103 protein-coding genes, 1 other RNA gene and 3 riboswitches (2 of these 107 running past the window's edge) are annotated in these 115,343 nt (G+C 63.0%); of the genes, 54 read left to right on the top strand and 50 right to left on the bottom strand.

Going from position 1 to position 115,343, the window contains the following annotated elements:
• The 3 genes from JM946_RS22650 to JM946_RS22640 all read left to right on the top strand — a co-directional run.
• Positions 1-855, top strand: partial view of a glycosyltransferase gene (locus JM946_RS22650; protein WP_203169652.1) — the 3' portion only. Its footprint begins 333 nt before the window's first position; the window shows 855 of its 1,188 coding nt (coding positions 334-1,188); its start codon lies beyond the left edge, outside the window; it ends in the stop codon at positions 853-855.
• 85 nt (positions 856-940) lie between these two features.
• Positions 941-1,789, top strand: a complete 849-nt coding sequence (ypfJ, locus tag JM946_RS22645) for a KPN_02809 family neutral zinc metallopeptidase (RefSeq protein ID WP_203169651.1) — start codon at positions 941-943, stop codon at positions 1,787-1,789.
• A gap of 51 nt (positions 1,790-1,840) precedes the next feature.
• On the top strand, positions 1,841-3,481 hold the full coding sequence (locus tag JM946_RS22640) for a hypothetical protein (RefSeq protein ID WP_203169650.1): 1,641 nt from the start codon (positions 1,841-1,843) through the stop codon (positions 3,479-3,481).
• On the opposite strand, the gene JM946_RS22635 is transcribed toward JM946_RS22640, so the two are convergent.
• Together JM946_RS22635 and JM946_RS22630 are read right to left on the bottom strand one after the other, a co-directional pair.
• Positions 3,478-4,059 (bottom strand): cob(I)yrinic acid a,c-diamide adenosyltransferase, encoded by a 582-nt coding sequence (locus tag JM946_RS22635; RefSeq protein WP_203169649.1) that lies wholly within the window; start codon positions 4,057-4,059, stop codon positions 3,478-3,480. The genes JM946_RS22640 and JM946_RS22635 overlap by 4 nt on opposite strands.
• 371 nt (positions 4,060-4,430) lie before the next feature.
• A complete protein-coding gene (locus JM946_RS22630; RefSeq protein WP_203169648.1) occupies positions 4,431-4,577 on the bottom strand; it encodes a hypothetical protein in 147 nt (48 codons plus the stop codon).
• A 340-nt stretch (positions 4,578-4,917) separates the two neighbouring features.
• Between JM946_RS22630 and JM946_RS22625 the strand changes: the two genes are divergently transcribed.
• The 3 genes from JM946_RS22625 (at position 4,918) to JM946_RS22615 (ending at position 6,807) form a co-directional block, all read left to right on the top strand.
• Complete coding sequence (locus tag JM946_RS22625; protein ID WP_203169647.1) at positions 4,918-5,373, top strand: hypothetical protein; 456 nt, start codon at positions 4,918-4,920, stop codon at positions 5,371-5,373.
• Positions 5,370-5,567 carry a helix-turn-helix transcriptional regulator gene (locus JM946_RS22620; RefSeq protein WP_203169646.1) on the top strand — a complete coding sequence of 66 codons (198 nt, stop codon included), beginning with the start codon at positions 5,370-5,372 and terminating at the stop codon, positions 5,565-5,567. Before JM946_RS22625 ends, JM946_RS22620 begins: the two co-directional genes overlap by 4 nt.
• Before the next feature lie 151 nt (positions 5,568-5,718).
• Complete coding sequence (locus JM946_RS22615) at positions 5,719-6,807, top strand: DUF3500 domain-containing protein (RefSeq protein WP_203169645.1); 1,089 nt, start codon at positions 5,719-5,721, stop codon at positions 6,805-6,807.
• 11 nt (positions 6,808-6,818) lie between these two features.
• Here the strand turns inward: JM946_RS22615 and JM946_RS22610 are convergent, their stop codons facing one another.
• From JM946_RS22610 to JM946_RS22560, 11 genes are all read right to left on the bottom strand, one after another.
• Positions 6,819-7,964 (bottom strand): hypothetical protein, encoded by a 1,146-nt coding sequence (locus tag JM946_RS22610; protein WP_203169644.1) that lies wholly within the window; start codon positions 7,962-7,964, stop codon positions 6,819-6,821.
• 105 nt (positions 7,965-8,069) lie between these two features.
• Positions 8,070-10,334 carry a DUF5916 domain-containing protein gene (locus JM946_RS22605; RefSeq protein ID WP_203169643.1) on the bottom strand — a complete coding sequence of 755 codons (2,265 nt, stop codon included), beginning with the start codon at positions 10,332-10,334 and terminating at the stop codon, positions 8,070-8,072.
• Between the two features lie 44 nt (positions 10,335-10,378).
• A complete protein-coding gene (locus JM946_RS22600) occupies positions 10,379-11,857 on the bottom strand; it encodes a cobyric acid synthase (protein ID WP_203169642.1) in 1,479 nt (492 codons plus the stop codon).
• Complete coding sequence (gene cbiB, locus JM946_RS22595; RefSeq protein WP_203169641.1) at positions 11,857-12,807, bottom strand: adenosylcobinamide-phosphate synthase CbiB; 951 nt, start codon at positions 12,805-12,807, stop codon at positions 11,857-11,859. Before cbiB ends, JM946_RS22600 begins: the two co-directional genes overlap by 1 nt.
• 5 nt (positions 12,808-12,812) lie before the next feature.
• Positions 12,813-13,610 carry an ABC transporter ATP-binding protein gene (locus JM946_RS22590; protein WP_203169640.1) on the bottom strand — a complete coding sequence of 266 codons (798 nt, stop codon included), beginning with the start codon at positions 13,608-13,610 and terminating at the stop codon, positions 12,813-12,815.
• Positions 13,607-14,581: a FecCD family ABC transporter permease gene (locus tag JM946_RS22585; protein ID WP_407700588.1), complete on the bottom strand. Its 975-nt coding sequence runs from the start codon at positions 14,579-14,581 to the stop codon at positions 13,607-13,609. Before JM946_RS22585 ends, JM946_RS22590 begins: the two co-directional genes overlap by 4 nt.
• Entirely contained in the window at positions 14,581-15,450 is an 870-nt protein-coding gene (locus JM946_RS22580; protein WP_203169638.1) for an ABC transporter substrate-binding protein, read from the bottom strand. Before JM946_RS22580 ends, JM946_RS22585 begins: the two co-directional genes overlap by 1 nt.
• A complete protein-coding gene (gene cobO, locus JM946_RS22575) occupies positions 15,447-16,106 on the bottom strand; it encodes a cob(I)yrinic acid a,c-diamide adenosyltransferase (protein WP_203169637.1) in 660 nt (219 codons plus the stop codon). The genes JM946_RS22580 and cobO overlap by 4 nt, the downstream gene beginning before the upstream one ends.
• On the bottom strand, positions 16,103-17,230 hold the full coding sequence (gene cobD / locus JM946_RS22570) for a threonine-phosphate decarboxylase CobD (protein WP_203169636.1): 1,128 nt from the start codon (positions 17,228-17,230) through the stop codon (positions 16,103-16,105). The genes cobO and cobD overlap by 4 nt, the downstream gene beginning before the upstream one ends.
• Entirely contained in the window at positions 17,230-19,194 is a 1,965-nt protein-coding gene (locus tag JM946_RS22565; protein ID WP_230979942.1) for a TonB-dependent receptor plug domain-containing protein, read from the bottom strand. Before JM946_RS22565 ends, cobD begins: the two co-directional genes overlap by 1 nt.
• A gap of 127 nt (positions 19,195-19,321) precedes the next feature.
• Positions 19,322-19,521, bottom strand: a riboswitch (cobalamin riboswitch).
• 21 nt (positions 19,522-19,542) lie between these two features.
• The gene (locus JM946_RS22560; RefSeq protein ID WP_203169634.1) at positions 19,543-20,010 is read right to left on the bottom strand and encodes a DoxX family protein; all 468 of its coding nucleotides are present in this window, start codon (positions 20,008-20,010) and stop codon (positions 19,543-19,545) included.
• A gap of 167 nt (positions 20,011-20,177) precedes the next feature.
• Here JM946_RS22560 and bufA2 point away from each other — a divergent pair, with 167 nt between their 5' ends.
• Positions 20,178-20,438: a BufA2 family periplasmic bufferin-type metallophore gene (gene bufA2, locus JM946_RS22555; protein ID WP_203169633.1), complete on the top strand. Its 261-nt coding sequence runs from the start codon at positions 20,178-20,180 to the stop codon at positions 20,436-20,438.
• Between the two features lie 96 nt (positions 20,439-20,534).
• Here bufA2 and JM946_RS22550 read toward each other — a convergent pair whose 3' ends face one another.
• From JM946_RS22550 to cobT, 5 genes are all read right to left on the bottom strand, one after another.
• Positions 20,535-21,212 carry a DUF3379 family protein gene (locus JM946_RS22550; RefSeq protein ID WP_203169632.1) on the bottom strand — a complete coding sequence of 226 codons (678 nt, stop codon included), beginning with the start codon at positions 21,210-21,212 and terminating at the stop codon, positions 20,535-20,537.
• The gene (locus JM946_RS22545) at positions 21,209-21,724 is read right to left on the bottom strand and encodes a sigma-70 family RNA polymerase sigma factor (RefSeq protein WP_203169631.1); all 516 of its coding nucleotides are present in this window, start codon (positions 21,722-21,724) and stop codon (positions 21,209-21,211) included. The genes JM946_RS22550 and JM946_RS22545 overlap by 4 nt, the downstream gene beginning before the upstream one ends.
• Positions 21,725-21,808: 84 nt before the next feature.
• Positions 21,809-22,348, bottom strand: coding sequence for a histidine phosphatase family protein (locus JM946_RS22540; RefSeq protein WP_203169630.1), 540 nt, complete (start codon positions 22,346-22,348; stop codon positions 21,809-21,811).
• The gene (locus JM946_RS22535) at positions 22,333-23,127 is read right to left on the bottom strand and encodes an adenosylcobinamide-GDP ribazoletransferase (protein WP_203169629.1); all 795 of its coding nucleotides are present in this window, start codon (positions 23,125-23,127) and stop codon (positions 22,333-22,335) included. Before JM946_RS22535 ends, JM946_RS22540 begins: the two co-directional genes overlap by 16 nt.
• Complete coding sequence (gene cobT / locus JM946_RS22530; protein ID WP_203169628.1) at positions 23,124-24,134, bottom strand: nicotinate-nucleotide--dimethylbenzimidazole phosphoribosyltransferase; 1,011 nt, start codon at positions 24,132-24,134, stop codon at positions 23,124-23,126. Before cobT ends, JM946_RS22535 begins: the two co-directional genes overlap by 4 nt.
• 26 nt (positions 24,135-24,160) lie before the next feature.
• Between cobT and cobU the strand changes: the two genes are divergently transcribed.
• The 5 genes from cobU to JM946_RS22505 all read left to right on the top strand — a co-directional run bounded on the left by cobU (position 24,161) and on the right by JM946_RS22505 (position 30,913).
• A complete protein-coding gene (cobU, locus tag JM946_RS22525) occupies positions 24,161-24,757 on the top strand; it encodes a bifunctional adenosylcobinamide kinase/adenosylcobinamide-phosphate guanylyltransferase (RefSeq protein ID WP_203169627.1) in 597 nt (198 codons plus the stop codon).
• Between the two features lie 25 nt (positions 24,758-24,782).
• Positions 24,783-24,968, top strand: a riboswitch (cobalamin riboswitch).
• A 107-nt stretch (positions 24,969-25,075) separates the two neighbouring features.
• Positions 25,076-29,362 carry a cobaltochelatase subunit CobN gene (locus JM946_RS22520; RefSeq protein ID WP_203169626.1) on the top strand — a complete coding sequence of 1,429 codons (4,287 nt, stop codon included), beginning with the start codon at positions 25,076-25,078 and terminating at the stop codon, positions 29,360-29,362.
• On the top strand, positions 29,359-29,796 hold the full coding sequence (locus tag JM946_RS22515; protein ID WP_203169625.1) for a MotA/TolQ/ExbB proton channel family protein: 438 nt from the start codon (positions 29,359-29,361) through the stop codon (positions 29,794-29,796). The genes JM946_RS22520 and JM946_RS22515 overlap by 4 nt, the downstream gene beginning before the upstream one ends.
• Entirely contained in the window at positions 29,793-30,101 is a 309-nt protein-coding gene (locus JM946_RS22510) for a DUF2149 domain-containing protein (RefSeq protein ID WP_203169624.1), read from the top strand. The genes JM946_RS22515 and JM946_RS22510 overlap by 4 nt, the downstream gene beginning before the upstream one ends.
• 50 nt (positions 30,102-30,151) lie before the next feature.
• Positions 30,152-30,913 (top strand): inositol monophosphatase family protein, encoded by a 762-nt coding sequence (locus JM946_RS22505; RefSeq protein ID WP_203169623.1) that lies wholly within the window; start codon positions 30,152-30,154, stop codon positions 30,911-30,913.
• Between the two features lie 24 nt (positions 30,914-30,937).
• Here the strand turns inward: JM946_RS22505 and JM946_RS22500 are convergent, their stop codons facing one another.
• From JM946_RS22500 to JM946_RS22485, 4 genes are all read right to left on the bottom strand, one after another.
• Positions 30,938-31,708, bottom strand: coding sequence for a hypothetical protein (locus JM946_RS22500; RefSeq protein ID WP_203169622.1), 771 nt, complete (start codon positions 31,706-31,708; stop codon positions 30,938-30,940).
• A gap of 48 nt (positions 31,709-31,756) precedes the next feature.
• The gene (locus tag JM946_RS22495; protein ID WP_203169621.1) at positions 31,757-31,942 is read right to left on the bottom strand and encodes a CPXCG motif-containing cysteine-rich protein; all 186 of its coding nucleotides are present in this window, start codon (positions 31,940-31,942) and stop codon (positions 31,757-31,759) included.
• Between the two features lie 40 nt (positions 31,943-31,982).
• The gene (locus tag JM946_RS22490) at positions 31,983-32,351 is read right to left on the bottom strand and encodes a YraN family protein (protein ID WP_203169620.1); all 369 of its coding nucleotides are present in this window, start codon (positions 32,349-32,351) and stop codon (positions 31,983-31,985) included.
• Positions 32,352-32,546: 195 nt separating this feature from the next.
• Positions 32,547-34,403 (bottom strand): penicillin-binding protein activator, encoded by a 1,857-nt coding sequence (locus JM946_RS22485; protein WP_203169619.1) that lies wholly within the window; start codon positions 34,401-34,403, stop codon positions 32,547-32,549.
• Between the two features lie 101 nt (positions 34,404-34,504).
• Between JM946_RS22485 and rsmI the strand changes: the two genes are divergently transcribed.
• From rsmI to lpxC, 19 genes are all read left to right on the top strand, one after another.
• Positions 34,505-35,389, top strand: a complete 885-nt coding sequence (gene rsmI / locus JM946_RS22480; RefSeq protein ID WP_203169618.1) for a 16S rRNA (cytidine(1402)-2'-O)-methyltransferase — start codon at positions 34,505-34,507, stop codon at positions 35,387-35,389.
• A gap of 50 nt (positions 35,390-35,439) precedes the next feature.
• Positions 35,440-35,824: RNase P RNA component class A (gene rnpB / locus JM946_RS22475), an RNA gene on the top strand.
• Between the two features lie 1,131 nt (positions 35,825-36,955).
• Entirely contained in the window at positions 36,956-37,411 is a 456-nt protein-coding gene (mraZ, locus tag JM946_RS22470; RefSeq protein WP_203169617.1) for a division/cell wall cluster transcriptional repressor MraZ, read from the top strand.
• A 9-nt stretch (positions 37,412-37,420) separates the two neighbouring features.
• Positions 37,421-38,350 carry a 16S rRNA (cytosine(1402)-N(4))-methyltransferase RsmH gene (rsmH, locus tag JM946_RS22465; RefSeq protein ID WP_203169616.1) on the top strand — a complete coding sequence of 310 codons (930 nt, stop codon included), beginning with the start codon at positions 37,421-37,423 and terminating at the stop codon, positions 38,348-38,350.
• A complete protein-coding gene (ftsL, locus tag JM946_RS22460) occupies positions 38,347-38,613 on the top strand; it encodes a cell division protein FtsL (RefSeq protein ID WP_203169615.1) in 267 nt (88 codons plus the stop codon). The genes rsmH and ftsL overlap by 4 nt, the downstream gene beginning before the upstream one ends.
• A gap of 7 nt (positions 38,614-38,620) precedes the next feature.
• Positions 38,621-40,348, top strand: a complete 1,728-nt coding sequence (locus tag JM946_RS22455; protein WP_203169614.1) for a peptidoglycan D,D-transpeptidase FtsI family protein — start codon at positions 38,621-38,623, stop codon at positions 40,346-40,348.
• Positions 40,349-40,370: 22 nt separating this feature from the next.
• Entirely contained in the window at positions 40,371-41,915 is a 1,545-nt protein-coding gene (locus JM946_RS22450) for a UDP-N-acetylmuramoyl-L-alanyl-D-glutamate--2,6-diaminopimelate ligase (RefSeq protein ID WP_203169613.1), read from the top strand.
• The gene (locus JM946_RS22445; protein WP_203169612.1) at positions 41,912-43,294 is read left to right on the top strand and encodes a UDP-N-acetylmuramoyl-tripeptide--D-alanyl-D-alanine ligase; all 1,383 of its coding nucleotides are present in this window, start codon (positions 41,912-41,914) and stop codon (positions 43,292-43,294) included. The genes JM946_RS22450 and JM946_RS22445 overlap by 4 nt, the downstream gene beginning before the upstream one ends.
• Positions 43,295-43,309: 15 nt before the next feature.
• Entirely contained in the window at positions 43,310-44,395 is a 1,086-nt protein-coding gene (mraY, locus tag JM946_RS22440; RefSeq protein ID WP_203169611.1) for a phospho-N-acetylmuramoyl-pentapeptide-transferase, read from the top strand.
• A 4-nt stretch (positions 44,396-44,399) separates the two neighbouring features.
• Positions 44,400-45,779, top strand: coding sequence for a UDP-N-acetylmuramoyl-L-alanine--D-glutamate ligase (gene murD, locus JM946_RS22435; protein WP_203169610.1), 1,380 nt, complete (start codon positions 44,400-44,402; stop codon positions 45,777-45,779).
• On the top strand, positions 45,776-47,005 hold the full coding sequence (gene ftsW / locus JM946_RS22430; protein ID WP_203169609.1) for a putative lipid II flippase FtsW: 1,230 nt from the start codon (positions 45,776-45,778) through the stop codon (positions 47,003-47,005). The genes murD and ftsW overlap by 4 nt, the downstream gene beginning before the upstream one ends.
• Complete coding sequence (gene murG, locus JM946_RS22425; protein WP_203169608.1) at positions 47,002-48,102, top strand: undecaprenyldiphospho-muramoylpentapeptide beta-N-acetylglucosaminyltransferase; 1,101 nt, start codon at positions 47,002-47,004, stop codon at positions 48,100-48,102. The genes ftsW and murG overlap by 4 nt, the downstream gene beginning before the upstream one ends.
• Positions 48,099-49,526 (top strand): UDP-N-acetylmuramate--L-alanine ligase, encoded by a 1,428-nt coding sequence (gene murC / locus JM946_RS22420; RefSeq protein WP_203169607.1) that lies wholly within the window; start codon positions 48,099-48,101, stop codon positions 49,524-49,526. The genes murG and murC overlap by 4 nt, the downstream gene beginning before the upstream one ends.
• Positions 49,523-50,437, top strand: coding sequence for a UDP-N-acetylmuramate dehydrogenase (gene murB, locus JM946_RS22415; protein WP_322110963.1), 915 nt, complete (start codon positions 49,523-49,525; stop codon positions 50,435-50,437). Before murC ends, murB begins: the two co-directional genes overlap by 4 nt.
• The gene (locus tag JM946_RS22410) at positions 50,430-51,413 is read left to right on the top strand and encodes a D-alanine--D-alanine ligase (protein ID WP_203169606.1); all 984 of its coding nucleotides are present in this window, start codon (positions 50,430-50,432) and stop codon (positions 51,411-51,413) included. Before murB ends, JM946_RS22410 begins: the two co-directional genes overlap by 8 nt.
• Complete coding sequence (locus JM946_RS22405; RefSeq protein WP_203169605.1) at positions 51,410-52,231, top strand: cell division protein FtsQ/DivIB; 822 nt, start codon at positions 51,410-51,412, stop codon at positions 52,229-52,231. The genes JM946_RS22410 and JM946_RS22405 overlap by 4 nt, the downstream gene beginning before the upstream one ends.
• Positions 52,224-53,459, top strand: coding sequence for a cell division protein FtsA (ftsA, locus tag JM946_RS22400; RefSeq protein ID WP_203169604.1), 1,236 nt, complete (start codon positions 52,224-52,226; stop codon positions 53,457-53,459). Before JM946_RS22405 ends, ftsA begins: the two co-directional genes overlap by 8 nt.
• Positions 53,460-53,596: 137 nt before the next feature.
• Positions 53,597-54,778: a cell division protein FtsZ gene (gene ftsZ / locus JM946_RS22395; protein ID WP_203169603.1), complete on the top strand. Its 1,182-nt coding sequence runs from the start codon at positions 53,597-53,599 to the stop codon at positions 54,776-54,778.
• 243 nt (positions 54,779-55,021) lie between these two features.
• Positions 55,022-55,939 carry a UDP-3-O-acyl-N-acetylglucosamine deacetylase gene (gene lpxC / locus JM946_RS22390; protein WP_203169602.1) on the top strand — a complete coding sequence of 306 codons (918 nt, stop codon included), beginning with the start codon at positions 55,022-55,024 and terminating at the stop codon, positions 55,937-55,939.
• A gap of 27 nt (positions 55,940-55,966) precedes the next feature.
• Here the strand turns inward: lpxC and JM946_RS22385 are convergent, their stop codons facing one another.
• Entirely contained in the window at positions 55,967-56,275 is a 309-nt protein-coding gene (locus JM946_RS22385; RefSeq protein ID WP_203169601.1) for a DciA family protein, read from the bottom strand.
• A 67-nt stretch (positions 56,276-56,342) separates the two neighbouring features.
• Positions 56,343-56,437: riboswitch (cyclic di-GMP riboswitch) on the top strand.
• 204 nt (positions 56,438-56,641) lie between these two features.
• Between JM946_RS22385 and JM946_RS22380 the strand changes: the two genes are divergently transcribed.
• The 9 genes from JM946_RS22380 (at position 56,642) to JM946_RS22340 (ending at position 67,621) form a co-directional block, all read left to right on the top strand.
• Positions 56,642-57,562, top strand: a complete 921-nt coding sequence (locus JM946_RS22380) for a M23 family metallopeptidase (protein WP_230979905.1) — start codon at positions 56,642-56,644, stop codon at positions 57,560-57,562.
• A 180-nt stretch (positions 57,563-57,742) separates the two neighbouring features.
• Positions 57,743-60,484 (top strand): preprotein translocase subunit SecA, encoded by a 2,742-nt coding sequence (gene secA, locus JM946_RS22375; RefSeq protein WP_407700587.1) that lies wholly within the window; start codon positions 57,743-57,745, stop codon positions 60,482-60,484.
• Positions 60,485-60,563: 79 nt separating this feature from the next.
• Positions 60,564-61,178: a class I SAM-dependent methyltransferase gene (locus JM946_RS22370; protein WP_203169600.1), complete on the top strand. Its 615-nt coding sequence runs from the start codon at positions 60,564-60,566 to the stop codon at positions 61,176-61,178.
• 15 nt (positions 61,179-61,193) lie between these two features.
• Positions 61,194-61,556: a hypothetical protein gene (locus tag JM946_RS22365; protein ID WP_203169599.1), complete on the top strand. Its 363-nt coding sequence runs from the start codon at positions 61,194-61,196 to the stop codon at positions 61,554-61,556.
• Entirely contained in the window at positions 61,553-61,942 is a 390-nt protein-coding gene (gene mutT, locus JM946_RS22360) for an 8-oxo-dGTP diphosphatase MutT (protein ID WP_203169598.1), read from the top strand. The genes JM946_RS22365 and mutT overlap by 4 nt, the downstream gene beginning before the upstream one ends.
• 44 nt (positions 61,943-61,986) lie before the next feature.
• Positions 61,987-62,571 (top strand): RNA polymerase sigma factor, encoded by a 585-nt coding sequence (locus tag JM946_RS22355; protein WP_218043055.1) that lies wholly within the window; start codon positions 61,987-61,989, stop codon positions 62,569-62,571.
• 80 nt (positions 62,572-62,651) lie between these two features.
• Complete coding sequence (locus JM946_RS22350) at positions 62,652-63,611, top strand: FecR family protein (protein ID WP_203169596.1); 960 nt, start codon at positions 62,652-62,654, stop codon at positions 63,609-63,611.
• Between the two features lie 93 nt (positions 63,612-63,704).
• Complete coding sequence (locus JM946_RS22345; RefSeq protein ID WP_203169595.1) at positions 63,705-66,548, top strand: TonB-dependent receptor domain-containing protein; 2,844 nt, start codon at positions 63,705-63,707, stop codon at positions 66,546-66,548.
• Positions 66,549-66,550: 2 nt separating this feature from the next.
• The gene (locus JM946_RS22340) at positions 66,551-67,621 is read left to right on the top strand and encodes a glycerophosphodiester phosphodiesterase (protein WP_203169594.1); all 1,071 of its coding nucleotides are present in this window, start codon (positions 66,551-66,553) and stop codon (positions 67,619-67,621) included.
• Here JM946_RS22340 and JM946_RS22335 read toward each other — a convergent pair whose 3' ends face one another.
• Complete coding sequence (locus JM946_RS22335) at positions 67,622-69,832, bottom strand: S9 family peptidase (protein ID WP_203169593.1); 2,211 nt, start codon at positions 69,830-69,832, stop codon at positions 67,622-67,624.
• Positions 69,833-69,967: 135 nt separating this feature from the next.
• Here JM946_RS22335 and JM946_RS22330 point away from each other — a divergent pair, with 135 nt between their 5' ends.
• On the top strand, positions 69,968-72,172 hold the full coding sequence (locus JM946_RS22330; protein WP_203169592.1) for a prolyl oligopeptidase family serine peptidase: 2,205 nt from the start codon (positions 69,968-69,970) through the stop codon (positions 72,170-72,172).
• A gap of 23 nt (positions 72,173-72,195) precedes the next feature.
• Here the strand turns inward: JM946_RS22330 and yacG are convergent, their stop codons facing one another.
• Both yacG and zapD read right to left on the bottom strand, forming a co-directional pair.
• Complete coding sequence (gene yacG, locus JM946_RS22325; RefSeq protein ID WP_203169591.1) at positions 72,196-72,390, bottom strand: DNA gyrase inhibitor YacG; 195 nt, start codon at positions 72,388-72,390, stop codon at positions 72,196-72,198.
• Positions 72,391-72,397: 7 nt separating this feature from the next.
• Positions 72,398-73,207, bottom strand: coding sequence for a cell division protein ZapD (zapD, locus tag JM946_RS22320; protein ID WP_203169590.1), 810 nt, complete (start codon positions 73,205-73,207; stop codon positions 72,398-72,400).
• A gap of 168 nt (positions 73,208-73,375) precedes the next feature.
• On the opposite strand from zapD, the gene JM946_RS22315 reads away from it, so the two are divergent.
• Both JM946_RS22315 and JM946_RS22310 read left to right on the top strand, forming a co-directional pair.
• Positions 73,376-74,116, top strand: a complete 741-nt coding sequence (locus tag JM946_RS22315; RefSeq protein WP_203169589.1) for a hypothetical protein — start codon at positions 73,376-73,378, stop codon at positions 74,114-74,116.
• A gap of 130 nt (positions 74,117-74,246) precedes the next feature.
• Positions 74,247-74,975, top strand: coding sequence for a DUF481 domain-containing protein (locus tag JM946_RS22310; RefSeq protein WP_203169588.1), 729 nt, complete (start codon positions 74,247-74,249; stop codon positions 74,973-74,975).
• Between the two features lie 356 nt (positions 74,976-75,331).
• On the opposite strand, the gene JM946_RS22305 is transcribed toward JM946_RS22310, so the two are convergent.
• The 6 genes from JM946_RS22305 to JM946_RS22280 form a co-directional block, all read right to left on the bottom strand.
• A complete protein-coding gene (locus JM946_RS22305) occupies positions 75,332-75,955 on the bottom strand; it encodes a thiol:disulfide interchange protein DsbA/DsbL (protein WP_203169587.1) in 624 nt (207 codons plus the stop codon).
• Positions 75,956-75,992: 37 nt separating this feature from the next.
• Positions 75,993-76,706, bottom strand: coding sequence for an FKBP-type peptidyl-prolyl cis-trans isomerase (locus JM946_RS22300; RefSeq protein ID WP_203169586.1), 714 nt, complete (start codon positions 76,704-76,706; stop codon positions 75,993-75,995).
• A 77-nt stretch (positions 76,707-76,783) separates the two neighbouring features.
• Positions 76,784-78,973, bottom strand: coding sequence for a M3 family metallopeptidase (locus tag JM946_RS22295; RefSeq protein ID WP_230979902.1), 2,190 nt, complete (start codon positions 78,971-78,973; stop codon positions 76,784-76,786).
• 162 nt (positions 78,974-79,135) lie between these two features.
• A complete protein-coding gene (locus tag JM946_RS22290; protein ID WP_203169585.1) occupies positions 79,136-80,392 on the bottom strand; it encodes an HAD family hydrolase in 1,257 nt (418 codons plus the stop codon).
• A gap of 401 nt (positions 80,393-80,793) precedes the next feature.
• Positions 80,794-81,978 (bottom strand): DUF3089 domain-containing protein, encoded by a 1,185-nt coding sequence (locus JM946_RS22285; RefSeq protein ID WP_203169584.1) that lies wholly within the window; start codon positions 81,976-81,978, stop codon positions 80,794-80,796.
• A 22-nt stretch (positions 81,979-82,000) separates the two neighbouring features.
• A complete protein-coding gene (locus JM946_RS22280) occupies positions 82,001-83,932 on the bottom strand; it encodes an outer membrane protein assembly factor BamB family protein (RefSeq protein ID WP_203169583.1) in 1,932 nt (643 codons plus the stop codon).
• A gap of 140 nt (positions 83,933-84,072) precedes the next feature.
• Between JM946_RS22280 and JM946_RS22275 the strand changes: the two genes are divergently transcribed.
• From JM946_RS22275 to JM946_RS22265, 3 genes are all read left to right on the top strand, one after another.
• A complete protein-coding gene (locus JM946_RS22275; protein WP_203169582.1) occupies positions 84,073-85,185 on the top strand; it encodes a hypothetical protein in 1,113 nt (370 codons plus the stop codon).
• Positions 85,186-85,322: 137 nt separating this feature from the next.
• Complete coding sequence (locus JM946_RS22270) at positions 85,323-85,781, top strand: DUF411 domain-containing protein (RefSeq protein ID WP_203169581.1); 459 nt, start codon at positions 85,323-85,325, stop codon at positions 85,779-85,781.
• Between the two features lie 27 nt (positions 85,782-85,808).
• A complete protein-coding gene (locus JM946_RS22265; RefSeq protein ID WP_203169580.1) occupies positions 85,809-86,609 on the top strand; it encodes an exodeoxyribonuclease III in 801 nt (266 codons plus the stop codon).
• Between the two features lie 69 nt (positions 86,610-86,678).
• On the opposite strand, the gene JM946_RS22260 is transcribed toward JM946_RS22265, so the two are convergent.
• The 6 genes from JM946_RS22260 to JM946_RS22235 form a co-directional block, all read right to left on the bottom strand.
• On the bottom strand, positions 86,679-87,455 hold the full coding sequence (locus JM946_RS22260; protein ID WP_203169579.1) for a ferredoxin--NADP reductase: 777 nt from the start codon (positions 87,453-87,455) through the stop codon (positions 86,679-86,681).
• Positions 87,456-87,467: 12 nt separating this feature from the next.
• Positions 87,468-87,791 carry a DUF3325 domain-containing protein gene (locus JM946_RS22255; protein WP_203169578.1) on the bottom strand — a complete coding sequence of 108 codons (324 nt, stop codon included), beginning with the start codon at positions 87,789-87,791 and terminating at the stop codon, positions 87,468-87,470.
• On the bottom strand, positions 87,791-89,371 hold the full coding sequence (locus JM946_RS22250; RefSeq protein ID WP_203169577.1) for a PepSY-associated TM helix domain-containing protein: 1,581 nt from the start codon (positions 89,369-89,371) through the stop codon (positions 87,791-87,793). The genes JM946_RS22255 and JM946_RS22250 overlap by 1 nt, the downstream gene beginning before the upstream one ends.
• Positions 89,368-89,613 (bottom strand): DUF3649 domain-containing protein, encoded by a 246-nt coding sequence (locus JM946_RS22245; protein ID WP_203169576.1) that lies wholly within the window; start codon positions 89,611-89,613, stop codon positions 89,368-89,370. Before JM946_RS22245 ends, JM946_RS22250 begins: the two co-directional genes overlap by 4 nt.
• 250 nt (positions 89,614-89,863) lie before the next feature.
• Positions 89,864-90,943: an efflux RND transporter periplasmic adaptor subunit gene (locus tag JM946_RS22240; RefSeq protein WP_203169575.1), complete on the bottom strand. Its 1,080-nt coding sequence runs from the start codon at positions 90,941-90,943 to the stop codon at positions 89,864-89,866.
• Positions 90,940-94,035, bottom strand: a complete 3,096-nt coding sequence (locus JM946_RS22235) for an efflux RND transporter permease subunit (RefSeq protein ID WP_203169574.1) — start codon at positions 94,033-94,035, stop codon at positions 90,940-90,942. Before JM946_RS22235 ends, JM946_RS22240 begins: the two co-directional genes overlap by 4 nt.
• Before the next feature lie 178 nt (positions 94,036-94,213).
• Here JM946_RS22235 and JM946_RS22230 point away from each other — a divergent pair, with 178 nt between their 5' ends.
• Positions 94,214-96,253, top strand: a complete 2,040-nt coding sequence (locus JM946_RS22230; protein WP_218043053.1) for an MDR family MFS transporter — start codon at positions 94,214-94,216, stop codon at positions 96,251-96,253.
• Positions 96,253-97,497, top strand: coding sequence for an MFS transporter (locus JM946_RS22225; RefSeq protein ID WP_203169572.1), 1,245 nt, complete (start codon positions 96,253-96,255; stop codon positions 97,495-97,497). The genes JM946_RS22230 and JM946_RS22225 overlap by 1 nt, the downstream gene beginning before the upstream one ends.
• Before the next feature lie 25 nt (positions 97,498-97,522).
• Here the strand turns inward: JM946_RS22225 and JM946_RS22220 are convergent, their stop codons facing one another.
• From JM946_RS22220 to JM946_RS22205, 4 genes are all read right to left on the bottom strand, one after another.
• The gene (locus JM946_RS22220; RefSeq protein WP_203169571.1) at positions 97,523-97,771 is read right to left on the bottom strand and encodes a DUF6496 domain-containing protein; all 249 of its coding nucleotides are present in this window, start codon (positions 97,769-97,771) and stop codon (positions 97,523-97,525) included.
• Between the two features lie 77 nt (positions 97,772-97,848).
• On the bottom strand, positions 97,849-99,051 hold the full coding sequence (locus JM946_RS22215; protein ID WP_203169570.1) for an exo-beta-N-acetylmuramidase NamZ family protein: 1,203 nt from the start codon (positions 99,049-99,051) through the stop codon (positions 97,849-97,851).
• Positions 99,048-99,626: a DOMON-like domain-containing protein gene (locus JM946_RS22210; protein ID WP_203169569.1), complete on the bottom strand. Its 579-nt coding sequence runs from the start codon at positions 99,624-99,626 to the stop codon at positions 99,048-99,050. The genes JM946_RS22215 and JM946_RS22210 overlap by 4 nt, the downstream gene beginning before the upstream one ends.
• Before the next feature lie 37 nt (positions 99,627-99,663).
• Positions 99,664-101,046, bottom strand: a complete 1,383-nt coding sequence (locus tag JM946_RS22205) for a spinster family MFS transporter (protein ID WP_203169568.1) — start codon at positions 101,044-101,046, stop codon at positions 99,664-99,666.
• Between the two features lie 159 nt (positions 101,047-101,205).
• Here JM946_RS22205 and JM946_RS22200 point away from each other — a divergent pair, with 159 nt between their 5' ends.
• A complete protein-coding gene (locus JM946_RS22200; protein ID WP_203169567.1) occupies positions 101,206-102,513 on the top strand; it encodes an MFS transporter in 1,308 nt (435 codons plus the stop codon).
• Positions 102,514-102,525: 12 nt separating this feature from the next.
• Here the strand turns inward: JM946_RS22200 and JM946_RS22195 are convergent, their stop codons facing one another.
• From JM946_RS22195 to JM946_RS22185, 3 genes are all read right to left on the bottom strand, one after another.
• Entirely contained in the window at positions 102,526-105,240 is a 2,715-nt protein-coding gene (locus JM946_RS22195; protein ID WP_203169566.1) for a serine/threonine-protein kinase, read from the bottom strand.
• A gap of 5 nt (positions 105,241-105,245) precedes the next feature.
• On the bottom strand, positions 105,246-105,800 hold the full coding sequence (locus tag JM946_RS22190; protein WP_203169565.1) for an ECF-type sigma factor: 555 nt from the start codon (positions 105,798-105,800) through the stop codon (positions 105,246-105,248).
• A gap of 94 nt (positions 105,801-105,894) precedes the next feature.
• Positions 105,895-107,706: an ATP-binding cassette domain-containing protein gene (locus JM946_RS22185; protein ID WP_203169564.1), complete on the bottom strand. Its 1,812-nt coding sequence runs from the start codon at positions 107,704-107,706 to the stop codon at positions 105,895-105,897.
• An 89-nt stretch (positions 107,707-107,795) separates the two neighbouring features.
• Here JM946_RS22185 and JM946_RS22180 point away from each other — a divergent pair, with 89 nt between their 5' ends.
• Entirely contained in the window at positions 107,796-108,023 is a 228-nt protein-coding gene (locus JM946_RS22180; RefSeq protein ID WP_203169563.1) for a hypothetical protein, read from the top strand.
• Here the strand turns inward: JM946_RS22180 and JM946_RS22175 are convergent, their stop codons facing one another.
• Positions 108,024-108,806: a thioesterase family protein gene (locus tag JM946_RS22175; RefSeq protein ID WP_203169562.1), complete on the bottom strand. Its 783-nt coding sequence runs from the start codon at positions 108,804-108,806 to the stop codon at positions 108,024-108,026. It lies immediately after the preceding gene.
• Entirely contained in the window at positions 108,803-109,600 is a 798-nt protein-coding gene (locus JM946_RS22170) for a helix-turn-helix domain-containing protein (protein WP_203169561.1), read from the bottom strand. The genes JM946_RS22175 and JM946_RS22170 overlap by 4 nt, the downstream gene beginning before the upstream one ends.
• A gap of 114 nt (positions 109,601-109,714) precedes the next feature.
• On the opposite strand from JM946_RS22170, the gene JM946_RS22165 reads away from it, so the two are divergent.
• Together JM946_RS22165 and JM946_RS22160 are read left to right on the top strand one after the other, a co-directional pair.
• Positions 109,715-110,125, top strand: a complete 411-nt coding sequence (locus JM946_RS22165) for a hypothetical protein (protein WP_203169560.1) — start codon at positions 109,715-109,717, stop codon at positions 110,123-110,125.
• A 242-nt stretch (positions 110,126-110,367) separates the two neighbouring features.
• Entirely contained in the window at positions 110,368-111,060 is a 693-nt protein-coding gene (locus JM946_RS22160) for an outer membrane beta-barrel protein (RefSeq protein ID WP_203169559.1), read from the top strand.
• On the opposite strand, the gene hutI is transcribed toward JM946_RS22160, so the two are convergent.
• Positions 111,044-112,339: an imidazolonepropionase gene (gene hutI / locus JM946_RS22155; protein WP_203169558.1), complete on the bottom strand. Its 1,296-nt coding sequence runs from the start codon at positions 112,337-112,339 to the stop codon at positions 111,044-111,046. The two genes, JM946_RS22160 and hutI, sit on opposite strands and share 17 nt — an antisense overlap.
• A 26-nt stretch (positions 112,340-112,365) precedes the next feature.
• Here hutI and JM946_RS22150 point away from each other — a divergent pair, with 26 nt between their 5' ends.
• Both JM946_RS22150 and hutG read left to right on the top strand, forming a co-directional pair.
• Positions 112,366-113,748, top strand: coding sequence for a formimidoylglutamate deiminase (locus JM946_RS22150; protein WP_203169557.1), 1,383 nt, complete (start codon positions 112,366-112,368; stop codon positions 113,746-113,748).
• Positions 113,749-113,758: 10 nt separating this feature from the next.
• Positions 113,759-114,547 carry an N-formylglutamate deformylase gene (gene hutG, locus JM946_RS22145; RefSeq protein ID WP_203169556.1) on the top strand — a complete coding sequence of 263 codons (789 nt, stop codon included), beginning with the start codon at positions 113,759-113,761 and terminating at the stop codon, positions 114,545-114,547.
• Here the strand turns inward: hutG and JM946_RS22140 are convergent.
• Both JM946_RS22140 and JM946_RS22135 read right to left on the bottom strand, forming a co-directional pair.
• Positions 114,544-114,918 (bottom strand): response regulator, encoded by a 375-nt coding sequence (locus tag JM946_RS22140; RefSeq protein ID WP_203169555.1) that lies wholly within the window; start codon positions 114,916-114,918, stop codon positions 114,544-114,546. The two genes, hutG and JM946_RS22140, sit on opposite strands and share 4 nt — an antisense overlap.
• Positions 114,900-115,343 carry the 3' portion of a histidine kinase dimerization/phosphoacceptor domain -containing protein gene (locus JM946_RS22135; protein ID WP_203169554.1) on the bottom strand. 609 nt of this gene lie beyond the right edge of the window, so only the last 444 of its 1,053 coding nucleotides appear in the window; its start codon lies beyond the right edge, outside the window; it ends in the stop codon at positions 114,900-114,902. Before JM946_RS22135 ends, JM946_RS22140 begins: the two co-directional genes overlap by 19 nt.

Raw genomic sequence — 115,343 nt, 5'->3', positions numbered from 1 at the left:
GTGCCGGTGATCGAGACGTATCACACCTACTTCGAAGAGTATCTGCATCACTACGTGCCGTTGGTCCCGCGGTCGTTGATGCGCTTTGTCGCGCGACGTTTCACCGTTTCCCAATGTTCGGCGCTCGACGCGCTGGTGGTGCCTTCGCAGGCCATGCAGCGGGCGCTCGAGGACTATGGCGTTCGTTGTCCCATGCACATCATTCCCACCGGCATGGAGATGGAGCGCTTCGCCGATGGCGATGGCCGTCGTTTTCGGGAGCGGCTCGGGATTGCGCTGGACCGTCCCACGTTGGTTCACGTCGGGCGCATCGCTCATGAGAAGAACATCGATTTCCTGCTGCGAATGTTTGTTCGTGTGGTGAAACTCAAGCCCGAGACCATGCTGGTGGTGGCAGGGGAAGGGCCGGCGCTGGAGCACTGCAAGTCATCTGTCGAATCGTTGCAGCTCTCCGCCAATGTTCGCTTCGTGGGCTATTTGTCGCGGGAGCGAGAGCTGCCCGATTGCTACAGCTCCGGCGATCTGTTCGTGTTTTCGTCCAAGACGGAGACGCAGGGCCTGGTGCTGCTGGAGGCGATGGCCTGCGGCACGCCGGTCGTTTCTACTGCGTACATGGGAACGGCAGATATCGTGAAACCGGAACGCGGTGCGCGGGTCGCGCCGGATAACGAAGTGGGCTTCGCGAATCTGGTGGTCGAGCTGCTCGACGATCCCGCTCGCCGGCGCGCGATGTCAGTGGAAGCGCGGGCTTATGCCGCGACCTGGTCTGCTGGCGCGATGGCATCGCGCATGGCCGATCTCTACTCGAACCTGGTCGGCACGGCTGGCGGCAAGGGGCTGGTCGCCGCCGCATAACTTCAGCCATCGCGGCGCTCGCCGGAACACTTCGCGTCCCAATCCGTATACCCTCTACCGACACTGATCTCGGCGGAGTGACCTCATGCGCTGGCGAGGCCGACAAGGTAGCTCGAATGTCGAAGACCGGCGTGGCGTTCGTTACGGACGGGCCGGCGGCATCGGCATCGGCACCATCCTGCTGGCGCTGGTCGCCATCTACTTCGGGCAGGACCCCTCGATCGTTCTGCAGGGCGTTCAGCCTTCGGCGCCCACCTCCGAAGAAGTGCCTTATAACGAGAGCCCGGAAGAAGCGCAGCTGCGTGAATTCATCGGCGTGGTGCTCGCCGACACCGAGCAAACGTGGGGCCAGATCTTCAATCAGGCCGGCGGCACCTACGAGCAACCCAAGCTGGTGTTGTTCTCCGGCGCGGTCGAGTCCGCTTGCGGGTTCGCGCAGGCGGCGGTCGGGCCGTTCTATTGCCCGGGCGATCGCAAGGTTTATATCGATCTGTCCTTCTATCAGGAACTGCAGAGCCGCTTCGGCGCGCCCGGCGACTTTGCGCAGGCCTATGTCGTCGCGCATGAGATCGGGCATCACGTGCAGACGCTCACGGGTGTTTCAGAACGCAACATGGCAGCACGGCAGCGAGCGAGCGAGGCGGAAGCCAATGCGCTGTCGGTGCGGCAGGAGCTGCAGGCCGATTGTTACGCTGGCATCTGGGCGCACAACGCCGATCGCTCGCGTCAACTGCTCGAGCAAGGTGATATCGAAGAAGGTTTGAATGCCGCCGCCGCCATCGGCGACGACCGGTTGCAGAAGCAGTCGCGCGGCTACGTAGCGCCGGAGTCGTTTACACATGGCAGCTCGGAACAACGCGTGCGATGGTTCAAACGCGGGTTCGAGAGCGGCTCGGTGCAGGCTTGCGATACTTTCGCCGCGAATTCTCTTTAACCTGTCAATAGCTGTGATAACTTACGCCCCGCACACACCTGGGGAGGTACGGTGCTGGAGCCATCGCTCGCGAGTATCGAGTTCGCGGCTACATCGAGTGCGGAGCAACCGATTGCGCGCGCCAGCGCGCAGCTGACGGCGTTCGTCGGGCGGACGCTGCGCGGTCCACTTCATCAGCCCATCATCGTCCGCAGCTTCGCCGATTTTCAGCAGCATTTCGGCGGGCTGTGGCAACCGAGCCCGCTGTCTTACGCGGTCGAGCATTTCTTCGAGCAGGGCGGTCGGCAGGCGGTTGTGGTTCGCGTCGCGAACGGGGCCATGCCAGTTACGCTGTCGCTCAAGTGCGGTCGTGAGACCCTGCGGCTGGAGGCCAAAGCGCCCGGCACACGCGAGTTCCTGCGCGCTTCGGTCGATTACGACAATATTCCCAGCGCGGACCAGCAGACCTTCAATCTGGTGATTCAACGCGTACGTTCGCCCGGATCCGAGCGAGTCGAGGAGCAGGAAACGTTTCGTGGGCTGTCGGTCGATCCGCAGTCGCCGCGCTTTGTTTCCAACGTGCTGATCGAGTCCGATCTGATGCGGGTGCGCGGCGATGTGCCGCTGTCGCGCCCGGACCGGACCCTCATGCCTGGCACCAACTTGCCCGTGGGCTACGTCAGCTCCAATCCGGACGGTGACGATGGCAAGCCTGTGTCCGACTATGACGTGATCGGCTCGGCCGCCCGGGGCGCCGGTTTGTTTGCTCTGGAAAGCGTCGACGATCTGGCGTTTGTCTATATCCCGCCGCTGGCCCGCACCGTCGATGTGGGGGTCAGCACCTTGCTGGTCGCGGCGCGGTTTTGTCGTGACAAACGGGCCATGCTCATCGTCGATCCGCCGTCCTCCTGGGACAGCGCGGCCGCGGCCATTCGAGCGCTCAAGGCGCTCGATTTTCGAAGTGACAATGCGCTGATGTTCTTCCCGAGAATCTCTGCGATGGATCGGTTGCGGGGGCGCGCCGAGGTTTTCGGCAACGGCGGGGCGGTGGCCGGGCTGCTATCGCGATCGGGTGAGGCGGTAGCGGCGGCGCTCTCCGAGCGGGAGCCCGAACCGATCCTGCGGTCCAGCGCCAAGCTCGCCAAGGATGTGAGCAGCTCCGACCGCTGGTTGCTCGCTTCACACGGCGTCAATGTCCTGCAGTCGGTTCGCAATCCGGAGCGCGAATGGCCCGCATTGCGGACGCTGGCATGCGGGGCGAGCGCCTCTTCCGACTGGTCGTATCTGGCCCAGCGACGTTTCTCGCTGTTCGTCATCAACGCCATCGAACGTGGCACCCGCTGGTGCGCCGGTCAGCCCAATGGCCCGCGTACCTGGATGCGCGTCACCAGCCAGATCTGCAATTTTCTTGGCGAGCTGCGCAGCGCGGGCGCTTTTCACGCGGTGCCGGCCGATCAGGCGTTCCTGGTCATTTGTGACGAGCGCATCAATGACTCGGCCGACGGCATCAACATCCTGGTGCAGTTCGCCGCCACTCACGCCGGGGCATATCACAGTTTCATGCTGACCCAGCGGGTCGGCGGCGCCACCGTGCGCCCCGTGATGGTCAATCGTTTCGAGGCGACCCTGGTGGTGACTCGCGAGCTCGAGCAGGAGATCACGCTGCGGATCACGCCCAAGGATGATTTCGTGAGTATGGTGGCGCTGAACTAGCTCTTGTTCTCGCTCGGTGTCCCGGCCACGGGCGTCGTCTTCTTCCAGAGCACTTCCTGTCCGTTCTCATGCCGCGCCAATACGCGTGCGATCACGAACAATAGATCGGACAGGCGGTTCAAATAACGCGTCACTTCCGGCGCGATCTCTTCCTGCTTCGACGCCGTCCACGCGCATCGCTCGGCCCTTCTCGTGATGGCGCGTGCGAGATGACACGCGGCCGCGGCCGGTCCGCCTCCCGGCAGAATGAATTCCTTCAACGGCGGCAACGGTTCGTTGAACCGATCCAGCGTGTCTTCCAGCTGATCGATATGCGTGCTCGTGATCACTCGATACCCCGGCACCGCCAGCTCGCCGCCCAGATCGAACAACTCATGCTGAATCTGCGTCAATGCCGCCGCCACGTCGCTCGGCAGATTCGGCACCGCCAGGATCATCCCGATCGCACTGTTGGCCTCATCCACCGTCCCGTACGCCTCGATACGCGCGTGGGTCTTCTCCACTCGCGTGCCGTCGCCCAATCCGGTCGTGCCGTCGTCACCGGTGCGTGTGTAGATCTTCGAGAGGCGGTGGCCCATGGTCGTGTGCTCGGTCAGTTGGTCGTCGGGGGTAACCTTGCACGGATGGGGCGGCGTTGTCGACTCCCTGGGCGCGTGGGCGGAGCACCCGTCTATTGGGTGCTCCTTGCGAATACCTTGACGCGAAGCCGCAGGGTCAGCGCTTGCCGCCGATACCGCGCCGACATCACCAGGCCGCGATTCACGTGAACGTTGCTGGATCCTTGCCCTGCGCTTGCAGCAGCGCGTCCAGCTTTCGCTCAACGCGCAGATTGGCGGTCCCTAGTTACCTTTGCGTGTTGACCTGAGGCCGATTGGTGAGAGCGCCCAGCGCCGTGGCGCCAAAGCCTGCCGGCGTGCCATGAAAGGCGACACCGGCAGGGGGCGAACATTTATTTGATCTGAGTGATCGTCACCGAGTAACCGTCATGCGCCGCGCTGTGGGCGGCGAAGGCGCCAAGAGACAGGCTGCCGCTGACGATGACAGCCGAGAGGAACATGCAGACGACGGTCTGTGCTTTGCTGATGGCGGTGAACATGACGGCCTCCTGAATCTCTTCTCTGCGATGTCCGCGTTATTGCGGGGCTTGCTGCTAGGACACAGCAGGCTGTTCCGCAGTTACACCGCAAAGTGAGATTGCCGGCGAATGGCGGCGGTGTGTCGGCGAACGGCGTCGTGCATCGGTCGGTTGATTGAGCGAGTGATTAACGCGTCTATTCAACTGCACTCGATCGGCGCCTCGCCGTCAGCAGGGTTGCGAACAGCCGTGATCTCAGCCGCAAGGTGGCACGCGGATGTAAAGCAAAGTTGACAACCGGATCAGGGAGTCATACAGTCACGACTGTAAAGCAACCTTGACAAAGCAGCGGAGGCGGTCCATGAGCGGCTCAATGAATCCCAGCGTCGACAGAGTGACCTGGTGGCAAGCGGCATTGATGATTCGCGGTCAGACGAAAACGGAACAACGCAATATTCGGTCCGTATGGATTTGGTGCTTGATCTGGTTCGCCGGCTTTGCCGCAGTGAGGAGTGCGCTCGAAGCATATCCGCAGCTTCCAGGCGCGTTCACCTGGCTATTGGCGATCGTTCCGATCGTTCTCAGCGTTCCCGCACTGCTCGCAAACATCAGGTTTATCCGCGAAGCAGATGAATTCATGCAAAAGGTGCAGCTCCACGGCATCGCCACCGGCTTCGCTGCGGCCTTTGTTTTTTGCATGGGATATCACGTGATCGAGCAAGTCGGAGCTCCGAATCTACCGATGATACTTGTGACGGTTCCGCTCGGTTTAGGGTGGGCGATCGGTTCTTTCATCGTCGCGTACCGGCACCGATGAAGAACCGGCTGCGTGACTTACGATCCGAGCGGCAGTGGTCTCAGGCAGATCTCGCTGCACGCACCGATGTTTCGCGGCAAACGATCAACGCCCTGGAAACGGGGAAGTATGATCCTAGCCTGCCGCTGGCATTCAAGATCGCGCGCGTTTTCGGCAAGCCCATTGAGGAGATTTTCGACCCCGAAGAGGAATAGGACAGCTGAGCGTAGTGTTTCTCGCACAGCGGCGGCCAAGATCGGTCTGCCAAGCTGCGCGTTCCGGGGATAGCGCGCTACTATGGCGGTCGAGGCGCTCTTCGTGTCGAGCTGCCAGCCAGTTGAGGAATCTCGCGCATGAGGCCTCCACATGACCCACCGACTCGCGATCAACCGGTCGACATCCGCCTGGCTCGCTGGCGGCACCGTGGTCTTCATCAGTCTGGGAGCCGTCCTCATGTCGAGTCACGCGAAGATGGATAATGACGGTGGTAGCGGGGAGTCTTCCGGAGCGGCGGCTGCGAGCGCGCTGCTGGAATCGTTGCCGGAAGCCAAGCGAACGCAAGCTCAGCTGACATTCGAATCGTCGGAGCGCACCAACTGGAACTACGTCCCCACCAGACGCGCCGGCGTCCCGCTGGCGGACCTCGATGCAAAACAGAAAACGTTGATCGATCCATTGCTGAGTTCCGCGCTGAGCCCCACAGGCGTGCAGTTAGCGAAAGAGATCGTGCAGCACGAAACGATCCTGGCGGAGATCGAAGGAAACCCGCGACGCGATCCGGGGCTGTACTACACCGCGGTGTTTGGGGAACCCGGGCCGCGCGCGCCTTGGGCATGGCGATTCGAAGGGCATCATCTTTCCGTCAACGCGACTTACGTCGACGGCCAAACTCAAGTCGTGGCGCCGCTGTTCATGGGCTCAAACCCTGCCCGCGTGCCGAACGGTCCAAAAGCTGGTCTGCGATTGCTCGCGGCGGAAGAAGATTTGGCGCGCGATTTGATACGCATGTTGCCGGAGGCACGACGCGCCCGCGCGATGCTTTCCGACAAGGCTTTCGCGGACATCATCACGCGTAATGACCCAAAGGTGCGTTCGCTGAATATCGAAGGACTTGCGGCAGGTGAGATGTCTCAGTCGGAGCAAGCGCAATTGCGCAAGCTACTGCGCGTGTACGCGGATCGCATGACGGAAAGTGCTGCACGAGAGCAGCTCGATCGCATCGAACGCGCCGGCTTCGATAAGCTGCACTTCGGATGGGCCGGCAGTCTGGAACCGGGCAAGCCGCACTATTATCGAGTGCATGGCCCAACCGTCCTCATCGAGTACGACAACACGCAGAACAACGCCAATCACATCCACAGTGTCTGGCGAGACTTGGAGCGTGACTTCGGCGGTGACTTACTTCGCGAGCACTACGAAGCGCATCGGGTTGATGGGCACGGTCACGAACACTAAGTCGCTAACAGCTACAATGTCTTCTCCGCCGCAGCTTGTTCCTCCGCGCGAGCACCAGCCAGGATGCCCGGGAGCGCATAGTTCCCCTCGTGACATGCATACTCATGGATCAGCTCGTCGATGCGATTGAATGGCAGCTCGCCGCTGAACGGCGCGGTGAACGTCGATGGATCCTCGACCGTGAATCGGTACAGCAAGACGTTTGGCCCCGTTCGAGTGAACCGCTCGGTGACTTTCAACTGATCGGACGCGCCCCGATAGGCCCACAGCGGCGAGGTCTGCGCCAGTTGTGCGGGATGGATGTTCGTCGTCTCGACAACGAGTGTGTCCCCCTCCCAATGTCCGATCGAATCACCAAACCACGGGCGCACCTGCGCGGGCGCGTGCTTCTCTGCATTCAAGCGGATGATGCGGGCGTCATGGTTCATTTCGGTCATGATCATGACGTGATCGCGGGTCTGAACGATGGTGTAGTTGTTGTTATAGAAATAGTTCGGGAGCATCGGCGGCCCGGCATTCGAGCCGAATGAAGTGATGCAGCGGTCGCCCAGCGGCCGGATCTCCGGGTGGTCGAACTCGCCGAACTGCTTCATCAGCGCCATGCGCTGCGCCACCCGCTGTTTGGCCTCGGCGGTCAGTGGAGGAATGCGGCCGTTGGAGGGGTCGACGATAATGGAGCTGCGCGCGACACCGTCGATGCGGATGACCTTGTTTCCCGGATCGAGCCAGAAGCCGTTGTAGCCGCCCACTGCGCCGCCCGCCGCCTCGGCAATCCGCTCGACGAATGTTTTTTCGCCTGGCGGCGCCAATCCCGCATCGCCTCCCTTCGATGGCGGCGGAGCGTTGGGGTCACTGGGCCGGTCGCGGAACTCCGCGACAAGCTGAGCACGCTGCTCAAGCGCGCCTGCCTGCTCCTCGCTCAGCGTGAGCCCATGATTGCCCAGCCGCTCGAGGGGTGTCTGAGTTTCGTTGCTCCAGTTGCCCTGGAGGTCCGGCTTTCCGTCAGCGGTGCGCGGCACCACCCAACTGCTGTTCGCGGTCTTTGCAGATCCCTGCGCCCCGACAGATGTAACAGGGATTGCTGCGAGACCGAACGACAGAGCAAAAGCTCCGGCGAGCGAGAGCATGTCCTGCCGCGTGGAAAATAGCCTGACCATCGTGAAGCTCTCCTTGCAGCGATCTACCTCATGTTAGTCAGCCTTCAGCGAGCGAACAAGAACGCTGTCGTGCGGTCTGCACCGCAGGCGCGCCGAGACGATACATTACGATTCGAATCGATAGCTGAGCTTCACCAGCAACTGTTCGTCATCGCGCAGGCTGAAGGAGTCGCGGAGCAGCCCCGCCGAGTCGTCGCGACCGTTTGCCTGCTCATAACCGCCACGACCGTAGACTATGTACAGAAAGGAAAGCGGAGCGAACTCGTATCGATAGCGAAGCTGCACACCGAGATTGCGCACGGTGAAATCGTCGACGGTTTCATCGACGGGCACGGCGTTGCCGGAGAGATCCACCCGATAGCCGCGCCGAACGTCGGCGTCGACGGCGATGGCCTGCAGGCGCAGGCGCAGTTCCTGGCGGTTGCTGATGATCCAGTTGAAGCCGGTGTTGAGATGCGATTCCTCGCCGTCGAAACTGCCGATGAGATTCTCTCGTTGCCACACCAGCCAGTCCGGGTTGCTCTCGACATACAGCCCGACATAAACATTGAACGCATCGCTGATGAAATAGGCCGGCTCGAAGTTCACGGTGTAGCCAACCTGGTCGTTCCCGGCCAGCCCGCCGCTGAAAGCCTCCAGCTCGAGCAAGTACGACCAGTTGCCGATTCTGGGTCGCACGAATTCGAAGTAGCTGTCGAAACTGGGCGGCAGCTTCACCGGGCCGTGACCGCGGGTGAGCAGATCGTCGATGCCCGCGCTGTTGATGTTCAACACCCCGTATTCGGTGCTGCCGTTACGAAGCTTGCTGTCGCGGCTGATGCGGAAACGATGATTCAGCAGCTGCCCACGATCGTTGTAGGAGCTGCTCACGCGCCAGCGCCAATCCTTCGACATGTAACGCGAATCGATTGGCAACTCGGTGAAGCGACGATTGATCTGCCAGTGCGCGTAGTTGGTGCTCGCGCGATCCAGATAGCCGGCGTCGTTGATCTGCAGATCGTTGGCGAAGTGCATGGCGATCCATTGCTGGCGCCAGCCACGATCCATCTCGTAGTCTGCCCACACCGTGGCGCCGTCGCCGGTGGTGCTCTTGCCGTTCTGATCGATGTCGCTGCCGATGAGGCGTGTGCGCACGTTCCAACGAGCAGTCGGTCGCCAGTTGTGATCGATGCCCACGACGGTGGCCGTTCTGTCCAGGAATGGCCGCTCCACGCGCGTTGCGAGCACGCCGAGATTCTGAGTGGCGAAGTCACGCACCAGGCGCATTGCGCTGAAGGATCGGCCGACCGTATCGGCTTCTTCGGCTGCGAACACGCCGTACTTGGTGGCGCCGAGGCTGCCGTTCAATTTCAGCGCGCCCGTGATATCGGCCGCGCCGGCGCCGTCATCGGTCGGACCGCCGATGCGTCGCGTGTATAACAGCTGGCTGAAGTCGGACGGCGTGGTGAATTCGAAGATGCCCTGGTTCTCGGTGAAGAACGGCCGCTTGTCGCTGATGAAAACCTCGGTGGCGTCGAAGTTCACCACCAGGTCGTCGCTTTCCACCTGGCCGAAGTCCGGATTCGCGGTCGCGGTCAGCTGAAACTGTCCGTTGGGCTTCCAGAACAAGTCGACGCCGCCATCGAACTCGTTATCCGAGCCGACCACGTCATACAGGCTCGACGCGTAAGGGGTGATGGCTAGCAACGATTGATTGAAGCTGGTGACTTGGATCGGCGCGAAATCGGAAATGAAGCGAGGACGTTCGAAGCTCGCCAGCGGCCATGCCACCCGCTCCCCGGTAGCCCCGACGATGCGATCGAGGTAGATCCCGAGTGTGCGTACCTCGCCACTATTCTCTCGCATCGGGGCGATATGCCATGGAATGAGCACCTCGACGCTCCAGCCGTCCGCGTCGTTGCCGACAGCGTGGCGCCAGTTGCCGTCCCAATCCGCGTTGAACACGGATTCGTTGGTGACAATGGCGTCGTAGATCCCGTCGGTGGAGCTGACGGTGAAGTTGTAGCCGGTGCGGTGATCGCCGTCGAAGTCGATCATGACGTTGATGCGGTCGACCTGTTCCTCGAAATCCCGCTGCACGCGTTGCTGGGTGCGAGGCACAGAAGGTGGCTGGGAATTGCGGAACGCCACTGCGAGGCCATCTGGCGTGGCCAGAATCCAAGCTTCCGTGGCCAGCGTCGCGGGCTCACCGTTGAGTGGCTGCGTTTTACGGAAGTCGGTGATGTGCTGAGCGTCTCGCCATTCGTCGGGACCGACCCGACCGTCGATGTCCACGGCGAACGCCGGAGCCGCAATCAACGCAATCAAAACCGACCCAAGGCAGAGACCATGCCGGCCGAATCTGCTCGACGCTCGTCGATGTGTGCTCATACGCGTTTCGACGCGGCGAGCAACGAAAGGGTTTAAGGCGGCAGTTACAACTCGAGCTGCGCGATGCTCGCAAGCCTGTCGACATCGAGCGCTTGCTCCAAACTCGCGGCGACGGCATCCAACGACTGCTCGACTCGAAGCGAGTAGTCCTCCTGATTGGATGTGGCGCCGAAAGTGGCGAGGAAGGCCGCTCGGAATGTTGGGGCGTGGAACAGGCCGTGTACGTGGCAGCCGAGAGTGCGACCGTCGGAGGAAACGGCGCCATCCGTTGCACCGTCCTCAAAACGGATAAAGGGGCGCGAGGCCGCGGGCCCGGTGGACACGCCGAGATGCATTTCGTAGCCGCTGATGGGTGAGCCGGTAACAACGTCGACGCCAGTGATTGCGCGAAGTTGTTTGTTACCTGTCATGGTGGTCGTGATGTCCAGCAGTCCGAGACCGCTGGCGCTGGCTTGGTGGCCTTCGATTCGGTCGGGATCGAGGACCAAGCGGCCGAGCATCTGATAGCCGGCGCAGATGCCGAGCACGCGGCCGCCACGGCGGACGTGGGCGAGCAGGTCGATATCCCAGCCTTGGGAGCGGAAGAACTCGAGGTCGGCGATGGTGGCTTTGCTGCCAGGCAGAATGATCAGCGACACGTCCAGGGGCAGCGGCTGCCCCGGTGGAACAAACATCAGCTCGACTTGCGGCTCCGTCCGCAACGGATCGAAATCGTCGAAGTTCGCGATGTGCGGCAGTCGGGGAACAGCGATGCGGATCTGTCGTCCCGGGGTAGCACCGCCGCCCACGGCGATCGCTTGATCGAGCTGCATGGCGTCTTCGGCCGGCAGCGCGCCTGCCTCGTGCAACCACGGCACGACGCCGAGCCCTGGCCAACCAGTGCGGCTTTCGATGGTTCGCAGCCCGTCGTCAAACAAACGAGCATCGCCACGAAACTTGTTGATGATGAAGCCGCGGATACGCTCGCGATCCAAGTCATCCAGAACGGCATGCGCGCCGACCAGCGAAGCGATGACGTGGCCGCGATCGATATCGCCCACCAGCACCACGGGAACCTCAGCGGCATGAGCGAACCCCATGTTGGCGATGTCGTGCGTACGAAGATTGGTTTCAGCCGGGCTGCCGGCGCCTTCGACGATCACGAGCTGCGCTTCCTGTTGCAATGTTCGGAAGCTTCCAACTGCGATCTGCAGCAGTTCACGTTTGTCACGGCCGTGCGAACTCGCCTGCATGACGCCTTGCCGCCGACCGCGAACGATCAGTTGCGCGCCGATGTCACTTTGCGGTTTCAGCAACACCGGATTCATGTCCACGGTAGGCGGCGTACGGCAGGCGAGGGCCTGCAGCGCTGTGGAGCGGCCGATTTCGCCGCCGCCGGCCGTCACGGCCGCGTTGTTCGACATGTTCTGCGGCTTGAACGGTCTTACCACGACGCCGCGATTAGCAAACAAGCGGCATAGTCCTGCCACCAGCAATGACTTGCCGACGTCGGAGCCGCAACCTTGGATCATGATCGCGGGCATCACAGTAACTGTGGTCCCGAACCCAGGAAGCCGAGAAGTGCGGCGGAGAGCCACAGCAGGCCGCAAGCGATTACATAGATACGCAGGCCGCGCTTGAGATCCTCGACGGTAGGCTGCGCGCCCGCGCCGAAGATGGGGCGTTCATGCATGACGCCGTCGTAGGCGGTCGGGCCGCCCAGGCGGATGCGTAGCGCGCCGGCCATGGCGGCTTCTGGCCAGCCCGCATTCGGCGAAGCGTGTTTCGGAGCATCTCGCCACATGACGAACAATCCGCCGCCACCAGCGATTGCGAGCAGTGCGCCGGCGAGCCGAGCGGGAATCAGATTGGCGATATCGTCGGCGCGGGCCGCGGCCCAACCGAACATTCGCCAACGCGGTTCGCGATGGCCGATCAAGCTGTCGGCGGTGTTCAGTGCTTTGTATGCGAACAACCCCGGCAGGCCGCCGACCAACAGCCAGAACGCCGGTGCGACGATACCGTCGTTGAAACTTTCCGCGAGACTCTCTAGCGCTGCGCTGGCGACGCCGGAATCGTTCAGTGAGGCAGTGTCGCGACCGACGATCTCGGAGACGGCGCGGCGAGCGGTGCCCAGGTCGCCCTCGGCCAGTGGCCGAAGCACGGCGCGAACGTGCGTATATAAGCTGTGCTGAGCCAGCCCCGTTGTAGCGATCAGCACGATCAATGCTGTGCCGAACGAAACGTTGCCGGCCAGCACCTGCACGATATACCCGACGCCTGCGGCGCAGCCCGAAATGATCACCACTGTAATAACGCCGAGCCAGCGGCGAGTTTCGTCGCCCAGTTCAGGCCGGTTCCAGCGTCGCTCCAGCACTTCGAGGCCAACGCCGATCCAAACCACCGGATGCCGAATCGCGCGATAGACAGACTGGGGATAGCCGACGCAGCCTTCGACAACCAACGCGGCCAGCAACAACCAAGGATCGAACATGGCGGCTAGCCTCGCGCCGCCCTACCGTGGATGGCGATCAACGGCGGCGTTGCGCCAGTATCGTCGGTGAGCCACTGCGCATCGATGTTGTAAACATCGCGGAGGATCTGCGGGGTGAGGGCGGCTTGCGGAGGGCCGTCGGCGACGACGCGGCCGCCGTCGAGGATGACCACGCGGTCAGCGATCCGAGCCGCCAGAGTCAGGTCATGAATGGTCAAAATCACACCGCCGCCATGGTCGGCGATGGAGCGCAGTAGTTCGGCCGCTTCGAACTGATGCGAGGGGTCCAGTCCGGTGAAAGGCTCATCAGCAAGAATCCAATCGGACTCGCCGGCCAACACGCGAGCCAACAGCACACGCGCGCGCTCTCCGCCGGACAGCGTCGTCACCGCACGGTCGGCCCACTGAGCAACTTCTGTTTTCGCCATGGCCCGCGCCACGGCCGCGCGATCTTCCTCGTCGCTGCTCAAACCATGAAAAGGAATGCGTCCGAGGCCGACCAACGTTTGCACATCGACAGCCCAGGCAATCTCGGGTGTCTGGGGCAAGAAGGCGATGCGGCGTGCGCGTTGCATGGCAGGCAAGGAAAACAGCGACGTTCCATCCAGCTCGATCGCACCCCGCTCGGGCCGGAGCAGGCCGGCAATGCACGATAGCAGCGTCGATTTGCCGGCGCCATTGGGGCCGAGCACGGCGGTGACTTCGCCGGTCTGCAACTGCAGGTCGATGGCATCGAGCACGACCCGGCTGCCGCGTCGGAACTGCAGATTGGCGATCTTCAGAGTGCTGCTGGGCCGGGTCATGTGAGTTTCCGGCGCATCGAGTGCAGCAGTACAAAGAAGAAGGGTGCGCCGATCAGAGACATCACGACGCCGAGCTCGAGCTCCGAACCGCCGGGCAGGAGACGCACGACGATATCCCCTGCGAGCACCAGGGCCGCGCCGCCGATGGCGCTTGGAATGAGCAGCGCGCCGGGACGCGAGCCCACCAGAGGCCGCATCAAGTGGGGCACGATCAGGCCCACGAATCCGATGATGCCGGTGACTGCCGTGCTGCCGCCGACGATCAAGCCGATGCCAAGCGCGAGCTGCCATTGCGCTCTGTTCAGATCGATGCCGAGCGAGCGTGCGCCGGATTCTCCGAGCGTGAGCGCATCGAGCGGTCGCCGGCAGCCGAGCACGAATGCGCAGCCGACGAGGATCAATGGGGCGGCAAGCGTCAGTTCATCGAAGCTGCGATCAGTGAGGCTGCCCAGCATCCAGCGAACGATCTCTCCGGCTGCCCACGGGCTGGGTGATAAAGACAAGCACAGGGAGATGCCTGCGATTGCGAGCGAGCTGAGAATGATGCCGGAGAGCACCAGCGTGAGTACGCTGGCCGCGCTGCCTGACAAAACAAACAAGGCCGCCATGCCGAGCATCGCGCCGAGCACGCCGCAGATGGGCAGCACCCAGGGATGAACTCCGGCGATATTGAAGAAGATGCTGAGGACAGCGCCGAGCGCGGCCATCGCGGAGACCCCGAGGGTGCCCGGCTCCGCGAGAGCGTTTCGTAAGTAGCCTTGCATTGCTGCGCCCGCCATCCCGAGTGCAGCGCCGACGAGCAAGCCAAGGATGGCGCGAGGCAAGCGCAGCTCGATCAGGATGGCGCGGCTGACCGCATCCTGCGCCGACCAAACATCCCAGCTCAGGTTGACACGGCCGACCGCGATGGAGAGCACCGTCAGCACTGCGACCAAAACAACAAGCGAAGGGATAACCCACTTGCGCCCCATCACAACACTACCCTGCGTCTTTGCGCAGCGTGCGCGTGCTCACGAGCGCGCACCAGGGCGGCGGCGGATTCGATCATGGTGGGGCCGGCGCAATACAGCAGGCGCGCCGGGAATACGGATTGTGACATCTGCGATTCAAGCGCCCGCAAGGCGCGATGAGTGACGACTTTCTCCGCTCGAAGCGGCGCGCCCGGCGAAGTCTCCCCGACCAACAACACGTCGGGTGGCGAGGCCACCAATACCTCCAAAGGAAGCGGCCGATACTGAGTGACGCCGTAGCGCGCGGCGATGTTCTGCAATCCTGTGAGCTCCATCAGTTCGCCCACCACAGTATTTGCACCGGCCGACAGGCCACCGGGCTGATACACGGCAGCGGTCAGCGGTTGCTGATCCGGTGGCAAGCGTGCCGCGTCCAGGGCCGCTTCGATGCGTGCGACCATCACTTCGCCTTCCCGTTCCGCGCCGAGCAAGCGCGCGACCTGTCTGACTTGCGCGAGGCTTTCGGCGATCGTCCCCGGCACATCGAACAGCTCGAATCGGATGCCGACTCTTTGCAGCGCGTTTCGGGTGGCGATCGCGGAGTGGCGGCTGGTGAGCACCAGGTCGGGCCGCAATGCGACCACTTCCTCGGCGGTCTCATAGGTAATCGGCAGATGCCTGGCGACCTCCGCGATGGTCGAGCGCTGCGGATCGCGAGCGTAGTGACTGAGCGCGGCGATCCGATCGTGAGACACGAGATCGATCACGATGCTGTCCACACACATGTTCAGCGAAACGATGCGCATCGGACGATTCGAGCGGTCCGCGGCCAGCGTTGGGCCGGCTGCGAACAACAGCGCGCTCATCAACGCTGCCAGGCGAAGCTTCAAAACTCCACTCCGCGCTGGGCTTTGAAGCCGGCTGCGTAGGGATGCTTGACCAGGGTCATCTCGGTGACCAGGTCGGCGATCTCGATCAGCTCGGGGCGGGCGTCGCGGCCAGTGATGCAGATGTGCTTGTCGCGCGGCCGGTTCTTCAGGAAAGCAACGACGTCGGCAATGCTCACGTAGTCGTTGCGAATCGCGATGTTGAGCTCATCGAGCAGGATGAAGTCGTAGTCGGGATCGGCGATCAGCTCGCAGCTTCGTTGCCACGCCTGCTGCGCGGCGGCGATGTCCCGTTGCCGGTCCTGCACGTCCCAGGTAAAGCCTTCGCCCATCACATCGAAAGTCACCCGTTCGGGAAAGCGACGGAAGAAATGTTTCTCGCCTGTTTGCCACTTGCCCTTGATGAACTGCACGATGCCGACGCGCATGTCCCAGCCGAGGGCTCGCGCCACCATGCCGAAGGCGCTGGAAGATTTGCCCTTGCCCGGGCCGGTGAGAACCATCAGCAGGCCGCCGCGCTCCTTTTTCGTGGCACGCTCGGCCCGACGTTCGGCCTGCCGACGCTTCATCTCTTCGGCGTGCAGTCGATCGCGTTCGGCTTCGGTCTGGTTGGGCTCGATCTGTTTGTCTTCGAGAGAGCCGTCGGTCAGTGTGCTCATGGTTGCACCTTCAGCGCGTCGGCGACGCGTCGCCAGTCATCCGATCCGTGAGGCAGGCCGAAGCGCAGCAGTGTGCTGTCGTGGTCGAAAGGACGAGCCAAGATTCCATGTGAAATCAGTTGCGTGAAGCGAGCGCGCGCATTGGGGGCGCGAGCCAGGCGGTAGAGCGATGTGCCGCCGACGATTGTCATGCCGCCGCTGATGAGCAGCTTATCCAGGCGCTGCGCGGCTCGGCTCAGTCGGCGTCGTGTTTTCGCAGCCCATGCAGAGTCGGCGTAAGCCGCCAGTCCGGCGCGTAGCGCGTCGACAGAGATGGGCCAATCGCCGAGTAGCCTGCGCAACTGCTGAGCTATCACAGGCGAAGCGATGACAAAGCCCAAGCGCACGCCGGCGAGGCCATAGAACTTTCCGAAAGAACGCAGGACGATCACGCTCGGTGCGCTGTTGGCGCCCGCGAGCGCAGCGACACTGTGTTGTGGCTCCAGATCGGCAAACGCCTCGTCAACGATCAGCACGCCACCGGCGGCATGCAAGGAGTCGTGCAGCGCTTGCAGTTGTTGCCGCTCGAGCAGCCGCCCATCCGGATTGTTCGGATTGACCACGGTCATCGCAACGCCCGTCGCTGCCAGGTCTTCGGTCGCCGCCGGCAAGTCGACAGATGCCCCACCAGCCATTGTATCTTCGTCTGGAAGGATGTGCCTTCCAGCGCCGGCGCGTCTCAGTAAGTCTTCATCGGCGACGACGCGCGTTTCAACGCCGGCGCGACTCCATGCATCCGAGTGCGAGCTGTACGTCGGGCCGGCGACGACGGCCGCGCCCATTTTCAACACATACGGTAGCAGTCGTAGTGCACTCTCCGTCCCGCCGGTCGCTACAACTCTCGTCGGATCCTCGACATTGAAGGCCGCGGCGGCCACGGCCTCCAATCTCGCCAGCTCCGTCGGCTCAGGCAACCGATTGCGCTCGCGAACCGAAGCTCGCGGCGCCGGATACGGGGCCGGATTGATTCCCGTGGACAGATCGATCCACGGCTGCGGCACGTTGGGAAACAGCGAGCGCGCGACGCACAGCCGACCGCCGTGATGAGCAAAGCGGCCGGCTACGATGTCGGCTCCGTGATTCATCAGAAGCGCTGCCGAATGCCGCCGTAGTACGTGCGACCGAGCGTGCCGTATTCGTACACGGTTTCATATTCGTCGTCGAACGCATTCTCGACTCGCCCATAGATCTCGAACGAGTCGGTGACGGCATACGAAGCGCGGAAATCGACCAGCGTGTAGCCCTCGAGCACTTCCATGTTGGCGGAATCCTCGTAGCTGCGACCGGCATGTTGTACCGCCACGGTCGTCGTGAGCCCGACTGGCCAGTCATAGCTGAGCTGCGCGTTGGCGGTCTCGTCGGGACGACGCCGTAGCGAGCGGCCGAAGTTCCTGGTGCCGCGCGCGATGTTCTCCGTGTCCATGCTGGTGTAATTCGCAGAGAGCGCCAGTCGTTCGGTGAGTTGTGCAGTGAGCGCCAGTTCGACGCCTTTGGCGTTGGTCATCTGCACGTTTTCGTAGTAGCCGTCCGGCTTCGCCAGGCACTCCGGCGTGCTGACGCCGAAGCACGATACGAAGTCGATCATGTTGTCGGTATCGCGATCGAAGTAGGTCGCCGACAGCACCAGTTTCGAATCGAACCAGCGCTGCTCGACGCCGGCGTCCCAGCTCTCGGCCTGTTCGGGCTCGAGATTCACATTGCCGTACAAGCTGTACAGCTGATACAGCGTCGGCGCTTTGAATCCTTCACCGTAGCTGGCGCGCAAGATCGTGGACGAGGTGGCGGACCAGGCGATCGAGGCGCGATTGGTGGTGTTACTGCCGAACGTGTCGTGATCGTCGTGACGCACGCCGAGACTGACAGTCACAGCGTCGATCGGCGTAGCGGTCACTTGTCCATATACGCTGTCGATCTGCACATCGTCGGCGATCGGCGTCGGCGTGGGATTGAAAGTCGTGGGCGAGGCCGAGCTCATTTCGGAACGTTCCGATTCCAGGCCGACGATGCCGGTGAGCCGGTCCGAGAAGCGCCAGGTGCCTTGATATTCCCAACGCCCGTTGCTGCCGTTGGAGTCGAACGTGATGGGCACGCTCGAGCTGGGATCGAAGTTCTGGCGGTCCGTTTCGGTGTACGCGAAGCCGATGCGATTCTCCAGCCGGCCGTCGAATGCCGTGATATTCAGGCCCGCGTAGCTCGCGAGTTCTTCGGTCTTATCGTGTTCCGGCGTGTCCACAAAGATATAGAGCGGGGCTGGAAAGCCGTCGTATTCCGAGCGGCCATCGCTCCACGTCGAGCGCACTTCGGCGGAAACATTGTCCGTGATATGCAGAATGCCGCGCGCGTTGAAGCCGACGTTTCGATAACCGTCCTGCTCGCGGCCGCCACGTTCACGGCTCAAAGCGGAGATACCGTCGCTGGTCAAGTAACCGCCAGCCACTCGCCATGCGAAGCGATCGCCCCCGGCCTGAGCATAACCGCGCACGAAAGCGGTGTTGTGGGTGCCGCCTTCCATGGCCAGAGATCCGGACAGCGGGCCTTCCGGCACGGGTGTCACGATGTGCACGATGCCGCCAATGGCCTGGCTGCCCCACAGCGTGGATTGCGGTCCGCGCAGCACCTCGATTTGGGAATATTCCGTGGCGATCAGATTGCCGAAGTTGAAGCCGCCGCTGGCCTGCGCCGGGTCGTTCACCTTGACGCCGTCGATGAGCACGAGCGTTTGATCCGTCTCCGCGCCGCGAATGCGCAGCGCCGAAGTGGCACCGATGCCGCCATTGCGCGTCATCGTCACGCCCGGCGTCATCGCGACCAGATCGGATACGGCGGTTTTCTGGCTGCGCCGTTGTTCGTTTGCAGAGATTAGCGTGACGGAGTCGCCAACGCGCGAGGTCTGCTGCTCGATGCGATTCGCGGTGACGACGACGTCTTCGACGGTGTCGGCCTGACTCTCGGCGGCAGTGGCGGCCAGCGCAGGATGCAGCAGCAGTGAAACGGTAACGGCGAGAAGACGTGAGGAGGCCCGACGGGCAGTGGGGCCGGCAAACAGCATGGTAGACACAGAAGGCTCCGCGGTAAGTCACAAACCTCACGGGCTGCAACTCGAAACGCGTCGCGACCCGTGCACCGGTCGCCTCTACAGGGAAGATTCCCGCTCTTTCGGCACACCCCGGCCGATCGATGGACGACGGCGGCAAGCAGGTCTCCTGGCTGGTGGCTGAAGTCCTCGCGTCACCTTCCCGGCGGGCCGATTCCGTCGGCTTCGCCAGTGGTTTTTTGACGCGCGGCGAACCACTTACAGTTGCGGGGGCAGCCCGGGCTTCTCACCCGAGTTCCCTTTGAATCCCCTTGGCGGGGAACTTGTCGCGCGGCGCGAGAATGCGGTTCGCGCGGGCAATCGTCAAGCCCGGCCACGCCGTTTGTGGTTCAGCCAGTGATCCAGCGACCAGACACCCGGGCCGTAAAACGTCAGTACCAGCAGGATGAAACCCCACAGATAGTGCTGGCCGACGGCCGCCGCGAACCCTTCCTGATATAGAACGTGCGCATAGGAAACGACCGCCAACACATTGACGGCCTGCAGGCCGAGCGCGCTGATTCGCCCGAACAGCCCGAGGATGAGCAGAGTCGGGAACACCAGTTCGCCGGCGGTGCCCGCGATGGCTGCCAGCTGCGGCGTTAGCAGCGGCACGCGATATTCATACTCGAACAAGGCGAGGGTGCTGTCCCAGTCGGACAGTTTGAGATAGCCGCTCTTGAGGAACACCCAGCTCACGTACACTCGCGACGCCAGCGCGAATGGCGCCTGGAGTCGGTCCAGCAGGCGCGCCAGCAGGCTGCTCGGGTCCATCAAAGCGTCGCTCAGCATGTTCGGCTCCGGCAAATGGGTGGCCAGCAATAGACCGGTGTCGTTGCTCGCTTATTACGACGCGCTCTGTAATGCGATGCCGAGCGGCCCGGTCTGGTGCGCTAGATGCTGTTCGCGGCATCGAGAACGATCCGTTTCAAAGGCCCCATCATCGAGGAGAACCAAACATGAACACCCAGAAAGCCACTCGCGCCGCCATGGCCGCTGCTGCTGCATTGCTCTTCACCAGCGTCGCCGCGCCGACTGCCAGTGCAGCGGACGAAGCCAAGGTGAAATGCGAAGGCGTGAACGCGTGTAAGGGCCACTCGGCCTGCGGCACGGCGACCAACGCCTGTCAGGGCCAGAACTCGTGCAAGGGCAAGGGATATCTGATGCTGACCAAGGCCGAGTGCGATGCGGCCAAGGCCAAGATGAAAAAGGCGAGCTGAGGCTCGTGACACGCCGGCGAGCTCTGCTCGCCGGCGTCCTTCGAGCGGCAGCGAGCACATAAGGCCGCAGCTGTTCCGACGCGATATTTGTTCGAATCAATATTCCAACGCGTCTAGCACCGTCCACACCACCGGATCCACCGGCACGTTCTGACCCAGCACGACGATCACGCCGCGCGGCGCCGGCACGATCACTCCCTGGAAACCGTCTTCTTCGATCTGCTCGCGTTCTTGCGTCGGAGCATGTGTCACGACCAGCACCGTGACCGGGCCTTGCTCGGTCTGCACGACCAGATGTGGGATTCGCTGGCCGCGAAAGTTGCAATACTGCGCGTATGACACTCTCGCGGCGCCCGGCTTCAGCCGCACCTGCGCAGACGTCATGATCTGATCCAAGCGCGCGGGATCGACAGTGTCGGACGTGCGCACCAACGATGCCTGCTCATGTCTGATGTGAGCGATCGCTTCACGGGCAAAACTGTCCCGCGGCGTCAGCAGCCACAACGACATCGCGCCGACCAGGACAGCCACCAGTACGCTCGCAGCCATGCGCCACACGCGAGATGGAGTCCCGCTCTTCCGCGTCAGCAACTCATCGGCGTTGCTTCCCGTGGGGGCCTCGACTGCGAGAGCGCGATAGATCAGACGATCCATCGCCTGCATCTCTTCGCGATAACGCGCGCATTCCGGACAGCGCTCGAGGTGCGCGAGCACTTCGGGATTAGTCGTGTTGGGCTCGGCGCCAACGATCGTGCGGAAGTCTTCGCAGTTCATGACCGCGAGCCCTCCGCGCCCATCAGCTGCTGACGCAACACCTGGCGCGCACGAAACAAACGCGTCAGCACCGCGGCGACACTGATTTCCAGATGGCGCGCGATTTCTTCAGTGGAATAGCCCAACAACACCTGCAGCACCAGCGGCTCACGATGAATCACGTCTAATTTCAGGATCGCGCGCCGCATCTCGTCGACTTCATGCTGATCGTTGACGGTGAGCGCCTCGGGCTGCGACTCGTTGGCCACATCGATATCCACCATCGGCAATCTCTTACGCTCGAACACGCGGGCGAGTTCGCGCCTCGCGATGGTGAGCAGCCAGGGACGCGCGGCTTTGTCGTCGCCCAGCGAATCCAGCGATCGCCAGGCTCGCAACAGCGTCTCCTGCACTACATCCTCCGCCAGAGCTCGATCCCGGCACAGCCAATAAACGAACCGAAAGACATCGGCTCGAAACGGCATGCACAGCGCCTCGAAGCGCCCACGCTCGCGAGGACTGTCAACACTCATGACGACCAGACCGGGGCAGCGCTGAAGTTATTACGCATCGCGCAAGGATCGAGGTCATGTCAGCCCGCCTGTCAGACCAGCCTGTCAGCCAGGCGGCAACACGAAGCGGGCGTGCTCGCCCCAGGCGAGACTCCAGGACCAGCGCTGTTCCATGCACTGGCCGAGCGCCAGACAACGCAACACGCGCAGCGGCCCGCCGTGCGCGACGATGGCGCAGCAGGAAACCGCGGCGGGAAAGGCCGCTCGATACCAGGTCGCGACTCGGGTCCATAAAGCTTGTTCTGTTTCTCCACCGGGTGGCGCGCGATTCCAGGGATCGGCCGCCCATGTATCGCTATGTTCTCTCGGAATCCGCGCCCACGGCAATTGCTCCCATTGCCCGAAGTGCAGCTCCTGAAGTTCCGGGGCCAGGCGCAACTCGCATCCATCGCGCTCCGCCAGCGCGTTCGCCAGGCGAGTACAACGCTGCGCCGGGCTGGAATAAATCAGATCGAATCGCGGCAGGGGCGCGAGCGCCCGCTGAATATCGGTATCTGCTGTGTGCGCCAGCGGAATATCCGCGCGCCCGTAACAGATTCCTTTCTCGACCGCCGGAGCGGTGTGCCGGATCAGGTAGAGTTCCACGACGCCAACACGGCCACGTAGAAAGTGATTTCAGTCAGCTGCTGCGCGGCGCCGAGCGTGTCGCCAGTGAAGCCGCCCAAGCGTCGCACGAACCAGCGCGCCAACCTGTAGAGTACGAGCAGGGCACTGATCACACCGGCGATCGCATGCATGCCGCACCAGTACAGCGGCGCGACGCCGACGATCGCTGCGAACAAGAACTCGCCGCGGCCCATGGGTTGAGCGACCGCGCGTGCCCGCGACAGTTCGGGATTGCCGACATAGCGGCCGGCAAACAACAGAGCGACGGCGCACGTGCGCGAGAAGGCGTGACCTGCGATCAGAACAACAATCGCAAGCGTCACGGGCAAGGCGCTCAGCGCAGCAACTTTGATCAGCAATGTGAGCACGAGGGCAGCCACGCCATACGTGCCCACACGCGAGTCCTTCATGATTTCCAGCGCTCGCTCTCGCGTCGCGCCTCCGCCCAGTCCATCGAACGTGTCGGCCAGACCGTCCTCATGAAATGCTCCGGTCAGCAGCAGCGTCGCTGCCGTGCTCAGGATGACCGGCAGCGGGGCTGGAAGAATCAAGCTGGTCGCCCACAAGACAGCCGCGCCGACGACGCCGATGAAAATGCCCACCGTCGTTAAATATCGAGCCGTGCCGCTCAGTTGCTCCGTTGAATGTCCCACCCAACCGGGCATGGGTACGCGCGTGAAGTACTGAACCGCCATGAGCAGCAGCCGCAGCTCGGTGAGCAGCCGGGAGGGTCGGGCGGTGTGAGCGTCGCTGCTCATGAAGCGCGATCGTCCACTCCCGCGGATTCGAAACTGGCCATCTCGGTCATCAAACGTGCTGCCGCGTCGATGATGGGCCATGCCATCGCCGCGCCCGTGCCTTCGCCGAGGCGCATGCCGAGATCGAGCAACGGTTTCACATCCAGGTGCGCCAGTAGCTGACGATGCGCGTGCTCGGCCGAGCAATGACTGAAGATGCAGCGGGACCGCACTCGCGGATCGATCTCGATGGCGAGCATCGCTGAGACCGAGACCGCGAAGCCGTCGATCACCGCGATGCATTTCTCATCGGCCGTCGCGAGCAGCGCGCCCGTGATCATGGCCAACTCGAATCCGCCAAACTCCGCGATCGTTTCGATGGGAGCGAGTTTCCGAGGACAACGCGCCGACGCGGCGGCCAAACGTTCGCGCTTTCGGGCGAGGCCTACATCGTCCAACCCTGTGCCGCGCCCCACGCACTCTTCCAGCGTCCAACCGGTTCGCCGATGTAACAGCATCGAAGCACTGGCGGTGTTGCCGATCCCCATCTCACCAAACATCAGCGCATTGGAGCCCTGACGCAGAGCGTCTTTCGCCAACGTTTTGCCAGTATCGAGTGCTCGAGCACACTGCTCGGGGGTCATGGCAGGCTCGATCCGGAAGTTGCGCGTGCTTCGCCCAACGGCACGCGCCAGGAGCGAAGGATGTTCGCCGATATCGGTGGCCACGCCCGCGTCAACGACGTTCAAAGTCATGCCATGCTGACGCGCCAGGACATTGATGGCCGCGCCGCCCTGAAGGTAATTCAGCAGCATCTGCGCTGTAACGGCTTGCGGGAAAGCGCTGACGCCGTCAGTGGCGATGCCGTGATCGCCTGCAAATACAAACATCTGCGGCGCCCGCAACACGGGCGTGTCGGTGTCCAGCGCCAGGCCGATGCGCATGGCGAGCGTTTCCAGCGCACCCAGCGAGCCTTGCGGTTTGGTGCGAGTGTCGAGCCGGCGTTGCAAGGCTTCGTTGGTTATCATGACGGTCGAGACAGTGAGAGCGGACAATGGTGAACGACAACGAATCGGGTGAGCGAGCTTCGGCCGGGCGACGGCTGATCATCGGCGGCGCGCGTTCCGGGAAGACCGCTCACGCCATCGCGTTGGCCAGATCGCTGTCGACGGCGCGGGGTCGGTCCGTGACCTATGTGGCCACGGCCCAGGCGCTCGATCAGGAAATGGAACATCGCATCCGCCTGCATCGGGCCGAGCGACCGGCGACATGGCGAACCTTAGAAGCACCGACCGGCCTTGCGCAAGCGCTGCGCAATCACGGCGAGGCCGACCTGCTGGTGATCGACTGCATGACCTTGTGGTTGTCCAACGCGCTGCTCAAAGATTTCCGCGAGGATGCGCCTACCGCCGCGCTGCCGACCTGGGAATCCGAACGCGACCAATTTCTGCAATGGTTGAGGGCAGTTCGCGGCGATGTGCTGTTGATTTCCAATGAAGTCGGCGCCGGTATCGTGCCGTTGTTGCCGCTGTCTCGCCGCTTCCAGGACGAGCAGGGACGTTTGAATCAGGCGCTCGCGGCCGCGTGCGACGAGGTGACCCTGGTGGTGGCCGGCATCGCCGTGCCCATCAAGTCCGCCGCCGGCGGTTGATTGACGAACGAACATTTTTCGCGCACTGTGCGCGCCAGCGACAAGTGATGGGAACCGGGTGCAATGCCCGGGCTGCCCCCGCAACTGTAAGCGGTGCCGCCATCGAAGCTCCTGAAACATCGGGGCTGGCCACTGGGCTCGAGGGCCTGGGAAGGCGATGGAGCGGCGCGAAGCCGCGAGCCAGGAGACCAGCTTGCCGTGGTCGTCTTCGTCCAGCCGGGGTGTGCTGAGCGAGCGGGATTTCCTGCAGCGACGACGGGTTCGGTGCGATCTGAAGGCGATCGCATCGTGCGTTGGTCGGCTTCAGGATTTCCCATCGTGCGCTTGCAATCCTGCCGTGCTCGCCGCCGTTCGGGCGGAATGTTTCTTCTGCTGTTGCTTTCCTGGTTCGCCCCGGGGTCGCTCGCGGCCACGTTGGTTGCTGTCGTTTCCGAACGCAACTCCGGCGATCTCGCGCAGGCGGCGCGCGATTTCAACCAACGTCTGCCGCAACATCGCCTCGTGTTTCGCACCACTGCGCAGATCGATGCGTTGAGCGACGCACAGTTGCAGGAGCTGATCGGCGGCGCCGACGCGCTGCTGCTCGCAACCGTATTCAAGGAGACAGCGCAACGCGTTCAGGCGTTGTTGCCCACAGCTCCGGCGCGTGAAGTTATCGCCGTCGCAGGCGATCCTGCGCTTGGACGACACAGTCGATGGCGCGGCAAACGATTGTTTGTTGAGGAGGACCCGCGCTATGCGGAGCTGTCGTCGCTGACCGCTGAGAAAGATGCGAGCGCTGCAGCGGTCGTCGACGCGGTTCGGCGTCATCCACAGCTGGCGCCTTGGATCCAGGCGCGCGCGTACTGGCAGAACCGGGGCGAGCCGAATCTGGTGTCGTTGCTGGCTTTGATGTTGTCCGAGCAGGATCGCGCGACAACCGCGGCCATTAAGCCCGTCGAGGATGCGCTGCCCATACGCATCCATTCCCGCGGCGCGTGGCTCACCGCTGACAATCTTCGAATTCAAGGCGACCGGCGCGTGGTCGCGGTGATCGAAGATCAACACGCGGACGTTGGCTTGAGCGACGTGATCTGCCGCGCTGTGATTGAGCGCTCACTGGAATGCCTCACGGTGCTGGCCGGCTGGGGCAAGCCGAGCAGCGATGCGCTCGAGGTCTTGCGTGACAAGCTCGGCCCTCGCTTGGGCGCGATTGTCTCTGTGCAGGATTTCATCATCGGCGGCAGCAGTGATCGCGCGACTGCCACTCGAACGCTGGAACAGATCGATGTGCCGGTGTTCAAGGCATTGCGTCTGCACGATGTCACCGCCGAGGGCTGGCGTATGTCCGAGCAGGGATTGGCCTGGGATAGCGTTTACTATCGCGTGGCCATGCCCGAATTGCAGGGGATCGGCCAACCTATCGTGGTCGCCGCAGCGGCGGCCGCGCAGGTGGATGCACTCACTGGCATAGCTGTTACTCGAGTCGCTGCGATTCCGTCGCAAGTGGATCAGTTGACGGCGCGTATCGAACGATGGATTCGCCTGCAACAAACAAGGAACGCCGATAAGCGCGTTGCCATTGTTTATTACAACCACCCGCCGGGGCGTCACAACATCGGCGCGGACAATCTTGACGTGCCGGCGTCGCTGCTCGAAATCCTGCAGGCCATGAAGCGCCAGGGCTACGACACCGGGCCGTTGCCCGCCTCGCCCGAGGCGTTGTTGGAACGATTGCAGCAGGACGGTGTGAATCTTCCCCAGCACGGCGACGTGCTACGGGCGATGGCGAAGCGGGTTGCAAATGTCAGCGCCGATCAATACGCCACATGGTTCGAGACGTTGCCTCGAGCCTTGCAGAAGGAAATGACAGGCGGTCCGTTGGCGCTGCTCCAGGCAAACGTCGAGGCTGCGCAAGCCGCTCGTCTGCCACAGGAAGCGCGCGGGCAAGTGACTCGCACGTTGCACGAAGTCGAGCATTTGCTCGAGGGCGCTCAACATCCGGCGCGCGCTCGCGCGATGGATCTGGTTCAGCAGCTGCAGGCGGCCTACGAAATCCAGCTGGCCCAGGGCGGAAACGATGCGCGCATCGAATCCCTGACCCGCGCCATTGCCGCCACCGGCATCGAAGGTTTGCGCGGCTGGGGCAAGTTGCCGGGCAACGTCATGGTGAACCAAGGCAAGTTGGTGCTGCCGGGGGTGCGTTTCGGCAAGGTCTTCGTTGGTCCGCAGCCGCCGCGCGGCTGGGAGTTGAACGAGGAACTGCTCCACGCCAACACCAGCATCCCACCCACGCATCAATATCTGGCGTTTTATTTCTGGTTGCGCCATGAGTTCCGCGCGGACGCCATCGTGCATCTGGGACGGCATTCGACCTATGAGTTCCTGCCACGCAAAGGTGTCGGCCAGGATGAGCTCGATTATCCCGCTCTGATCGCGGGCGATATTCCTGGCATCTATCCCTATATCGTCGACGGCGTGGGCGAGGGGCTGCAGGCGAAGCGACGCGGCCTCGCCGTGGTCGTCGATCATTTGATCCCGCCGCTCACCGCGACGCCGCTTTACGACGATCTCTTGCGCCTGCGACAGCTGGTGGAGAGTTACGAATCCTCGAACAACCCAGCACTGCGCAAGCAGGCGGCCGCCGCGATGCGTGGCCTGATCGACGAGCTGCATCTGAAGGATGCGCTGACTGCGAGCATGGATGCAGAGCTGAAGGTGCGTGGCATCTCGTTCGAACAGGCGGATGACGAGTTGCTGGTGCACGAGATAGGCCACTACCTCACGCATCTGCAGGAAGATTTCATGCCGCTGGGGTTGCACGTGTTTGGCAAGCCGTGGACCCCGGAAGCACTGCAAACTATGCTGGCGTCCATGAAGGCGGACGAAGGCGATCAGGCCCTGCATCGGAACCTGCAGAGCTCGCCTACCCATGAAATGCGTGCGCTGTTGCATGGACTGTCGGGGCGATTCATTGCCGCAGGACCCGGCAACGATCCGATTCGCAATGCCGAGGCGCTGCCGACAGGACGAAATTTCCATGGCCTCGACAACAGCCTGATTCCTTCGCGGCTCGGTTACACCCTCGGCTCCACGCTTGCGGCTGAAGCACGCCAGAAGGTGCAAGAGGGTGGCAAGGAGGCAGTGATTCTTTGGGCTTCCGATTCGGTGCGCGATGAAGGCGCCATGGTGGGATTCGGGCTGTCACTGCTGGGCGTGGCCCCGCAATGGAACAGTCGCGGCATCGTCGCGGGTCTGCAACGATTGCCCTTGACCGAGGTGGGTGTGCGCGCCGATACAGTCTTCGTCACGTCTGGTTTGTTTCGTGATCTGTTCGGCCAGCAAATCGTCTGGCTCGACAAAGCCGTGTTGCTGGCGCTGGACGGCAGTCGTCGCACCATCGAGCGCAACCGCCCCGATCTCGTGACATCGCTGCGGGCGGCATTGGCGCCGTTGGGTCAGTTGGCGCGTCCCGGTGACGAGCCGTTGTCGCGCAATCATGTCGCGCGGCACTGGGTGAATGAAACATCGGTCTTGATCAAGCAAGGCGTCGGCCATGCGGAGGCCGGCAAGCAGGCCAGCTTGCGCGTGTTCGGCACTTCGCCCGGCGACTACAGCGCCGGCATCAATCGCGCCGTCGAACGATCGGGGAGTTGGCACGATCGCAAAGAGCTCGCGAAGATCTACATCGATCGCATCGGCCATGCGTACTCGGCGGATGGCGCCAGCCAGGCACAGCAGGCGCTGTTGAGAAACAACCTGCGCGCCGTGCGTAACACTTACCTCGGCCGTTCCAGCAATCTCTACGGCCTGATGGATAACAATGACGCGTTCGACTACCTCGGCGGCCTAAGTCTCGCGGTGGAAACATTGAGTGGGCGCGTGCCCGCGAGTCACGTCGCCGATCATTCCAACCCGTCGCAGCCGCAGATGCAGCCGTTGCCTGCCGCCTTGCTTGCAGAGCTGCGAGGTCGCTATCTGAATCCAGCGTGGATCAAGCCTCTAATGCAGCATGGATACGCGGGTGCACGCACCATGGGCAGCGAGTTCATGGAATACCTGTGGGGCTGGCAGGTCACCAATCCCGACGTGATCAAGAGCTGGGCCTGGGACGAGGTCAAGCAGGTGTATCTGGACGACGCGCACGGGCTGGGACTGGATCGGTTTCTGGAGCAGGGCTCCAGCGTGCATGTGAAAACCAACATGATGGCCATCCTGCTGGTCGCGGCCGAGAAACAGTTCTGGCAGACCGATGCCGCAACCTTGCAGCAGCTGAGTCAGCAATGGGTGGATCTGCTGCTGGAACATGGCTTGCCGGGCAGCGGTCACACGCAGCCGGATCATCCGGTGTTTCAGTGGGTGCAGCCGTATCTGCGGGCCGATCAGATCGAACCGCTGAAACAGTTGTTGGAGCGTGCACGCGTGCAGGCCACGGCGGCCGCGACGCCGACGACCATGACCGAGCTGCAGCCTGCGAACGAACCAGCTCGGCAGCAGGCTGAGGGCCAGATCTCGGCCGCGCGTTCGCCGTGGGGTCTGGCAATCATCGTGATGGCCACGGCCGTGCTCCTGTCCGCCGGATATCTGCGCGGACGCTACGTTGTACCGAAAGGTCGCTCCGCATGAGTTCGTTCATTGTTCAATGGACACACGCACTGGTGCCGCTCCTGCTGGTGCCGGTCGTCATCGGATTGTTTGTTTGTGTCGCGCTCGCCTGCGTCGATATCGGGGTGCTGTTGGGTGAGCGAGGATTGTTGCGTCGGCACGAGCGGCCAGCGGATGTCGGCGCCATCGAGCGTCGAGCACATCGACGCATCGAGCGCGCCGACATTCTCACTCGCACCTCGCCCATGCTCGGCTTGATGGCGACGCTGATCTCGCTCGGTCCCGGGCTGACGGCGCTGAGCAATGGCAATCTAAATCTGCTGGCCGAGGCGATGCTGACCGCGTTCGACGCCACGGTGCTCGGGCTTGCAGCCGGTGTGGTCGGGTTCATCGTCGGTCGGCTACGCCGGCGTTGGTATGACGAGGCCTTGCTACGTTGGGAACGACAGCAATGAGGCGACGTTGGACCAGCACTCGCTTCGATGAAACGCCCGAGGATCCGCAGGCCTCGTTGGTCAATCTCGTAGACATCATGCTGGTGTTCATCTGTGGCCTGATCGTTGCGCTGGTGTCGGCGCAACCGGCGCTCGACATGACATCGAGCAATGCCGAGGGCGGGAAGCAACTGGTCGAACCGGGTCGTGAGTTGGCCGAGCTGCCGGAGGGGCTGCGCGGCCAGGCCGCAGGCGCCGGGATGGAGCCGGTCGGGCAGGTTTATCGGGATCCGAAGACCGGGAAGCTGATTCTGGTCGGCCAGTAGTACACTGGGCGACATCGGGCGACCTTCGCCGTACTTCACAGTGTCAATCAATGAACTCGCCGTTTCTGACCACCGCCCTCGAGGCTGCCCGCGCCGGCGCCGACGTCATTCGTCGCTACTACCAGCGCAACGTGCAGGTCACCATCAAGGCTGACAAGACCCCGGTTACCGAGGCGGACGTGGAAACCGAGAAGGTCATCCACAGTGTCATCCGCTCGAAGTTTCCCTCGCATGGCTTCTATGGCGAGGAAACGGGGCAGAGCGCCATGGATGCGGAGTACCTGTGGCTGGTCGATCCCATCGACGGCACCAAGGCGTTCGTGCGCGAGTATCCGTTTTTCTCGACGCAGATCGCGCTCATGCATCGCGGTCAATTCATCCTCGGCGTTTCGTCCGCGCCGGTGTATGGCGAGCTTGCCTGGGGTGAGCTCGGCAAAGGCGCGTGGTTGAACGATCAGCCGCTCAAGGTCAGCGAGATCGACAGCATCGAGACGGGCGCCATCTCCGCGGGCAATTTGAAGACGCTGGCGAGCGGGCCGCGATGGGATCGCTTCGGCAAGCTGGTCGCTCGGGCGCACCGCATTCGGGGCTACGGCGACTTCCTGCATTATCACTTGCTGGCGGCGGGCAAGATCGACGTGGTCGTCGAATCGGACGTGAGCATTCTGGATGTGGCGGCGTGCTCGGTCATCGTCACGGCGGCCGGTGGCAGGTTCACCGATCTGGACGGGAATGCGTTGACGTTGCAGACCACCTCCGTGCTTGCCAGCAACGGCAAATTGCACTCGACCGTGCTCGACGCGCTGCGCTGAGCGGATCCGGCTTGGGGGGCTCGATCATTCCTTGTGCCAGCCGATTTCCGCGGCGGTGATTGGACCCACCACGACCTGGTTGAGCGACTCCGGGACGGTGGATTCGGCGCTCGTCACCGGAATGCGGCCGCCCATGAGTTCCGCGTAATCCTGCGGCAACAAGGGCTGTTTGTCGGGTTCGGCGTACCCTGTGGGATTGAGCGGCTGGCTGTTATCGGGATCGTATTTGTCGGTCGCGCCCAGCGTATGTAACAACTCGTGCGCGGTGATGACGTCGTTCGAGCCGGTCATCGAGGGATCGGCGAATATATTCACCACAGCATACAAACCTTTCTGCATGCCTATCGAGTGCGCCACCGTCGGGGTGAGCGCGGGATCGTGATAGACGACGAACAGTTTGATGTCCGGCGCGGCCCCGGGCAGCTCGGGAGATTGCCACGCCCAGTAGCGCATGCGCAGGCTCCACCACAGGATGCTCAGCATGTTTGCGTCGCGATCCAGCGCTGGTGGATTCTTCTCGAGAAGCGGCGCCGACTTGAATTGAACCGGCTGCTCCAGGGCGATGCCCCAGTGGCTGGCTTCTTCGTCGAAGAACGCCTCCAGGTTCTGGAACCGATCCGGCTTCAGCTGGCTGATGAACTCAGCGACGTTGTCGCTGCCGTCGCCGTTGATCGGGTAGACGGTGACCCGCAGAGGAATATTCCAGTCGGTGGAGTACACGCGATCGAAGTACGTGTTCAGAGCGACGATGAGCAGGATCAGCAGCAGGAGCAGAATGCGGAGTTTGCGCCACATGCGTACGACCTTACCCGCTGCCGCCCGGCGCCCGACAGGCCGGAGGTCTCAGTTCGCCGATTCCACCCGCAGCTCGGCGAGCTCGCCGCCTTCGGCGCTGTAATAAACCGTCATGGGCTGGCAGCAAACGGAGCAATCCTCGATGTACTCCTGGGACTCCACCGAGAGATCCAGAAACAACGTGATGGATTCGCCGCAATGGGGGCAGGTGGTTTCAGCGGTGGTCTCGAGCATGATGGGGTCTCTGGTCGCAGGCGCCTGGCCTCGTTACAGGCTATAGCGTGAATGCGCTCTTGATCCAGTCGACTTTGGCCTCGGGTTCGCCGGTGGCGATGGCGACCACGTCGAAACGCGCCGGGTAGCGGCGCAGTTCAGCGCGTTTCATGAGCAGATGCTCGGCGGCTTTGACGAGCCTTCGTTGCTTTTGCCAGGTGATCGATGCTGCCGGGCCGCCGTACTGCTGGCTCGAGCGGCACCGCACTTCCACGAACACCAGGGTCTGGCCATCGAGCATGACCAGGTCGAGCTCGCCCACCTTGGCCCGATAGTTGCGAACGATCAGGTTCAGGCCATGCGATGTGAGATGCGCGAGCGCCAGCTCTTCCCCGAGCAGGCCGATGGCCTTTCGTTCCCAGTCGTCCATGCTCCACTCCGCCGCAACCAAACCTGGCACCAGCGTGCCAGCTCGGAGCGGCGGCGGAAGATCGGTTATCTCCTCAAAACGGCAGGTTGCTGCGTGTGGCTGGCGTCGCCGAATGGTGTACCGCTCCTTTCGGCCGGCATCGCATGTGGCGCGGCGCGGCCGCCAACTACATCGGCTACGCCAACTGGTGCTTGGCTATCTCACTGACGCGGTGGCGGCGGTGCCGAGGGGGGTGGCGCGGCCGCCGGAGACCTTGGCCCAGTCGAGCTCGCGCTTGACGTGACCGTTCTCATCGATGGACAGCAGGCCGGTCATGCCGGGGATGGCGTGGGCGCTGCCGAATTGGCCGGCTTTGAGCAGGGGCACGATGCGGCATGCATCGAAACCGAAAGCATACAAACGACCGCGGCCGCGAGCGCGAACGGGCCAGTGGCGGCTGAGGGTGGTGCGCAGCTGGCTCGATGCGGCGTCGGGAGAAATCACCCAAGGCATATCCGGAAAGATTACACCTTCGAGATCGTTGTTCCCCTGCGCATCCGGCTCGAAGATATCCGACGTCGCATACACCGCGAGCTCTTCAGCCATGTGAAAACGCAGCGCGGGCCGCAGCGAACGACCCTGCACCGGCTGAGCCCCGACGAATACAAACTGCGCATCGCCGCGACGACGCGGTTCGAATTCCATGCGCGTGCCGAGCGCTGCAAACAATGCATTCGCCCGCGCGCGACTCTCATTGATCAACAGCAGCTCGGTGATCGGCTGCGAATAGTCACGAGCTGCCGGATCGTAAAACTTCATGCCCGCGATCTGGCCGCCCAGCGTCTTCAACTCGGTATCGAAAGCACGAAACACGCGCTGACCCCATTCATTGTTGGGCAGCAACACCAGCCCACGCATGCGGCCGTCGGCCGTCACCCGTTGCGCCACCTGGCGGGCTTCTTCCTCCGGATCGAGCGAGAACTGGAACAGCATCGGCGGGGGAGAAACATTTTCGTTGGTTTGATTGAGCGCCAACGTGAGCACCGATGTCTCGCCGGAAGTGGCGATCGCCGTCACTTCATCCTTCGTCAGCGGCCCGACGATGAACTGCGCGCCATCGGCAACGGCTTGACGATACGCCGTGGTCGCACCCATCTCGGCGGAGTCATAAACATTCAACAATGGCCGACGACTCGCCTCCTGCTGCAACAGAGCAGCCAAGAAGCCGTCGCGCACCGCCATGCCGGCGGCTTGCTGGCGTCCGGACAGCGGCAGAATCAGCGCAATTTGCGTCGGATAGTCGAGGCCGATATTGAGCTGCGGCAAGACGTCTTCGGCGAGCAGCGAATTGGCCGGGTGCGAGGGGTAGCGAGTGCGCCACTGCGCGATATCTTCATTCGCGGAGAACGGATTGCGCGCCGTTCCCAGCGCCGCACGGCCGAGATCGAGCCAACCCGTCACTGTCTGGCTCGCACCCGCAGGCGGCGTGAAGTCGGCATTGCCAGCCGCGCTCTTCTGCAAGCCCTGCCAGATCAAGCGCTGATTCGCACGAATCTCTTCCTGCGTGCTCAGCGTGCGCTCGCGTTCGAGCGCGGTGCTTACGCCTGCGGCCGGACGATTCAGCGCGAACAGTGCGCGAGCGCGAAGTTCCAGAACGTCCGGCGACAGCTCACGAGGAATCGGTTGCGGAATGCGATCGAGCTCAGCGAGTGCTCGGTCGCCACGACCGCCGCGCAGCGCCAGCTCGGCTGCGACAAGTGAACGCAAGCCGAAATCCGCACGAGGCAGTGAGGCGCTGACCTGATTCAACAGCGTCGTGGCGCGAGCCGTGTCGTCAGCACGGACATATTCCCGAGCGGCACGCAGAAGAAAGCGATCCCGTAATTCGCCGGGCGATTGCGCGGCCAGGTTTTCATAGGTGCGCGCGGCGCCCTTGAAGTCGCCCTTTCGAGACAGTGTCTCGGCCTGATCGACTTGACGGTCCGTCACGACGGCCGGCGAGTCCTCGACCACGCGTGTCGGCGTGCATGCGGTGACGGCAATCGCCAGTATGATGGAGGCGAGTGCAGTCATCGCCCGTCGAGCCATCTTTGTGCCATTCATTTCCACGTCAACCTCTCGGCAAGCGCCGCTGCGGGCATTATAGAAGTTATGCGCACAAGTAGAGACAGTGCATGAGCCCTGGATTTAGCACCGAATCTGCGGTAGAGCCCGGCACGCTGTACGTCGTTGCCACGCCGATTGGCAACCTCGGCGACCTCAGTGCGCGGGCGCGCGAGGTGTTGTCGCGCGTTCAGCTGATCGCAGCGGAAGATACGCGGCACACTCGGCAATTGTTGCAAGCGTTCGGCATCGATACAGCTCTCACTTCGTTGCACGAGCACAACGAGATGCACAAGAGCGAGGCGCTGATTTCGCGCTTGCTGGCGGGCGAATCGATTGCTCTGGTGTCCGATGCCGGAACGCCGCTGATCAGCGATCCGGGCTTCGATCTGGTGGCCAACGCTCGTGCGCGCGGCGTTTCGATGGCCGTCGTGCCGGGGCCGTGTGCTGCCATCGCGGCGTTGTCGATTGCGGGCTTGCCGACCGATCGTTTCGTTTTCGAGGGCTTTTTGCCTGCGAAAAGCGCAGCTCGCGTGACTCGGTTGCGCGAGTTGTTGAACGAGGCGCGTACGATGATTTTTTACGAAGCGCCGCATCGGTTGGTCGAGGTGCTTCGAGATCTTGCGGCGGAATTCGGCGCTGAGCGTGCGGCTTCGGTGAGTCGTGAGCTCACCAAGCGATTCGAGACGACGTACACCGGGACGCTCGCGCAGCTCTGTGAAATCGCCGAGAAAAATGCCGATATGGCGCGCGGTGAGATCGTCATCATCGTCAGTGGCAACACTGCTCCAGCGAGCAGCGCGCAAAGCTTCAACGCCGATCAACTGCTTCGCACGCTACTCGAAGAGCTGCCGCCGTCGCAGGCAGCGAAAATCGCTGCAAAATTGACGGGAGAGAAGCGCGGCGACTTGTACGCGCGAGCCACGCAGTTGAGTGGTGGCAAGCGCGAGGAGTAGTTGCGCAAGATCTGCCGGAACTTTCCACCCACTTCTGTATCATTACTGGCGGAGTCGGCCAGGCAACCGCTGCTCTTGCTTGCAAGGGTGGAGGAAAGTCCGGGCTCCTAGGGCAAGGCGCCAGGTAACACCTGGGGGACGTGAGTCCACGGAAAGTGCAACAGAAAGCAAACCGCCTAAGCGCGCGGCTTCGGCTGCGCGCCGGTAAGGGTGAAAGGGTGCGGTAAGAGCGCACCGCGCCGGTGGTAACACTCGGTGGCACGGTAAACCCCGCCCGGAGCAAGACCAAATAGGGGAGCGCGCGGTTCAGCTTCGGCTGGATCGCATGTGTGGCCCACACAGACTCCCGGGTAGGTCGCTGGAGGTACGCGGTGACGCGTATCGCAGATGAATGGTTGTCCTCGACAGAACCCGGCTTATCGGCCGACTCCTTTTCTCAATTTGCACTTCGCTTGGTTCGAGCCTCGGCCGTTGAGAGGCCTCGGTGGTTCGCGGCGGGTGTCGAGGCGAAGTGTCCTCCCGGCACCGCTGCACCCGCCGCGCGTCGCTGTCGCTCGCGCGCTGCTTGTACGTCCATGTAGCGCTAATGGGTCGACATCCCTGTCGATCCCATTTGCCGGGAGAACACTTCCCCCCGACACCCACCGCCTCCGCGTCGGTGGCCTCCGCCACCCCGCTTCGGAGCCGGAAAGAAGGCGACGCTGACTGTTCAGGTTCTCCTCGACCCAAGCATTCGAGCTGAACGCAGGAACGAGATGCGCCGCTGCATTCCGAGCCTCCGGGCGGCCGAACCGAACGCCGGAGGCGGAGGCCAGGGTGGGCGAGCTTCTTCGGGCAGCGTCGAAAAAGAGGGATGTTTTCGCCGCAGTGCGCCCAGGGACGGGACCCCTCGGGCGCGCGCCAGCGCGGCCGAGGGGAGCACGGTGCCCGAAGGAGCTCGCCCACCCTGGCCTCCGCCAGCCACCGCCGCCACCAGCCCACCTCCGAAGCGCACTCCAACTTCAAGCCACCGCCGCCACCAGCCCACCTCCGAAGCAAACCCCAACCTCAGGCCACCGCCGCCGCCGCGAGCCCCGCCTCGAACTCGCCCTAGGCTCGACCAGCGGAGCCAGGTCAGAGTTGCCTCGCGGCCATCGATGGTCCGAAACAACGTTAACTTTTACTAACCACCGTTCATGTAAGAGGACCCGACAGACACCCATTTACCCATAACTGTCGATAAATTCCTCACGAACCACAGAGCCACGATTCGCCCCATTCAGGTAGCAATGCAGCCGCGCATCGCCCCCCGATTGCGCATTTCGAAGCGTTAAGGTTTTCCCTGTACTGGTTGAAAACACAGCCTCGGGCAAACCCTGCTACTCGTGCAGCGCCACGCAAAGAACCTTTCCTAACCCCCTGATTTCTGACACAGCGCCTTTGAAGGTTTTCGCTGAGGGCGCCAGCTTCCGGCTCTAAGTGCCTGTCGCTAAACAGGAAATGCCCCAAATTTTTTTGACCCGGGTGAGCCGTGTACCTATAGTGCAGTTCGGTGGGAAAAAGTGGGAATGCGTGGGTTAGTGGGGCATGTTCAGGGGCGCCAACAAGGTCACTCTCGATAGCAAGGGCAGGCTCGCCATGCCCACGCGCTATCGCGAGCGCATCGTGGAGCGCTCCAATGGCCGGCTGATCGCGACCGTCGATCGCGCCGACCGCTGTCTGCTCATTTATCCGCTGCCGGAGTGGGAAGAGATCGAGCTGAAGTTGCGTCGCCTGCCGACCTTGAATCCGGTCGCGCGCCGGCTGCAGCGCCTGATGATCGGTCACGCCACGGACCTGGAGCTGGACTCCAGCGGCCGCATCCTGATTCCGCCGAGCCTGCGTGAGTACGCGACGCTGTCGCGCACCGCGATGCTGATTGGTCAGGGCAACCGGTTCGAGCTGTGGGACGAGGCGTTGTGGAACGACAGCCGCGAGCAGTGGCTGAAGGTCGACGAAACCGCCGAGGATCTGCCCCCCGAGCTCGAATCGCTGTCGTTGTAAGGCCCGGTCATGTTGTCGCACACGCCGGTGCTTCTGCAGGAAGTGCTGGCCGCGCTCGAGCTACGCGAGGGCGGCCGCTATCTCGACGCGACTTTCGGTCGTGGCGGCCACAGCGCCGCGATCCTGGAGCGAATCGGGCCGCAGGGAGCTGTGATTGCATTCGATCGGGACCCGGCGGCGATTGCCGCAGGGCGCGAACGCTTCGCCAACGATGGGCGGATGACTTTGGTGAGCAGTGCGTTTTCGCGATTGGGCGCGGTGGTGGCGCAAATGGGGCTGACGGGCGCCATCGACGGCGTGCTGCTCGATCTGGGCGTGTCGTCGCCGCAGCTGGACGAAGCCGCGCGCGGGTTCAGTTTCACTCAGGACGGTCCGCTCGACATGCGCATGGATGTTTCTTCCGGCGCCACCGCGGCGGACTTCGTGGCGAAGGCCCCGGAGCACGAGCTGGTCCGGGTCATCAAGGAATTCGGTGAGGAAAGGTTCGCCAGGCGCATCGCGCGCGCGATCGTCAACGCGCGTCGCGAGGCGCCCATCGTTCGTACGTTGCAGTTAGCCGAGATCGTTGCGCAGTCCATTCCGACGCGCGAGCCGGGCAAACACCCGGCCACGCGGACGTTTCAGGCCATTCGTATTCAGGTGAATCACGAGTTCGAGGAAATTCGCGCCGCACTGGCCGGCAGCTTGACCGCGTTGGCGCCCAAGGGGCGGCTCGCGGTGATCAGTTTTCATTCGCTCGAAGACAACATCGTCAAACGTTTCATGCAGGAGCAGTCACAAGAAGATCCCGTGTACGCCGGCTTGCCCGACGTGCCCGCGCACGCCCGTCCGAAATTGCGCCGGATCGGCAAGCCGATCCATCCGAGCGAAGCGGAAGTGGCCGCCAATCCCCGTGCCCGTAGCGCGGTGATGCGAGTCGCCGAGAGGTTGGCGGCATGAGCGGCAAAGTGGCCATGGCGGTGTTGTGGGCGGGACTGCTGGCGGCTGCGATCGCGGTCGTGTGGAGCAAGCACGAGGCGCGCAACTTGTTCATCGAGTTGCAGGGCCTGCACGCCGAGCGCGACCGGCTCGATATCGAATGGGGCCAGCTGAAGCTGGAGCAGAGCGCCTTTGCGATGCATGGGCGAGTGGAACAGACCGCGCGCGTCAATCTGCAGATGGTGGTGCCGCGGCCCGATGAAGTTCGGATTGTGAAGCCCTGAGGAAAGCATGATCCGTCGCGACGAGGGCAAACAATTTTCACCCGAGCAGTACCGCGGACGGCTGCGGTTCGTGCTCGTCACGCTGGTGCTGATCGCCACCGGCCTGGTCGCGCGCGCAGTGGATTTGCAGGTCCTCGATCAAGGTTTCCTCGAAGGCCAGGGCGACGCGCGTTACACCCGCATTGCCAAGCTCACCGCCAACCGCGGCGATATCTACGATCGCAACGGCGAGCCGCTGGCCGCCAGCATGCCGGTGGACACGGTCTGGGCGAATCCGTCGGAAGTGATGAAGGCGGCGGATCAGATTCCGCTGCTGGCCGAAGCTTTGAATCGCGACAAGAAGTGGCTGACGCAGCTGATCACCAGCAATCTGGATCGAGAGTTCGTTTATCTGGTGCGCCACATGCGCCCGAGCGACGCCGCGCAGGTCAAGGATCTGAAGATCCCGGGCGTGTACCTGCAGCGTGAATACCAGCGCTTCTATCCGGCGGGCGAAGTCACCGGCCATCTGCTTGGCTTCACCAAGAGATACGACGACATCGGTCAGGAAGGCCTGGAGCTGGCTTACGACCGCTGGCTGGGCGCCGAGCCGGGCGCCAAGCGCGTCATTCAGGATCGGCTCGGCCGCACCGTGGAAGACGTCGAAAGCATTCGCGCTCCGCACCCGGGCGGCGACCTGATCACCAGCATCGACCTGCGCATCCAGTACCTCGCCTATCGCGAACTGAAAGCGGCGGTTCAGGAACATGGCGCCAAGGCCGGCACGGTGATCGTGCTCGACATCGAGACCGGCGAAGTGCTGGCCATGGTGAATCAGCCGGCCTACAACCCGAACGATCGCGATCAGGTCGCGGCCTCGCGCTATCGCAATCGCGCGGCGACTGACATCTTCGAGCCGGGTTCGAGCATCAAGCCGTTCATTGCCGCCGCCGGCCTCGCGTCCGGGCGCTATCACGGCAACACCGTCATCGATACTTCGCCGGGCTTCGTGCAGGTGGGCATCAAGAGAATTCCGGACCATCACAACCTCGGCCCGATCACGCTGACCACCGTGCTGGCCAAGTCGAGCAACGTCGGCATGACCAAGATGGCCATGAACCTGTCGCCCAAGACCATGCAGGAGACGCTGTCCGCGTTCGGCTTCGGCGAAGTCTCCGGCAGCGGTTTTCCAGGCGAGTCGGCCGGTTTGCTGAACGACCACTCGCACTGGCGCAAGATCGGCCAGGCCACCATCTCTTATGGATATGGTCTGTCGGTCACTCCGCTGCAACTGGCGCGCGCTTACGCGACGCTCGGCGCCTACGGCGTCAAGCGGCCGGTGACGTTGCGCAAGGTCGAGGAGCCGGTGCCGGGTGAACAGGTCATCGATCCGCGCGTCGCCAAAGAATTGCTGGAGATGATGGAGAGCGTCGTCTCGTCCGAAGGCAGCGGCAAGCGCGCCTCGCTGGTGGGCTATCGCGTGGCTGGCAAGACCGGCACTGCCTGGACTGCCGACGCCGGCTCCTATTCCACTGAACGTTACAAAGCGTCGTTCGGCGGCGTCGTGCCCGCGAGCCATCCGCGGCTGGCCGCCATCGTCGTGATCGACGAGCCGAGCGGCAAGAAATATTACGGCGGCGACGTGGCCGCGCCGGTGTTTGCCAATGTGATGGCGGGCGCGCTGCGTTTGATGGGCGTGCCGCCCGATGGTCTGGATCGACTGCCTGCCACCACGCTGGTGCAGGCCAACCCATGAGGAAGCCGCTGCAGAGATCGTCATGAACAGCCGGGTCGACAAGGTACGCGTCAAAAATCTGCGAGCACTGCTTGCGGACAGCGGCGTGTCGTCCCTGGATTTTGTGCCGCCCGATCTGCAGATCAGCGATCTCACGCTCGACAGCCGGGCGGTGCGGCCGGGCGCTGCATTCGTCGCATTGCCGGGCACGCGCACGCACGGCATCGGCTTTGCGGAGCAAGCTGTTAAGGCTGGCGCTAGCGCTATCCTCTGGGAGCCCTCGGAAGGAGTGGCTGCTCCGAACCTGCCTGAAGGCGTTCCGCTGATCGCCATCCCTGAGCTGACGAACTGGCTCGGCACCATCGCCGATTGGTTCTTCGATGCGCCCTCGACTGGCGTTCGTGTCGTCGGCGTCACCGGCACCAACGGCAAAACCACTACGGCGCATGTCATCGCAGACGCCTTGCAACGGCTGAATGTGACTTCCGCCTACGCCGGCACGCTGGGTTACGGCCGCGTCGGCGCGTTGCGCGGAGGTACGCTGACCACGCCGGATTGCATCACGGTCCAGCGGCAACTCGCCGAACTCCGAGACGAAGGCGTGCGTTGCCTGGGCATGGAAGTGTCCTCGCATGCGCTCGATCAAGGTCGCGTTTACGGCGTGCGTTTCGACACCGCGGTGTTCACCAATCTGACCCGCGATCATCTCGACTATCACGGCACGCTCGAAGAGTACGGCGAGGCCAAAGCGCATCTGTTCCGCTGGCCGAGTCTGCGTAACGCCATCATCAATGTAGATGACGTGTTCGGCCGCGAGCTGGCGACGCGGGTGGCACACACCTGCCTGGTCGTGTTCAGTCGCAATGGACCGATCCAGCTCGATCCGCGTTGGCACAGCGAGAAGGGCGAGGTGAAGCAATTGTTTGCTCGCCGCGTGACCGCCGCGCCCAACGGTTTGGACATCGAGTTCGATGGCAGCTGGGGGCCGGCGACATTGCGCTCTCGGTTTGTCGGCGACTTCAACGTGGAGAACCTGCTGGCCGTGCTCGCCACGTTGCTGACCAGTGGCGTATCGATCCCGCAGGCCGTCGCTGCGCTAGAGAACTGCGCGCCGCCGCCCGGCCGAATGGAAACGATCACCGCGCCGGACCGGCCGCTCGCCATCGTCGACTACGCGCACACGCCGGACGCGTTGGAAAAAGCATTGCTCGCCGTGCGCAAGCATCGCAGCGGCAAATTGGTTTGTGTGTTCGGTTGCGGCGGCGACCGTGACCCTGGCAAGCGCCCTCTGATGGGAGCGATTGCCGAGCGTCTCGCCGACCGCGTCATCGTCACCGACGACAACCCGCGCACCGAGAACGGTGACTCGATCGTCGCTGACATCCTCAAAGGGCTGACTCGTCCCGAAGCGGCGCTCGTCGAACGCGATCGTGCGCTCGCCATCGCTCGCGCGATTGCGGCGAGCGATAGAACCGACGTGGTTCTGATCGCCGGCAAGGGCCACGAGGATTATCAAATCGTGGGCACTGAGCGTCGTTCGTTCAGCGACCGCGAGCAGGCGCTGCGAGCGCTGAGGAGGCAGTCATGATTGCCTGGCGATTGAGTGAGATCGCGCGTTACGCGCAGGGTCAGGTAGCAGGCGCAGATCGTGAGTTCACGAGCGTCTCGACGGACACGCGAACCATCAAAGCGGGCGCGTTGTTTGTCGCGCTCGCCGGACCGACGTTCGATGGCCACGACTTCGTGGCCGCCGCTGCCGAGAAAGGCGCGGCCGCCGCGCTGGTGTCCCGGCAGCTTCCGGTCGCTTTGCCACAGATCGTCGTCGCCGATCCGTTGGCGGCGCTGTCGGCGTTCGCTCGTGCGTGGCGCCGTCAGTTCAAGATTCCCGTGGTGGGCGTCACCGGCAGCAACGGCAAGACCACGACCAAAGAGCTGATCGGCTCGATCCTGTCGCAACTCGGTCCGACCTTGATCACGCGTGGCAATCTGAACAATCACATCGGCGTGCCGCTGATGCTGCTCGAGCTGACCCAGCAGCATCGATACGCCGTCATCGAGATGGGGGCCAACCATCTTGGTGAGATCGCTCACTTGGCATCCCTCGCCGAGCCAACGGTCGGCATGGTGACCAACGCTGGCGCGGCGCACTTGGAAGGCTTCGGCAGCCTGGACGGCGTTGCGACCGGCAAAGGCGAAATGTTTCAGGCGCTGCCGGTGGAAGGCGTCGCCGTCATCAATGCGGACGACAAGTACGCCTCTCAGTGGCGCGACATGAGCAGCGCGGATCGGATTCTCACGTTCGGCTTTGAACAGCCGGCCGATTTCATGGCGCACAAGGTGCGTGAGGTGAGCGGAGCGAACGGCTTCCGTATCGATTTCGATCTGGTCACGCCGGACGGCACGATTCCCGCCACGATTCCGCTCGCCGGTCTTCACAACCTGCGCAATGCATTGGGCGCAGCGGCAGCGGCTTGCGCGGCTGGCACGGAAATCGAGCAGATCGCCTCGGGGCTGAGCGCAATGAAGACCGTCGCCGGCCGGCTGGAACTGAAGCCGGCGATCAACGGCGCCTTCATTGTCGACGACTCCTACAACGCCAACCCGAGCTCGCTCAAGGCGGGGCTCGACGCCATGCGCGCTTTCGCCGGCTCGCGCTGGCTGGTGTTGGGGGAAATGAAAGAACTGGGCGATGCGAGCAACGAGCTGCATGCCGAAGTTGGCCGCTACGCGCGCCAGGCCGGTATCGAGCGTTTGCTCGCCATTGGCGAAGGCTCGCATTTCGCAGTCGAGGCGTTCGGTCCTGGCGGGCGCTGGTTTGCCGATATCGATGCGTTGATCCGCGAAGCCAAGGCGTCGCTCACCGCAGGCGTGGCGGTACTTATTAAAGGGTCGCGCGCGAATCGACTCGAGCGTGTGTCGGCCGCTCTGACCGGCGCGCCGAGCTCCAACAACAACGGCCATCATTAAGAGAACAACTACTGAATGTTGCTGTACCTGACTAAACAGCTGGCCTTGCTGGAAGGCGCGTTCCGCGTCTTCCAGTACCTGACGCTGCGCGCGATTCTGGCGGCGCTCACGGCCCTGGTGATCTCTTTCATGATCGGCCCCTGGATGATCCAGAAGCTGTCGTTGAATCAGATCGGCCAGCGGGTGCGCGACGACGGCCCGAAGACGCACCTGCCCAAGGCCGGCACGCCGACCATGGGCGGGCTGTTGATCCTGGTGGCGATCACGTTCAGCACCTTGCTGTGGGCCGACCTCACCAATCGCTTCGTTTGGGTCACGCTGCTGGTCACCCTGGCGTTCGGCCTGATCGGTTTCTGGGACGACTATCTGAAGCTGGTGGTCGGCAACAGCCGCGGCCTGATCGCGCGCTACAAATATTTCTGGCAGTCGGTCGCGGGGCTGGGCTGCGCGGTCGCCTTATATATGACGGCCAAGACGCCGGCCGAGACCGCCCTGTACGTGCCGCTGTTCAAGACGGTGATGGTGCCGCTCGGCTCGGTGGGCTTCATCGCACTGGCGTATTTCGTGGTGGTCGGCACGAGCAACGCGGTGAATCTCACCGACGGTCTCGACGGCCTCGCCATCATGCCGGCGGTTCTGGTGGGCGGCGCCTTGGGGGTCTTTGCATATGCGACAGGCCATGCTGTGTTCTCGGATTATCTCGGCCTTCCTTTCATCGAGGGCACCGGTGAAATCCTGGTGTTCTGCGCGACGCTGGTCGGCGCAGGTCTCGGCTTTCTCTGGTTCAACACCTATCCCGCGCAAGTGTTCATGGGCGACATTGGCGCCCTCGCGCTCGGTGCGGCACTAGGCATCGTCGCGGTCATCGTCCGCCAGGAGATCGTGCTGTTCATCATGGGTGGCGTGTTCGTGATGGAGACGGTGTCGGTGATGGTGCAGGTGGCCTCCTTTAAGCTCACCGGCAAACGCATTTTCCGCATGGCGCCGATTCATCATCACTTCGAGCTCAAGGGCTGGGCCGAGCCGAAGGTCATCGTGCGCTTCTGGATCATCTCGGTGATCCTGGTGTTGATCGGGCTGGCGACGTTGAAGGTGCGCTAGAGCAATGACGCCGCGCGAACAGACAACTCGCCCTGACGCTCGCTTGCCGCTCCCGGCGGCCGGGGAGCGTTCGGTCGTCGTCGGCCTCGGCCGGACGGGGTTGTCGTGCGCGCGATATTTGCAATCGCGTGGCGTGAGCTTCGCAGTGACCGACAGCCGGGCCGCGCCGCCTGAAACCGCGGCTCTCGAGAAGCTCGCGCCGGGGCTGGACGCTCGCCTCGGTGGTTTCGACCAGGCGCTGCTGGACGGCGCGTCGCAGGTCGTTGCGTCGCCTGGCGTTTCTCTCAAAGAACCTTTCCTCAAGAGCGCCGCTGCGCGTGGCATTCCAATCGTTGGCGACATCGAGCTGTTCGTGCGCGAGGCGAAGGCGCCCATCGCTGCTATCACCGGCACTAACGGCAAGAGCACGGTCACCACTTTGGTGGGCTTGATGGCGAATGCCGCCGGTCGTCGCGCCGTCGCGGGCGGCAACCTGGGCCGGCCGGCGCTGGATCTGCTCGATGATCCCGTGCCCGAGCTGTACGTGCTGGAGCTGTCGAGTTTCCAATTGGAGACGACGCACTCGCTGCGCGCTGCCGCGGCCACCGTGCTCAATGTGACGCCAGATCATATGGATCGGTACGACACGGTCGAAGAATACGTGGCGGCGAAAGAGCGCATCTTCCAACGTGCGGATGCTTCCATCGTGAATCTGGACGATGCGGCTGTGCGCGCCATGCGCAATGACTCGCCGCGAGTCCTCCGCTTCAGTCTGAGTGCCGATTCAGGCGCGGAATATCACGTTCAGGTGCAAGGCGAAGACGTCATCCTTATGCGCGGCCGCGAGCGGCTGGTCGCGACGTCGGAGTTGAAGATTCGCGGTTTGCACAATGCGGCGAATGCGCTTGCGTCGCTCGCCATGTGTGAAGCACTGGATTTGTCGCGACCGGCCTGTTTGCAGGCGCTGCGTGAGTTCGCTGGCTTGCCGCACCGATCGCAGTGGGTTGCGGACATCGAAGGCGTTCGCTTCGTCGATGACTCCAAGGGTACGAACGTCGGCGCGACGCTGGCCGCCGTGGCCGGCATGCCGGGTTCGCTGGTGCTGATTGCTGGCGGCCAGGGCAAAGGTCAGGACTTCGCGCCGCTGGCTCAAGCTTTTCGCGGCAAGGTGCGGCACGTGGTGCTGATCGGGCAGGACGCGAAGCAACTCGACGCGGCTTTGCAAGGCGTTGCTACGACTCAGTTCGCCATAGATATGAATGAGGCCGTGCAGCTTGCCGCCAACGCGGCGCGTCCGGGTGAGACAGTGTTGCTGTCGCCTGCCTGCGCGAGCCTCGACATGTTCCGTGACTACGGCCATCGCGGCGATGTGTTCGCCGCCGCCGTGCGAGGGCTGCAATCATGAGTGCAGCCACTCTGACCTTTGCAAGATCCAACGGCCGGCCGCGGCGCTTTGCGTTCGACGGCGTGCTGCTGATGACGGTGGCCGGCATCCTGCTGCTCGGGCTGGTGATGATGACGTCCGCGTCCATCAGCATCGCCGACAAGCAATTGCAGGACCCGCTTTATTTCCTGTTCCGTCAGCTCACCGGCGTGGCGTTCGGCGTGCTGGCCGCGACCGTCATGATGACCGTCCCGACCGCGGTCTGGGAAAGGCTGGCCATGCCGCTGCTGCTGGTCGCATTCATTCTGCTGCTGCTGGTTTTGATTCCAGGCATCGGTCACGAAGTGAACGGCAGCCGTCGCTGGTTGCGCGCTGGCGTCATGAACTTCCAGGCGTCCGAGATGGCGCGCGTGTTGTTACTGACCTATCTGGCCAGCTACGTGGTGCGACGTCAGGCGGAATTGAAAGAGGAGCTCAAAGGCTTCCTCAAGCCCCTGGGTGTGTTGATGGGCGCCGCGGCGCTGCTGCTGATGGAGCCCGACTTCGGCGCTGCCACCGTGCTCATGGCGACGGGGCTCGGTGTGCTGTTCCTGGCCGGAGTGAAGCTGCGTCACTTCTTCGCGCTGGTTGCGATTGCGGCTGCAGGCATGGCGTTGATCGCAGTGACTTCGGCCTATCGACTGAAGCGTCTGACTGCGTTCATGGATCCGTGGGCCGATCCGTTCAACTCGGGCTTCCAGCTCACGCAGTCGTTGATCGCCATCGGGCGCGGCGAACTGTTCGGCGTGGGCCTGGGTTCGAGCGTGCAGAAACTTTTCTATCTGCCCGAAGCGCACACCGACTTCGTGTTCGCCGTGCTGGCCGAAGAGCTCGGCCTGATGGGCGTGATTCTCACCCTGGCGCTGTTCGTCGTGCTGGTGTGGCGCAGCTTCCATATCTCGCGCATGGCCGCCGAAGCCGGCCTGGCGTTTCAAGCGTACTGCGCCGCTGCGTTCGGCATCTGGCTGGCGTTGCAGACCTTCATCAACGTTGGCGTAAACATGGGCATCCTGCCGACCAAGGGTCTGACCCTGCCGCTGATGTCCTACGGCGGTTCGAGCGTCATGGTGACGCTCGGCTGGCTGGGTTTTCTGATGCGCATTCATCACGAAGCGAGCACGTCGGGTCGGCTCGCCGTGTCGCGTCCCTCTTCGGGGACTGCGCAGCGTCGGCCTTCTCGCCGCGAGCGAGAGGAGGATGACGAATGACGCGCGCGGCGAAGCAGACAGTGCTGATCATGGCTGGCGGAACCGGCGGGCATGTCTTTCCGGCGCTCGCGGCCGCTCGCGTGCTTCGTGAGCGCGGCTTCGAGCCCGTGTGGCTGGGAACCAGGAAAGGTCTCGAGGCCAAGCTGGTCCCCCCGGCGCAAATCGAGATCGAGTGGATTTCGATGAGCGGTCTGCGTGGCAAAGGCGCGGCGACGCTGCTGCTCGCACCGTTCAGAGTCGTGCAGTCGATCTGGCAAAGCCTGCAAGTCATTCGACGTCGCAACCCGGTCGTCGTGCTCGGCTGCGGTGGGTTCGTCGCAGGCCCCGGCGGCGTGGCGGCGTGGCTGACTCGCCGACCACTCGTTATCCATGAGCAGAACGCGGTGGCGGGCATGACTAATCGCATGTTGGCGAAGCTTGCGCGTCGAGTGCTCGAAGCGTTTCCGAAGAGTTTCCCGTCGGGCACCAATGCCGAACAGGTAGGCAATCCGGTGCGTCGTGAGATTGCAGCGATCGCCTCGCCCGAGCAGCGCTTCGCCGCTCGTCAAGGTCCGATTCGCTTGCTGATCATTGGCGGCAGCCAGGGCGCGATGAAGCTCAACGCTACCGTGCCAGCCGCGCTCGCGCTGATCGATGCGGCGTCTCGGCCGGTAGTGATCCACCAGGCCGGCGAGCGGCACCTGCCGCTCGTGCAAGAGACATATAAGAAGCACGACGTGCAGGCCGACATCCGCGCCTTCATCACCGACATGGCGGAAGCGTACAGCTGGGCCGATGTCGTCGTGTGCCGATCCGGCGCCATGACCGTGTCCGAGCTTGCCGCCGCCGGATTGCCGGCCATCTTCGTGCCGTTCGCCGCGGCCGTCGACGATCATCAAACGCTCAATGCGAAGTTCCTGGTCGATGCGCAGGCGGGCATCTCGATCGCCGAGCGCGATCTCACGGCTGAACGGCTCGCGGAGGAGCTGAAGAAATTGTTGAGCGGTGGACGTGAGCAATTGAAAGCGATGGCGATGCGGGCTCGCGCAGTCGCCATCACCGATGCCGATGTGCGTCTCGCCGACGCCTGCGTCGCCGCCGTCGGAGGTGCCGCATGAAAGATCGCATGCGTCGCATTCATTGCATTCATTTCGTCGGCATCGGCGGCAGCGGCATGGGCGGCATCGCCGAAGTGCTGCTGAACCTCGGCTATCACGTGCAGGGCAGCGACCTGAAGCCGAACGCTGTCACCCAACGGCTGACGAAGCTCGGCGCGCAGGTCATGATCGGTCACGCTGCAGAGAACGTGGGCAAGGCCGACGTGCTGGTCGTGTCGACGGCGGTGCAAGCGGACAATCCCGAAGTGGTGGAAGCGAAGTCGCGCCGTCTGCCTATCGTGCAGCGAGCCGTGATGCTCGGCGAGCTGATGCGTTTCCGTTACGCCGTCGCGGTGGCCGGCACGCACGGCAAGACCACGACGACGTCCATGGTCGCGTCGATCCTGGCCGAAGGCGGTCTCGATCCCACGTTCGTGATCGGCGGTCGATTGAAGAGCGCCGACAGCAACGCGCGCCTGGGCACCGGCAAATATCTGGTGGCCGAGGCCGACGAGAGCGACGCCTCGTTCATGCATCTGCAACCGATGATCGCCATCGTCACCAACGTGGACAACGATCATCTGGGCACCCACGAGGGTGACTTCGAGCGCCTGAAACAGAGCTTCATCGACTTTCTGCACAACCTGCCGTTCTACGGCCTGGCCGTGGTGTGCGCGGACGATCCGATCGCGAAGAGTCTGTTGCCGCGGATCAATCGCCCGTTCGTGACTTACGGCATCGACAGCAGCGACGCCGACGTCCGCGCCGTGAACATCGTTCGGCAAGGCGTGCAGACCTGCTTCGAAGTACACCGCGCCGGCGCACGACCCCTGCAGGTGAAGTTGAATCTGCCCGGCACGCACAACGTGCTCAATTCGCTGGCGGCCATCGCCGTCGCCAAAGAGCTCGACGTGAGCGACACGGCGATTCAGCGCGCGCTCGGCTCGTTCCATGGCGTCGATCGCCGTCTGCAACAGTACGGCGACGTGCAGACCTCGGCAGGCAAGGTCACGATCATCGACGACTACGGGCATCACCCGACCGAGCTCGCCGCCACGCTGGAAGCTATCCGGCAGGGTTGGCCGAATCGCCGCATCCTGCTCGCGTTCCAGCCGCATCGATACAGCCGCACGCGCGATCTGCTCGATGACTTCGCGCGCGTGCTGTCGGCCAACGCCGACGCGCTGATCGTCACTGAGGTCTACGCCGCTGGCGAAGCGCCCATCGCAGGCGCGGACGGCAAGGCGATCTGCCGCGCCGTGCGCTCGCATGGCCGTGTCGAGCCGGTGTTCGTCGAAAAGATCGATGAGCTGCCGCGCGCGCTGATCCAAATCGCCCGCGACGGCGACGTGATCGTGACCATGGGCGCGGGCAGCATCGGCGGCTTGGCGCCGGAGTTGGCAAGCGCTTTGACGACCTTGTCCGCCGAGCGGAGGCAACCGTGAACGCGTTGTCCCTGCCGCCCGATTTCGAAGCGCGCGTGAAGCGCAACGAACCGATGTCGAAGCACACGTCATGGCACGTGGGCGGCCCGGTGGATTTGTTTTTCTCGCCGCTCGATGCGACCGACGTGTCCGGCTTCCTGCAAAGCCTCGAGCCCGGCACGCCGGTCATGTGGATCGGCCTGGGCAGCAACTTACTGGTTCGCGACGGCGGCATCCGCGGTGCGGTGATCGAGACGCACGGCATCTTCGATGAGCTCGAGCGTCGCGGCGACCACGAGGTTTGGTGTGGCAGTGGCGTCGCCTGCGCCAAGCTCGCCAAGCAATGCGTCAAGTGGGGCCTGGGGCCCGCGGAATTTTTTGCTGGCATTCCCGGCACGCTCGGCGGCGCTCTGGCGATGAACGCCGGTGCGTTCGGTGGTGAAACATGGAATCACGTCGTGGCCGTCGCCGTGATCGATCGCAACGGCGTGCGGCGCGAACGTCCCGCGGCCGACTACCAGATTGGCTATCGACATGTGTCGGGCCAATCCCATGACGTGGGCGATGAATGGTTCCTCGGCGCGCTGTTGCGTTTCGAAGCGCGGCCGGGTGTGAGCAACGACGACATCCGCGCACTGCTCGCCAAGCGCAAGGCGACGCAGCCCATTCAAGAGTGGTCGTGCGGCTCGGTGTTCACGAATCCGCCCGGCAACCACGCGGCCCGCTTGATCGAAGCGTGCGGCCTGAAAGGTTTTCGCATCGGCGGCGCGCGAGTGTCCGAGATGCACGCGAACTTCATCGTCAACGACGGCACGGCGAGCGCGGCGGATATCGAACAGTTGATCCGTCATGTGCAGCAGACGGTGGAACAAAAGCACGGTGTGCGACTCAACACTGAGGTGCGCATCGTGGGCGAGGTGAGTCATGGCTGAAACAAACAAGATCGGACCGCGCCGTGTGTCCAATCCACGTGACTTCGGTCGCGTCGCCGTGTTGATGGGTGGCACTTCGTCCGAACGTGAAGTGTCGCTGGACAGCGGCAGCAACTGTCTGGATGCGCTCAAGCGTCAGGGCGTCGACGCGTACCAGGTCGATGGCATCAGCGCGCTGGTCGATGAGCTGGTCAACAAACGCTGCCAGCGCGTCTTCAACATCCTGCACGGTCACGCGGGCGGCGGTGAGGACGGCATCCTGCAGGGACTGCTTGAGGCTTTCGGAATTCCGTACACCGGTTCGGACGTGCTCGGCTCGGCGTTGTCGATGGACAAGATCCGCACCAAGCAAGTGTGGCTGTCGCTCGGATTGCCGACGCCGCGTTACGCGCGCCTGGCTCGTAACAGCGACGTCGAGAAAGCGGCGCGCGAGCTCGGCTTGCCGGTGATCGTGAAGCCCGCATGCGAAGGTTCGAGCGTCGGCGTCACTCGCGTGTTCAAGGAATCCGACCTGCCGCAGGCCGTTGCTCTGGCCGCGCGCTATGAGGGCGAGATGTTGATGGAGCAGTTGATCGTGGGAGACGAGCTCACCGTCGGCGTTCTCGGCGACATTGCATTGCCGAGCATTCGCATCGTGCCGGCCGGCGAGTACTACGACTACCACGCGAAGTACAAAGCCGAAGACACGCAGTACATCTGTCCGGGTCTGGACGGCGCGGCTGAGCAGGAGATCCGTGCGCTCGCGCTCGAAGCGTTCCGCACGGCCGGCTGCTCTGGCTGGGGTCGCGTCGACGTGATGCGCGACCGCGCCAGCGGCAGCTTTTATTTGCTGGAAGTGAACACCGCGCCGGGGATGACCAGTCATTCGCTGGTGCCCAAAGCGGCCAAAGCACTCGGCATCGAATTTGACGAGTTGGTGTGGCGCGTGCTGGAAACCAGCCTGCCGCGACTCAGCCAGGGAGCGCCCCGCGCATGATGGGCACACGCAAGCGCAATCGTCGCAAGGCCGCGGGCGAGGGGTTCGACCTCTTAGCCCGCTTGCAGCCATTGGCCACGTGGGTGGCCGAAGGTGGCTTGCGCTCCGCGCTTGGCGTGCTGGCGTTGTTCGTCGGTCTCGGTGTGATGGTGTGGGGCCTGGTGGTCTCGCTCGATCGACCGATTGGCAAACTCGAAGTGGCCGGGCAGTTTCAGCGCGTCGCGCCGTTGCAGATCGAAGAAGTGGTGGCGCCGTTTCGCGGCTCGGGTTTTCTTTCCATCGATCTGGAGGCGCTGTGCGGCGCGCTGGAAACCATCCCTTGGGTGGATCGCGCGCGCGTCGAACGCAAATGGCCCAATGGCGTGCGCGTGTTCATCACTGAACACGTGGCGGCGGCGCGCTGGGGTGACTCCGGTTTGATGAATACGCGTGGCGAGCTGTTCCTGAAAGATACCCGGCACATTCCACAGGAGTTGCCGCAGCTGGTGGGCCCGGCGGGCACCGAAGCTCAGGTCGCCAAGCTTTATCTGGATTCGTACCCGCGCCTGCTCGGCGTCGGCATGCGCCTGACGAAAGTCGAGCTGGACGCGCGCGGCGCATGGCAGTTGACGCTCCACAACGGCGTCACGGTGCGACTCGGCCGGCAGGACGTGCCGGCCCGCCTGGAAAGGTTCATTGCTGTGGCGAGCCCGATAGTCGCGGCCCGCGCAGCTGAGGTCAGTTACGTCGATTTGCGTTATAGCAATGGTTTTTCGGTGGGCTGGAACGCGCCCACTCGCGTCGCGCATGACGCACAGGATGCTCGCTCTGATGGCTAGAAGAAATGACCGAAATCTGATCGTCGGCCTCGACATCGGCACCTCCAAGGTGGTCGCCATCGTCGGCGAGGTGAATCACGAGGGTCGCATCGAAGTGGTGGGGCTGGGCTCGCATCCTTCGCGCGGCTTGAAGCGGGGCGTGGTCGTGAACATCGAATCGACGGTGCAGTCGATTCAGCGCGCGGTCGAAGAGGCCGAGCTGATGGCCGGCTGCGAGATCCATTCGGTGTATGCCGGCATCGCCGGCAGCCATGTGCGCAGCTTGAACTCGCACGGCATCGTGGCCATTCGGAACAAAGAAGTGACCTCCGAGGACGTGGATCGCGTGATCGACGCCGCGCGCGCCGTCGCCATTCCCGCCGACCAGAAGATCCTGCACATCCTGCCGCAGGAGTTTCTGATCGACAGCCAGGAAGGCATTCGCGAGCCGATCGGCATGTCGGGCGTGCGTCTGGAAGCGAAGGTGCACATCGTCACCGGCGCCGAGAGCGCCGCGCAGAACATCGTGAAGTGCGTGCAGCGCTGTGGGCTTGCGGTCGAAGACATCGTGCTCGAGCAGCTCGCCTCGAGTTATTCGGTGCTGGCGGACGATGAGAAGGAACTTGGCGTGTGTCTCGTCGATATCGGTGGCGGCACCACGGATCTCGCGGTGTTCTCGGGCGGAGCGATTCGTCACACCGCCGTGTTGCCGATCGCCGGCGATCAAGTGACCAACGACATCGCCGTCAGCCTGCGCACGCCGACGCAGCACGCCGAGGAGATCAAGATGAAGTTCGCCTGCGCGCTGTCGCAGCTGGCGAACTCCGACGAGACCATCGAGGTGCCGAGCGTCGGCGATCGTCCGCCGCGTCGGCTGGCGAGGCAGACGCTCGCCGAAGTGGTCGAGCCGCGTTACGAGGAATTGTTTGCTCTGGTGCGCGAAGAGCTGCGCCGGTCCGGCTTCGAAGAAGTGATCGCCGCGGGCGTCGTGCTCACCGGCGGCAGCGCGAAGATGGAAGGCGCGGTCGAGCTTGCCGAAGAAGTGTTTCACATGCCGGTGCGGCTGGGGATACCGCAATACATCACCGGGCTGGTGGATGTGGTGAGCAATCCCATCCATTCCACCGGCGTCGGACTGTTGTTGTACGGCCGTGAGAATTATCTGCGCGGGCGTCGCGAGTTGCCGCTGGGCGGCAACGTACGCAGCACGTTCGATCGCATGAAGGCTTGGTTTCAAGGAAATTTTTGATGACTTCAGATGAGCGCCAGGGAAATGGCAACAACAAGGGGATCTCTGGGGAAGGTGGTGAGCGCGGCGGGCCTCTGAACCGGCCGTGGCTCAAGTTGAAATTTGCTTTGTCTCGCTGACATTGAGGGGACTAACCGATGTTTGTACTAGCTGATACAGAAAACCAGGGCGCCGTGATCAAAGTGATCGGCGTCGGCGGCGGCGGCGGCAACGCAGTCGCTCACATGATCCAGGCCGGCATCGAAGGCGTGGATTTCATTTGCATCAACACCGACGCGCAGGCGTTGAAACATTCCAAGGTGAAAGTCGGTCTGCAGATCGGCTGCAACATCACCAAGGGTCTGGGTGCGGGCGCCGATCCGGAAGTGGGCCGTCAGGCCGCGATGGAAGATCGCGATCGCATCATTGAAATGATCGAAGGTTCGGACATGCTGTTCATCACCGCCGGCATGGGCGGTGGCACCGGCACGGGCGCGGCTCCGGTGGTGGCGCAGGTCGCCAAGGAGCTGGGCATCCTCACGGTCGCGGTGGTGACCAGGCCGTTCGACATGGAAGGCATGAAACGTTCGGGCTCCGCCGAGCGCGGCATCGCCGAGCTGAGCAAACATGTCGACTCGCTGATCACCATTCCGAACCAGAAGCTGCTGACCGTGCTGGGCGGCGATGTGACTTTGCTCGATGCGTTCAAGTCCGCGAACCAGGTGTTGCAGGGCGCGGTGCAGGGTATTGCCGAGTTGATCACCCGTCCCGGCATGATCAACGTCGACTTCGCCGACGTGCGCACCGTGATGGCCGAGACCGGCATGGCGATGATGGGCACCGGCGTTTCTCGCGGCGAGCATCGTGCGCGTGAAGCCGCTGAAGCTGCTGTTTCCAGCCCGCTGCTGGAGGATGTGAATCTGCAGGGCGCTCACGGCCTGCTGATCAACGTCACTGCCGGCATGGACCTGCGCACCAGCGAGTTCAGCATCGTCGGCGACACGGTGAAACAGTACGCGTCGGAGGATGCGAACGTGGTGGTGGGCTGCGTGATCGATCCGGAGATGCGCGAAGAAATTCGCGTGACCGTGGTCGCCACCGGCATCGGCCGCCCGAGCGCTCACATGCAGCAGCCGCAGCAGGATACCCGTCGTATGACCGCCATCTCCGGCGGCCGCGGCCGGGTGCCGACGCTGGACGACCTGCATGTGCCGACCTACATCCGCAACCAGCGCGATCCGCATGCGGGCCAGGCGCGCCGCGCGGTGGGCGACGGTTTGACGGCGGAGGATACGTCGATGCTGGATATTCCCGCGTTTTTGCGCCGACAGGCGGATTGATGGGAGGAGTGACTGATGAGTAACGACTGCTGACTTGAACGGTTCAGCAGGGCTTCGCGGGTCTCTATGGGTTACATAGGGAACATGCATAGTGCCCCTGGAACTTCGCAGTAGCCTCGCAAGTCGATTCAAGTAGTTATATCGGACAGTCCTTTTTTCAATGTAAGCAAAAGTAACGGCAAGTCAGAGGCTTGCCGTTCACTTGCTGGCAGTGTAGGGTCTGCGCCGCCTGGAAGCCCTTCAATGCTGCGACAACGTACCCTCAAGAACACCATCCGCGCGACCGGCGTTGGCCTGCACTCCGGCAAAAAAGTGCTGATGGTGCTGCGCCCGGCGCCGGTGGACACCGGCGTCGTGTTTCGTCGAACCGACCTCGATCAGCCGGTGGATGTGCGCGCCTACGCAGAAAACGTCGGCGACACCATGCTCGGCACGTCTCTGTACAACGGCGATGTCCGAGTCTCCACGGTGGAGCACCTGCTGTCGGCGTTTGCCGGGCTCGGGCTCGACAATGCCTATGTCGATCTGTCCGCCGAGGAAGTCCCCATCATGGACGGCAGCGCGGGACCGTTCGTGTTCCTGCTGCAGTCGGCCGGCATCGAAGAGCAGCCCGCGCCGAAACGTTTCGTGCGCATCCTGGCGCCGCTGGAAGTGAGCGACGGCGACAAGTGGGCGCGCTTCGCCCCGTACAACGGTTTCAAAGTGAACATGGAGATCGAGTTCAATCACCCGGTCTTCAAAAAGCGCTCGCAGACCGCGTCGATGGACTTCTCCACGACGTCGTATCTGAAAGAGATCAGCCGGGCGCGCACCTTCGGCTTCATGCGCGATCTGGAATACATGCGCTCCAAGAACCTGGCGCTGGGCGGCACCATGGACAACGCCATCGTGCTGGATGAGTACCGCGTGCTGAACGAAGACGGCCTGCGCTACGAAGACGAGTTCGTGAAGCACAAGATCCTGGACGCCATCGGCGATCTGTACCTGCTGGGCAGGAGCCTGATCGGCGAGTTCAGCGGCCACAAATCCGGCCATGCGTTGAACAATCAGCTGGTGCGCAAGCTGATCAACTCGCCCAATGCGTGGGAGCCGGTGACTTTCGATAACGTAAAAGACAGCCCGATATCCTACGTACCCGCTGCCGCGATGGTCAGCGCGTAAAGCTGCCGTTACAGCCGAATCCGTCGTTCAGGTCAGATCGCGGGGCTTCCTGCCAACGCGAACTTTGACTTTTGTGACCTGCATCTCACTGGCGCCGTTCAGCTGCGCCAGCAGCTGCGCCTGGGCATAACGGATCTGCGGGCACCAGGCCGCCGAGTCGGCCAGCACCACCAGCGTGTCGCCGCGGCAACTCGCTGACAGGACATGATCTTTTTCCGGTCCGGTGAGGGCTGAACGGATCCGTTCAGTGAGTTCGACATGGGCGGCGACGCGCTGTTCGAGTTCAGCGAACAGCGGGCCGACGGTTTCGCCCAGCGGCTTGAAACGATCAGTCATACCCTGAAAGCCGCGTTCTGGGCGCCAGGCGCTTGATCTTTGTACGTTGCGTTATGCATATTCCGGCCACTGTTAAGGGCAAACCCGTCGAAAGGCGGGGACGCAAAGCCACCGGTCTACGGCCAGCCACGAGGGCTGCGCCACGATAGCGGGGTTGCCAGGATGTACAACACGAATATTCGGTTCTACGTCCACCGTAAAGTCGAAAGCGCCTCACGGCGCTGTTCGACCAGTACCAGGCACTCTGCTGAAGTCGCCACGAGCCATGCTGTCCACAGCGCCGGTTCAAGGCGGGGGTGAACGTATTGTCGCGTCGCTGATGACATCGGCTTTTTAGGGCGCGAAAGGCAGCAAGGTAGTGATCCAATGAACGTCATCGTGTTCTCCAAGCGCTTCGGCAAGGCTCGCCAATTCGAGCTTGGCCGTCCGTTGGCGATGACGGTGACGATTGCGATCGTGCTGACCGTGCTGAGCGGCGTACTGTTCGCCGGCATTCAGCTCGGGCGCAGCGGCCTGCTGAGCAACCCTTCCGCCAAAGTGACCGAGTGGGGCGGCCATCTCGAGCAGCAACGCCTCGAAATCGCCAATGCCCGGCGCGATATTCAGGAACGGCTCGATGCGCTCACCAGCCGCGTGGGCCAGATGAACGCCCATGTGATCCGGCTCGATGCGTTGGGCCGCCGGCTCACCGAAATGGCCAACCTGGACAAGGGCGAATTCAATTTCGATAGCGAGCCGGCCGTCGGCGGTCCGGAAGGCCTGGTGGAAAGCGCCACCGTGGCCGCCCCCGAAATCACCGCCATGCTGGACAACCTGACCAACCAGATCCGCGACCGCGAGCGTCAGCTGAGCGTGCTGGAAAGCATGATTTCCACCCGCAATCTGAGCCGGCAGGTGGTGCCGGATGGCCGCCCGGTGCTCAAGGGCTGGATTTCTTCGCACTTCGGTTATCGCGCCGATCCGTTCACCGGCCGCAACGCCTATCACCGCGGTATCGACTTCGCCGGCCCGGCCGGCTCGCAGGTCGTGGCGGTGGCCGCCGGCGTGGTCACTTATTCCAAGGATCGGTTCGGCTACGGCCGCACGGTCGAAATCAACCACGGCAATGGCTACGTCACCCGCTATGCGCACAATCAGAAAGCGCTGGTGCAGGTGGGTGATACCGTGCAAAAAGGCCAGCCCATCGCGCTGATGGGCTCCACCGGCCGCTCCACCGGCCCGCACCTGCATTTCGAAGTGCTCAAGCAGGGCCGCGCGGTGGATCCGATGACCTTCGTCCGGCGATAGGCTTCAGCGATCATCCGGCAAGGCGGGCAGCGCCGGGCTGGACCACCCCTTGTTTTACCCCTGACTGCCCCCAGCCTGACGGCGGTCCGACGCTCAGCATTTCGAGACCTTAATTAGAGTCGCCGGGCGCGCGTGTACAATAACGGGCTTTTCCCAACGCCCCCACCCGGAGTTTTCAGCGTGGCGAATTGGCTGACCCAGCTGTTCGGCAGTCGCAATCAGCGGCTTTTGAGCAGCTATTCCCGGATCGTCGACAAGACCAACGCCCTGGAAGAATCCTTCCGTGCGTTGTCCGACGAGCAACTGCAGGCCAAGACGGCGGAATTCCGCCAATTGCTCGAACAAGGCAAGACGCTGGACGAGCTTGCGCCCCAGGCGTTCGCGGCTACTCGTGAAGCCGCGCGCCGTGTGCTCGGCATGCGGCACTTCGACGTCCAGATCATCGGCGGCGCGGCGCTGCATCAGGGCAAGATCGCCGAAATGCGCACTGGCGAAGGCAAGACGCTGGTCGCGACCCTGGCTGCCTACCTGAACGCGCTGCCCGGCAAGGGCGTACACGTGGTCACGGTCAACGAATATCTGGCTTCGCGCGACGCGGAGTGGATGGGCCGGGTCTATCGCTTTCTCGGTCTGACGGTCGGCGTGATCAAGAGCGGCCAGAGCTCCGAAGAAAAGCGCGCCGCCTATAACTGCGACATCACCTACGGCACCAACAACGAATTCGGCTTCGACTATCTGCGCGACAACCTGGCGTTCCGCCTCGAGGATCGCGTGCAACGCGAGCTCGCGTTCGCCATCGTCGACGAAGTGGACTCGATCCTGATCGACGAAGCGCGCACGCCGTTGATCATCTCCGGTCCGGCCGAGGAAAGCACCGAGCTGTATCTGAAGATCAACGAGCTGGCGCCGCGCTTGAAGCGTCAGGAAACCGAGGAAGGCGAGGGCGACTACTGGGCGGACGAAAAAACCCGCCAGGTGCATCTGTCCGACGCCGGCCATGAGCATGCCGAACAGCTGATCGCCGAAGCAGGTCTGTTACAGCCGGGCGAGAGCCTGTACGACGCGGCCAACATCCGCATCATGCATCACCTGAACGCGGCGCTGCGCGCGCACGCGTTGTATCACCGCGATGTCGAATACATCGTGCGCAATGGCGAAGTCGTCATCGTCGATGAGTTCACCGGCCGCACCATGCCGGGCCGTCGCTGGTCCGACGGACTGCATCAGGCCATCGAGGCGAAGGAGCGCGTGCGGGTTCGCGAAGAGAACCAGACGGTCGCCTCCATCACCTTCCAGAACTACTTCCGCATGTATTCCAAGCTGTCCGGCATGACCGGCACGGCCGACACCGAAGCGTTCGAATTCCAGTCCATCTATGGGCTGGAAGTGGTGGTCATTCCCACCAACCGGCCGATGGTGCGCAAGGATCATCCGGACTTCGTGTATCTGACGCAGAAGGACAAGTTCGACGCCATCATCGAAGACATCCGCGACTGCGTGCAGCGTGGCCAGCCGGCGCTGGTCGGCACGACGTCGATCGAGACTTCCGAGCTGCTGTCCAAGCTGCTCGAAAAAGAACAGATCCCGCACCAGGTGCTGAACGCCAAGCAGCACGAGCGCGAGGCCATGATCGTCGCTCAGGCCGGTCGGCCCGGCGCCGTCACCATCGCGACCAACATGGCCGGCCGCGGCACCGACATCGTGCTCGGCGGCAATCTCGAAGTCGAACTGCAGGGCATGGGCGAAGTCGACGAAGCGACCAAGGCTCGCGTGCGCGAAGAGTGGAAACAACGGCATGAGGCCGTGCTGGCCGCCGGCGGCTTGCACATCATCGGCACCGAACGGCACGAGTCCCGCCGTATCGACAATCAGCTGCGCGGCCGTTCCGGTCGTCAGGGCGACGCAGGTTCGAGCCGTTTCTATCTTTCGCTCGAAGACAACTTGATGCGCATCTTCGGCGATCCCGAACGCGTCAAGCGCTGGCTGCAGACCGCCGGCATGAAGGAAGGCGAAGTGATCGAGAGCCGCATGCTCTCCAAACAGATCGAGCGCGCCCAGCGTAAGGTCGAGGCGCACAACTTCGACGCTCGTAAGAACCTGCTCGAGTACGACGACGTCGCCAACGATCAGCGTAAAGTCATCTACGCGCAGCGCACCGAGCTCATGGCTGCCGAAGAAGTCGGCGACGCCATCGCCGGCATTCGTCAAGAAGTGGTGAATGCGCTGATCGATCGCTACGTCACGCCCGGCAGCATCGAGGATCAGTGGGACCTCGACGGCCTGAAACAGGCGGTGGAGAAGGACTTCGCGGTCGGCATCGATCCCAAGGCCTGGCTGGAAGAAGACAAGAACCTGATCGAGGAGGGGCTGCGCAAGCGCGTGCTCGAAGTGATCGATCAGGCGTACGAAGCCAAGGTCGAGATGTATGGCGCGCCGGTGGTTCGTCACATCGAAAAGGCCGTCATGCTCCAGCAGCTGGATCAGCACTGGCGCGAGCATCTGGCCGCCATGGACTACCTGCGCCAGGGCATTCATCTGCGCAGCTACGCGCAGAAGAATCCCAAGCAGGAGTACAAGCGCGAAGCGTTCGAGCTGTTCAGCGCCATGCTCGATCGCATCAAACACGACACGGTGTCCATGCTGTCTCGCATGCAGCTGCGCACGCAGGCTGACATCGATCGCGAAGAGGAAGAGCGCCAGGCACGCCTCGCTCGCGCCATGCAGTTCCAGCACGCCGCGCCGGAACAACTCACTGCGCCCACGCAGCCCGCTCAAGAGCAGCCGCACATGGCGATGGGCTCAGCCGAGCCGGTCGCGCAATTCGTTCGCGACACCAAGAAGGTCGGCCGCAACGAGCCGTGCCCGTGCGGCTCGGGCAAGAAGTTCAAACATTGCCACGGTGCCCTGGCGGGGCAGGGATAAGCTGCCTCGCGCGCAAGCCTTGCTGACATAGCGAGCTGCGGCATAAGCCGCACGCTCGCGCATCGACGGTGGTGCTCTCATGTCCGATGCCGCCAACCCCGAGGACATCGTTGGCCTGTATCAACGGCATGCGGACGCATGGGACCGCGATCGTCGCGCCGATCCGGTGATCGAACAGGGGTGGATGGATCGGTTCACGGCGCTGCTACAGCCAGGCGCTTCTGTGCTCGACATCGGTTGCGGCTCGGGGCAGCCCATCGCGAAGTATCTGATCGAGCGCGGCTATGACGTGGTCGGTGTCGACTCTTCTCCGCCGTTGATAAAGAAATGCTGCGCGCGATTTCCTGGCAATCGATGGATCATCGCCGACATGCGCGCGCTCGCTTTGCATCGGACGTTTGACGCGCTCATCGCTTGGAACAGCCTGTTTCACCTGTCGCATGAGCACCAGCGAGCGATGTTTCCAATCTTCAGGTGTCACGCCAGCCCCGGTGCGCTGCTGTTGTTCACCACAGGGTCCGATCATGGCGTGGCCATAGGCTGGTACCAGGGCGAGCCCCTGTATCATGCGAGCCTGTCTTCAGAAGAATATCGAACGTTGTTGGACTCGCACGGCTTCAGCGTCGTGGCCCACTCGGAAGACGATCCCGACTGCGGGGGACATGCGGTCTGGCTGGCGCGGCTCAAACAGTGAGCGGACGGAGCACGAATGTCTGATCTTGTTGCATATATTCAGAAGAATCGCATGGAAGTGACGAACTTGAAGGACGGCGCCACCGCCGCCGGCACAGCCGCCTTCACCACGACGAGGTTGCTCGTCGGCGAATTCAAGGCCGCCGAGGAACTGCTCACCAGGCTGGTGAAAGAAGTGAAATCCAACGGCCTGTTCTCGGCCCAGCCTGCGCTGCTGATTCAGCCGCTGGAGATGATCGAAGGCGGTCTCAGTACGGTCGAAGAAAGAGTCTTCCTCGAGCTGGGCGCCGGCGCTGGCGCTCGTCAGGTCAAATTGCATGTCGGACCCAAGCTCGACCAGCAGGCAGCCATCGCCTTGATTAGAGCGCGCGGAACATGATCCACGTCGTCGCTGGCGCTTTGTTCGACGAGCAAGGTCGGGTGTTGATTGCGCAGCGGCCGCCGGGCAAGCACATGGCGGGCGGTTGGGAATTTCCGGGAGGCAAGCTGGAGGCGGGCGAGTCGCCGCTGGCGGGCTTGCAACGTGAGCTGCGGGAAGAGCTCGGCATCGAGGTGCTCGAAGCGGCGCCGCTGATCGCCTACGAGCATGGTTATTCCGATCGGCGCGTGTTGCTCGATCTCTGGCTGGTATCCCGGTTCACCGGGCAGCCGCGCTCGGTGGAAGGGCAACCATTGCAATGGGTGTCGATCGAGGAACTGGAGACGGTGGGCCTGCTGGAAGCAGACCGTCCGATGATTCCAGCGCTGCGTGCCGCGCGACGCTGATCGATGACGATCGCGTCGGGCGGCGTCATCAGAGCTTCACATTCGTGCCGCAGCCTTGCGGCGTGTCGCTGCTTAGAGAAATCGATCGCTGGTTCATTGACGAAGTGCTGCCGCACGAAGCGCGTTATCTCGCTTTGGCGCGGCGTATGACAGGCAATCGCGACCAGGCTGCGGATCTGGTGCACGACGCCTATACGCGCCTGTTTCGGGACGAAGCCTGGCGAGCGATCGATCATCCGTCGGCTTATGTCCTGCGCATGGTGCGCAACCTGGCCATTCAGCGAATGCGCCGGACCAAGATCGTGAGTTTCGCCTCCATTGCCAATCTCGATGAGCTGGAGCAGGCGGTTCCCGCGCCGGATCCCTTCGATCGCATGGTGGCGCGTCATGAATTGCGGCGGCTGGCGAACGCGATCCGCGAGCTGCCCGCCCGATGCCGCGACGTAATGCTCCTGCGCCGGTTCGAGGAGTTGCCGCCGCGCGAAGTCGCGGAGCGACTTGGATTGAGCCTGTCCACGATGGAGAAACGCCTGGCACGTGCGTTGGTGCTGCTTACCAAGGCGCTACAACAGGAACCGACGTCGTCGGCTCAGGCTCCGGGCTCGCCGGCGCGCCGTAAACGGAGCTGAAATATTTTGGCGCACCCTGGCGGTGAGTCGCGCGCCGAGCGTCTCACCTTCATGACCCGCGCCAACGATCGTCCAGGGGAATGAACGAGCAGCCACCAGCAATCGCATCAGCCAGCCGACGCGAGACTCTGTTGGAGGAGGCGGCGCTTTGGCGCGCGCAGCTCGACTCCAACACCGCCGACGTGGCTGAGTTCGAGCGGTGGCGTGACGCCGATCCCGCGCACGCAATTGCGTTCGCCAGAATTGCAAGTACGTGGTCTGCGGTGGAAGACGTAGCTTGGTCAGGTACGGTCATTGAACGCGCCGACAAGCCACGCACAGTGGTGAGCCGGCGCCGCGCAATCGCTTGGTTCACTGGAGCGATGACGTTGGGCGCGGCGGGTCTCATCACCTATCAGTCGCTGGCCCGGGAAACAGTGGAAACCAGCACCGGCGAGCGCCGTTCGCTGGACCTGCCGCAATCCGTGCGCCTGGACATGAACACCGCTACCGCGCTCTCGTGGCGTGCTTCTAACAACGCAGTGAAGCTCTGGCTCGACCACGGCGAAATCGCCGTGCGAGTCGCCGCGACCGCGGCCCTGTTATGGATAGAGACGAGCAACATCGAGGCTCTACTCTCGGCTGGCGTTTACAACGCACGCTTCGTCGACAGGATGCTCGATCTCACTGTTGTGCGAGGAGCCGCACAGCTGCGCGCACCGCCCGCAAAAGCGATCGCCGTGACCGCCGGGCAACGGTTGCTCGCGGCAGACGGCGCGACGGCGCTGCAATCCGTATCGGAACAGGATTTGGACGCCATCGAGGCCTGGCAGCGAGGCGAGATTGTATTTCAGGACACTCAGTTGTCGGCCGCGGTCGCCGAGTACAATCGATATCTGCAACGCAAGCTGATGATTCTCGATCCAGCAGTGGGCGAGCTGCGCATCGGCGGGCGTTTCAACTCGGCCGACGTCAGCACCTTCCTGCGCGCGATCGAAATCACGCTTCGTGTAACGTCCGTGCAATCAGACGGCGCCGTGGTATTGGTGCGTAAGACATAAATAAAAAATATTTGCTGCCGCTTGGCGGTGGCGAGCCGCTTGTGCGTCTGGCTTCACGTACGCCGCCCATGAGCACGGCAGAGGAATGGCGCAGTGAAGTCGAGCATCTGGTTGTTGAGTGCGCACATCGCATTGGCGCTGGGCGTGCCTGTGGTAACGCATGCCGCGCAAACAGCGGCGGCGACGCACGAAATTGCGTTTTCCATTCCGGCTCAGGAGCTGGGCCTCGCGCTCAACACGTGGTCGAAGCAAGCCGGTGTGCAGATCGCCTATCCGGCGCAGATCGTCGCTAACCGTCGCTCGCCAGCCGTCGAGGGGCGAATGAGCAGCCGCGAGGCCTTGACTCGTTTGCTGGCGGGCAGCGGTCTCGAAATCGGCACCGATGACGGCGGCCTCATTTTGCTGCGTGAAGCGGCGAGCGCGAGTGCTGTTCCGACGCGGCCGACAGAACGCGCTCGCGTCGAAACATCTGCTGCCGCGCCGATCGAAATCGAAGAGCTGATCGTCACAGCTCAGCGGCGGGAGCAGTCGGCCGTGGACGTGCCATTCGCCTTGACGGCGTTCAGCGGCGATGCGCTGGAAAATCTGGGCGCGGTGACGCTGCGCGACGTTTCGCTCTATACGCCTGGACTGCTGATCGAGGATCAATCGCCGAACAACCCGATCTTCGTGATGCGCGGCATTACCTCTTCTGGAGGCGATTCGTTCACCGAGCCGCGCGTGGCCGTATTTCAGGACGGCGTGCCGATCTCCAAGTCGCGCGGATCCTTCGTCGAACTGTTCGACATCGAACGCGTGGAAGTGTCCAAGGGGCCGCAGTCGACGCTGTTCGGTCGTGGCGCGCTGATCGGCGGCATCAATGTCATTCAACAACGCGCCACGCCGGAACTGACGGGCGCCGCGGCCGTCGAGGGCGGCAACCTGGGTTATATGCTGGCGGACGGCATGCTGAATGTGCCGTTGAGCGATAGCGTCTCCTTTCGGATCGCCGCCCGACATCGCGAGCGCGACGGTTATCAGGAGAACCTCGCGCCCGGCGCGGAGGGCGATCTCAACTCGATCGAGCTGAACGCTTATCGCGCTGTGATGAGCCTGCGCAGCGGCGATCGGTTGAGCGCCGATCTGATCGTGAACTATCAGGAAGAGCGCACCGACGGCACCGGTTTCAAGTCGATGTACCTGAGCCCGACCGATCCGGTCACGGGACAAGTGCTCGCCGGCGTTGGTACCGACGATGCCGTGTGGCTGTCGGTTCCCGAAGGTTTCGCGACCGGCCACGATCTTGGCGTAGATCAGCAGTATGCCGGCGTCACCGCGCTCCTGGAATATCGGCTCAACGATGCCGTGACGCTCAATTCCATCAGCGGCTATCGCGATGTGGATTCCATCGAGGTCTACGACGCGGACGGCATCTCCCTGCCATTGTTCACGAACATGGAAGACAACGGCGGTCGCTTCTTCAATCAGGAATTGCGGCTGAACTTCGATACGGGCGGGCCGGTGACCGGCATGGTGGGCCTGAACTATTACCGGGAACGGGCTCGATCCAAGGTGGACGTGCGCTTCGATGAGCGCATGCTGCTCGCGCAAGTCACGGGCATGCTCAACGGCGGCCCGCTGCTTGGGCTGCCGGCGACGACGCCCGCGCCCGCGTCCCTGTTTGCCAACACGGCGTTCACCGGCGCGTTGGTGCAGGGACTGATCGCTCAACAGACGCGCGGCAATATCCTGCTGAACGCATCTCAGGCGGCGGCCCTTGCTTCGCAGCTCGATCCAGCGCACGTCGAAACGAACGACAACACCGCGGATACGGATTCCTACGATGTATTCGCGGATATGACGTTTCGCCCGCAAGAGCGCTGGGAAGTCAGCGCGGGCGTTCGCTACACACGCGATGACAAAGTCACTCGGTGGGGCAGCTCCGTTGCCGGGCGCAGTGTGCTCGGCGGCATCGTCGGCGCGTCCGGACTCGCCGCCAGTGGCGCTCCGGCTGGAATCGCCACAGCTCGCGCGCTTCTCAACGGGCTCACGGCATTCGGCGCCGATCTGAGTGCGCCGTTGCCGTACTTCGGCATCAATGCGCAGCCGACGCCCGGCAACGGCTCGATCTTCAGTCAGTCGCTGGATGACGATGGATTCACCTGGCGCCTGGCGAGCAGATATCAGTTGGCCGATCAGTTCAATCTCTACGGCAGCTACGCGCGCGGGCGCCGCGCGGCTGTGCTCTCCGCCGCAGCTCCATCAGCACCGGATGGGAATCCTGTGTTCGCAGTCGCACCCGCCGAGACGGCGGATACCTATGAATTGGGCTTGAAGTTCGAATCCAGCGAGCGCGCTGTGCGCCTGGATACTTCGCTGTATTACTACGAGTACGACAATTTCCAGACGCGCGAGCTGATCGGCTCGAGCTTCGTTACAACCAACGCGGGCGCAGCCGACGCGTATGGCGCGGAGTTGCAGGGCATGTGGCGCGCATTCGGATCCTCCGAGCTGTTCGCAAACTACGCGTACAACCACACGCGCTTCATCCGAGGCGCGTACGAGGGCAATCGCTTCGCTCGCTCTCCCGATCATATGTTTTCGCTGGGCGCGATCCTGCGAGTGCCGGCGCCGGCGGGCATGGTCGAATTCCGGCCGACGTACACCTGGCGCTCCAAGATTTTCTTTGCCGACGACAACGACCGCCCCGAGCTGCAAGCCGGCCAGATCGTTCCCGATCTGCTCGTGGACGAGTTCCAGGAGTCGTTCGGATTGTTGAACCTGCGGCTGGGATATGTCCCGGACCGTGGCCATTGGGATGTCGAAGCCTTCGTCAGCAATCTGACGGACGAGGTCTACCGCAAGGGGGCGGGCAGCGCCGGCGGCTCGATCGGGCTGCCCACCAACGTGCTTGGCGACCCGCGTTACTACGGCATTCGCTTTTCCATCCGGCGCTGATCATGATCAAACTCTGGCTCGGTGGGTTGCTCGCAGTGCTGTGTCTGGTGGGCGCGCCCGCCATCGCGGCGTCGGTCGATTCGCCCATTGTCATCGCGCATCGAGGTGCAAGCGGCTATCGGCCGGAGCACACGCGCGCTGCTTATCTGCTAGCCATCGAGCAGGGCGCGGATTACATCGAGCCGGACCTGGTCATGACCAGGGACGGGGTGCTGGTCGCGCGACACGAGAATGAGATTGGCGTCTCGACCGATGTCGCCGCTCATCCCGAATTCGCCGACCGTCGCACCACGCGGACCATCGAAGGCGAAATCTTCACCGGCTGGTTTGCGGAGGACTTCACGCTCGCGGAGATCAAGACATTGCGCGCGAGAGAGCGTGCTCCGGCGCGGCGGCCTGTAAGCGCATCCCACGATGGTCGCGAGCAGATACTCACATTGCAGGAAATCATCGACCTCGTTCGGGCCGCGGGGCGCCCTGTCGGACTCTACATCGAGCTCAAAAACCCCAACTACCACGCCAGCATCGGTCTGCCGATGGAGCGCAAGCTGGTCGAGACGTTGGCGGCGAACGATCTGAATCGTCGCGACGCGCCGGTGTTCCTGCAGTCGTTCTGGCCACAGACGTTGCAGTCTCTGCGCCAGCTCACGCCACTCCGGTGCGTGTTTCTGATCAATAGCGTGCCGCCGCCAGCCGAGATTTTGCGGGCGAACGGCATTGCAGCCTGGTCAGATGTGTATTCGCCCGCGGGCCTGCGGAAGATCGCAAGCTTTGCCGACGGTGTCGGTCCCGAGCTGGATCTGCTGTTGCCGCGTGATCGCGACGGTCGTCTCATAGCGCCAACGCAGTTCGTGACCGATGCACATGCCGCCGGATTGTTTGTGCATCCATGGAGTGTCAGCGCCGAGAACCCGGCGCTGCCAACCGATCTACGCCGCGGAAATCCAAGTGCGGCTGGTTACCAAGCCAAACACGGTGACGCGGAAAAGTATTTCCGCGCCCTATATGCACTCGGCGTGGACGGAATTTTCACTGACTATCCCGACATTGCGGTCCGCGCGCGAGCGCGGTGATCAACTCTCCGGGCTGTTCAACTCCCGACTGAAGAAGCGCAACACCATCTCGTAGTAGTGCCGCCCCTGCTGGGGCATCCGCACCAGGCCGTGCTTGCCGCCGGGATAGGTCATCACATCGAACGGTTTGTTCGCCGACTGCAGCTTCTGCATCAGCAGCGTGCTGTGAGTGAACAGTACATTGTCATCGGCCATGCCATGCACGAGCAGCAGCGAGCCGTGCAATGAATCCACGTAGGGAATAACGGCGCTGTTGCGATAACCGTCGGCGTTCGCCTGCGGAGTGCTCAGGTAACGTTCGGTGTAGTGGGTATCGTACAGCGCCCAGTCGGTGACGGGCGCGCCTGCGACGCCGGCGCGAAACGCCTTGGTCGTGGTGAGCGCCATGAGCGACATGTAGCCGCCGTAGCTCCAGCCCATGATGCCGATGCGACCGCCCGCGACGAACGGCAAGGACTTCAAATATTCCACGCCACGCAGCTGATCGTCGATCTCCACTTTGCCGGTGCGGCCAGCGATGGCAGTCTCGAAAGCGTTGCCGCGAAAGCCCGAGCCGCGATTGTCGAGCGTGAGCACCACGAAGCCGTTCTGCGCCATCACCTGACGAAACAAACCTTGTGTCGCCCGCGCGCCGCCCATCCAATCCTTGCGCACATACTGGAAGTGCGGCCCGCCATAAACGTCGATGACGGCGGGATATTTCTTGCCCGGCTGCAGGTTCGCGGGCTTGAGCAGTCGGTAGTAGAGCTGCTGGCCGTCGCTGGCCGTGACCGAGCCGAATTCCTCGGCGACATGATTGGAAACATAGGGATGATAGGGGTGCGTGGCGTCCAGCGGATTGCGCAGCAGCCAATGCTGGAGCGAGCCGTCGAGCTTGCGAATGCTCGCCGATGGCGGTTGCTCCGGCGCGGAATGCACATCGAGATAGCCCCGCCCGCCGGGCAGTAGTTTCACATCATGCCAGCCGGCCTCTTTCGAGACTCGAGTGACCTTGCTCGAGCCGTTCAGCGAGGTCCAATACAGATGACGCTCCAGGGGCGAGTCCTTGGTGCCCAGGAAGTACACGCGACCCGCGTCCTCGTCGACGCCGACGAGGCCGTTCTCGGAGCCGTCGCCCACCACCATCCACTCACCGTCCGTCAACGGCCGCAGCAATTTGCCGTCCAGATCGTACAGATACAAATGCTTGTAGCCGCTGCGCCGAGAGCTCCAGACGAACTGCGGCGTGGAACTCAGGAATCTGAAGTCGTCGTTGAGTTCCACCCAGTGCGGACTGGTCTCGGTTAGCAGCACGCGCGATTCGCCATTGCGCAAGTCGATCTTCAGCAGCTCGAGTTTTTTCTGATCGCGGGTCTGGCGCTGAACGGCCAGCGCCTTGGAGTCGGGGAACCATTTGACGCGCGCCAGATAGCCGTCGCCCAGGCCGATAACGAGGTCGGCGACTTTGGAGGTCGCGAGGGTGGCAACCTTCAGCTCGACTTTGGTGTTGGCCGTGCCGGCCGCAGGATAGCGCTGCCGAAACATGCGCGCGCCGTCCGCGTTGATCTCGAAACGTTCTACTTCCTGCACCGGCGCATCGTCGATGCGAGTGAAAGCGATGTGCGCGTCATCGGGCGACCACCAGTAGCCGGTGTCGCGCCCCATCTCTTCCTGCGCCACGAACTCCGCGACGCCGTTCTGCACGAGGCCTGCGCCATCGGTGGTGATGGCGCGCTCCTGACGCGTGCGCAGATCGATCACGAACAGATCCTGATCGCGAATGAAACTGACATAGCGGCCACCCGGCGAGAGCTTGGCGTCAGTCTCGTACGATTCGCTGTGGGTGAGCCGCGTCACCGGCTCGGCCTTCGCATCGAGATCGTATAGATACAAATCGCCGCCGAGCGGAATCAGCAGGCGCTTGCCGTCGCTGGAGAACTCATATTCGACGATGCCGCGTAACGACGCCGTGCGCTGGCGTTCACGTCGCGCTTCTTCTTCGGCGGACAGCTTCTTCTCGTCGCCGACCAGCTTGCGGGAATCGACCAGCAGGCGCGCCGTACCGTTGCGGGTGTCGAACGCCCACAGATCCAGCTGATCCTTGTTGTCCGTCTTGCCCTGCAGGTAGGTGACATAGCGTCCGTCGGGCGAGAACTTCGGCTCGCGCAGCCGCGGACCGGCCAGATCGGGATCGGCGAAGATGCGTTCGACGGTGAGGGGTTCGGCGGACACGGGCAGGCCTAACAAGCAAGGGGGCAGACAAGTCGCAATCAGTGCGACGCAGGTCGTTGTATACCGCATGAGAGTTGCGCCGGAAAAGGAATCGCGACGTTACACTAAGCGCTCTGGAAAGCCATGACGAGAGCCATGAAACGCACCATCCCGCTGCTGCCCGCTTTGTTGTTGCTCGCTGCGTGCGGCACCGAGCCCGCCAGGCAAATCGCCTCCAGTAGCGAGCAGGCCGCCAGGCCGAGCTCCGCTCCGAGCATTGCCTATCCGGCGACCAAACGCATCGAGCATGTCGATACCTATCACGGCGTGCGCGTGCCCGATCCGTATCGCTGGCTTGAAAATCCCGACAGTGCCGACACCAGGAGCTGGATCCAGGCGCAGAACGCGCTGGCCCAGCCGTATCTGGAAGCCATTCCAGCCCGGGAGCACATCAAGCGGCGCATGACCCAGCTGTGGAACTACGAGCGCTACGACATCCCGCTCAAGCGCGGCGATCGTTACTTCTATTTGCGTAACGACGGTCTGCAGAATCAGAGCGTGCTGTATGTCACCGAGCGGCTGAACGGCGAGCCGCGCGTGCTGCTCGATCCGAACAAACTCAGCAAGGATGCGACCGTGGCGCTGGGCGAGTTCGTGCCCAGCCCCGACGGGCGACTGGTTGCATACAGCCTGTCCGACGGCGGCACCGACTGGCGTTCCTGGCACTTCCGCGACGTGGCCACCGGCAAGGATCTGCCCGACGTTCTGCGCCACGTGAAGTTCGTGCCGGTGGCGTGGACCGCCGATTCCAAGTCGGTCTACTACGCGCGCTTCCCGTTGAATGCCGAGGGCAAGGGCGACGACACCAGGCAGCGCGAAGTGTTCTGGCACAAGCTTGGCACCGACGCCGCTCGGGACCCCCTGGTCTTCAAAGTCACCGATCACCCGACGCGCAATCCGTATGTGCAGATCTCGGATGACGGTCGCTACGTCGTGTTCTGGCTGTACGACGGCTCGCAATCCACCGGCATCTACTATCGGAAGATCGCGGCCGACGGCACGCCCCAGGGCGAGACCGTGCGCCTGATCGACAGCTTCGACGCCAACTATCAATTCATTGCCGCCGTCGACGATGTTTTCTATATCCGCAGCAACAAGGATGCGCCCAACGCGCGGGTGATCGCGATTCCAGTGGGGGCCGAGGGGGCGACCGCCGAGCAGCGGGTGGTTGTGCCGGAAACGCCGTTCTCCGCCGACGAGGTGACCCTGGTCGGTCACAAGATCATCGTGCAGTACCTGCAGGACGCGCATTCGCTGGTGCGCGTGTTCGATCTGAACGGCAAGGCGCAGTACGACGTGAAGTTGCCGGGCCTCGGCACCGCGCTGGGCTTCTTCGGCGACGTGCAGGACAACGAAACGTTCTTCGCCTATACCGATTTCCTGACGCCCATGAGCGTGTCGCGGCTGGATCTGAAGACCGGCGCGACCGAGCTGTGGCGTGCGCCCAAGCTGGCGGCGGACACCGGTCAGTTCGTGGTCAAGCAGGTGTTCTACAACAGCAAGGACGGCACCAGGGTGCCGATGTTCATCGCGCACAGGAAGGGCCTGGAGCTGACTGGACAGAACCCGGTGCAGCTGTACGGCTATGGCGGCTTCAACATCGCCCAGAAGCCTTCGTTCAGCGTGCCGGTGCTGGTGTGGCTGGAGATGGGCGGCGTCTACGCGGTGGCCAATCTGCGCGGCGGTTCGGAATATGGCGAGGCCTGGCACGAAGCCGGCACCAAGCTGCGCAAGCAGAACGTGTTCGACGATTTCATCGCCGCCGCCGAGTGCCTGGTGGCGGAGAAGTACACCTCACCCGCGAAAATCTCGATCCGGGGCCGCAGCAACGGCGGCCTGCTGGTCGGCGCCGTGCTGACCCAGCGTCCGGATTTGTTTGGGGCGGCGCTACCCGCCGTGGGCGTGCTGGACATGCTTCGCTATCACACGCCGAGCGCCAACGCGCGCCAGTGGTCGAGCGATTACGGCCTTAGCGAGAACGAAGCGGAATTCCGTGCGCAGCTGGCGTATTCGCCGGTGCATAACGTGAAAGAGGTCTGTTATCCGCCGACGCTCGTGACTACCGCGGATCGCGACGATCGCGTGGTTCCCTGGCATAGCTACAAGTTCGCCGCCACCTTGCAGGCCGCGCAGAGCTGTCCCAACCCGGTGATGCTACGAGTGGAGACGCGCGCCGGGCACGGGGCCGGCAAGCCGGTGTGGATGCAGATCGAGGACTACGCCGATCAGTGGGCGTTCCTGGTCAAGTCGCTGGGGATGGAACAGATGCAGAGGCTGACCCGGCAGGCGGACGCCGGCTGATCGCAGTTCGGCGGGAGCGGCGGCTATTCGTCGTCGCTCTCGCGGTGACGTTTGGGACCGTCGTCGGTTTCGACGACTTCGCCCGGGATGGCGTGTTTCTCGGCGGCCCAGGCGCCCAGATCGATGAGCTTGCAGCGCTCGCTGCAGAACGGGCGCCAGCGCGAAGCCTCCGTCCACTCGACGGGACGGTCGCAGGTGGGGCATCGAACCACAGTCATGTCGGTCTCAAGTGCAGACGCTGATCTGGAAGTGCACGTCCTCTGTGGTTTGAACCGGCCGCGAATTCACATCGTTCCACGACAGGAAGCGAATGCTGCAGCGATGATGGCTGCCGCTGATTTCGGGAAACAGCTGCGTGCCCGCCGGCAATGCGAGCCGCAGCAGCTGACAGGGATTCTCGCGTTCGAACGCAATCTGGAAGGTGCCGCCAGTGGCGACTTCCGGACGGGGCCGGGCGGCCTCGCGCGTCAGCCATAGCAGTTCGGTGACGGCATCGCAAAGCGGCCGGATGGTGGCCATCCAGTCGCCGAACGCTTTGGCGCGAACCGGGAACGGCTGATCCAGCCAATGGCGGTAATCCGGGAGATCGAACTCGCAGGTGCCGCCGGGGATGGTGCTGCGATGCTTGATGGAGTTCAAAAACTCCGAGTCGCGCAGCCGCTGCATGAACAGCGCGCCCACCGAATTGAGCTCGGTGCGCAGCCGGCCCAAGTTGTTCAGCACCGCCTTGAGCCGCGACGTGTCGACGCCCGGGCGGGTGGTGTAGTCGTGCATCACAGCCATCTGACGCTCGAGGTCCTTGAGCACTTCGCTGCGAATATCGCCGCGCGCGGTGATGGCCAGAATTTCCAGCAGCGCGCTCATCGCGGCGCGGGTTGACCACGCATCCTCGCGCTCTTCGTGGTACAGCGCTTGCTGATAAAGAAAATCGAGTCGCAGAAAAGTCCGCATCCGCTCGTTGAGCGGCTGCTCATAGACGGGGCCGGGCGCCTGCTCGCGGCCGTGGCTTTGGCGTGAACGATCGGACGGAGTCATCCCGTGGATTGTGAAGCAGTAGGCGGCCGTTGAAAAACCCTTTTTGATTTCGAGGCACGCCGTCCTCTGGATGCGGTCATATGATTGCTGGCATGCATTGCCCCCGTCCCGTGGGGATGGGCTGCCGGGAATGGGCTGCTGCGATGGGCTGCAAGGATGGGATCGGAAATGTTTACCGCATTACTGATTCTGCTGCTATTGGCGCTGGCTGCTTCGCTGGGTAGCTGGTTATTCAACCAGTGGTTGACCGAGCAGCGCCGCGCCTCCGCGCTGTCGCTGGGGCTCGGTGGCATGGGTTTGGTGCTGCTGCTTGGCGCGAGCGCGATTGCCATCGTCTCTACCTCCGCCACGTGGCGGGCGTGGCTTCCGGAGCTGCAACAGGCCCAGCCCGAGACCCGCAAGGGCGAGCCCGTCGCGGTCGCCGACCTCGGCACGGCTGAGCAGTGGCCCGCGACCGCTTGCATCAAGTCGTTGCATGCGACGAACACCCAGCCGCGTCGCTGGTTCCTGGATAACGAATGCGAGCGCCCGATCGTGGTCCTGCTCGCATGGTGCGACTCGGCCCGTTCGATCTGCACCGCCGGCGCGCGCCAGGCCCAATGGCAGTACGAAACGTCGGGTCTGGTGTTAACCAGCGCTTTGGCTCGTCCGACGTTGCATCGAATGCCGGAGCACGACGCTCCCATCGCCGGCACCTACGCGCTGGCGGAGCCGCAGGGCGGCGCGCTGAGGATCCGCTACCTGGCCTGTTATCTCGGCGAGCCGGCCGTTGCAGCGCTTACGCACGAGTCCATGAGCGGTGAAGCGTTTCATCGCACGCTCGGGGCCGACGCTTGTTACTCGCGTGTTGCCACCGCCTCCCAAGAAGCCGCGCACAGCGGCCAGCCGCCGGTGGTGTCGTTTCAGTGACGTCGCCGCCAGGCGACGCTCGAAGATTTTTTAGTTGGAAGCATCTACGTATTCTGCTTCCATACCGCGCCCGATACTGTCCCGCGGTTTGCTGACGGGGCGGGCGGCTTTTTTTCACGGAGTTCGATTGATGCGACGATGGGTTTTCGCGGCCATGCTGGCCGCCGCCGCGCCAGTGCATGCGGACTGGACCGGCAAGGGCGAGGCAGGCCTGGTGATTGCCAGCGGCAATACCGATACCGAGACGGCCAACGCCAAGGTGCAGCTCACCAACGAGACCGACAACTGGAAGAACACGGCTGGCGCCGCCGCGCTGTATGCCTCCGACGAGGAAGGCAAGACGGCCAATCGCTGGGAACTGTCCGCGCAAACGGACTGGAAGTTCACGGCAAGGAATTTCCTGTTTGGCGCAGGGCGCTACGAACAGGACGAGTTCAGCGGCTTCGAATACCAGGCCACGGCGTCGTACGGTATCGGCCGCCGCTTCTTCGACAGCCCCAGCACCAAGATGGTCGGCACGCTCGGCGCCGGTTACAAATTCATCGAAACGCGCGATTCCTTCGACGAGGAAACCGGCATATTGATCGAGGAGGGTGACAGCGACAAGGAAGTGGTGTTTCGCGCCACGCTCGATCTGGATCATCAGTTCACGGCCACCACCAACCTGATCAACAAGTTCATCGTCGAGTCGGGCGCGGACAATACGTTCGTGCAGAACGAGTTGTCGTTGCAGGTGAAGATGACGGATGTGCTGGCGTTGGCGCTGGGGTATTCGGTGCGCCATAACACCGATCCGCCGTCGGAGTTCGAGAACACCGATACGTTGACCACGATTAACTTGGTTTACGACATCAAATAAGAGGCTCATGTCCCTGCCTTCGGCAGGGACATCGCCCAAACATTTTTTTTGTGACCTGCCTGCGGCAGGTCACGGGCGGCCCGGAGAGGAGTGGTTCCTTGCGAAGGTCACCGGCGGCCCGGAGAGGAGTGGTTTCCTGCGAAGGTCAGGGGCGGCCCGAAGGGGAGTGGTTTCCTGCGAAGGTCAGGGGCGGCCCGAAGGGGAGTGGTTTCCTGCGAAGGTCAGGGGCGGCGCGGAGAGGAGTGGTTTCCTGCGAAGGTCATGGGCGGCCGAGGCAGTGGTGGGTGTGAAGGTCACGCCGCCCGATCCGTGCGAGGGCATGGCATCACCTCCGGAAGGGAGGTGATGCCTGAACATTACTTCGCGGCCATGTCGATCAGCTCGCGGGCGACGCGGAGCATGTCGGGGTAGTCCTTGCCTTGGGCGCGGTACTTGCCGGCGACGGTGATCGTGGGGACGCCGTTGATCTTGTAATCGCGCGACAACTGCTCAGCACGCAGCGCCTTCTGCGTGACTTCTGGGGAGTTGAACGTCGTGCGGAACTTGTTTGCATCGACGCCGTTCTGCGCGGCCCAGGCGGCCAGGGAATCCACATCCGCCAACCGCAGCCGCTGCTCGTGAATGGAAGCGAACAGCTCATCGTCGAGCCGTTGCAGATCGCCCGTTTCTTCCAGCGTGTAGTAAGCCCGCACCAGCTGCCCCCAATCGCGGCGACCGAACGAGACCGGCACTTTGACCAGCACCGCGTTGTCCGGCAGCTTGGCCTTCCACTCGTTCAGCAGCGGCTGCAGATGAGCGCAGTGGGGGCAGGCGTACGAGAAGAACTCGATCACCTCGACCTTGTCCTGGGTGAGCTGCGGTTGGGGCGGCGAGACCAGGGTGTAGTCGGTGCCCTGCACCGGCGCGGCTTGCACAGCGCCGCCAGCCACTGCCGCTACCGAAACTAACAGCGCGAACAGAATCCGGGCCGCGGAAATCACAGTTCTTCTCTCCGTAGTGTTGTCGGGTCGGCGAAGTTTATTGCGCAGCCGGCGCGTTCTCGATGCCGAGCAGTTCGACATCGAAGATCAGCGTCGCACCCGGGCCGATGTCCGGCGGCGCGCCGCGGTCGCCATACGCGATGCTGGCCGGGCACACCAGCTTGCTCTTGCCGCCCACCTTGATTTGCTGCACGCCTTCGGTCCAGCACGGGATCACGCCGTTCAGCGGAAAGGTCGCGGGCTCGCCGCGCTCGACCGAGCTATCGAACACTTTGCCGTTGGGCAGAGTGCCGTGATAGTGCACCTTGACCGTGTCGGTGGCCTTCGGCGTCGGGCCCGAGCCTTCCTTGACGGTGGTGATGATCAGGCCGGATTCCATGCGCTTGGCGCCGGGCTCGGCCGCTTGCTTGTCGAGCGTCTTTTGAGCAGTGGCGGCGATGCGGGTCTGCTGCATCTCACGCAGGCGCGAGAAGTAGGACTGCACGTCCACTTGCGGCGTCTTGCCGAGGGCGCCGTCGGTGAATCCCTGCTTCACCTTTTCCAGCTCGGCCGGCGTGAATTCGAACGAGACGATGTTCTGCGAGACGGCCACGCCGAGCGCGTACAAGGCCTTGTCGTCCTCACTGCCGGTCAGCGGAGCACTGGCGGTCGGGGCCGAGCCAGCTTTGGCCTTGGCGTCGTCGGTCGCGAACAGTTTTACCGCCACCACGAACAGCACGAACCCTACGGTCGCAATTAGAAACGCGCGCATGGGAGTCCTTATCCGGTGAGAAAAAAGGGCGGCCAGCATACAGCATTGGCCGCCCTTTCAATGCGTCCGCCGCTCGTTCAGTTAGCGGTCGCCTCGGCGCCTCCGGTGAGGCCGCGGGCTTCCAGCAGCGGCCCGATTTCCGGCGCCTTGCCATAAAAATCCCGGAAGATGGTCAGCGCATCCGCACTGAAGCCCTTGGACAGCACCTTGGCGCGCAGCAGATCGCCGTTCTCGCGCTTCAGGCCGCCATGGGTCTTGAACCAGTGCTCGGTGTCCCGCGCCAGCACCTCGCTCCAGATGTAGGCGTAGTAACCCGCCGAGTAGCCGATCGGGTTGGAGAAGATGTGCAGGAAGTAGGTCGAGCGATAGCGCGGCGGCACCGGCCCGAAGTCGATCTGCGCCGCTTTCAGCGCGTCCGCTTCGAATGCCGCGATTTCGCCGGCGCTCGGGGTCTTGCCGGGCGCGAGCTGGTGATAGCTCTGATCCAGGATCGCCGCGGCCAGGTACTCGGTGGTGGCGTAGCCCTGATTGAACTTCTGCGCGGCCAGCACCTTGTCCATCAGCTCCTTCGGCATGGCGGCGCCAGTCTGGTGATGTTTGGCATAGTTCGCCAGCACGCGCGGCTCGGTGGCCCACATTTCGTTGTACTGCGACGGATATTCCACGAAATCGCGCGGCACGCTGGTGCCGGCGAACTGCGGGTATTGCACGTCCGAGAACAAGCCGTGCAGGGCGTGGCCGAACTCGTGGAATGCAGTGATCACCTCGTCCCAGGTCAGCAAGGTCGGCTGGCCGGCCGGCGGCTTGGGAATATTCAGGGTGTTGGTGACCACCGGCTTATTGCCGAACAGTCGCGATTGCTCGACGAAGCTGTTCATCCACGCGCCGCCGCGCTTGTTGCTGCGGGCGTAGGGATCGAACAGAAACATTCCGAGCTGCGCGCCGTCGTGATCGAACACTTCGAACACGCGCACGTCTTCTTGATAGACGGGCAGGTCCTTGCGTTCTTTGAACTTCAGACCGTACAGCTCCTGCGCGGCGAACAGCACGCCGTCCACCAGCACGCGGTTCATCTCGAAATATGGGCGGACCTGCGCTTCGTCATAGGCGAACTTCTTGGCGCGCACCTGCTCGGCGTAGAAATCCCAATCCCACGCTTCCAGCTTGAAACTCGGCGTGCCGTTGGCCTTGGCCTGCTCATCGATCAGCTTCTGCATGTCGGCCGCTTCGCGCTTGGCGTTGGCGACCGCGGCGGGCGCGAGTTGATGCAGCATGCTGTTGACGGCGTCGGCGGTGAGCGCGGTCTCGTCTTCCAGCACGTAGGCAGCGTGATTCGGATAACCCAGCAGTTTGGCGCGATCGGCGCGCAGCTTGACGATCTCGGCGATGGCTTTGGTGGTCGCAAACTCGCCGCCCCAGCCGCGACCGATGGACGCCTTGTACAGGCGCTCGCGCACTGATCGGTTCTTGAGCTGCGCGAGCGCTGGCTGGCCGGTGGTGTTCAACAATGTGAGCACCCATTTGCCTTCGAGGCCGCGGCTCTTTGCGGCTTCGGCGGCGGTGGCGATTTGCGCATCGCTGAGCCCGTCGAGCTCGGCGCGATCGTCGATCACGATGGCGGCAGCATTGTCGCCCTTGAGCACCAGCTGACGAAACTCGGTGGTGATCGAAGAGATCTTCTCGTTGAGCGCGCGCAGCTCTTTTTTCTGCGCCTCGGACAGATTGGCGCCCGCGCGCACGAAGTTGGTGTGATATCGCTCCAGCAAGCGCAACGATTCGGGATCGAGCTTCAGCGACTGGCGCTGCTCGTACAGTCGCTTCACGCGCGCGAACAAGGCCGGATCCAGATAAATCGAATCCGAGTGGGCCGACAGCTTGGGCGCCATTTCGGTCTGCGCCTTCTCGATGTCCGGATTGGTGTTCGAGGAGCTGAGCGCGAAGAAAATGGTGGCGGCGCGATTCAGCAACTGGCCGGAGCGTTCCAGGGCGACGATGGTGTTCTCGAAGGTCGGCTCGGCGTTGTTGCTGGCGATGGCCGCGACTTCCGCTCGCTGCTCGGCCATGCCCGCTTCCAGCGCCGGCACGTAGTGCGAGTTCTGGATCTTGTCGAGCGGCGGCCACTTGTAGGGCAAAGTGCTTTCGCGCGCGAACGGATTGTCGGCAGACAAGCGGCTATCGGGAGGCACTGAGGGGGCGGCGGTTGCGTTCATGGTCATCGTTCCGAGCGTCGCGGCTAGCACCGCGGCGGCGAGTGTCTTGGCTGGCATGAGTGTTTATCGGTGTCCGAAGCAAGGCAGCGAGATTTACAAATGCGCGCCCGTTCAGCAAGAGCGGCCGCCGGCCGGGCCGCCTGCCGGATTAAAATCCTTACACACTTAACAATAGTGCTTGCAATTCGCCCTTTGGTCGGGTTCCGCGCAACCACTGCTTCATGACGCTGCGACCTGGCGATCCTTGGACGGTTCATCTTCGGCGTACTTGAGTACAGCATCCACTGCGCGGAGCAGAGGTTTCGGCAGCTGATTCGGCGCGGTGCTCACGAGTAGTACGCTATTCAACTGGTCCCGAACACCCTCTGATTGCCAGTTGGATGGCAGCGCTCGATGCGCTTCATCGACGATCAGCGCGTGAGGACGTCCCGTTTGGGCGCGCAGGTCGCGCAGCCGAGCAAACAAAGTCAGCAAGAACTCGGGGCGCTCGTTGAGCGCGACGGCGCTCAGATCGATCGCTGCATTCTGATCGGGCTTGCACAGCAACTGTTCGCATTCGTCGATGTCGGGCGGATGTTCGGCGCTGCCGAGCACGACCGCGGATTCGACGCTGTCGTGTTCTCCCTCGGGATCGATGAGGCAGAAGGTGTACTGATGCTGACACAAGCGCTGCACGATCCCGGTCGCCACTTTCGCTTTGCCGCCAGTGATCAGAGCGTTCGCACCATATGGGGAGAAGTGCACGGGCTCGCCTGCGGATGTGTGCCCCAGCAGGATGCGATGACGACGCAGCGATGATTCACGTGAGGCGAGGTCGTCTTCGAGCATCTCTTCGATAAGTTGCGTGACGCCGGCGCCGTGGGTTGCCTGGGTGACAAAGTCTGCTTTGCCTTGCAGCGAGGGCAGCGCGTTAGCGACCGCTACGGCGCATTCGCAGATACCGAGAAAGGCGTGATCGTTTTCCGCATCGCCGACGCCGACGGCGTTGTGTGCGGACAGATTCAACTGCGTGAGCGCCGCCTTCAGGCCGGTGGCCTTGTTGACGCCGGAGGGGAGGATCATCACCGCGCCTTTATTGAATATCACCTGCAGCTCCAGGCCCAGGTCGCGGATCACTTCCAGTGCGTCTTGTTCGTGCGGCTCCCAGGTGGCGACGATGGTTCTTCCCACGCTGAGTCGTGCGACGTTTCTCGCTTTCAGTGCTTCTACGAAGGCCGGTAACGGTGGCTCGCAGAGTGGCGTTTCTTCTTTGGTTTGTGGGTTGTAGAGCAGGGCGCCGTTTTCCGCCACCACCAGATTGAATAGATCCAGTCGCGGGAACACTGTCCTCAGTTCGGGCAGCTCGCGACCCGTGACCATGATGAGCCTTCGGCCCGATTCACGCAGCCGCGCGAGCGCGTCGATCGTGGGCTCGTCGACGACTCCATGGCGGGCGATCGTGCCGTCATAGTCGGTGCACAGCGCGAGGTATCGCATGGCCGGCTCTCGTCGTGAGAAAACGCACGGGCGGAACGCCGCAGGCGATTTGTCAGTTCCGCTCTCGCGGTGAGCGGTATGTGTAGATCGAATCACCGCACGGGCATAACGCCGCCGCATTTTTTTTTGAATGGGCTGCGCCGCGCTAAGAGTGGCTTCGTTGCACTCACCGCGCGCATCTTGAGGTTTTGCGCCGGTTGTGCGGTCATGAGTGTAACGCCGCCGCGTTTGTTCTTGATGGGGCGGCGTCAATGCTAAGAGTGGCTACGCTGCGTCGATGGTGGAGTGGCGAAGAGAGGGCAGATGCGTGCGAGGTCGCAGAGCGCAGAGCCGCCGGAGGCGGCTCGCGTAAGTGGGGGAAAGTAAATAACTGGGAGAGATGAAAAAAGAATGCGGCCGCGTTATTTGTTCAGGTAGGCCTTCGACTGCTCAGCGACCACGTCGATCAGGTTTCCCATGGCGACGTGGGCGTCGATGAGGTGCAGGCCCCAATCTTTCAGCACGACACCATTGGCGACGACGTCGCCGGGAATCTCATCCGTGCGCGGGTCGGAAGGATTCGCATGAGTGGTGATTGCAAGATACGAACCGGCCTCGTTGGAAATGCACTCGCCAGTGAGCAGCCCAGGCACGCTCACGAACGGGGTGTCGATCGTCTGCCCGGTGGAAACCCAGGGCTTGGGCGCAGCAGACGAGGTGCTCACACCGTTCGATCCCGTAGACAAGTACGCATGCATCTGTCCCTTGCCACCGTCCAACGCAGCCGGATTCACACACGCAGCCACCATCCCATCTTCAGGCACGCGGCCGAAGCGAGAATTCGAAGGCGGCGGCACATCCGCACGGAAGGCTGCATACGAAATGACGCAGCCAAGCTGCGAAGGAGAACGGCACAAGGTCATGTGTTGAAACGCGCCGCCCACATCTTTACCTTTGGGCACGGCGACGTTGGTCCCCAACAGCAGCGCCGAAATGATCCTGGACTGAATCGGCTTGCCATCGATCTCATTCTTGATCAGCTGCGTCAGCACGGCCGAGCCCTGCGAATGCCCGATCAACACCACGCCCCGACCCTTGTTGTCGTGCTGCAAATAATAGTTCCAAGCCGAAAGCACATCGTGGTAACCAAGCATGCGATCCGCCGGAAACCCGGCACCGCCTGCCATCGCGGCACGCAACGTTTTTAGCGTGACCTGCCGATACAAAGGCGCATACAATTTACACTTCGAACCGAAGCGCGCGAACTGAGCACGCACCACCGCATGCTCTTCGGGCCCTGCGTTCATGTCGCTGTTCGGAGTCTGATCGTTGGACACCGTCGGATAGACATAGAAACAATCGACCGACGCATCCGGATTCGCCTTGAACGGCTCTTTGGTCAAGTTGCCATCCGCTGCGATGACAGTCGTCGTCAAATCCACCGCGCATGAATCTTTGCGCCCCGGTCGACACAGCCAGGTCTCTGGCTTGCTGTAATCGTTGGCAGCCTGCGGCGCGCTCTGCGGCGAGGACGACTGCGCGAGAGCGCTCGCGCCCAGTAACACACCACACACCGCAAGCGAAGCTCGAATGATGACGTTCGACATGATGATCCCCCTTCACAGTCCGTTAGCGAGCTTTGGATTTGGGACGAAACGCCAGCAGCACATTGCCGGGCGGTTGACGGAACCCGCCGTAGCCCGAAGCGACGAACAGCATGCCGCTGCCCGCAAACACCGAATGCGAATCGATGCCGCCACCCTGACCCTTGATTCCATTCACTGTCGAGAAATCGCGAAGGGTGTCGTACTGCCAAACGATATCGCCAGTGGCTGCGTCGAAGACATAGACGCGTCCGTCGAGGGCACCGGCGACGATGGACTTGTCCACGACCAGTGGCGCGGCCGACAGCCCATACTTCTCGCCGCACAAGTTGAATCGCTCTTTGCGACCGTTGCTGCAATCGGCAGTCACCGGCTTGCGCCACAACACCGCCCCAGTATCGATGTCGACGGCGTTCATGCCTGGCTGGGGCACATAGTCCTCGATCTCGGGGAAGTGCGGATCGTTGATCGGCGCGAATACGCGATATTCGCTGTCGATGGCGAGACCCCAGTGGATGCCGCCGAGCGCCGTGCCGTCGCCGAAGCGTTGCCGCCACAGCAGTTTGCCGTTCTGCTGCGGATCCAACGCCCACAAGTCGCCGGACTTCTGACCGGCGAGCACGATGTCCTTGCCGTCGCGAGTTCGAGCGAGCACGGCGCCGGCACCGAAGTCAAAGTCCTTCAAAACACTGTCCGCCGGGCTGGGGCAATTGGGGCCGGACTGCGCCGGCTCGGGGCGGCACGCCAGATTCCAAACATCGTTGGCCAGCGCTTGAAACGTCCATTGCAGATTGCCGTTGGCGAGATCGATGGCCAGCACCGCATCGCTGGTCTGCGTCGCAGGCAACGAAGTGTTTTGTCCCGTCGTCGCATAGACCAGCCCGCGCTCGCTATCGATGGAGGGCGTCGACCAGATCGGCGCGCCCGAAGGGCCGCGCAATTTCACACCGATCGAGCTCGTCCTGCCGGTGTACTGCGCGTCTTCCATCGTGTGCGCGGTCCACAGCTGTTTGCCAGTCGCCGCATCCAGGGCGACCACGGCGCCGTGACCGACACAGCATTCGTGTTTGGGATTCGCGCCTGCGCCGACACCTGAAGAGGAGACCGGCACGATGATGCGATCTTTGTAGAGCACCGGAGCGCCGGTGATAGTGCCCGTCGCATCGTGACGGCCATTGGCTTTCCAGATGCGCTCGCCAGTCCTGGCGTCGACCACGTGCACTTGAGCCTGAGCGTCGGCAAGGATCAGCGCTTTACGCGAGCCGATGTCTCCATACGACACCGAGCTGCGCACTGCTACGCCGACGTCATAAACCCATTTGGCGCACGCCTTCTCGATGTCGAGCGCGAGCAGCTTACCGCTCTGCGCCGGCGCATAAAACATGGTCGGGCCGACGATCACCGGCGAAGAGCGCAGCGAGGTCGTTTGTGGGAAGCCGATCGCCCACGCGAGCTCGAGATCCGGCAATTGTTTGCTGCTGAGCCCGGCCTGCTGCGCACTCATGCGACGGCTATTCTTGTGATCCACGCCGAACATGCTCAGCGAGGCCGGCGGGTTCAAGTCGACGTTGCGCTCGCCGCCGGCGCACATCATTGCGGCGGTCCAGTTGCTATCGGCATCGTCCGCGGCGAGATATTCCAGCAGCAGAGGCATCTTGTCTTTGGGAACGAGCGAGCCCTGCTGTTGCATCACTCCTTGTGTCAAAGCGAGACGCAACGACTGTGCGCTCATGAGCTGCAGGGCTGATAGCGCGGGCGCGCGCGTGCCAGGGATGTTGTGACAGGTCGCGCAGTAAGTTTGATACACAGCGCGGCCAGGATGATTGGCGCGCGCATCGGGCCCCGGCCCTTCAGCGGCTGATGCAATGTGATGAATGAATCCGACAGCAAGCGCTGTCGCGGCGCGTGCGAAAACCTTGCGACAGAACGAATGTCCGGTCATGAACAGTGTCGGCATGAATCCCCCGATGTGCTGTTTACCGGATTCGACGCCAGGCTCGTAAAAAGAAACGTCAAAGGCGGGGTGGTGCGATTGTCTCGACGCATTTGATCCATACACTGCCCGGGCGCTACCTGAAGCGGCGTGTGGGGGAGTTTATGAAATATCGATCGTTGCGTGGTTCGCTTGCAGCCCGCCTGCCCGCCGTTCTGATAGGCAGTATCCTTTCGGTGGTTTGTGTCGACGGTGCGCCGGCGCAGGCCGCGAGCGCCAAGAAAGCTGCAGGGTGGAAGATGCCGCGCACGGCGGATGGCCAGCCAGACCTGCAAGGCAACTGGACCAATGCGACGCTCACGCAGCTGGAGCGCTCGCCCGAGCATGGCGATCGCAAGACGCTGACCGCGGAAGAAGCGCAGCAGATCGAAGGCTACGCCGCCAAGCATGTGGCCGATAACGCCAGGCCCACCGATCCGAAACTCGGCATCGAAGATCTGCCCAAGGATTGCGGCTACGGCTTCACCGGCACCAATTGCGGTTACAACAATTTTTGGGTAGACCGCGGCACGCAAGTGATCCGCATCGACGGTCAACCGCGCAGCTCCATCATCACCGAGCCCGCGAACGGTCGCATTCCTCCGATGACCCCGGAGGCTGCCAGGCAAATGCGTGAGCGCGTCGCCGCTTTCCGTAAAGGCGCCGGACCGGTGGATGGTCCCGAGCTTCGTTCATTGGGTGAACGGTGTCTCACGTCGTTCGGATCGAGCGCGGGTCCGCCGATGCTGCCGCTGATGTACAACAACACGTACTCCATCGTGCAGACGCCGGACACGGTGATGATCCTGGTCGAGATGATTCACGACGCGCGCGTGATTCGCCTCAATGGCAAGCACGTGCCGAGCAATGTGAAAAAGTGGTACGGCGATTCGATTGGCCGCTGGGAGGGCGACACCCTGGTGGTCGAGACCACCAACTTCCATCCGCAACAGACCTTCCGTGGCCTGGGTCCGGATCGCAAGGTGATCGAGCGCTTCACTCGCATCTCGGCGGACCAGATCCTGTACCAGTTCAAGGTCGAGGATCCCGCGTTGACCCAGCCGTTCGCCGGCGAGCTGCCGCTGAACGCGACGCCGGATCTGATGTACGAGTACGCCTGTCACGAGGGCAACTATGCATTGCCAGGCATCCTGGCGGGTGCGCGCGAAGAGGAAAAGCAGGCGGGCGGCAAGGCGATCAAGCAGAACGAGGCGGATAACGATAAGGGCGAGGAGTAAGCCAAAACTTGCCAAACCCTGGTCGGGCGCGAGCGCATCGGCGCCGGTTCGGCAAGACTGGTCAGTTCCGCGCGTCGCGGTCATGATTGGGGCGGAGTCTGCGTGGCAGGCTCCGCCCCATCGGTTTGGAGACCTACATGAATCGACGCCAGGCCCTGCTCGGGCTCGTTGCCTTGCCCGCGGTGGCGCATGTTGCCGCGGCGGCGAATACACCCACCGTGGTCGTGAACAAAACGCCGACGTGCGGCTGCTGCGGCCTCTGGGTCAAGCACATGCAGGCCGCCGGCTTCGCCGTGCAGGTGCATGATCTGGATAACCTCGCTCCCATCAAGGAGCGCGTCGGGGTGCCGTTCGGGATGGGCTCGTGCCACACCGCCGAAGTGGGCGGCTATTTCATCGAAGGCCATGTGCCCGCCGAGGACGTCAAGCGGCTGCTTCGCGAGCGTCCCGAGGCCAAGGGCCTCACCGTGCCGGGTATGCCGGCCGGCTCGCCGGGCATGGAAGTGCCGTCCGGGCGAGTCGATCGCTACGACGTGCTGCTGGTGGGCAAGGACGGCAAGACTTCCGTGTTCGCCACGCACGGCGACAAGAAATAACTGCGATCGATAACAACGAGCGTGACGATGAAGTTCTATTCGTGGAACGTCAACGGCATTCGTGCCGTGGTCAAAAAAGGAACATTTCAGGAATTCATCAAGCGGCACAAGCCGGATGTGCTGTGCCTGCAGGAGACCAAGGCCGAGCGCGGCCAGGCCGAGATCGACCTGGCCGGTTATCACGAGTACTGGAACTCGGCGGTCAAGAAGGGCTATTCGGGCACCGCGATTTTTTCCAAGCGCGAGCCGCTGGACGTGATCAACGGCTTTCCCAAGGAGTTCGCCAAGAAGTTCTCGTTCGCCGATGAGCTCAAGCGCGATGCCAACGAGGAAGGCCGCGTGATCACTGCGGAGTTCGACAAGTTCTTCGTGGTCACGGTGTACACGCCCAACGCCAAGGACGATCTGAGCCGGCTGCCGCTACGACACAAACATTGGGATCCGGCGTTCCTGAGCTATCTGAAACTGCTGGAGAAGAACAAGCCGGTGCTGTTCTGTGGCGACCTGAACGTGGCGCACACCGAGCTGGACCTGGCGAATCCCAAGCCGAACCGCGGCAAGAAGGGTTTCACCGAGGAAGAGCGCGAAGGCTTTCAGAATTTCCTCGACGCCGGTTTCGTCGACACCTTCCGTATGTTCACCGAGGGCAACGGCCACTATTCGTGGTGGAGCAATTTCTCCAACGCCCGCGCACGCAACGTGGGATGGAGAATCGACTATTGGCTGGTGTCGGAGAAGCTGCGCAAGCTGGTGAAAAAAGCCGAGATCCACAGCGACGTGATGGGCAGCGACCACTGTCCGGTGAGCGTGACCCTGGCGCTGGACTAAGGTCGGCGCCACAAACAAACAGGCCGCCTTGGAAGGCGGCCTGTTTGTTTCGACGCTGCGGAGAACGCGTTATTTCTCGACGAAGGCGCGCTCGATCACGTAGTCGCCTTGAGCGCCGATGTGCGGCGAAATCTGGAAACCGCGCGCGTCCAGCAGGGCTGAAAGATCCTTCAGCATGGACGGGCTGCCGCAGATCATGGCGCGATCGGTTTCGGGGCTGAGCGGCGGCAGGCCGATCTGCTCGAACAGCGAGCCGTTTTCGATCAGGTCGGTGATGCGGCCGCGATTGCGATACGGCTCGCGCGTCACCGTCGGATAATAGATGAGCTGGTTGCTCACCATCTCGCCGATGTGTTCATCGCGCGGGAGGACGTGAGTCAGATATTCCTCGTACGCCAGCTCACTGGTCGCGCGCACGCTGTGCAGGAGCACGACCTTCTCGAACTTCTCATACATCGAAGGATCTTTGACCAGGCTCATGAACGGCGCGAGACCGGTGCCCGAGCTCAGCAGGTACAAATGCTTGCCGGGCTTCAGGTCATCGAGCAGCAGCGAGCCGGTGGGCTTGCGGCTGACCAGCACCTCGTGGCCCGGCAGCAGGTGCTGCAGGCGGGAGGTAAGCGCGCCGTTCTGCACTTTGATGCTGAAAAACTCCAGGTGCTCTTCGTGGTTGGCGCTGGCGATGCTGTAGGCGCGGGTCAACGGACGGCCGTCCACCTGCAGGCCCATCATCACGAACTGGCCGTTCTCGAAACGCAGGCCTGGGTTGCGCGTGGTCACGAAGCTGAACAGCGTGTCGTTCCAGTGACGCACTTTCAGGACGCGTTCGGTGTTGAAGCTCGACATCGTAATCCTCAATCAAACCAAGCTGACCACAGCAGCGCAGACCGGTAACCCCAGCCCCAGCCCGGCGGCCAACCGAGGGTAGAAACTCAGCAATAAAACGAAGCTCACGGCGGTGGCGGTGAGCATGCCGAACCATTCCACCGTGCCTAACGGCCAGCCCGTACGGGCGGCGGTCAGCAACAGCGACGCGGTCAAGGCAAGCCAGCCGGCGGCGCGCAGGAGGTGCCTTTCTAGGGGCGACGGCTCCCGCTGCAAGATCTCGCGGGCATGGCGGCTCAGCGACAAGCATAGCGCCACCCACCCGGTGTACGTGAGCGCGAAAGGGAATAAGGACATTACGCTCGCTCCGCCTCGGCGGGCAGATTTGCGGGCGTTTCCGCCTTATTTCGCGCGGGCTTACGTTGGGTCGCGGAAGTGCGGGAGGCATGCCAGGCGATCAGGCCGAGCAGCGCCGCGATGCCCAAACATGTCAAATCGAAGCCCGCGTAGACCCAATTGCGGCTGGCCAGCGTGACGCCCAGGTGAGCGTCGGTGGTCAGGGCGTTGACCACGGGCAACGCGCCGAACAGCGTTGCGGCGGCCAGGAACTGTGCCTTCCAGGCGGCCTTCGCCGGCCTGATCAACGGGACCACGAAGCTCAGCAGCCATGCCGCGAAGAAGGCGCGGACCTCCCAGGTGGGGCGCTCGGCGAGGCCGATCGGCAGCAGGCGATTGGCATGGAAGAAAACGGCAATCGTGATCGGCAGTCCGGCAATCACGCCGATGTTCAGGACTTCGACCAGCCGTTGGCCGAACGGAACACGGCCCAGTTTGACCCGCTCGGGTGCACGCTTCACGGACCACAACACCAGGCCGCTTGCGATCATGAGAATGCCGGCCAGGCCCGACAGTGCAAACAGCCAGCGAAGCGGAGAAGACGAGAAGTTCGCCATGTGCAGGCCGTACACCACGTCGCGTGTCCGCGTGGCCGGCATCGGCTCGCCCGCGGCCGCGAGCAGTTCACCCGTGGTCCCGGCGAACACCACGCTTTGGCTGCTGTGAGCCAGGCGGTCGCTATTGTCACGACGCATCTCGATGCGCGAGTTCGCATCTGCCGGGTTATGCACCGTGATCAGCGATGGGTTCGCGCCGTCCCAATGGCGTTGTGCCGTGAGCAGCAGCGGTTCTATGTTTGTTAACGCGCCTGGTCGATTCGCGAGTGGCGTTTCAGCGGATACTCCAAGTGCTTGGTCGAAGAACGCGGCACGGTTCTGACCGTAGTTGGCCTGCACGCCCCACGGCATGTACATGAACATCAACGTCACCAGGCCGCTGTACGTGATCATGACGTGATAGGGCAGGGCCAGCACGCCGACCACGTTGTGCGCGTCGAGCCAGGAGCGCTGGCCTTTTTTCGGGCGGAAAGTGAAAAAGTCTTTGAAGATTTTTTTGTGCGTGATCACGCCGGTGACGATGGCGATCAGCATGAACATGGCACAGCAGCCGACCACCCAGCGGCCCCAGATGGGCTTCATGCTCAGTTCGAAATGGAAGCGATAGAAGAAGTCGCCGCCGCGTGTGTCGCGGGCTTTCACTTCCGCGCCGGTCGCCGGATCCAGCACGGCGTTCTGGAAACGACGCGGTCCGGTGGCGTTGGGATCTCTCCAGGTCACGCGCACAATCGGTTCGCGCGCGTCGGGCAGTCGAATGAACCAGCGCGGCGAATCGGGCGCGCGTTGCTGAAGAGCTGCGATCGCACTGGCAGCGGCTTGCGGGTGAGGCTGCATGTCTCGCAGCTCGGGCCGCATCCATTGCGAGATCTCGGGGCGAAAATAACTGAGCGTGCCGGTGACGAACACCGCAAACAGAATCCAGCCCACCACCAGCCCCGACCAGGTGTGCAGCCAGGCCATCGACTGGCGAAATCCCTCTTTCATGCAGCCACCAGCCGTTGCAATCCGATCAGCGCCATCAGCACCACCGCCGACGCCCCAATTCCCAGCCACGCGCGCTTCGCCGTGCGCGTGGCGAAGACCCAGATCATTGCGCAGGTATAGATAGGGAATGACAGCAACGTCGCCGCCATGGATGCCTCCGCCCGGGACATGGGCAGGTTCATCGCCAGCGCCATCGTCGCCAATGCCGTCAGCGCATAGCCGCCAAGAATGGCTGCAGCCATTCGCGAAGCTACGGAAAGACGATATGCAGAGGTAAGCGCCGCCATGCGTTCAGCGGCCCCGACACCCGAAGAACATTCCCGACCCCATACGCCTCCCGGTCACACGAACTCACAGGATGGCTAGCGGTCTCGGCCGCACTCGGGCCTGACGGGCGTGGCTGGTCCCGACGATCAAGTCATCGGATGATAATCATTCTTATTTGGAATGGAAAGCAAGTTGCGCGCTTCCGGGGCAGGGGGGCTTCCGGCTTCAAGCGTCCGGCTGTCGCCGGGTTTGCAGGGAAGCGTCGCGGGTGAGGATGGTGACGCGTTGGCCGTCCTGCAGGCGTTCGACGCCCCGGATGACGACGATGTCGCCGGGCTGCACCGGCCCATCGATGGTGACGAGATCGCCGTCGGTGGCGATGGAGGTGATGGCGACGCGTTCGGCGGTGTTGTCGCGACGGACGCGCATCAGGTAGTCGCCAGTCTGGCGCACGGCGATGGCGTCGCGAGGTACGACCAGAGCTTCAGTGGCCTCGCGTTCGGGCAGGCCCACTTCGAGGGCGGAGCCGACGTTGAATTGATTGTCGGCGAGCACCATGCGCAGTTCGAACTGGCGCGAGCGTTCCTCACCGACGGGAACGACTGTCCGCACGACCGCGGGTATTTGTTTGCTACCGACTTTGATCGGCAGCTCCATCTTAGGCTTCACCGAACTGAGCAGCGACAGCGGTGCTTGCACGCGAGCTTCAACATGCACCGTATCGACGAGCCGAGCGATTGCCGCTCCGGTGGCCACATACTCACCGCGTTGAGCGAGCCGCTCGGTTACGACGCCGGAGAACGGAGCGCGCACTTCAGTCTGCTCCAGGTCGTGCCTGGCGGAGCGGTGACGCACCTCGGCCTGTTGAAGCTGCGCCGTGAGCATCGCGAGCTGCGAGCGCACTTCGTCGATCTGGGTTTGCGAGATGGAATTGTTGGCGAGTTGCTCGATCCGTTGCAGCTGCCGCTCCGCCATCGCGCGTTGCGCCTCGATGCGCATGACTTCCGCCTTGGCGTCTTCGACCTGCAAGCGCACGGCTTCGTCCTCGAGCTTGGCGACGCGCTGGCCGGCTCGTACGACGGTGCCAACTTCGGCAACGTATTCCAACCGCCCGGCAGCGCTGGTCGCCAAGCGAGCGTCGTTGCGACTCACGACGCTGCCCGGCACCCATCGCCGTGGCGCGACACGCGCGACAGACGCTTGCGCCACCTCGACCATCGCCGCAGGCATTTGTTCTTGGGATTGTTGTGCGCTGGCCGTCGCGGCGAACAGCATGACTAACAATCCCTGAGTCGCTCTCATCATCGCGCAGTCTCCACTAGAAGGGTGGCGTCATCGCTCGCCGTGGCGGGCGAACGTCGCTCGTAAACAAGTCGCATGAGGCTCGGCAGCAGCACGATCGAAAACACCATGCTCACGATCACACCCGCCACATTCACGGCAGCGAGGCCGCGATAGATGGTGCTCGCCGGACCAGGATTGATCACCATGGGGAGCGCGCCCAGCGCGCCCGTGAGAGTGCTTGCAACCATGGCGCGCAGACGTTGGTTTAGCGACATACGCAAGGCCTCTTCCAGGCTGTGGCCGTCGTTCATGGCGTGCCGGGTCAGATCGACCAGCAGAATCGCGTGATTCACGATGATGCCGATCATCATGATGAACCCGATCATGGTCAGCAGATCCAGCGGCTGGAACGCCACGACGCCGAGCAAACGAATGCCCAGCACGCCGCCCGCCAGGGCCAACGGCACCGTGAGCACCACCACGAGCGCGTCGCGAAGCGAATGAAACATCGCCGCCATCAGCATGAATAGCACCAGCAACGCGAGCAGGAAGTTGCCGCTCATCGTGGCGATGATGGCGTCCAGGCGATCGGCGCTGCCGGCGAGGCGAATGTTTGCATCCGCGGGCAGGTCGGCGCGCAGCTTGGGCACGATCTCGGTGTTGATCTTCGCCAGCATGTCTTCGAGCGACAGCGTCGGCGGCGGATCGATGGTCAGCGTGACGGTGCGGTGATGATCGACACGCCGGATCTGCTCCGGCACCAAGGTCGTTTGCAGCGTCACCAGATCCCCGAGCGGCACGATTTCTCCGGAGGGCGTGATCAACGGCGCCTGCGCGATGTCCTCGGGCCGCTCGCCAAGATTGGTGCGTAACATCACCGGCAGTCGCGCCTGGCCATCGAAGTATTCGCCCAGCCATGCACCGTCGCCGAGCGAGCGAACGATGGTGCCCAGCGCGGCGCGATCCCAGCCCACTTCGGCGATCCGCCGGTCATTGGGCTCGGCGCGAAGTTCCAGCACCTGCACGTCCGTATTGGGGAACGACTGCACGTTCGCCCCAGGGAATGTTTGCTCCAGCAGTCGGCGTCCGGCCGCGCCCACTGCGTTCAATGAGGCGGTGTCCGAGGTTTGCAGATGGATGGCGATGGAGCGAGCCGAACCGCCGATCCCGCCGAACAGTTCGCCCTCGTTCACGAACACGCGTGTGTCCGGAATCCCAACGACGACCTCGTGGCGAACGATGCGTTCCAGTTCGCCGATGCGTTCATCGTCGACGACCCGTGCGCCCAACGTGCCGCCGCCCGGCCACAACAGAATGTAATAGTTCTTCAGGCGCGGCTCCTTCGCGCCGCTCATGTAAGGCTCCATGCGTTGCTGCAGCCTGGTGACGATTTCGCGGTCCACCGTGGTCGGACTCATGCCCGGCGGGAAGCTGAAGTACGCATCGATGGCCGCGCGCTTCACCGGCGGCAGATAGTCCAGCTTGGGCAGGAACACCCAGGACAACACCAGCGGCAGGACCAGCAACGCCAACACCCACGCCACTTGCTGACGACGCGTGCGAGTCCATTCGATCACCTTGTCGGTGAGCGCGGGCCAGCCTTCGCCGTAACCGGATTTCCGGGCGGGACCGCCGAGCCAACGTCCAGCGGCCGCCGGCACCACGGTGATGGCGACCAGGATGGAAAACGCGACGGCGATCGAGATGGTCAGCGCCAGGTCGGCGAAGATCTGTCCTTCGACGTCTTCGAGGAACAGCACTGGCAGGAACACCGCGATGGTCGTGGTGGTGGAAGCAAACAGTGCCGGCACGACCTGCCGCGTGCCGTCATGAGCCGCCTGGTCGATGGGCATGCCCGTTTCTCGCAGGCGGATGATGTTGCCCGAAACGACGATCGCGCCTTCGACCACCATGCCCACGGCGAACGCCAGGCCGGCGAGTGAGATGACGTTGATACTTCGGCCGCCGAGATGCAGCGCGCAGAAAGTCGCGAGCAAACAAACCGGGATAGTGGTCGCAATGATGATCGTGGCGCGCATGTTTCTCATGAACCACCACACGCACACCAGGGCCAGCAACGCACCGACGATCAGGTTCTCGGTCAGCAGGTTGACGGCGCGCGTGATGAACAGCGATGCATCGAACGACTGCTCGATGCCCAGTCCGCGCTCGCGCAACGGGCCTTCACGCAGCTCCGCCACAACCTTTTTCACTTCGGCGAGCGTGCTGAGCACGTTTGCGCCGGGCGCTCTCAGGATCTGCAGATCGATGGCGGGATTGCCGTTCTGATGCGCGTACGTGAGCTTGTCGGGTGGCCGCGTTTCGATCACCGCGACATCGGCAAGACGAACCGGCTGACCGTCCCGCCATGCCAATACCAGTTGCCCCAGTTCGTCGAGGTCATAGCGTCCCGCGTAACGCAGCGCATATTGCCGACGGCCCACATCGAGCTGCCCTGCAGAAACGTTGTTGGCGCTGGCCGCGAGTCGGGCGATATCGGGAATGCCGACACCAAGGGCGGCCGCCCGCGCCAGATCGACCGTGATGCGCACGTCGTTGGGCGAGCCGCCGTTCACGTTCACGCCACCGACACCGGGAACGGATTCGATCCGCGGCCGCACCACGTCTTCGATGAAGCGACGATACTTATCGATGGGACCTTCCGTGCCGGGCAGCAGCTGCACGAAAAAGAACGTCAGGTTCTGATTCGCGTCGCCGAAAGCGCCGAGTTGCACCACCGGTCGGTCGGCATCGCGCGGCAAGGGCGGCAGCCGGCTCATCCGGCCGATGACGTCCACCAGCGCGGCCTTCATGTCGGTGCCGATGGCAAACGTAAGAATCACTTCGGTGCCGCCGCTGTTGGCGTTGCCGGTAATTTCCTCCAGCCCCTGCAGTCCTTGCAGCACGCGTTCCTGGGGCTCGAGCAGCTCGGCTTCGGCTTCCTCCGGGGAGGCGCCGCGCCAGTTGGTGAAGATGCCGATGGTGGGGCGTTCGATATCCGGAAACAGCTGCAGCGGCAGCTCCCGCAGGCTCAGAGCGCCGAACAGGCAGACGAGCAGGACGGTCACCCCGATGGCGATGGGGTTGCGGATGGCGGCGGCAATGAGACGCATCGCTCGGCTCCGAGAACTGGCCAGTTTCTAATGGGAGGATTGGACCTCAGCCGCCGCGGCGGGTTGTCGCCATTGCGACCAGCCGAGAGCAAATCACGACGGACTGAACGTTGTGATGCGAGCCGGCGGCGGACGGTTTAAGCTCTGCGGCGTTTTTTGCGACCCAACCTCCCGCCCCTTGAACGACTCGAGCGATTTGCAAATCTCGTCCGCCGAAAAGCGCCTGACTCTGGCGGCGCTGGCGGTGGTCGTTCTGCTCAGCGCGCTCGACCAGACCATCGTGGCCACCGCCATGCCTCGGATCATCGAGGAGCTGCAGGGCTTGTCGATGTACGCGTGGGTGACGACGGCCTATCTGCTGACCTCCACGGTGTCCGTACCGCTTTATGGCAAGTTGAGCGATCAGTACGGACGCAAGCCGATTCTGATCGTCGGTGTGCTGATGTTTCTGGTGGGCTCGGCGCTATGCGGATTGAGCGGCGAGTTCGGGCGCCTGCCGGTGCTCGGCGACGGCATGATGCAACTGGTGGTGTTTCGGGCCTTGCAGGGTCTTGGCGGTGGTGCGTTGATGACAGTGTCGTTCGCTGTCATGGCCGATATGTATCCACCGCGGGAGCGCGGCCGATTGTTCGGCGTGTTCGGCTCGGTGTTCGGTCTCGCCACCGTGGTAGGGCCGTTCATCGGCGGCTTTTTCACCGACCATGGCACCGTCACGTTGGCCCGTTACGAGATCGCCGGCTGGCGCTGGGTGTTCTATGTGAACCTGCCGCTTGGCGCGCTGGCCTTGTTCATGATCGTGTACCGGATGCCGGCGCTGCGCAAAGGAGGCGGTGGCGAGATCGATTATCTGGGCGCTCTGCTGATCGTGCTGACGGCAGGAACGGCGCTGCTTGGTCTCACCCTCGGCGGCACTCATCATGCGTGGGATTCGCCAGAGATCGTCGGCCTATTCGCCGCCTCCGCACTGTCGCTTGTCATTTTCATTTTGGTGGAGCGACGCGCCCGCGAGCCGATCCTGCCGCTGCCGCTCTTCAGCATTCCGACCTTTCGTACCGCGACGCTGGGCTCGTTCGTGATGAGCATGGCGTTCCTGGGCGTGGTGATGTTCATGCCCCTGTACATGCAAGTGGTGCAAGGCGTGACCGCCACGCAGAGCGGCGTCGCACTGCTGCCGTTGATGATTGCGTTGATCGTCAGCAGCATCGGCTCGGGCCGCATCGTGCATCGCACCGGCAAATACAAACTATTGATGGTGGCGGGCGCCGTCGTGCTCTTCGCCGGTGTTGTGTCTCTGACGGGGCTCACGGCGGACACTACACAAGCCGATCTCAGCTGGCGCCTGGTGTTGACGGGCCTGGGGCTCGGGCCGGCGCAGAGTTTGTTCAGTCTGGTGATCCAGAATGCCGCGCCCGCCGATCAAGTCGGCGTCGCCACCAGCACCAGCCAGTTCAGCCGGCAGATAGGCTCGACGGTGGGGGTGGCGATCTTTGGAACCTTGCTTACGCATGCGCTCACTGCCGAGCTGCCCAGGCATGTGCCGCAACTGCCCGGCAATCGGATCTCACAGCTGGATCTCGCGCACGCCCAGAGCCAGGCCATGAATGTCGAGGAGATCCGGGCTCGCGTGCAGCACGCGATCGATGAGCGCTACGAAGTCATCGAGCGCGCGTATCGCGAAGACCCCGAGGCGGTCGCCGAAGTGCTCGGAGATCCACGACTACCCGACAGCGTCAAAGCGCCTCTGCGTGATGGCGGCATTCGTGCGCGCATCCACGATGAGCTGGTCGAGCGCACCGACGCACTGGTCGCCGCATTGAAAGATGGCGAGGACGGGCGCGATCGCCTGCTACAGGATCCGATCTTGTCGCCAACCATGAAACGGCAGCTCGCGAATATTCCCTCGCGTGCCTGGAACGAGCCGCAAGTGATCGCCGACGTTGCGGATCTGTTTCGTGACAGCCTGCTTGCCACCGAGGATGCCATCGTCGCCGAGCGCTCCGGGCAGGCATTGATGATGGTGAAGGCCGGCATGGCCAACTACGTCGATCGATTGGTGGAAGATATTCACCGCGGCACCAAGGTGGCGTTCGCCGCGGCCATTGCTCATATGCTTGAACAATCACTGTGGATCGTGGGGCTGGCGTTGCTGGTCGTCCTGTTCCTTCCCGAGTTGCCGTTGCGCGCCAAGCCGGCTGCCGATTCAGCGGCATCCACCTGATGAGCAACGACACGACGGCTGCGGCGCCCCCGCGACGATCCTTCGCAGCCCTGAGGCATCCGGGCTACCGCGGTTTTTTCCTGGCGTTCGCCGGCGCGATGATGGCCGACAGCATCGAGCACGTCATCAGCTACTGGATCATGTTCCAGAAGTTCCAGTCGAACGCGCTCGGTGCGTTTGCGGTGGTCTCGCACTGGTTGCCGTTCCTGCTGTTGTCTCTACCCGTGGGCGCGCTGGCCGATCATTTCGATCCGCGTCGACTGATTCAGATCGGCATGGTGATTTTCATGGGCGTGTCGGTGGCGTGGGGTGTGTTGTTCCTGACCGATACGTTGGAAATCTGGCATGCCATGCTGCTGCTGACCTTGCACGGTATCGCCGGCGTGTTGTGGACGCCGAGCTCACAAGTCCTGCTGCATCACGTGGTGCCGCCGGAGCAGTTGCAGAGCGCGGTGCGCTTGAATGCAACTTCGCGACAGCTGGGCTTGCTCGGCGGGCCGGCGATTGGCGGCTTGTTGCTGATGATCTTCGGTCCCGCGCACGGCATTCTGCTGAACGCTTTGATCTACGTGCCCACCATCGTCTGGTTGTGGAAAGCGCCGTATTCGCGAGCCGCGGCAGGGCAGGGAGCGCCGCGTCGTGCGTTGCTGTCGGTATCCGATGTGACCTCGACACTGCGACGCATTGCTTCGCATCCAGTCCTGTTGTCGATGATTCTGCTGTCCGGCGGCGCCTCGTTCTTCATCGGCAATGCTTATCTGCCCCAGATGCCGGACTTCGCGCGTTCGCTCGGCCACTTCGATGCGGACCTTTCCTACAGCGTGCTGTTGGGTGCGGACGCGGTCGGCGCGTTGACCGCCGGCTTCCTGTTGGAAAGTCGCGGCTGGCTGCAACCGAATCCACGCACCGCCATGATCCTCGCGATTGCGTGGTGTGGCGCGCTGGCGGGTTTCGCGCTGTCCTCGATCTATTCGCTGGCGGTGCTGCTGCTATTCATCGCCGGCTTCATGGATCTGTCGTTCAACTCGATGTCGCAAACCCTGGTGCAGCTCAATGCACCCGCCGACATTCGCGGCCGCGTGCTGGGCGTGTTTTCAATGATGGCGCTGGGTCTGCGGACGTTCAGTGGCGTGACAGTGGGATTGATGGGCGCGGCGATCGGGATCCATTCCTCTCTGGTGCTCAGCGCGCTAGCGTTGGTCGCGCTGAGCGCGCTACTGCTCGTGCGCAGCTCCAGGTCTTGAAGTGGAGCCGCGCACCAGCTGAAGGTTATTTCTTTTTCGCGGTCTTTTTCTTGCGGCTGCCGGTCTTGCGACCGCCGCTGCTCTTGCGCCCGGTCTTTTTCTTCGGGACCTTGGCCCCAGAACGCCGCGCTTCGGACAGGCCGATGGCGATGGCCTGCTTGCGGCTGGTCACCTTCTTGCCCGATCCGCCGCTGCGCAACGTGCCACGCTTGCGCTCGCGCATGGTCTTCTCGACCTTCTTGGACGCCTTCTTGCTGTACTTACGTGTTGCCATGAGGTGTTCCTCGTTGGTGGCGGGATGGATTAGTCCCGAGCAGGCAACGCCTTACAACAGTGCGCTGTTCCGAAACGTCACCGATAAACAAGGAAAGCTTCGCGCTCCTCGCTCCAGGATGTCTCATCTGGCGCAGTCAACGCATCCAGGTCCGCGGGCGTCGATTGCGCATCGTCCACCCATTCGCGCAGCAGTGGACTGCCGTTGATGATGTCTATGGCGAGCCGGTCTTTCTCATATTCATAGTGGAAGTCGCGCCACAGCGGATATTCCGGCTGCAGTCGTCGCAGCGCCTTGAACGCCAATGTTTGCAATCGCCACGGGCGGAACGCCTCATGATGGTAGCTGGGATCTTCGACGTGAATCTGCAGTCCTGAGCAAAGTTTCCCGACATGTTTATGAAAGGTCGGCTCGAACCAGCAGGGCCGCAGGCGACAACCTTGCAACCATTGCGGGGCGAGCGCGCGCATCTCGGTCAGCACCTTGTTCGCGTCGATGTCGGGTGCGCCGAACAGCTCGAGCGGGCGGGTGGTGCCGCGACCTTCCGAAAGCGTCGTGCCTTCCAACATCACGGTGCCTGCATAGGCACGCGCCATCCAAAGATTCGGTGCATTCGGGCTGGGGTTGACCCAGGTGCGCTCACCCAACGGCCAGCCGTAACCCGGCGCCGCCGCCGGCTGCCAGCCGTGCATCTCGATGACTCGGTAATCGACGTTGAGCTTCAGAGTGCGAACAAACCAATGCGCCAGCTCTCCGAGCGTCAAACCATGCCGCATCGGTAACGGGCCTGCGCCGACGAAACTTTCCCAGCCCGCGCGCAAACGCAATCCTTCGATCGGTCGGCCCGCCGGATTGGGCCGATCCAGCACCCACACGGACTTGCCGTGCTTGGCCGCGGCTTCGAGCACATAGCGCAGCGTCGTTATAAACGTGTAGATCCGACAGCCGAGGTCTTGCAGATCCACCAGCAGCACGTCGAACGGCTGCATCATCTCGTCGGTCGGCCGCCGCACTTCCCCATACAGGCTGAACACTGGAATGCCGTGGATGGGATCGTTGAAGGTTGGCGACTCGACCATGTTGTCCTGCTTGTCGCCGCGCAGGCCATGTTGCGGGCCGAACGCCGCCGTGAGATTCACACCAGCGCCGGCGAGCGCGTCCAGCGAATGTGTGAGATCGGCGGTGACCGAAGCGGGATGGGCCAGCAGCGCCACGCGCCTGCCTTGCAACTCACGACGCAGCGACGGCTCCTCGAGCAGCCGATCGATACCGAACTTCATGCGGACTCTCCGGCCGCGCCGCCATCCAGGGCAAGTGCAAAGCCATCGCGGTGATGAAAATCGGGCTTGCCGGGCGGATGCGCCAGCGCCCAGTAGGAAACGCGGCCCTGATCGTTTTCCATGACGGCGGAGACTGCGAGGCGCAGCTCGCGACCTTTGAGCTCGTCCGCCGTCAATCCCGGAATCGCGCCGAGATGGATGTCCACATCGACGTCCAGTTCGCCCTCGCGGCGTCGAACGAGCACACGCGGCGGCGGATCCGGATGCAGCGGCGTCATTCCCTCTCGGTAGCTATCGAACCGATACACCGCCCACTGGCTTGAAGGGGAGAAGTTGAATTCGTAGTACACATCGCTGTCCGCGAATGCCAGGAACGCTTCCAGGCAGGTGTGTTTCCACAGCTCGTCCTGAAACTTGCTGGCCGCCTGTGCGGGCAACTGCAGACGATCGATGTCGCCGGCAATTTTGAAATACAGCACCAGCAAATCGGCGGTGAGTGAATCCACCTCGACCGTGATGCCGGTGAGGATATCGTCCGGTGTGGACGGATGGCGGTGCAGGGCGGTGGCGTGCATGGAACCTATTCTAGTCCAGGCGCGGCACGCCCGCGCATCAATGCCAGTTCGCGCTTGCCGCAATCCGCTCCCGGAACAGCGGGCGCTCCAGCCACAACAGGGCGGCCGCGATGCTGGTGCCCAAAACCACCACGATCATCAGCGCCCACCGAATCTGCATGGGATCCTGCAGCAGGTAGTCGCTGATGAACGGCACCAGCGCCGGGCCGACGCCCATGCCGATCAAATTGACCGTGAACAGGTACATCGAGGAAACCTGGGCGCGCATCTGGTTGGGCGTGACTTGATTGATGGCCATCGGCCCCATCGCGACATAGCCGTGGAATGGCAGGCCGGCGACGCAGATCGCCACGACGGCGATGGCGTACGAGGGCATGAACGGCGTGATGGAGCTCGTTGCCAAAGTCGCCAGCGCGATCAACAGGCACACCTTGACGGGCGCGTCGCTCAGGCCGCGCGCCACCCAGAAGTCGCAAAGCCTGCCCGCCAGAAAGATTCCCGTGGTGTTGATGAAGATGGTGGACAGGCCGATGACCACGCCGACCTGCGCCGGCGCCACGCCGTATGTTCTGGCAATCACCGTCGGCAGCCACGCGCCGACCGAATAGCCCACCATGGCCAGCATGGCGAGCGCGACGAAGTGCAAGCTGTAAAACTTGCCGTGCTTCATCACGTACTTCATGACTTCACTGAACGGCACTTTCTGGCCGAAATCCTCGCCGCTGGCTGATTGCATCTTCATCAAGCCGCGGCGTGTCGGTTCGCGCACGCCCAATAGCAACAAGGGCAACAACAGTCCTGGCGCGCCGGTCACGATGAATACGAACTGCCAGGCGCGCACTTCGCCGAGCAAAGGCAGGGTGAATGTTTTGCCTTCCGCCGAAACCGCTGCAACGACCAGGCCGCCGACCAACATTGCGACGCCGGCGCCAATCGCGATGCCCATGTTATAGACGCTGAATGCGCGCCCTTGCTTCTCCCGCGGGAACGCATCGGTGATCATCGAGTACGCTGCTGGCGACAGCGCCGCTTCACCCACGCCGACGCCGGCGCGCGCGAGGCACAACTGAATCCAGTTTCTGGCGAGGCCGCAGCAGGTCGCCATGAGCGACCACGCGATCACGCCGGCCGCGACGATGCTCTTGCGGTTCATGCGATCGGCGAGTCTGCCGATGGGAATGCCGAAGAAGGTGTAGAACAACGCGAACGCAAAGCCTTGCAACAGACCGATCTGCGTGTCGCTGACCTGCAGGTCTCGCTTGATGGGCTCCACCAGCAGCGAAATGATCTGCCGGTCGATGAACGAGAAGATGTAGAACACCAGCAGCACGAACACCAGGTACCAGGCCTGGGCCGAAGCTGGATAAGGCAAGGCTGCGGGAATGGCGGTCGGGTTCGCTGCGGAATGCTCCGAGTTCAATGGTCGTCCCCCGTGCTGCGATCGAATGGTTATGGGCTTCGCAAGCAGTCGCGCTCGCCGCCTTGTTTCCTTGGCCGCGTACCGCGCATTCGAAATCAGTGTAGACGCAGCCGCGCTCGATCGCGAGTTCCACGTGCTTGATTTCGTTGCGCAGAACGAATGACTTGTGAGTCGGGCGCGCTTCCGGGCATCCTGCGCGCCATGCAATCAGAAGAGCAGCTGGCCTCGGCCGCAGCTGACCAGGACAAGCCGCGCGTCGGATGGAAATTCATCTCCCTGCATGCGCTGGCCTACACAGGAACGTGGCTGGCGTTGCTCACGCCGGTGCTCGTCACTATTGCCTTGAAGGTGCGACACCTTGCGCCCGAGCACGCAGCGTCGAGCTTGTCGCTGGTGCTTGGCCTCGGTGCATTTTTTGCGCTGATCGGCAATCCGCTGTTCGGGCGCTTGAGCGATCGCACGACGTCGCGGTTTGGCATGCGCAGGCCTTGGTTGATCGGCGGAGTGATCTGCGGAGCGCTCGCCTTGCTGTTGATCGCGACGGCGACGTCGGTTGCGATGGTGCTGGTGGGATGGTGTCTCGCGCAGCTGGCATTTAACGCGGTGTTGGCAGCGATCATCGCGGTTCTGCCAGATCAGGTGCCCGCCGCGCAGCGTGGAACGGTCGCGGGTGTGATGGGGATCTGTCTGCCGCTCGGGCAGGTCAGCGGCACCTTCCTCGTGCAGCAGGTGAGTGCTTCCACGTTGCAGATGTTCATGGTGCCGGCGGCGATTTGCGTGGTGCTCGTGATTTTGTTTGCGCTGTCGCTGGATGATCGGCGGCTGGCGCCGGGCGCGGTGAAGCCGCTGGGCTGGCGAGATACGGTTGCGATCTACTGGGTCAATCCCAGGCAGCATCCCGATTTCGGGTGGACGTGGCTCAGCCGGTTGCTGTTGGTGTTGGGCACGGCGTTTCTGAACACCTATCAACCGTTCTATCTCATCGACAAACTGGGTCATGCCGCGGTGGAGATTCCGACCCTGATATTTCAAGGCATCCTGGTGCAGACGGTCGCGATCGTTGCAGTGAGTGTGCTGGGCGGGCGGCTGTCGGACGCGATTGGGCGGCGCAAGGTTTTTGTGGTGATTGGCGGTGTGGTGTATGCGATGGGGTTGTGGGTCATCGCGGCGGCGCCGGACTATCCCATGTTCCTCGTTGGCATGACGATCACTGGGATCGGGCACGGCATTTACTTCGCGGTCGATCTGGCGCTGGTGACGGATGTGCTGCCGAATCGCTGGCGGGATGCTGCCAAGGATCTCGGCATCTTCAATGTCGCCAATGCGATGCCTCAAGCGATCGCGCCGGCGGTTGCGCCGGTGATCCTTGCCACCAGCGGTGGGAATTACACCTGGTTGTTTGCTATTGCCGGGGCGATTGCGTTGCTGGCGTCGGTGACGATTCTTCCGGTGAAGAGCGTTCGCTGAGGCGATCGGTGCTCATCGGTCGAGCGAGCTTCGGGCGCGAGCGGTCTGGGGATGGTGAGGGCCGAGTTGGGATTCGAGGGTGGCGAGGGAGCGTTGGAGGAGGGGTTGGGCGCCGGCGTGCCCGGCGGCGAGTTGGGCTTCGGCGAGGCGGGCGCGCGCTTCGGCGAGTTCCCAGCTTTGGTCCCACATCACCTGTTCGCGGAGGAACACCGCTTCTTCGAGCAGAGGAAGGGCTTCGGAGGGGCGGCGAAGTCGAGTGAGGGTTTCGCCCTGCACGAGCAGTGCTTGAGCGAGCGCTAGCTGAGCGACGGGACCAGCGGAGCGTAGCTTGGTTGTCACTTCGGCGAGCGCAGCGAGCGACTGGGCGTTCGGCTTTTGAGCGGCGGCGAGCTTCGCTTGAGCAAGTCGCACGCGATGCGTGAAGAAGTGACCGTCGCCGAACTGCTTCCGAGCTTGCGCCAAAGTCGCATCGACGACTCGAGCGGCGCGCTGCGCGTCGCCGGACGCGGCGAGCGCTTCGGCAAGAAACGTACAGTTCTGTACGTGCAGGGCGCTGCCGCGAGCAGTGAACTTCTCCGCCATGAGCGTCGCTTGTTCAAGAATGGGAATGGCCTGAGCAGCCCGCCCGAGCGCCGTTTGCAACGATCCGTACTGCCCCATGGACGCCGCCACGGCGGCCGAATCTCCGGAAAGTGCGCGCTGCGCCTCGAACGCTTGTTTCAACTCACGCTCGGCATCGGCAATACGTCCCACGCGATAAGAAAGCGTGCCGACGTTGGCTCGCATCACCAGCGCGGGAACATCCTCACCCGTTCCCAGCGCGTCATGAATCGACAACGCCTTGCGATAAGCCGCCGTAGCCTCCTGCAGCCGATTGGCATTCATCAGTGCAATCCCGAGCGAGTTATAAAGAATTGCCGTCTCGCTGTGATTCTCCCCAGAGAGCGCGACGCGCTCCGCGATGGCCCGCTCATTGGTGGCGATGGAGCCAGCCAGATCGCCCTGAGCGCGAAGTATTCGAGCCTTGACCACCAGCCCTTCCAGGCGCTGTTCGGCGAACCGATTGCGATCGCGGTTCCAGAATTCCTCGGCAGGTCGTAGCAGCTCCGCCGCGCGCTGAATATTCCCTCGCGACAACTCGGCATGCGCCAGCTTCTGCTGGGCCAGAGCCACCGTCTCGGGATCCGCCTCCGGCCCCGCCTGCTTCAAATAACCTTCGAGCAGCGGCGCCTGCCCGGCCACATCTTCCAACGCGCCATACAAATCGGCGAGCGTCTCGACGACCTTGCCGGCGAGATAGGGATCGTCGCGATATTCCTGCAACACGCGTTGGGCGCTTCGATCCAGCATGGCTTTGGCAGTGGTCGGACCCGATCCTCCTTGCGCCACCGAACTGCGAAACATCCGCGTGAGATACATCCGCACTGCTTCTTCCCGCGCCGCCGCCCGACGTGCGATATCACGTTCGATCACAGCACGAGCCGCGTGCTCGCGGGCTTCGCGAGCCTGCCAGAGCGCGATGCTGGCGCCGCCGAGGATGGCGATCAGAACGGCTGCCGCCGCTGCAGTAGCAATCCTGTTCCTGCCGATGAACTTGCTGAACCGATACCACGCGCTATCTGGCCGCGCCTGAATGGGGCGGCCAAGCAAGTGGTGCTCGATATCCAGAGCAAAGGCGTCCGCAGTGGCATAGCGCTGCGCAGGATCTTTCTTCAACGCGCGATTCAAGATCGCATCGATGTCGCCTCGCAAGCGGCGGCCGCGCAGAGGATTCGCAGCAATCGAACTTGCCGGAGCAGCGTCGACTTCGGTGATCGCTCGTTCCAGCTGCCCGACGCCGGTCTGTTTGACCTCGTAGGGCAGCATGCCGGTGAGCAATCGATAACTGACGACGCCCAAGGAATAAACATCGGTGGCCGTGCCGATCGGCTCGCCCTTGATCTGCTCCGGCGCTGCATATTCCGGAGTGAACGCGCGCACGGCGAATTGCGTTTGTTCGCCCGGCTGGTTCTCCAGCAACTTGGCGACGCCGAAGTCGAGCAGGCGCACCGACCCGTCGTCCGTCACCAGGATATTGCTCGGCTTCAGGTCGCGATGAACCACCAACCGCGCGTGAGCATGAGCAACCGCGCGCGCTACCTGCAGGATCAGTTGCAAGATCTGCTCGACGGTGAGCTCATGCTGGCTGCAATAATTGTCGATGGTCTGGCCGGCGACGAATTCCATGGCCATGAACGGCCGACCGAAATCGTCGACGCCGGCGTCGTACAGCCGTGCGATATTCGGATGTTCGAGCGTGGCTAGAATGTCCCGCTCGCGCGCCATTCTTTCCGCAAGACCGCCGATCCAGGTGACGTGCGGCAATTTGAGCGCGACGCTTCTTTTGAATGCGCCGTCAGCTCGCTCGGCCAACCAGACGCTGCCCATGCCGCCACGGCCAAGCTCGCGAACCAAACGATATGGGCCGACGTGATTGCCCGGCTCGGGCATGCTCAGCGGCGACGTGTTGATGCCGGTGAGGCTGGTGAACTCCGGAATGTCACGCAAGAACGTGTCGGTGTCCCGCGAAGCATGTTTAGCGAGCAACTCTCGCAGAGCAGGCTTGAGTCGCTCGTAATCGTCGCCGAGGGAATCGATCCAGGTGTTGCGCTCGGGCGGCGGCAGGTCGAGCGCGGTGTCGAGCAGCTCGAACATCTGCTTCCAGTCTTCCGGCCCGATCTTTTGCATGACAGCTAAGGTGTCAGATTGGTGGCCAGGAACAGGCGCGCCTTCTCCCAATCGCGCGCCACCGAGCGCACGCTGCGCTCCAGGGCGTCCGCCACTTCCTGTTCGGTCATGCCCGCGAAATAACGCATCTCCACGACCTTGACCAGGCGCGGATCGATCTTCTCCAGCTCCTGCAGCGCTTCGTGAATCTGTAACACTTCGCGCTCGCGAGGATCTTCCACGTGAGCCGCAGCTGTATCGAGATCGACATGGATCGCGTCACCGCCGCGCCGATCGGCGGAGCGACGACGCACGAAATCAACGACGATAGACCGCATTACCTGGGCGGCGTAGCCCATGAAGTGCCCGCGGTCGTTGGCCTCGATGGCGCCGGCTTTGAACAACCGCAGATAGGATTCATGCACCAGCGCGGTGGTGTCGAGCAACGTGAATTGACCGCTGCGACGGAGGCGGGCGTGCGCCAGTTGGCGCAGGTCGTTGTACAACAGATCGAACAATTGCTCGACCGCGGCGGCGTCGCCCCGCCGGGATGCATCGAGCAGTAAAGTCACTTGCGACATGCAGATCCATCGTCGCCGCTGAAGGGTGACGCGAATCTAGCATACAGCGCCAGCGTGGCCGTGACATACGGCACGGATGGCGCAGCGGCTGCGTTCAGGTTTTCGCGGCCGCCTCGGCCTTGGCTTCCAGCGTCGACCAGCGCTCGAATTTTTCCGACATTTCGCGTTCCAGATCCTCGGCCAGCTTGCGGTCGGCCTTGATCTGATCCGGTCCCTGCTTGTGATAATCGGCCGAGCTCATGCGCGCCGTCAGTTCCTGCTGACGTTGTTCCAGCGATTCGATCTCCGCCGGCAGCTGCGCCAGCTCGCGCGTTTCCTTGTAACTGAGCTTGACCGGGGCCGGCGCGCGCGCCGCGGCTTTCGTTTCTTGCTTGGCTTTTGCCGGTGCGGCAGGGGCAACAGGCGCGGGCCGCTGCGCCAGCCAGTCGCTGTAGCCGCCGACATATTCCTGCCATCGACCGTTGCCTTGCGCCACCAATGTTTGGGTGACCACATTGTCCAGAAAGGTCCGGTCGTGGCTCACCAGCAGCAGCGTGCCGGGATAGCTTTGCAAGGTGTCTTCCAGCAGCTCCAGCGAATCGATGTCCAGATCGTTGGTGGGCTCGTCCATCACCAGCACGTTGGCCGGCCGCGCGAACAGCCGCGCCAGCAGCAGACGATTGCGCTCGCCGCCGGAGAGCGCTTTCACCGGCGAGTTGGCCCGCTGAGGTGGAAACAAGAAGTCACCGAGATAAGTCATGACGTGCTTGCGCTCGCTGCCGATCTCGACCCAATCCGAGCCGGGGCTGATGGTTTCGGCGACTGATTTGTCCGGATCGAGCTGCTCGCGCAACTGATCGAAGTAAGCGACCGCGATGTTGGTGCCGAGTCGCACATCTCCGTTGTCCGGCGCGAGCTTGCCGAGAATGAGCTTGATGAGCGTGGACTTGCCGGCGCCATTCGGCCCGATCAGGCCAAGACGATCGCCTCGCATGATGCGCATGGACAGATCGCGCACGATCGGCCGATCGCCAAACGATTTCGCAACGTCGGTCAGTTCGGCAACGAGCTTGCCGGAGCGTTCGCCGGTATCCAGCGTGAGTTTCACGCTGCCCATTTGTTCGCGCCGCGCGGCGCGTTGTTCGCGCAGTGCTTCGAGTCGACGCACGCGGCCTTCATTTCGCGTGCGGCGCGCTTCGACACCCTTGCGGATCCAGACTTCTTCCTGCGCCCAGAACTTGTCGAACTTGCGGTTCATCACTTCTTCGGCCGCCAGCTGTTCGGTCTTGCGCGTTTCGTACGCGGCGAAGTTGCCGGGGTAGGAGCGCAGCAGGCCTCGGTCGAGCTCGACGATACGCGTGACCACCCGGTCGAGAAACGCACGATCGTGAGTGACGACGATGGATGCCGGGCCCTTGATCAGCAGTTCTTCCAGCGCGGTGATGCCGTCGATGTCCAGATGGTTGGTGGGTTCGTCGAGCAGCAGCAGGTCGGGCTCGAGCGCCAGGGCCAGCGCCAGCGCGGCTCGTTTCCGTTCGCCGCCGGAGGTGGTTTCCGGAGAGCGTTCGGCGGCCACGCCCAGGCGTTGTAAGAATTCGCTGAGCCGGGCCTCCAGGCGCCAGCGTTCGCGTTCGTCGTGGATCTGTTCGAGCTTGCCGCGTGCAACCAGGCTGTCACGCACCGTTGCGGCCGGCGGCAGCAGCGGTTCCTGTTCCACCAGCACGATGTTCAGTCCGTCCTGGCGCGCCAGCTCGCCGTCATCCAAAGGCGCAAGCCCCGTGATGACTTTCAGTAGCGAGGACTTGCCGGTGCCGTTGCGGCCGATCAAACCAACGCGCTCACGCTCGTCGATGGTGAAGTTGGCGCGATCCAGCAGCGGATGCAGCCCATAGGCGAGTTCGGCGTTGCGCAGCGTGAGCAGAGGCATGTCGGTAAAGCGGCAGCGTGGGGCCCGAATGATAACGGCCTCGGCAAGTGCCGGGCTGGAAATCGGCAATGTGGCCTTACAATGCCGGAATGCGTATCGCCAAACCCATCCTGCTGGTCACCACACCCATTGGACTCGCCATTGGCCTTTACGAGGGCTGGCGGCTCGCCGGCGGCCTGGTGTTCATCATGGCCGCGCTCATGCTGGTGATCGCAGTGGCGTTTGGCTCGGTGGTCTACACCATCCGGCGCGAACGAAAAGAGGAAGAGCGCAAGAAGGCTGCGGCCGCGGAGCAGCCGCCACCCCTCGACCGCTGATTACCTGGCGCGAGGTTCGATCACCAGCGTTTGAATGGCGCGGCCAAAGTAACCCCGCTCGTCGCCCAGCTTGGCGAACGCGAGGCCCGCGCCCTGGTCGCCCAGCCAGCTCTGCGCATCCAGCAGGATCCATTCGCCGACCGGCATGCGCGCCAGGCTGATGGTCAGATCGGCGTTGATGAAAGTCCATTGACTGAAGTCGAGCTCCGAGGACACGCCGTTACAGAAATCCCCGGTCATGGCCGCGCGCATCAACGGCGTGATGGACTCGCCTGCGATGATGTCTCGATGGGCTCGAAACCACACCGCGCCGGGGCCCAGCTCTGCGAACGAGCCTCGCACCGAGCGCAGTGTCACCCCCGATGCGAACTGCTCGTAGTCCCGGAAGCGGACCTTCTCCTCCCGGCCTTGCTCCGGGCCCGGCAATATCACCTGTTCGTCCAGCACATGTTCGGGCAGCTCGGTCGGCGCCTGACGGATCTTGAGCACCGTGGCGCGCACGCAGGCCTGACCTTCATGTGACAAAGTCACGTTGCAGACCTGGATCTTGCGTCCCTCGCGCTGCACGTCGATGGTTATTTCCAGCGGCGCGACCGGGATGGGCCGGAGGAAATCGAAAGTCATGCGCGCGACTTGCATGGGCTCGCGCATCGGCATGCGTTCCACCGCCCAGGCGATCAGCGAGGCAGGCGCGCCGCCGTGCTGCAGGTGAGGATCCCACGGCCCGGCGGAGCTGGGCTGGGCATGAGCGATGGAGCCTTCGACGCGGTAGACGTAACTCATAACGGCAACTGTCGTAACGCGGCCGCGGTGGCCGCATCGGCGGGGAAAAACGCTTCCAGCGCCAATTCTGACAGAGTCACGTCGATCGGTGTGCCGAACACCGTGGTGGTGCTGATGAAACTGAGCACGCCCATCGGCGTCGCCAGCCGCATGGGCACGACGAAGGCGTTGGCGCCGTTGCCATCCGCGGTGCGGGCCGGAGCTTGCGGGGCGGGGTAGGCGGCCAGCTCTTCCAGCAACGCGATCAGCACTTTGTCGGCGGATATTTCTATCTGTCGCCGCAGGCGCGCCAACAGATGCGCTCGCCACTGATCGAGATTCACGATGCGGGGCGCGAGACCGTCGGGATGCAGGCTGAGTCGCAAAACATTCATCGGCGGCTCGAGCAGCCGCGGATCGATATCGGTCAGCATCGGCGCGACGGCGCGATTGGCCGCGAGCAAAGTCCAATGCCGATCGACGGCCACGGCCGGGTAGGGCTCGTGACCCTTGAGCACCATTTCCATGGCGTCGCGCGCCGCCTGCAAGGTCGGATCGTCGAGTTTGCGTTCGGTAAACATGGGTGCGAATCCCGCGGCGACCAGCAGGGTGTTGCGCTCTCGAAGCGGCACATCGAGCAGCTCCGCCAGCTTCAACAGCATTTCGCGACTCGGCCGCGCGCGCCCGGTTTCCAGAAAGCTCAGGTGTTTGGAAGAAATCTCGGCTTCGACCGCGAAATCGAGCTGGCTCAAACGGCGCCGCTGGCGCCATTCGCGCAGCAGACGGCCGACGGGTTGGATGTCAGTTGCGTTCATGGCAGCGACGATAGCGCAGCCGCCAGCTCCGGCTCCATTACCTCCGCGGTAATCGACCGACCGCCGCGGACCAGCCATGCTGTGTCCCGTCACACAACCACGAGGACTTCGGTCATGAGCTCCATTCAAACATCGACTTTTCTCCGGCGAGTGCTGGTGCTGGACGCGGTGAGCTGCGCCGGCATGGGCTTGCTGCTGTTGACCTGCAGTGGCTGGTTGGCCGAGTTGCTGAGCTTGCCGGCCGGCTTGCTGTCGGAAGCCGCCCTGGTGCTGTTGCCGTTCGCAATGCTGCTGGCGTTCTTGAGCACGCGCGCCCGGCTGCCGCGGTTCGCGGTCTGGGCGGTGATCGTGGTCAACGCGATCTGGGCGATCGACAGCATCGTGCTGTTGTTCACCGGCTGGGTGCAGCCCAATCTGCTGGGCTACCTGTTCGTCGCGGGACAGGGCGCCTTCGTGGCGGTCATCGCCGAACTCGAGTACGTCGGTCTGCGTAAGTCGCCGACCGTCACTCCTGTGAGTGCGTGAACGGACGCTGAATATCCCACTCGGAACGTTCGCTGCGATCGCCTGCCGTCCCGAATAGTCCCAAAATAATCATCGCTTGCTACTTCGGGACGGCAGCGCGACCGCAGCTCCTTTGCATCTGATCCGCCGCGGGCTGCGATATGCTCGAATACGCCGCGCCAATCCCGGGACTTGGATCGCGGCAGCCCGTTATTTTCGGTACAGTCCATTCTCTACCGTCGCAGCATGGGTGATCGCTCGGCATGAACCCCAAACGAGTTTCCGTGGCCACCGCCATGATCGCGCTGGCAGGCATGATGCCGGTCGCGCAGGCCGCGCAGCCGGGCTTCTACATCGGCGCCCACTATGGCCAGGCCGACAAGCAGATGGACATCGGTCCTTTCAATACCTACGCCGCCACGGTGGTCTATCCAAATCCCGTGGTGCAGCTGACGGTCGAATCGATGACCGCGACGCTGGACACCAAAGACAGCGGCTACGGCTTCTTCGCCGGCTATCGTTTCAACACGCACTTTGCCGTCGAAGGCGGCTACGTGGATCTGGGCAACGTCACGTATCGGGCCAATCTAACTGGCAACATCGTCGGCATCCCCACCACGGCCGTGACCAACGTCGATACCGAGAGCGCCGGCATCACTGTCTCGGCGCTGGGCGTTTGGCCGCTGAGCTATCGCTGGGAAGTGTATGGCCGGGCCGGTGCACTGTTCTCGAGCAACGATTTCCGGCTGTTCTACGATGACATCGAGCAGAACCCGCGACGCGATGCATTCTCCGAGAACGACGTGGACCTGCTGGCGGGAGTAGGCACCAGCTTCAGCTTCTTCGAAATCTACGACGTGCGACTGGAGTATCAGCGTGTGTTCGACTCCGGCGACAAGACCACTGGCGAAGCGGACAACGACATCATTTCCCTCGGCATCACGGTCGTGTTCTGAGCGCCGATTCGACCGATCGAGATCCGCTCCCGAGCACGATTTCCACGGGCCGGTGCACGCCGACCTCGGCGCACAGTTGTTCGGGATGGCGCAGGCGCCAGATTGCCAGATCGGCGCGCGAACCCACCTGCAGCGTGCCGCGATCTTTTGACAAGCCCAGTGCGCGCGCTGCGTTTACCGTGACACCCCGCAGTGTCTCTGCCGCCGTCAACCGAAACATCACGCAAGCCATGTTCATGGCCATGAGCAGTGAAGCGATGGGCGACGTGCCCGGATTGCAGTCGGTGGAAATGGCCATGGGAATATTCAACTGGCGCAGCCGCTCGATTGGCGGCAGTTTGGTTTCGCGCAGATAGTAGAACGCGCCAGGCAACAGTCCTGCGACGACGCCGCGCTCGGCCATGCGCTGCAGGGACTGCTCGGATGTATGCTCCAGATGATCCGCCGAGAGCGCGCCACAGTCTGCGGCGATCTCGCCACCGTTGCCGTCGCTCAATTGATCCGCATGCAGTCGCAAAGGCAAGCCAAGCTCGGCGGCGCGAGCGAAGATGCGTCGCGTTTGTTCCTGAGTGAAGGCGATGCGCTCACAGAACACGTCCACGGCATCGGCCAGTTCAGCGCTCGCCACGGCGGGCAACATTTCGTCACAGATGTGCCGCACATAGTCTTCCTGCCTGCCGGCGAACTCGGGCGGCAGGGCGTGCGCGCCTAGAAATGTTTTGACCACGCTGAGTCCGGTGACCTCGCCGATGCGTTGCGCTACCCGCAGCATCTTGAGCTCGTTGGCCAGATCCAGTCCGTAGCCGGATTTGATTTCCAGCGTGGTGACGCCTTCGGCGGCAAGCGCCCGGGCGCGAGGCAACGATTGTTCGAGCAACTCGTCTTCAGTGGCGGCGCGGGTCGCTTTCATGGTCGCCACGATGCCGCCGCCGGCACGTGATATTTCTTCATACGTCGCGCCGCGCAGTCGGGCGGCGAACTCGTTGCTACGATCGCCGCCGTAGACCAGATGGGTATGGCATTCGACCAGGCCGGGCGTGATCCACAACCCTTGCGCCCGAGTGATCTCGCGGGCGGACCACTGCATGCCGTCCAGTTCCTGGCGGCTGCCGAGCCAGGCGATCCGCCCGTCCTTGACGGCGAGCGCAGCGTCCCGCAGCTCATCCAGTTCCTCGCCCGAGCCGGGGGTGTTGTATGCAGCGCCGCCAGTCATGGTGGCCAGGTGGGCGCCCAGCCATACCCGGTCCCACATCGTGTCATTCGGGGTCGAAGCTTTCATTGCTCCGCAGTCTTATACTCGTGCGCATGTCCATGCAATCCCGCTATCGTTTTCCCTGTGCGTGGCTGCCCGACGGCTGGCGTCGCAACGTGGTCATTTCGGTCGATCCGGGCGGCGATATCGTCGATGTCTCGGCGGACGACACCGTTACCACCGCGCGAATGATCAATGGCGCGGCCATTCCAGGCATGCCCAACGTGCACAGCCATGCGTTCCAGCGCGCCATGGCGGGTCTGGCCGAGCAGCGCAGCGGTCAGGGCGACAGCTTCTGGACCTGGCGCGAGATCATGTACGACCTCGCCAGTCGCATCACGCCCGAGTGCCTCAACGCGGTGGCGGCTCAGTTGTATGCAGACATGGTCAAGGCCGGCTACACCTCGGTGTGCGAGTTTCATTATCTGCACAGCTACGGCCCGGCCGGCGAGAACCGATCGCGCGAAGTGCAGCTGGCGATGAGTCAGGCGCTGATGGATGCGGCCACCACGGCGGGCATCGGTCTCACTGTGATGCCGACGCTGTATCAAACGTCCGACTTTGGCGGCGCGCCGCCGACCGAGCGGCAACGCCAGTTCGCGATGGAGACGGGCGAGTATCTCGATCTGCTCGATGCTCTGCGCCACTCGTCACAACGCTCGCAACAGTTGGAAGTCGGCATTGCATTACACAGCCTCCGCGCCGTGCCTCCGCAGTCCATGCAGGCGGTGCTCGACTCGCAGCGGGACGGGCAGGTGGTTCATATCCATATCGCCGAGCAGGAGCGCGAAGTACAGGCTTGTCAGCAGCACTTCGGCAAACGCCCCATCGAATGGTTGCTGGACAATGCACCGGTCGATAAACATTGGTGCCTGGTGCACGCGACTCACGCCACCAGCGCCGAATTGCAGGGGGTCGCGGCGACTCGCGCCGTGGTAGGTTTGTGTCCAAGCACCGAAGCCAATCTGGGTGACGGCATCTTCCCCATGGAGGAGTTGCTCGCCGCCGGTGGAGCGTTCGGCATCGGCTCGGACAGTCACATCTCGCTGTCGCCGATCGAGGAACTGCGCTGGCTGGAATACCAGGCGCGATTGGCTCGACGCCAGCGCAACGTCCTGACTCAAGATGGTCGGTCGGGTGGCGCGTTGCTATGGCAGCGAGCATGTACCGCCGGTGCGCGCGTCACGGGTCGACCCGTCGGTGAGCTTGCTGTCGGCAAACGCGCGGACATTCTTGTGCTGGATCTGAATTCGTCGCTGTTTGCCGCGCGCAGCGACGAATCCATCATCGATACGTTTGTTTTCTCGGGCACCAGCGAATCGGTGCGCGATGTGATGGTGGGTGGGCGCTGGCTGGTGCAGGAGCGCCGTCATTTCGCCGAGACCGCGGTGTCGGCGGGCTACAAGCGCGCCCTACAAAAGATGTTGAAATCGTGAGACGGCCCGCATGAACATTTACGAGTATCACCAAGGCTCGCTGCCGCTGCTGATCAGCATTCCGCACGCGGGTACGTTCGTGCCGGAAGCGATCGCAACACGTTTCACTCTGGCCGGCAGTCGCCTGGCGGATACGGATTGGCATGTCGAGAAGTTATATGAGTTCACGCGCGAGCTGGGCGTCTCCATTTTGCAGGCCAACTATTCGCGCTACGTGGTCGACTTGAATCGCTCGCCGGATTCGGCGTCGCTGTACGTTGGCAATCCCACCTCGCCGGTGTGCCCGACACTTACGTTCGACAACGAGCCCCTCTACGCTCCGGGTCGTGAGGTCACCGCGACCGAGATCCAGGCGCGAATCGAGCAGTATTGGCAGCCGTATCACCAGCGACTGGCCGCCGAGCTCAACGCCATGCGGGAGCGTCACGGCTATGCCTTGCTCTGGGATGCGCATTCGATCGCGAGCGAAGTGCCCTCGCTGTTCGCCGGCGTGCTGCCCGAATTCAACTTCGGTACGCGCGACGATGCGAGTTGTCCACGCGCCGTCGCCGATCAGCTGCTGGATCTGGTGACATCGGACGGCAAGTTCGGGGCGGTGTTGAACGGTCGCTTCAAAGGCGGATACATCACGCAGAATTACGGCCGACCCAGCGATGGGATCTATGCCGTGCAGTTGGAGCTTTCGCGTCGCGTGTACATGGATGAAGCGGCTGGCACTGGTTGGAATCCGCAGCGCGCGCAATCGGCACAGACGTTGATCGCTCAGCTGCTGACGCGCTATCTCAAGGCGCGAAGCTAGCGTGCGGTTGCAAGCGCTGCGGCTTGCACGGCGCCGATCACTTCGGCCGCCAGGAACGGTTTGCCGATGAAGCCCAGGGGCTGCAGTTCGGCGACGCGGGCGCGTACTTCATCGTTGATATTGGCGCTGATGAACAAGCAGCGCACGCCATATTCGAGATACAACTGACGCGCCACCTCGACGCCGCTGCCGCCGTTCGCCAGGCGAATATCCATGATGGCGAACGCAGGGCGCTGTTGCGCGACCTCGGCCAGTGCACCGGCCGCATCGTGCGCGATCGCGGCGACCCGGTACCCCGCCTCCTCCACCAGGTCCTGCAGGTGGATGGCAATGAGCACCTGATCTTCGACGATTAAGACTTCGGTCCCCATGTCGGGGCTGGCTGCAGGGGAAAGGTGATATGCACGGCGTAGCCATCGGCATCTTCGATGCGCAGCTGGCCGTTGAGTTGCCGCACCAACATGTTGATCAGCCGCGAGCCCAATCCGCTCGATGCGACGATCGCTTCGCGCGACGCGCTGGCCGTCAGTCCCGGGCCGTTATCGGCGATGATGAGTTGCCCCTGGCCGGAGTCGAGGCGACGCAGCTTGACGTGGACGATGGCGGGTCGATCCACCGGACGGCCGTGCTTCAGCGCGTTCATCACCAACTCGTTGACGATCAAGGCGAGCGACACGCCATTTTCAGTCGGCAGCCGCAGCGGCTCGATCTCGGTGCGCAGGTCGGCGTGACGTTCTTCGCCAATGCCGGCGCGCGCCAGTTCCGCACACAACCCGTTCAAATAGGTGTGCATGTC

This window comes from Steroidobacter gossypii (assembly GCF_016801985.1).
GTDB lineage: Bacteria > Pseudomonadota > Gammaproteobacteria > Steroidobacterales > Steroidobacteraceae > Steroidobacter > Steroidobacter gossypii.
Note: the sequence above shows the minus strand (reverse complement) of the source record. Positions and strands in the feature narration are given on the sequence as shown.

Bases quoted from the DNA above. Each gene is read 5' to 3' on its own strand.
- JM946_RS22195 (WP_203169566.1), bottom strand. From the start codon at position 105,240: ATGCAAAAGATCGGGCCGGAAGACTGGAAGCAGATGTTCGAGCTGCTC.
- JM946_RS22250 (WP_203169577.1), bottom strand. From the start codon at position 89,371: ATGAAAGAGGGATTTCGCCAGTCGATGGCCTGGCTGCACACCTGGTCG.
- rsmH (WP_203169616.1), top strand. From the start codon at position 37,421: ATGTTGTCGCACACGCCGGTGCTTCTGCAGGAAGTGCTGGCCGCGCTC.
- JM946_RS22455 (WP_203169614.1), top strand. From the start codon at position 38,621: ATGATCCGTCGCGACGAGGGCAAACAATTTTCACCCGAGCAGTACCGC.
- JM946_RS22190 (WP_203169565.1), bottom strand. From the start codon at position 105,800: ATGTCGCAAGTGACTTTACTGCTCGATGCATCCCGGCGGGGCGACGCC.
- JM946_RS22620 (WP_203169646.1), top strand. From the start codon at position 5,370: ATGAAGAACCGGCTGCGTGACTTACGATCCGAGCGGCAGTGGTCTCAG.
- JM946_RS22565 (WP_230979942.1), bottom strand. From the start codon at position 19,194: ATGCTGTTTGCCGGCCCCACTGCCCGTCGGGCCTCCTCACGTCTTCTC.
- ypfJ (WP_203169651.1), top strand. From the start codon at position 941: ATGCGCTGGCGAGGCCGACAAGGTAGCTCGAATGTCGAAGACCGGCGT.
- JM946_RS22635 (WP_203169649.1), bottom strand. From the start codon at position 4,059: ATGGGCCACCGCCTCTCGAAGATCTACACACGCACCGGTGACGACGGC.
- JM946_RS22235 (WP_203169574.1), bottom strand. From the start codon at position 94,035: ATGCGTCTCATTGCCGCCGCCATCCGCAACCCCATCGCCATCGGGGTG.
- JM946_RS22210 (WP_203169569.1), bottom strand. From the start codon at position 99,626: ATGCACGCCACCGCCCTGCACCGCCATCCGTCCACACCGGACGATATC.
- JM946_RS22485 (WP_203169619.1), bottom strand. From the start codon at position 34,403: ATGACTGCACTCGCCTCCATCATACTGGCGATTGCCGTCACCGCATGC.
- JM946_RS22560 (WP_203169634.1), bottom strand. From the start codon at position 20,010: ATGCTGAGCGACGCTTTGATGGACCCGAGCAGCCTGCTGGCGCGCCTG.
- JM946_RS22605 (WP_203169643.1), bottom strand. From the start codon at position 10,334: ATGAGCACACATCGACGAGCGTCGAGCAGATTCGGCCGGCATGGTCTC.
- JM946_RS22585 (WP_407700588.1), bottom strand. From the start codon at position 14,581: ATGGGGCGCAAGTGGGTTATCCCTTCGCTTGTTGTTTTGGTCGCAGTG.
- bufA2 (WP_203169633.1), top strand. From the start codon at position 20,178: ATGAACACCCAGAAAGCCACTCGCGCCGCCATGGCCGCTGCTGCTGCA.
- JM946_RS22450 (WP_203169613.1), top strand. From the start codon at position 40,371: ATGAACAGCCGGGTCGACAAGGTACGCGTCAAAAATCTGCGAGCACTG.
- JM946_RS22165 (WP_203169560.1), top strand. From the start codon at position 109,715: ATGAGCTCCATTCAAACATCGACTTTTCTCCGGCGAGTGCTGGTGCTG.
- JM946_RS22370 (WP_203169600.1), top strand. From the start codon at position 60,564: ATGTCCGATGCCGCCAACCCCGAGGACATCGTTGGCCTGTATCAACGG.
- JM946_RS22260 (WP_203169579.1), bottom strand. From the start codon at position 87,455: ATGTCGAGCTTCAACACCGAACGCGTCCTGAAAGTGCGTCACTGGAAC.
- JM946_RS22535 (WP_203169629.1), bottom strand. From the start codon at position 23,127: ATGAGCAGCGACGCTCACACCGCCCGACCCTCCCGGCTGCTCACCGAG.
- lpxC (WP_203169602.1), top strand. From the start codon at position 55,022: ATGCTGCGACAACGTACCCTCAAGAACACCATCCGCGCGACCGGCGTT.
- JM946_RS22495 (WP_203169621.1), bottom strand. From the start codon at position 31,942: ATGCTCGAGACCACCGCTGAAACCACCTGCCCCCATTGCGGCGAATCC.
- murG (WP_203169608.1), top strand. From the start codon at position 47,002: ATGACGCGCGCGGCGAAGCAGACAGTGCTGATCATGGCTGGCGGAACC.
- ftsL (WP_203169615.1), top strand. From the start codon at position 38,347: ATGAGCGGCAAAGTGGCCATGGCGGTGTTGTGGGCGGGACTGCTGGCG.
- JM946_RS22315 (WP_203169589.1), top strand. From the start codon at position 73,376: ATGTTTACCGCATTACTGATTCTGCTGCTATTGGCGCTGGCTGCTTCG.
- JM946_RS22600 (WP_203169642.1), bottom strand. From the start codon at position 11,857: ATGCCCGCGATCATGATCCAAGGTTGCGGCTCCGACGTCGGCAAGTCA.
- JM946_RS22175 (WP_203169562.1), bottom strand. From the start codon at position 108,806: ATGAGTTACGTCTACCGCGTCGAAGGCTCCATCGCTCATGCCCAGCCC.
- JM946_RS22240 (WP_203169575.1), bottom strand. From the start codon at position 90,943: ATGATGAGAGCGACTCAGGGATTGTTAGTCATGCTGTTCGCCGCGACG.
- JM946_RS22380 (WP_230979905.1), top strand. From the start codon at position 56,642: ATGAACGTCATCGTGTTCTCCAAGCGCTTCGGCAAGGCTCGCCAATTC.
- JM946_RS22500 (WP_203169622.1), bottom strand. From the start codon at position 31,708: ATGTGGCGCAAACTCCGCATTCTGCTCCTGCTGCTGATCCTGCTCATC.
- JM946_RS22170 (WP_203169561.1), bottom strand. From the start codon at position 109,600: ATGAACGCAACTGACATCCAACCCGTCGGCCGTCTGCTGCGCGAATGG.
- JM946_RS22180 (WP_203169563.1), top strand. From the start codon at position 107,796: ATGCGTATCGCCAAACCCATCCTGCTGGTCACCACACCCATTGGACTC.
- JM946_RS22275 (WP_203169582.1), top strand. From the start codon at position 84,073: ATGAAATATCGATCGTTGCGTGGTTCGCTTGCAGCCCGCCTGCCCGCC.
- JM946_RS22445 (WP_203169612.1), top strand. From the start codon at position 41,912: ATGATTGCCTGGCGATTGAGTGAGATCGCGCGTTACGCGCAGGGTCAG.
- JM946_RS22265 (WP_203169580.1), top strand. From the start codon at position 85,809: ATGAAGTTCTATTCGTGGAACGTCAACGGCATTCGTGCCGTGGTCAAA.
- yacG (WP_203169591.1), bottom strand. From the start codon at position 72,390: ATGACTGTGGTTCGATGCCCCACCTGCGACCGTCCCGTCGAGTGGACG.
- JM946_RS22245 (WP_203169576.1), bottom strand. From the start codon at position 89,613: ATGGCTGCAGCCATTCTTGGCGGCTATGCGCTGACGGCATTGGCGACG.
- JM946_RS22350 (WP_203169596.1), top strand. From the start codon at position 62,652: ATGAACGAGCAGCCACCAGCAATCGCATCAGCCAGCCGACGCGAGACT.
- JM946_RS22610 (WP_203169644.1), bottom strand. From the start codon at position 7,964: ATGGTCAGGCTATTTTCCACGCGGCAGGACATGCTCTCGCTCGCCGGA.
- JM946_RS22340 (WP_203169594.1), top strand. From the start codon at position 66,551: ATGATCAAACTCTGGCTCGGTGGGTTGCTCGCAGTGCTGTGTCTGGTG.
- JM946_RS22270 (WP_203169581.1), top strand. From the start codon at position 85,323: ATGAATCGACGCCAGGCCCTGCTCGGGCTCGTTGCCTTGCCCGCGGTG.
- JM946_RS22280 (WP_203169583.1), bottom strand. From the start codon at position 83,932: ATGCCGACACTGTTCATGACCGGACATTCGTTCTGTCGCAAGGTTTTC.
- JM946_RS22295 (WP_230979902.1), bottom strand. From the start codon at position 78,973: ATGCCAGCCAAGACACTCGCCGCCGCGGTGCTAGCCGCGACGCTCGGA.
- JM946_RS22505 (WP_203169623.1), top strand. From the start codon at position 30,152: ATGAACTCGCCGTTTCTGACCACCGCCCTCGAGGCTGCCCGCGCCGGC.
- cobT (WP_203169628.1), bottom strand. From the start codon at position 24,134: ATGATAACCAACGAAGCCTTGCAACGCCGGCTCGACACTCGCACCAAA.
- murC (WP_203169607.1), top strand. From the start codon at position 48,099: ATGAAAGATCGCATGCGTCGCATTCATTGCATTCATTTCGTCGGCATC.
- JM946_RS22215 (WP_203169570.1), bottom strand. From the start codon at position 99,051: ATGAAGTTCGGTATCGATCGGCTGCTCGAGGAGCCGTCGCTGCGTCGT.
- JM946_RS22515 (WP_203169625.1), top strand. From the start codon at position 29,359: ATGAGTTCGTTCATTGTTCAATGGACACACGCACTGGTGCCGCTCCTG.
- JM946_RS22510 (WP_203169624.1), top strand. From the start codon at position 29,793: ATGAGGCGACGTTGGACCAGCACTCGCTTCGATGAAACGCCCGAGGAT.
- JM946_RS22290 (WP_203169585.1), bottom strand. From the start codon at position 80,392: ATGCGATACCTCGCGCTGTGCACCGACTATGACGGCACGATCGCCCGC.
- JM946_RS22590 (WP_203169640.1), bottom strand. From the start codon at position 13,610: ATGACCCGGCCCAGCAGCACTCTGAAGATCGCCAATCTGCAGTTCCGA.
- JM946_RS22160 (WP_203169559.1), top strand. From the start codon at position 110,368: ATGAACCCCAAACGAGTTTCCGTGGCCACCGCCATGATCGCGCTGGCA.
- hutI (WP_203169558.1), bottom strand. From the start codon at position 112,339: ATGAAAGCTTCGACCCCGAATGACACGATGTGGGACCGGGTATGGCTG.
- JM946_RS22225 (WP_203169572.1), top strand. From the start codon at position 96,253: ATGAGCAACGACACGACGGCTGCGGCGCCCCCGCGACGATCCTTCGCA.
- JM946_RS22285 (WP_203169584.1), bottom strand. From the start codon at position 81,978: ATGTCGAACGTCATCATTCGAGCTTCGCTTGCGGTGTGTGGTGTGTTA.
- JM946_RS22330 (WP_203169592.1), top strand. From the start codon at position 69,968: ATGAAACGCACCATCCCGCTGCTGCCCGCTTTGTTGTTGCTCGCTGCG.
- rsmI (WP_203169618.1), top strand. From the start codon at position 34,505: ATGAGCCCTGGATTTAGCACCGAATCTGCGGTAGAGCCCGGCACGCTG.
- JM946_RS22385 (WP_203169601.1), bottom strand. From the start codon at position 56,275: ATGACTGATCGTTTCAAGCCGCTGGGCGAAACCGTCGGCCCGCTGTTC.
- mraZ (WP_203169617.1), top strand. From the start codon at position 36,956: ATGTTCAGGGGCGCCAACAAGGTCACTCTCGATAGCAAGGGCAGGCTC.
- cobU (WP_203169627.1), top strand. From the start codon at position 24,161: ATGGTGAACGACAACGAATCGGGTGAGCGAGCTTCGGCCGGGCGACGG.
- cobO (WP_203169637.1), bottom strand. From the start codon at position 16,106: ATGAGCACACTGACCGACGGCTCTCTCGAAGACAAACAGATCGAGCCC.
- JM946_RS22410 (WP_203169606.1), top strand. From the start codon at position 50,430: ATGGCTGAAACAAACAAGATCGGACCGCGCCGTGTGTCCAATCCACGT.
- murD (WP_203169610.1), top strand. From the start codon at position 44,400: ATGACGCCGCGCGAACAGACAACTCGCCCTGACGCTCGCTTGCCGCTC.
- ftsZ (WP_203169603.1), top strand. From the start codon at position 53,597: ATGTTTGTACTAGCTGATACAGAAAACCAGGGCGCCGTGATCAAAGTG.
- ftsW (WP_203169609.1), top strand. From the start codon at position 45,776: ATGAGTGCAGCCACTCTGACCTTTGCAAGATCCAACGGCCGGCCGCGG.
- JM946_RS22255 (WP_203169578.1), bottom strand. From the start codon at position 87,791: ATGTCCTTATTCCCTTTCGCGCTCACGTACACCGGGTGGGTGGCGCTA.
- mraY (WP_203169611.1), top strand. From the start codon at position 43,310: ATGTTGCTGTACCTGACTAAACAGCTGGCCTTGCTGGAAGGCGCGTTC.
- JM946_RS22185 (WP_203169564.1), bottom strand. From the start codon at position 107,706: ATGCCTCTGCTCACGCTGCGCAACGCCGAACTCGCCTATGGGCTGCAT.
- JM946_RS22200 (WP_203169567.1), top strand. From the start codon at position 101,206: ATGACTTGTGAGTCGGGCGCGCTTCCGGGCATCCTGCGCGCCATGCAA.
- JM946_RS22310 (WP_203169588.1), top strand. From the start codon at position 74,247: ATGCGACGATGGGTTTTCGCGGCCATGCTGGCCGCCGCCGCGCCAGTG.
- JM946_RS22405 (WP_203169605.1), top strand. From the start codon at position 51,410: ATGATGGGCACACGCAAGCGCAATCGTCGCAAGGCCGCGGGCGAGGGG.
- JM946_RS22365 (WP_203169599.1), top strand. From the start codon at position 61,194: ATGTCTGATCTTGTTGCATATATTCAGAAGAATCGCATGGAAGTGACG.
- zapD (WP_203169590.1), bottom strand. From the start codon at position 73,207: ATGACTCCGTCCGATCGTTCACGCCAAAGCCACGGCCGCGAGCAGGCG.
- JM946_RS22220 (WP_203169571.1), bottom strand. From the start codon at position 97,771: ATGGCAACACGTAAGTACAGCAAGAAGGCGTCCAAGAAGGTCGAGAAG.
- JM946_RS22545 (WP_203169631.1), bottom strand. From the start codon at position 21,724: ATGAGTGTTGACAGTCCTCGCGAGCGTGGGCGCTTCGAGGCGCTGTGC.
- JM946_RS22630 (WP_203169648.1), bottom strand. From the start codon at position 4,577: ATGTTCACCGCCATCAGCAAAGCACAGACCGTCGTCTGCATGTTCCTC.
- JM946_RS22490 (WP_203169620.1), bottom strand. From the start codon at position 32,351: ATGGACGACTGGGAACGAAAGGCCATCGGCCTGCTCGGGGAAGAGCTG.
- mutT (WP_203169598.1), top strand. From the start codon at position 61,553: ATGATCCACGTCGTCGCTGGCGCTTTGTTCGACGAGCAAGGTCGGGTG.
- cobD (WP_203169636.1), bottom strand. From the start codon at position 17,230: ATGAATCACGGAGCCGACATCGTAGCCGGCCGCTTTGCTCATCACGGC.
- JM946_RS22150 (WP_203169557.1), top strand. From the start codon at position 112,366: ATGTCCATGCAATCCCGCTATCGTTTTCCCTGTGCGTGGCTGCCCGAC.
- JM946_RS22615 (WP_203169645.1), top strand. From the start codon at position 5,719: ATGACCCACCGACTCGCGATCAACCGGTCGACATCCGCCTGGCTCGCT.
- JM946_RS22550 (WP_203169632.1), bottom strand. From the start codon at position 21,212: ATGAACTGCGAAGACTTCCGCACGATCGTTGGCGCCGAGCCCAACACG.
- JM946_RS22140 (WP_203169555.1), bottom strand. From the start codon at position 114,918: ATGGGGACCGAAGTCTTAATCGTCGAAGATCAGGTGCTCATTGCCATC.
- hutG (WP_203169556.1), top strand. From the start codon at position 113,759: ATGAACATTTACGAGTATCACCAAGGCTCGCTGCCGCTGCTGATCAGC.
- JM946_RS22300 (WP_203169586.1), bottom strand. From the start codon at position 76,706: ATGCGCGCGTTTCTAATTGCGACCGTAGGGTTCGTGCTGTTCGTGGTG.
- cbiB (WP_203169641.1), bottom strand. From the start codon at position 12,807: ATGTTCGATCCTTGGTTGTTGCTGGCCGCGTTGGTTGTCGAAGGCTGC.
- ftsA (WP_203169604.1), top strand. From the start codon at position 52,224: ATGGCTAGAAGAAATGACCGAAATCTGATCGTCGGCCTCGACATCGGC.
- JM946_RS22625 (WP_203169647.1), top strand. From the start codon at position 4,918: ATGAGCGGCTCAATGAATCCCAGCGTCGACAGAGTGACCTGGTGGCAA.